Below are 115,343 nucleotides of genomic sequence, written 5' to 3' on the forward strand. Positions count from 1 at the left end.
CAATTGAGCGATACCGGAATTTCGCCCCAGGCGCTGCGCGACCTGCTGCTCGGCCCGACAGAGTTGGCGCTTCTGGATGTGCGGGAGGCGCGCTGGTTCAACGCGGGCCATCCCAACCTGGCGCGACTTGCGCCCTTGAGCGTGCTGGAACTGCAGATCGATGCGTTCGTTCCGCGGCGCGGCACCGACGTCGTCATCTATGACGCGAACGATGCCGATGACGGTCCTGCGGCCGCGGCGGCGGCCTTGCTGCGTCGGCTCGGATATTCCGGGGTGCGGCGGCTCGCGGGCGGGCTCCAGGCCTGGAAGGCCACGGGCTATCCGGTCATCGACGGCTACAACACGCTGGTCAAGGCCTTCGGCGACGGCGTGCGGCAGCGCTACGAAACGCCGGTGCTGCCTCTGGCCGAACTGGAGGCGCGGAGGCGCAGCGGCAAGCCCACCACCGTGATCGACGCACGCCCCAGGGAAGAGTACGAGTTCCTGTCGATCGAAGGCGCGCGCAGCTACTCCGGCACCGAGCTGGCGCTGCGCCGTTTCGCGCACGGCGACCCGGAGCACCTATGGGCCATCAACTGCTTCAGCCGCACGCGCGGAATCATCGGCACCACGACGTTGCGGCTCCTCGGACGCGCGCCCGATGCGGTCTTCGTGGAAGACGGCGTGATGGCCTGGGGATTGCGCGGCGCCCCGGTGGTCCAGAACGCAGTGCCGGTCGACGACGTGCCGGCGGAGGAGCCCGCCGTGCTGCGTGGGCTCGCCGAAGATCTGCGATCGCGCTACGGCCTGAAGTGCATCGACGCTAGCGGACTGGGGCGGCTGCGGGCCGAGTCCGGCAGGACCCTCTACGTCTTCGACGTGCGTCCGCTCGCTGATCCTGCCAAAGCCGCCGCGCGCGACGCGCGCCACGTGCCTGGCGGGCAGCTGCTGATGCACTTCGAGAACCTCGTGGGCACGCGCAACGCGCGCATCGTGCTCGTCGATGATGCTCATCTGCTTCGCGCTTCCATCACGGCTTTCTGGCTGACGCAGTTGAACCAGGCCGAGGTTCATGTGCTGGAGGGCGAGTTGCCGCCCGCGATGCCTGCCCGGGCCCCGCATGAGGCGGCCCCCGATCAGGTGCCGGACGCACCGGCGGCGCTCGACGCCGATCCGCTCGCGCACCTGCTCGACGCTGGATCGGCGCAAGTCGTCGATGTCGGCCCGAGCATGGACTACGAGCGCGGGCATCTGCCCGGCGCGTACTTTCTCCTCCCGGCCTCGTTGACTCCGCTGGAGGTGCTCTTGCCATCGGATGCCGCCATCGTGTTCACCTCGCCTGATGGCGCAGCCGCCCGGCTGGCGGCGCGCGACGCACGGCGACGCTGGCCCGAGGCCACGGTGGCCTGGCTGAAAGGCGGTACGCAGGCTTGGCAGGCTCGCGGCCATGCGGTCGAGTCCGAGATTCGCGCGTCCCGGCTGCTTACCCCATTCGACGATGATTGGGGTTCCGTCATGCGCGTCTTCGGCCCGCGCCGGGACGCGGTGTGGGACGCCTACCTGCAGTGGGAACGCGGCCTCGGCGCCCGAGTGGCCAGGGATTCGACGGTGCAGTTTCGCTTCCTCCGCGAACCTGTTTCGCGCTGATCGGCAGCGTGGCAGGGCGCTGGCGGTGCGCCGATGGCGCCGAGCGGCGCTTCCGTCGCCACGCCCGGTAGCATCACGCGATACTGCTGCGGTCCGATGACGCCAAGCCCGATCGCCGTGCCTACATTGCCGGGCATGACACCGCTCATCACCACTCATTCTGGCAATCCCCGGTCCTTCTCGCGCGTCGCGGTCGAGCGGCGAACAGGCGGTTGGCTCGAACTGGTGGTTCTTGCGCTCTCCATTCCCTCGGTCGCTCTGCACGACTGGCGGACACGCAGAACGGCCGGCACGGCGGACCCGGTTGAAGAGCTGGACGAAGCGGAATGGGAGGAAACCACGGCACCGGCGAGCGAAGCCCCGATTCCCCAGGACTGGCTCTTCTGGAGCTTCTTCATGTGCACCGCGATCGCAGCGTTGCCCCTGATCGGCATTCGCTGGACCACGCCGGATGTCGCGTCCATCGCCTGCGCCTTCGAAGACGCCATCCTGTTGGCGCTGCCCGTTGTCATCCCGCTGCCGTTCCTCTTCATGGGCTGCGTGGGTGCGCTGACCTTTCATCCGGCATCGCGAACTCCCGCGGCATTCGGGATCTTCGGCGTGGCGCTGGCGATTTCACTCGCAGCGGCGCACGCCTTGCTTGCCTAGGCCGCAGGCGCAAGGCCGGGCCGCTAGGGCCCCACCATCCCCCGAACCTTGTTCGCCAGCGCCGTGATCTCGAATGGCTTCGTCATCACCTCCATTCCCCGTTCAAGATGGCCGTTGCCCACGGCCGCGTTCTCGGCATAGCCGGTGATGAAAAGCACCTTCAGCTCCGGCCGCGTGACCCGCGCCGCGTCGGCCACCTGGCGGCCGTTCATGCCGCCGGGCAGGCCCACGTCGGTGATCAGGAGATCGACGCGCGCCCGGGACTGCAGCAGCCGCAATCCCCGCGAACCTTCGTCTGCCTGAATCACCCGATAGCCCGCCTGTTCGAGGACTTCGGCGATGAGGATCCGGATGTTCGCCTCGTCCTCGATCACCAGCACGGTTTCGCCGTCGCCGCGCTCGACGGACTCCTGCGCGTAGCGGGGCTCATCTTGATCGGGATCGCCGAGGTGCCGCGGCAGGTACAGGCACATCGTGGTGCCCTTGCCCAGTTCCGAGTAGATGCGCACCTGGCCGCCGGACTGCCGCACGAAGCCGTAGACCATCGACAGCCCCAGGCCCGTGCCCTGGCCGATGGGCTTGGTGGTGAAGAAGGGGTCGAAGCAGCGCGCCTTGATTTCAGCTGACATGCCTGCTCCGGTGTCCGTCACGCACAGTGAAACGTATTGCCCCGGCGGCAGTTCGCGCTCCGCCGCCGCGCGGTCGTCGAGCCATTTGTTCGCCGTCTCGATGGTGAGGCGGCCACCGTCGGGCATGGCATCGCGCGCATTGATGCAAAGGTTCAGCAGCGAGTTTTCGAGTTGCGGCGAATCGACCTTGGTCGGCCAGAGGCCTCCGGCGCCGATCACCTCGACCTCGATGCCCGGCCCCATGCTGCGGCGGATCATCTCTTCCATGCTGGCGACCAGGCGGTTGACGTCGGTCGGCTTCGGGTCGAGCGTTTGCCGGCGCGAGAAGGCCAGCAGCCGCTGCGTCAGGGCCGCGGCGCGGCGCACGGACGCCTGGCCCATGGCGATGTAGCGCTCGACACCGTCGACCTTGCCCTTGGCGAGCCTCGCCTCGAGCACCTGCAGGCTGGCGCTGATGCCGCCGAGGAGATTGTTGAAATCGTGCGCGATGCCGCCGGTGAGCTGGCCGACGGCTTCCATCTTCTGGGATTGGCGCAGCGCCTCCTGTGCCATGTTGAGCTCGATCTGGGCATCCTTTTCGGCAGTGATGTCGCGGCCGCTGCAGTAGTAGCGGCCTTCCTCGGGGACCCCCGTCCATGACAGCCACCGGTACGTGCCGTCCTTGCAGCGATAGCGATTGACGAAGTTCACGACCGGCGTGCCGTCCTTGAGCTTGGCGAAGCCGTCACGCGTCGTCCGGAGGTCGTCGGGGTGGAGCAGATCGAAGATGGGTGTGATCCGCAGTTCGTCCTCGGTCCATCCGAGCACCGCTTGCCATGCGGGATTGGTTTTCTCGAACACGCCCTCGCCGTCGAGTACGCCCAGCAGGTCCGACGTGAGCTGCCAGAACAGGCTGCGTCCGTGAGACCGCTCTTCCACCTGGCGCTCCAGGTCGGCATTCAGCGTCCGCAGCAGGGCCTCGGTCGCGCGCAGGCGCTCGCGCTCGCCGTTCAGGCGCCGCTCTGCCTGGACCTTGGCCGTGGTCTCGACCACGACGGCCATCACGCCTGCGGGGATGCCCGCTTCGTCGAGCAGGGGCGAATAGTCGAGGTTCATCCAAGCGGGTTCGGCGCGGCCGTTTCTTGCGAGGGTGAGTTCCTGGTCCTGGTAGCTCAAGGTCCCGCCCGCCAGACCGACCTTCATCACGTTGTCGTTGAAGTCGGCGACCTCGGGCCATCCTTCCCGGACGTTGGACCCGAGCAGCAGGGGATGCCGGTTGCCGGCGAAGACGGAATAGGCGTCGTTGTAAATCATCACGCCCGCTTCACCCCACAGCATGACGATGGGAACGACCGATCGCAGCATGAGCGCGGTCGCGGTCATCACGTGCGGCGGCCACCGCTCGATCGGACCGACGCCGGTCGTGCTCCAGTCATGCCGGGCGATCAGTTCGCCGAGCCGACCGCCGCCCGCGAGAAAGGGCAGGGGCTCTCTCATCGGATGCCCTCGTGCTCGGCAACGGAGCGGCCGTTGCGCGACCACACCTGCAGCAGGAAGTCATCCTCCTCGTGGCGCGCGATGCATGCCAGTCCCAGCGCAGCCAGCGCCGCATGCACGGCGTCGGTCGACAAAACGCGCCCCTTGAAATCCGGCCGCCAGTCGCAGGCGACCAGCGCTCCTTCGACCGTCAGCGAGTGCCGGCAGCAACCCGCCAGGCTTCGCATGGCGGACTCGTCGAGAAAGTAGCCCAGCTCGCTCAGCACGATGAGGTCGAAGGGCCCGGCATCATGCGGCCAGTCGTCGGGGAGTTGGTGCCGCTCGATGCGCACGTTGCGCAATCCGCGTGTGCGTTGGGTTGCGATCTCCGTCGCGCGCTCGGAGAAGTCGGCGGCCAGCAACTCGTCGCAGCGCTTCGACAACGCGACGGTGAGCTCGCCGATGCCGCAGCCGGGCTCGTAGGCGTGCTCGTAGCGCTGCCGAGGCAATGCGGCCAGCAGGAGATTGCGCTTCCGCTCTTCGTACCAGCGGGTGCGCAACTGGTAGGGATCGTCGCTGCCGCCGTAGAGCCCGGCGAAATACGATTCTTGGTCCTGCATGGTGCTCACGTGAACATCACCTCGAAGGGCCGGGCTGCGCGCTCGACCGTGGTGGAGCGCAGGATCGGTGCGGCGCCCGTGGAAGCGTCCGGCTCCAATTGGCTCTTGAAGCACTGTACCGCTTGGCGCTTGCGACTCACCGCGTCGGCGTCGAGGTCCACCCGGATGGCGCGATGCCAGGGTAGCCGCTCATCCCCCGGTGCGGCCCAGTGCCACGCCCACACGGGCACTTCGACCAGTCGCGCCCCGGTGCGAGCTGCCGCGAACGCGCAGGCGTGACCGGTGGCCTCGTGGTCGGGGTGGCCGTCCTGTCGCCAGGTCGTGAAGATCACGTCGGAGCGATCCAACATCGGCAGCAGCCGTTCCGCCAGCTGGCCGCGCTGATCCCGCAGGTCGCCGTCGGGCATGCCGAGGCGCATCGGCTCGACCTGGATGCCCAGGCATCGCAGGGCGTCGCGGCTCTCCTGGGGGCGCACCCTGACCAGCCGGTCGGCGGGCCAATCGGCGGAGCCACGATGGCTGGCGGTGCCGTCCGTCACCGCGACGACGCAGACGGAGGTTCCGCTGCGGGCAAGCTGCGCCAGCAGGCCGCCGACCGAGAGCACCTCGTCGTCCGGGTGCGGCGCCACCACCACCGCGCGGGCGCCGTGAGGAACCAGTTGCTCGGACGTCGTCGCCCGAAGGTGCCGTAAGCCGGGCCATGCATTCCAGTCGGATTCCGAGGTGCCTTGCCCGCGAATGGGGCGATCGGTCACAGCATCCATGGTGGGGTGTCTCCGTGCAGGTTCTGTTGGCCCAGTGCGGCGAGGTCGCGCTCCGCGTGGCTTTGTCGCAGGAACACCGGCAGATCGGCCATGGCGCGCGCGAAGCGTGGGTTGCGACACATCGGGCCGGCGCCCACCGCGCGACCCGCGTGGTGCATGACCTCGTTGGCGGCCTGCTCGACCACGAGCCGTGCGCGCAGGGCATGGCGTCGCGCGTCGTCCTTTGGATGCGCATCGATCCAGGCGGCGGTCTCGCGCAGCACAGCGGCACCGGCAGCGAGCGCCACGTCGATGGCGCCCAGGTGCGCGAGCCGATGCGCGTCGGGCGCGTGGCCGCTCGACTGCCACGTCATGCGCGCGATGCCGAGCGCGCCGCCGAACCAGCAGGCCGCGATGCCGGCGCCGCCTTGCCAGAACCCGGGGCGGTTCACGTAGTCGCCGGGACCGCCGATCTGCGCCGCATCGACATGGTCGAAGCGAACATCCACGCTCCCGCTCGCCGCCATGCCGACGGCGTGCCAGCCATCACTGGTCACCGTGACGTCCGGCGGCGCGATGGTGACGGCGGCCAGACAGGGCTCGTCCGCGGCATTCCAGCAACTCACCACCGCATGTGTCACGGTCGCGGCGCCCGAACACCAGGCCTTGGTGCCGGTGAGGCGCACCTGGGGCGCATCGGGCGCGTGGAATCCGGCCAGGTCTTCTGCCGGGGGCACGGCATTCATCGCCAGTCGCGCATCGGGCGGCTCGGCACACCAGGTGCCCCAGCGCGATCCCTGCGGCGAGGTGGGCGCGCCCAGTTCCTGCAAGATCGCGAGCGCGTCAGTGTGGCCCTCGAACAGCTTCACCAAAGAAAGATCATGGGCCGCCACCTCGGCCAGCACTCGCCAGCGCGCGAGCGTCCGGCCTGCACCCGGCAGCGGAAGCTGGTCGAGCCGGTTGTCGACCAAGTGGGCGAGCGTGAGCCCCGTTCCGTGTTGCTGCTGAAGTCGCGCCAGGGCGTCGTCGGTGACCGGGGCGAGCATGCGTGAAGGCGGAGTGATCGATGGGGCGGGAGGATGAAATAGCCCGGCGACGGTATGCGAAGTGGCCAGCGCGCTTCGTCAGCGCACGCCGCCGGCTCGTGTAGGAGACGACAGCTCAGGGCTCGACCAGGAACCTGGCCAGCAAGGGTGCCGCGCCTTTCAGCAGCGCGAACTCGTCGTCGGGCAGCGGCAGCGCTGCCGTGTCGAAATGGCTGAGCGTGCCCCAGATTTCGCCGTTGGGATTCAGGATCGGCACGCTGTGGTACGAAAGCGCGATGCTCGGATAGGAGTAGCCCCGCAGCCTCGTGTCGGCTGCCGAGTTGTCGGTGCGGAACTGGCCGTCGCGCACGACGAATTGGCAGTAGCTGCTGTCGAACGGAATGGCCGCGAGGTATTCGGGTCGCAACTTGCCCGCCTTGTCATGCAGGAGCACGTTCTTCAACGTGAGGCCCGAAAGGCGGTAGACGGCGCTGTACCGGTGCAGAACGCCCTCATTCAGAAAGGCGAGGCCGTTGGACGGGCCTTCGGCGTCCAGGATGGAAGAAAGCGTCTGCAAGGTGCGAGGCAATCCCATGCGGCATTATGGGCTTGTCAGCGCCGGCAAGGCCGTCGGGTTCAGCTGCTGGACGATCGCGTGCAGCAGTGCGTCGGCAAAGCCGCCGCGGGCTCTGGCCTCGCGTCGGGAACTGGTCACGACCCGCGGCTTGGCGCTCCACGCGATCTTCGCGCCCGAGGCTTCGAGCGCGCGCACGAGGTCCACGTCCTCGCTGCAGCCCAGGTGCCGGAATCCGCCCGCCCGCCGATAAGCCGGTGCAGAGACGCCCAGATTGGCGCCATGGATGTGCTGGTGTCCGTCCCGGTCATCGTAGGTACGGAGGAAATGCCGACGCAGGAGGTCGGCATGGACCCCGTGCTGCGACCAGTCCTCCACGCCGACCGTGCCGCAGACCGCATCCGCATCGAGCGAGAGTTGATCGGCCAGCCAGCCGGGCGACACCACCGTGTCGGCGTCGGTGAACGCAAGCCACCGCGCACCTCGCGCGAGCAGGACCTCCGCACCTACCGCGCGGGCCACGCCCACGTTGCGGGCACGCACGCTGATGGTGATGGCGCCCGCGCGGGCGGCCAACACGCCCGTGGCGTCGGTGCAGCCGTCGATGACGACGACGATCTCGACCGGTTCTCCGCCCAGATCATGATGGAGCGCTGCACGTCGCGCCGCTCCGACGCAGTCGGCAATCGTGTCCTGTTCGTTGTGCGCCGGGATGACGATGCCGAGCATGTGTGGTTGTTGTTGGTTGTTGCGAGTGGGCTCTCTCGTGAATGCGGCAAACGTAGGTCGACCGGCGCGCGAATCGCGTCGGTAGAGAAATGAAAGGCGCGTAGGGCGCCGCCGGAAGTTCAGAAGGGAATGTCTTTGGACATTGCGCAGGCGCGGCCGGCGTGGCTGGCCGCGGTGCGGTTAGCGGCCGGGCGGTGCGTGCGCCTTGTCGCCGGAGGCCAGTTGATCGCGCACGGCGGTCACATGGGATCCGACTTTCGCCAGGGCATCGTTCAACGTTGCCTCGGTGCAGTGGAATTGGGCGCACCAGTACTGCAGCTCGACGGGGTCCTGGGCGTTGACGCGGCCTGGGTCCAGGGGCTTGAAGTGGCTCAGATCGACGGTCATGTCCGCTCCTTCAGGTGTCCGCAACCAAGTCTTATAGGTCGTGGGCCGGCCGCATACAAGCGCGAGACATCGACATCGGCAACCCCGCGTAACACAGGGTTCATTCTGGAGGCGTACGCTTCGGCACAGACGGCCTGCCGGCGCTGGTAGAGGTCGCTTCGGCACCCACCCGTCAAGGGCGGTTCCTCGATGCCGGCGGCTGTCTTTGCCCCCTTTTCGGTGCCCAATCCTGAGGCACCGTGTTGGAAGCCAAGTCTGGAGTCGATTCCCGACGTTCTTCAGGGTGTTGTCCACAGGTCTGTCCACGGGGCTGGTGGAGAACCTTGGGCGGCCATCCCGGATCGGCAGGACGCCGAGCTATCGATCGGAGCCCGTCTCGTCTGGAACGCCCGCCAGGTCCGCAAGCCACACCGCGGCCTCCGAATCGCTCGGTGCGCGCCAGTCGCCGCGCGGCGAGAGCGATCCGCCCGAGCCGACCTTCGGCGCGTTCGGCACGCACGAGCGCTTGAACTGGCTGGTCTTGAAGAAGCGGTACAGAAAGGTGCCGAGGTGTTTGCGGATCTGGGCGATCGAGTAGGCGTTGCGTTCGGTTTGCAGCTCGTCCGGCCAGCCGCCCTTGTCGCGGTCATGCCATGCCGTGTAAGCCAGGAATGCCACCTTGGAGGGCTTGAAACCATAACGCAGGGTGTAGTAGAGATGGAAGTCCTGGAGCTCGTAAGGCCCGACGAAGTCCTCGGTCCTTTGTCCCGGCTGCCGCGTGGCATCCTCCGCCGAGCCCGCTTCGTGCGGCACCAGCTCAGGGCTGACCTCGGTCGCGAGGATCGCGTGCAGCACCTCGCTGCCGGCCGGGCCGATCTTCCCGTTCTGTGCGACCCAGTGCACCAGATGCTTGATGAGCGTCTTGGGCACGCTTGCGTTCACGTTGTAGTGCGACATGTGATCGCCGACGCCGTAGGTGCACCAGCCGAGTGCGAGTTCGCTCAGGTCTCCCGTGCCCACCACGATCGCCCCGTGGAAGTTGGCGAGCCTGAACAGGTGGCTGGTCCGTTCGCCAGCCTGCACGTTCTCGAAGGTGATGTCGTACTGCGGCACGCCTTCGGCGAACGGGTGTCCGAGATCTTCCAGCATCTGGTTGCAGCTCGGCCGGATGTCGATCTCGCGCGCGGTGCAGCCGATCGCGTCCATGAGCTGATGCGCCTGGACCCGGGTCCGGTCGCTGGTGGCAAAGCCCGGCATCGTGAAGCCGAGGATGTCGGCTCGCGGCAACGACAGCCGGTCCATCGCCTGCGCACACACGAGCAGTGCATGGGTCGAGTCGAGCCCGCCCGACACGCCGATCACCAGCTTCTTGATACCGGTGGCCTCCAGTCGCTGCACGAGGGACTGAACCTGGATGTTGAAGACCTCCATGCAGCGCTCGTCGCGATGGCGCGCATCCGCCGGCACATAGGGGAAGCGCTCCACGTTGCGCATCAGCGCCGGCGCCGGCATCGATCTCGGCACGGTGCAGTCGAACTCCACTGTGCGCCAGCCGGCCAGCGCCTGCTTGTGCCGCTGCACCGACACGCCGAAGGAGTTCTGCCGCATGCGCTCGCGCGAGAGGCGTTCGAGGTCGACGTCGGACATGATCATGTGCGACTGGTTGCTGAAACGCTCGCTCTCGGCCAGCATCTCGCCGCTCTCGTAGATCAGGGCCTGCCCGTCCCAGGCGAGATCGGTGGTCGATTCCCCGATGCCGGCCGACGAATAGAGATACGCGGCGAGACAGCGCGCCGAATGCAGGCTGACCAGCCGGTGGCGGTATTCGGACTTGCCGATCGTGATGTTCGAGGCGGAGAGATTGACCAGCACCGTGGCCCCGGCCAGCGCCGCGTAGCTCGATGGCGGGATCGGCACCCAGACGTCCTCGCAGATTTCCACGTGCAATTTCAGGAGCGGCAGTTGGCGGGCCTGCACGATGACGTCGGTGCCGAAGAGAACGCGCTGGCCGCACAGGTCGATCTGGGTGGAGAGGGCGCTGTCGGCAGCGCTGAATTGGCGGGCCTCGTAGAACTCGCCGTAGTTGGGCAGATACGTCTTGGGCCACACGGCGAGGATGCGGCCACCGCCGACTGCGACCGCGCAGTTGTAGAGCCTGTGGTCCACGCGCAGCGGCAATCCCACGATCGCCAGCGCACCGACCTGTTTGGATGCGGCGACCACGGTCGCAAGCGCGGCTTCGCAGCCATCGAGCAGCGCGGCCTGGTGGAAGAGGTCGTCGCAGGTGTAGGCCGAGAGGCCCAGCTCGGGAAACGCGACGGCCACCGCACCCTTTGCGCTGGCCTCGCGGTAGAGCGCCACTGTTTCGCTGGCGTTGAACACCGGATCGGCGACCCGGTTGCGCGGCACCGCCACCGCCACTCTCGCGAAGCCGTGGGCATAGGGATCGAGAAACTCGGGCAGCGTGGTCATGAAGCTTTCCTGAACGAAGGTACTCCCGCGATGTCGTAGACGGCGGAGGAGTCAAGCTTGCGGGTCCCCAGCCTACAACGCGGACGTGACTTTCCGTCCAAGAATGTTCTTTTGTGTTTAGTGAACGGAAGCACCATGGAAGCCAAGTCCTGGATTGCGGCGCTCAAGGAAGCCGACGCCAATCGACCGGATCTGCCCGGCGAACATCTCATCGTGCTCGGCGTCGGCCTGTTGCTGTTGATGGCAACGGGGCACAGCCGCACGCTCATCGGCAAGGCGCTGATCGGGGCCGCGGCCGGCGCGTTCATCGGACGTGCTGCCAGCGGGACCGGCGGTGTGGCGCTCTTGAAGACCAAGGTCGACGAGGCGCTGACCCGTTGCAGGCTGTAGGCCGGCGCGCGTTCAGCGCGCGCGCTTGACCAGTGCGCCAGGGTCGCTGCGCGGAGCCCGCTTGGCCGGCTTGCGCGGACCCAGGTTCGCGAGCAGCGGTTGCGGCTCATCTGAAGGCGCCTGTTGCGCGACCGGATCGAGAACCGCACCCATGCCCTTCGAAAAGTCGAGGCATGCGCGATCGAAGGCGGCCAGCGCCTCGAAGTATTCGCGCCGGGCGGATTTGGCGGTCATGAGTCAACCCTGTTCGAGAAGCCACTGCTCCCGTGTCTGAAATGGACAAATACCGAGGTTTTTGTCTTACAAGTCTGCGAAGGCCGTACGAAGACAAGAGTACACAATGTGAAAACCTCCTTCACTTGGTTGGAGCGATGGGATGAAGTTTTGCGAAGCGTGCCACACGGCGAACAAGGACCGTGCCAGATACTGCTGTGGTTGTAAAGGCAGGTTTTCGGGCGTGCGCTTCGCGGCGAACACCTCGGCCAGCACGACACCCGGTTCGCTCGAGGCCTCATCCACACCGCCGGTGCCTACACGAACGCTGAACCGTGCCGACCCATCGCGCAGCCAGCTAGTCAAGCGCACAGGCTTGCGCGTGCTGTTCCTGCTGCTGCTTTTGCTGGGGGCGTTCGCGTACTGGTATTCGAGTCAGCTTGCCGCTGGCTGGTCGACGATCGAGAACGCCGTCTCTTCCTCTGCCGCCTCTCTCACATCCCGGATCGATTCGCTGCGAGAGTCGCTCGCTTCGGAAGAGGTGTCCATCGTCGAGACGGAGGTACAACCCACGGTAGCCGCCAGCTCCCGTGAGCCTCCCGTACCGCGGCCCGAACCGGCAACCGTATCGCAGCGACGCGGCGACGACAGTTCCTCCAGGCCGAGAAGCAGCGACACCGTGAACGCATTCGAATCGGGACGCAAGGCCCCACGCGCCGCGGCCGTCGAACGCGTTCAGCCTCCGGTCGTGATGGGTTCGGCCTTCCAGGAGCCGGCGCCTCTTGCGCCGACGGACACGCCGGCGGTGGACATCCCTGCGACCGCGCGCGTCGCCACGGAGCCAAAGGAAAAGGCGTGCTCCGAAACGCTCGCCGCATTGGCCTTGTGCCCGAAGTGACGAAGTCCGAACGCACGCCTTCCGTGGCGCTTACTTCCTTCGGCATATAGGCCGTCGGCTGCATTGAGTTTCCGCCTGGGGTAGCCCACGATGGCGCCCTTCGTTCGGCAGCGCCGTGCAAGGCGCACCGCCTAGGAGGAATGCCGCCATGGCCTGGCAGTCGCTCGCCAATCGCCTTTCGACGCTGCCGCGCGTGCTGGCCGGGCCGGTGCTGCGAAGGGTCGCGCCGCGCAGCGTCAGCGTGTGGCTGGCGATGCGCGCGGGCGGCGACGTCACGCTCACGGTGTTCGATGCGCTCGACGCGACCGTGGCTTCGGGCCATCGCCACACCGTTGCCGTCGGCACGCAATTGCACATCGTGTGCGTCACGGCGGTTCCGGATGCCGGCGCGCCCGACCTCGTGGAAGGCGTGATCTACCGCTACAAGCTCGCGTTCGCCTTCGATGACCAGCAGGCCATGGACCTGCCCACAGCCACGGGCACGACCACGCTGCCCGCCGCTTTCGCTTACGTGCCCTTCGGCCTGCCGAGCTTCTGCCTGCCGCCCGCGTCGCTCGACGACCTGCGCCTGCTTTGCGGCTCGTGCCGCATTCCGCATGGCAACGGCAGGGATGCCTTTTCGGTGGGCGACAAGCTGTTGGCGCAAGCCGCGTCCAACCCGATCGCGCGGCCGCACCAGTTGTTGCTGACAGGCGACCAGATCTACGCGGACGATGTCTCGGCCTCGCAGCTGATGGTGCTCTCCGATGCCGCCCATGTGCTGCTCGGCTGGAAGGAACAGATTCCCTACGACGTCGCGGGCAGCAAGGCGGACGTGGACAAGCTCTTGCCCTTCCTGCGCCGCGATCCGCTGGAGGCCGCAGGTTTCACTTCGGAGGACCTCGACGGGCAATTGCTGTCGCTCGGCGAGTACCTGTGCATGTACATCATGGTGTGGTCCGATGTGCTGTGGCCCGCCGACATGCCGATCTTCAGCGATGTTGCCGATGCCACGCGCGTGGTGCTCGGCGGCGATGCGATCGCATTCAGCCACTGGTTCGGCAAGCGCGTGAAAAAGGGCCACCATTTCGGCATGGACCGCGAAGCGAAGAAGCTCGCGTTGTTCCGCCAGGACCTCACCGACGTGCGCCGGATGCTGGCCAACATCCCGTGCTACATGATCTTCGATGACCACGAGGTCACCGACGACTGGAACATGACGCGCGACACCTGCAAGTCGCTCTACGGCCATCCGCTCGGCCTGCGTGTGGCGCAGAACGCGCTGGTGGCCTATTCGCTGTGCCAGCACTGGGGCAACGTGCCGGAGGTGTTCGAGGACCCGGCCGCGGGCGGCGCCAAGCCACCGGGCAAGGCCTTGCTCGACCTGCTGGACGGCACCACCGATGCCGGCGACTACGAGGCGAAATCGCCTGCGCTGCGCAAGCTGGTGGCGGTGCACGACGAGACTTTGCTGGCGACTCGGCCCGCGAATGCCACGTTCCATGAGGCGGACGAGCTGGTCTACAACTACACGGTCGAAGGGCCAGGCCACCAGATCATCTTCACCGACTCGCGCTCGTGGCGCTCCTTTCCAACGGGCCGGGTCGGCGGCGGCGTGCTGATGCCGGCGGATCAGCTGGTGCAGCAGATCGTGAACACGCCGCCGGCGGGCGAGCGCATCGTGATCGTCGTGATGACCACCAACGCGCCGGCCGTGGAGCCGATCCGCTCCGCGGCGCGCCACGATGGCGTCGCCAATTTCTTCGAGCATTTCCCCGATGTCTACGAGGCGTGGGAGTTGCCGTCCATCCACTTCGACCGGCTGATGGCGAGCCTGACCGAGAAGCTGCCGAAGGTCGACGGCGCGCGGACCGGCGCGCTGGCCATGATCTCCGGCGACGTGCATTTCAGCTTCGCGACCCGGCTGCTCTACAGGGCCGCCACGCGCCTGGGGGACGTGCAGCCCCAACCGGCGAAGGCGGTGATCGCGCAACTGGTGGCAAGCTCGTTCCGCAAGGAGACCGACAGCACGCTCGGCTTTCATCGCGACGGCTACGCCTACACGCCCAACCCCGTCGCGTGGCTCATGATCCCCAAGACCACGCCGCAGGGCTACGTGGGATGGAACGTGGCGCAGGGTTCGGAGAAGGTGGTGGGCCAGCGTGGCCTTCACCCCGCAGGCACCTTCGTGCCGCTGTTCACCATCAAGCTCGACCAGCCGACCCTGCCCACCGAACCGGATGGCTTCTTCCTGGGAAATGCAATCGACCCCCAGACGCCGCCCGACTACAGCTACCGACTCGACTACCTGACACCGCCCGAGGTCAGCGTGCCCGTGGACACGACGCCGATTCCGACGCCGACCGCGGGCAGCACGCCCGACCAGCGCAAGATGGCCGCCGAGGCGCTGCGGCTCGCGGCCACGAAGTACCGCATGTACAACGCCGGCGGCGCGGTGAACAAGGTCATCGGCACCAACAATTTCTGCGAGATCACCTTCGACTGGCATCCGACCAACGTCAGCCTGCGCCGCCTGCACCACACCGTGCGCTGGCGCAAGGACAAGGACAGCGAGCTCCAGCTCAGCGACTATGTGGTCAGCCTCGATCCCGACGACCCTGCATTCGCGGAATTCGTGCCGCGCGCCATGGCATGAGCGCCAATTTCTTCGAATCACTATCGAGCGGACTCGCGAGCCTGCTCGACCCGGTGATCCAGGTCGTCGAGGAGCCGGCCTTCCTCCAGCGCCTGCTGTCCGAGCTGGGCGTGCCGCCCGACTCGGACAGCAACACGCTGCTGGAGGCGCTCGCGGCCGTCGCGGAGTTGAGGCATTGCATCGATGCGCTCGCAGCGCAGGAGGCGCCGTCCTTCGATGCCATCGCCGCCGTTCTGGACGCGGCCGCCGAGGCCTTCGAAGCCTTGCGGCGTCTCGAACAGCAGGGGCCGCTGGCCTCGCTCGAGGGCCTGGGTCGCGAACTGGTCGACCTGCTGGTGATGGCCTTTCTCGAAAGCCGCGTTCCAGCCGCACGGCCGACGGCGGCGCTGCTGACGCTGCTCGAACCGGCCGACGAGCGCCAGGGCAACCCGCCGCTCGTGCAGGGCGGTCGCCTGGTGCGCGACAGCTACCGGCTCGACCGCTGGCACCTCGACCGCTTGCCGTCGCTGCTGAAGGATCCGATGGCCGTGTTGCGCGCCGAGTACGGCAATGCGATGCAGACCGCGGCCGATGCGCGCGCCATGGCCGACAAGCTGTTCCCGCGGCTTGTGCGTCTGCTGCGTGCGCTTGGCGTCACTTGCCGCTACGGTTTCGATCCCGACGATGCCGTCGCGCTCGGCGATGCCGGCCCGCTGATGGCGCATGCGCTGATCGTGTACGTCGACGATCCGCTCTACGGCGCGGCGTCCGAGTCGGGCGTCGTCCTCTCGCTGTCGCCGGCGGAGCAGGGTGATCTGGGCCTGGTTATCAGCCCCTTCGGCGCGATCGCAGTGCAAGCGAGCGCCGGGCCCTGGAAGATCGCGGCCGCTCTCACCGCGGGCATCGACGTCGTCGCGTGGGGCCGGCACGGTGTGACGCTGCTTGCGAGCCCGGGCACCGTCGAGGCGAAGGGCAGCGCATCGGCGACGCTCGAGACGATTGACGCGGGGCCGGCCTACGTGATCGGGCAGCCCGACGGCGCGCGCATCGAAGTCGGCGGTGCGCGGATCGGACTCGAAGTCGCTCTGTCGGAGTCGCACGCATCGCTGGCCGTGTCGGCGGACGTGACGAAGGCGATGGTGGTGATCGCGGCGGGGGATGGCGATGGCTTCCTCAGCGCGATCCTTCCCGCCGATGGCCTGCAGGCCCAGGGCGATCTCGGCATTGCGTGGTCGAGCGACAAAGGCCTGACCCTGCGCGGCAGTGCGGCGCTCGAAGCCTCCGTGCCGGTCGGCTTGTCCTTCGGCGGCGTGACGCTCTCCGCACTGACGTTGGCCTTGCGGCCGCAGGATGCCGACGTCGCCGCCGAGGTGTCGGCCAGCGTGTCGGCCTCCATCGGTCCGTTGACGGCGGTGCTCGATCGCATCGGCATCGCCGGCCTGCTGAGCTTCCCGTCCACGGGTGGCAACCTCGGCGTCGCGAATCTCGCTCTCGGCTTCAAGCCGCCCAGCGGCGTCGGCCTGTCGGTGGAAGCGAGTGGCGTGCTCACGGGCGGTGGCTTCCTGTTCCATGACGAAACGCAGAAGCTCTATGCGGGCGTCATGCAGCTGTCGTTGCACGAGACCATCACGCTCAAGGCCTTCGGATTGATCGCGACGCAGATGCCCGACGGCAAGCCGGGCTTCTCGATGATCATCTTCATCACTGCCGAGGACTTCCGGCCGATCCCGCTCGGCATGGGGTTCACGCTGCAAGGCATCGGCGGCATGGTGGCGGTCAACCGCACCTTCGATCAGGACGTGCTGCGCGCAGGATTGAAGAACGACACGCTCGGCACACTGCTGTTCCCGCGCAATCCGGTCGCCAATGCGCCGGCCATCATCCGCTCGCTGGCCAGTGCGTTCCCGGCGCTGCGCGGCAGCTACCTGCTCGGGATCCTGGCGCGCATCGGCTGGGCCACGCCCACGCTGGTGCTGCTGGACCTGGCGCTGATCCTGCAGTTCGGCGCTCGCTCGCGCCTGCTGGTACTGGGCCGCATCAGCTCGATGCTTCCCTCGCGTGACAACGACCTTCTGCGGCTGAACCTCGATGCGATGGGCGTGCTCGACTTCGACGAGGGCACCGCCTCCGTCGACGCAGTGCTCGTCGATTCGCGGCTGGTGCACAAGTTCGCGCTGACCGGCGCCATGGCCTTGCGCGCGCGCTGGACCTCCGGGCCGGGCGCGGGCTTCGTGCTCGCGGTGGGGGGCTTGAACCCTCGCTTCGCGCCGCCGGCCAACCTGCCGAAGCTCGACCGCATCGCCATCGCGCTGAGCTCGGGCAACAACCCGCGCATTACCTGCGAGGCCTACTTCGCGATCACCTCGAACACCTTGCAGTTCGGCGCGCGGGCGCAACTGCATGCGGCCGCCTACGGCTTCAGCGTCGATGGCGACATCGGCTACGACGTGCTGATCCAGCTCGTGCCGCTGCATTTCCTCGCCGACTTTCATGCGTCGGTGCAACTCAAGCGCGGCTCCAGCAATCTCTTCAAGGTCTCGCTCCAAGGCGAACTCGAAGGGCCGCGTCCGCTGCGCGTCAGTGGCAAGGCTTCGTTCGAGATCCTCTGGTGCGACTTCACGGTGCGCTTCGACAAGACCCTGATCGACGGCGAGAAGCCGCCGCTGCCGCCGGCCGTGGATGTGCTCGCGGAACTGAAGAAGGCGCTGACCACGCCGCAAAGCTGGACCACGCTGGGGCCAGCCCATGCCAGCCATGGCGTGGCGCTGCGCAAGCTCGCCGCCACGGGCGGGGGCGGCGGTGCGATCGTGCTCGATCCGCTCGGGCGCCTGGTCGTCAGGCAGCAGGTCGTGCCGCTGAACACCTCGCGCGACGTCGATTCGTTCGGCGGCGCGCCCGTGGCGGGTGCCCGGCGCTTCACGGTCACGGCAACGCTGAACACGCAGCCGCAAGGCGGCGGCCCGGTGCGCGACCAGTTTGCGCCCGCGCAGTTCTTCGCCATGAGCGACGACGAGAAGCTCGCGGGCCCGTCTTTCGAGGAGATGGATGCGGGGCTGGTCTTCGGCAGTGAAGCGGTCAGCTTCGATGCGGCGGAAGTCGTCGCGGCGCCCCTGAAGTACGAGCCGATCGTGATCGACGACATGAGCGCGCCGCCGAAGCCGCCCGCGCCACCGTTCGTCATGACTTTTGCGCAGCTGCGCTTTCACAGCCGCACCGGCGCGGCCGCGCGGGCACCAGTGCGGGCCATCGGCTTGGCTCGCTTCCGCCGGGGCGAAGAAATCGAAGCCGAACCCTCACAGGCCGTGGAGGTGGAAGCGCCCCGGTGGGCCATCGTTCCATTGGCCGACGGCGCGCCGCCACCGGTCGATGCAACGCTGCGGACCTGGAGCGAATACCGCGCCGCGCTGGACACGCTCAACCGCGGCGGCGCCCGGTGGCAGGTGGTGCCGCTGCACGAGTTGCAGGTCTAGCGAACGCAGCAGGAGACGATCGATGCCAAGTTCCGATCCCGCAGCCAACCTGAGCCTCCTGCCATGGGTGCGCCAGGGCGCCGCCGCGAGCATCACCACGCCCGATTCGCTCGGCGCGGGCCAGCACGCGGTGGCCGATCTGTCCGCCGTGCTGTCGGTCAACGGCAGCGCCGCGCCGCCGGTGACGGTGCGGCTGCGCGGTCCGGCCGACGTGGTGGGCATCGACGCCAACCAGATCGTGCGGCGCGATCCACGTCCGGGCAGCATCGACTTCGAGCCCAACTACTTCGCGGCGATCGAGTTCGACCGGCCCGACTTTCCATGGCTCTTCACACCGGCCCGCGCCGATGCGACAGGCAAGCTGCGGCCCTGGCTCTGCCTGGTGGTGGTGCGCAAGCAGGACGGTGTGTCGCTGGGGTCCACCGTCGATGCGCCATGCACCGCGCTGCAGATCGCCGCACCCGCGAGCCTTGCCGCGGAGCTGCCGGACCTCGTCGACAGCTGGGCGTGGGCGCATGCGCAGGCCGCAGCGCGTGACGCGGCGCAGGTCGGTGGGGCGCTCGCCGGTTCGCCGGCCTTGTCGCTGTCGCGCCTGCTGTGCCCGCGCATCCTCCGCGCAGACACCGACTACATCGCCTGCGTGGTGCCCACCTTCGAACTCGGGCGCAAGGCGGGGCTGGGCTTGCCCATTGCGGACACCGACCTCGTCGCGGCCAACGCGCTCGCGCCGGCATGGACGCCAACGCAGAAACTGCCATTCCTGCTGCCGGTCTACCACCACTGGGAATTCCGCACCGGTCCGGGCGGCGATTTCGAATCGCTGGTGCGCCGGCTCAAGCCGCAGCCGGTGCCCGAGGGCTTGGGGCGCAGGCCCATCGACATCAGCCAGCCGGGCTTCGGCCTGCCGGCGGAGTTTCCGCCGCATGCCGAGCTGGGACTCGAAGGTGCGCTGCTTCCGATGGAGACGCCCGACACCCCGGCGCCGTGGTCAGAGGAAACGGCCATGCCGTTCCAGACCACGCTGGCCGGCATCATCAACGCGCCGGGGCTGAGCGAAGTGGCCGATCCGGACGCCGATCCGCTGCTCGCGCCGCCCGTCTATGGCCGCTGGCATGCCGCGCGCGCGACGGTGGCGCGAGGCGTTCCGCAGTGGCTGGACCAGCTCAACCTCGACCCGCGCTCGCGCACCGTGGTGGCGTTCGGCACGCGAGTGATCCAGACACATCAGGAACCGCTGATGGCCGCGGCCTGGGAGCAGGCGGCCGATCTGCAGCGCGCCAACCAGCGGATGCGGCAGTTGCAGCTGAGCCTGGCCGTCGGCACCAGCCTGCACGCCCGGCACTTCGCCAACCTCGGCGCGGAGACGCTGCTGCGCATCGGCTCGCCGGCCTTTGCGCGCATTCGCACCATCGCGGCCGACGAGACGGCGCCGCGCACGCTGGTCGCGCGTATGGAGGGCAAGGCGCTGCCGCTCGCGGCCACCAGCCCGGCCATGCGCCGCATCGGCCGCGAGCGCGGCCCGTTCACACGGCGCATCGCCGCGCAGGGCCTGACGCGATCGACCACCATGACGTGGGTCGCCAAGCTCAATCTCGGCATGACCTTCTCCGCGCCGGACGCGACCGATCAGGCCACGGTGGATGCAGTGCGCATCCGGCTGCCGAACGTGACGATTCGCCCCTTCCGCGACGTGACGAAGACACTGATCGACGGCCTGGTCGGGCGGCCCAATTTCCAGGTCATGGCGGAGGGCGCGCCCGTCAACGTGCCGAGCATCTCCGTGATGATGGTGCTGCCTGACAGCCCCTCCGCACACAACTTCCGGCTCGCCGCGAGCGAGCACCTGGGCCGCATCGATCCCGGCCGCTTCAAGGCCATCTTCGCCCCGGCACCCGGGATGGCGATGGATGAGTTGAAGGAGACAGTGCTGGCGCAGACCCGCCCGCGCCAGACGCTGGTGGCGCTGGCGCGCGCGATGGTCTCGGTCGGCGCCGGCGCGGTGCCGCCGGTGGACACGCCCGCGAGCGCCGCGGTGGGCATCGACACCATCATGGCCGCGCCGACCTTCCGCCAGCCGATGTACGAGCCGCTGCGCGACCTGTCGCAGGAACTGCTGCTGCCGGGTTTGCAGACCGTGCTGCCCGACAGCGTGATCGGCCTCAAGACCAACCGCCGCTTCGTCGAGGCCTACATGGTCGGGCTCAACGTCGAGATGGCGCGCGAGCTGCTGTGGCGCGGCTTCCCGACCGACCAGCGCGGCACCTGCTTCAACCAGTTCTGGGACGTGCGAGGCGCACCGACGCCGCGTGCGGACATCGGGCCCTTGCACCTATGGGCCGATCGCCCGCTGGCCGACCTGGCCACCGCGCCCGTGCGGGAGCAGTTCGTGATGCTGATGCGCAGCGCGCTGCTCCGGCGTTATCCCAACGCCATCGTCTTCGCCGTGCCGGGCGTGATGGATGCGAACGGCGTGCGCTCGCCGAGCGAGGACGCGGCGGTTGAAGTGCAGCCGGCCTTCAGCGGCAGCATGCAGCCGGACGTGTCCTTCTTCGGCTTCGACTTCACGGCCGCGCAGGCGACCGGTGCCGACGGAAACGCCGGCTACTACATCGTGATCCAGGAGCACCCGACGGAGCCGCGCTTCGGCCTCGACGAAGACACACCGACGGGCGGCGCCAGCCATCTGGGCGTGGCGGGCGGGCCGCCCGCGGGACTGCCGCTGGATGGCCTGCAATGGGGGCGCAACGGCGCGCACATGGCCGGCATCGTGCGTCAGCTTCCGGTGCGCATCTCGATCCATGCCTCGCAGCTCGTCAAGCACTGAGCGATCGCACCATGGCCACTGTCACAGGCTTCTCCGCTGCAACCTTCTTCAGGAGCAACCTGAAGCTCGCCGCCGCGGCGCACCCGCAGTTGCCGGCGCTGATGGGCGACACGCTGTGCCCGAGCGACCGGCCGCTGGCGCTGCTGCCCGTGCGGCTCGAGACGCGCTTCTTCGCGCAGCCCGATGGCGGCAGCGAACTCCGGGTGCGCATCTATCCCGACAAGATCCACCTCGACTCGCATGAGCCCGAACTGCTGCCGGGCGAGCGGGAGTGGGGACGGCACTACTGGGAGCAGGACTGGCGTGCAGGCCCCGACGCCGCCGCACGCGCCGATGCGTGGCGGCAATTGGCCGATCGCTTCGGCGCCGCGCGCGCGGCGTGGATCGCGCGCGTGCTGGAGCCTCGCAATGCCGCCCAGCGCCCGAAAGCGGCAGTGCCCGCGGCCGATCCCTTGCCGGACGCACCGCAATGGCCGGAGGTGTCGGTGGTCTCGGACGGCAAGGACGCCGCATGGCGGCGCGCGCCGATCGCCCGGCTGCTGCCGGATCGCTGGATCGCCATCGTGCAGTCGGGCGGCCTGCCGGTGATCGCGGTGAGCGGCGGCGACATTCGACGTCCGCTGGCGACGGGCCCCGATCCGCAGGCGCCTGTGACGGAGGTGCCGGACGATCAGCTCGCCGTCGACGCCGGCATGCGCTGGATGGTCGATTTCGAGGAAGCCGAGAGAGCCGGCATGGCGTTGCGCATCGCGATCCCGGCGCCCCTGCTGGCCGCGGGACTCGACAGCCTGTTCGTGCTCGGCACCGCATCGACCACCGCGACGGACACCGCGGCGCAGCTGGCCTCGTTGCTCGACGCCCATCACTACACCGATGGCGCCGAGTTCCTGCGTACCGGCACGCCGACCAACAACTCGGCCGACCGGCGGGCCGGCTACGACTCGTCCGACCCAGGCCGCATTCAGAGCTTTGCCAGCGAGGTCGCCTTCGAACCGTCGACGCTCGCTGCCGCATCGAATGCCGTGCGGCTCGGCGCCGCGCTGGGCCTGCCCGCCGGACAGGTATCGCCGGTGCTTGGCCGTCTGCCGCTGGCGGCGGGACAGCAGGACACCGACATGCGCGCGATGAACAACGCGCTCTGGCCGGCCGGATGGGGCTACTTCCTGAACAACCTGGCGGGGCCGGACGGCAGCGGCCTCACGCCCGAACACATCGCGTGGGCCCGTGCCCATTTCCTCGACCATGTGCGAAGCGCCGGGCCTTACCCCAGCCTGCGCGTCGGCCGCCAGCCCTATGGCATCCTGCCCGTCACCTCCCTCGACCAGTGGCACCCGCGCACCGGCGAGGAGGGCGCATTCGCGCGCGACCTCTGGCTGCGAAACGTGTTGCAGCAACTGCGTGACGGCGCCTGGCGACCGCAGTTGGGCGACGCTGCGCGCGTCGGCCGCCGGCAGCCGGCCGATCCCGATGGCGACCTGGCCGACGTGATGCGCACCGATGCCGTCTCGTGCAGCTACAGCACCCGCGCCGTGCTCGGCCGCCACTACCTGCAGCACCTGCGCGCCTTCCTGTTCGAAGACCTGCAGGGCAACGGCTTCATTCCGATGCAGGAAGCGATCGCGACCGGGCTGCTGCAGCGCCTCGGCTTTCCGTGGCGCCCCCGGCTCACGCGTGCCGTCCACGCAGACCTGGGCTACGACGTGACTTCGCCGCTGGTGCAGGCGGGCGAGGTCTCGCCCTGGCGCAAGCTGGAGCCCGACTACATCGGCGCATTGCTGGCCGCGTCCGGCATCGATGCGTTGATCGCCATGCGGCCGGACCCCGCCAACCCCGATAGCACGTCGCCCCTGCTGCAGACGTTGCTGCGACATGCACTGCTGCGTGAACTGGCGGAGGCCACCGCCCTGATCGCGGCCGGCTCGCCCGGCAACGACCTGGCTGCCTTGCTGCGTGATCCGGAGCTGATCGACCTCGTGGTCGGTGCCGGGCCGACGCTCACTTGGAAGCGCCAGCTCGACCTCCAGGTGCCGGCCGTGACGGGCGACCGCACGATCCGGCAGTTCCTCGAAAGCGCGGGCAGCTTCGATCAGCCCGCGCTCGCGTCGCTGGGCGCCTTCCGCGACAGCCTGGCCTGGCTGCGCACGCTGGACAGCGAGTCGCTGCAATTGCTGATGCAGGGCACGCTGGATCTTTCGTCGCACCGGCTCGATGCGTGGATCACCTCTTTCGCAAGCAAGCGGCTCGTCGCGATGCGCGCAGAGTCGCCGCAAGGCATTTACGCGGGCGGTTACGGCTGGGTCGAGAACCTGCGGCCGACGCAGGCCTCGTCCGCCGCGCCCGTCACGCCGCCGGCCGGCGAGCCGGGGCCGCTCTTCGCGTCGCCGAACGACAGCGGCTTCATCCATTCGCCCTCGATGACGCATGCCGCCGCCGCGGCGCTGTTGCGCAATGCGCACCTGGGCGCGACTGGCGTCCCGAAGGAAGAGGGCGCCTTCGCGATCGATCTCACATCGCGCCGCGTGCGGGAAGCAACCCAACTGCTGGAAGGCGTGCGTCAGGGGCAGCCGTTGGGCGCATTGCTCGGCTACCGCTTCGAACGCAGCCTTCATGACCTGTCCCTCGACCGCTTCATCGCGCCGCTGCGCGACTTCGCGCCGCTGGTCGCGGGCAAGCTCGAGCCAAAGACACAGCCCGTGGAAGCCATCGCGGCGAACAACGTCGTCGATGGCCTCGTGCTGCACAGCCGCTGGCGCACCGACGGCCGGCCGGTGAACGCGCTGCTGCAACAGGCGGGCGCCAACGCCGACGAGTTGGACAAGATGGTCCGCGAACTCAATGCCCTCGGCGATGCCATCGACGGACTGGGCGACGCCTTGACCGCCGAAGCCGCCTACCAGATGGCGCGCGGCAACACCTCGCGCATCGCCAGCACGCTGGCCGCCATCGCGCACGGCGACGCGCCTGCACCCGAGCTGGAGGTGGCGCGCATTCCGCGCAGCGGCATTGCGCTCACGCACCGCCTGCTGATGCTGTGGCGCGGCAAGCCCACCGCGACCACCGGATGGGCTGCGGCATCGACCTCGGCGCGCGCGAGCGCCGAACCGATGCTCAACGCCTGGGCCGCCAGGCTACTGGGCGACCCGCGCAGGGTGCGATGCGTGATCGAGCGCATCGACGGCACGAGCGGCGCCGTAGCGGAGACGCGCGTCCTGCGCCTGGGCGATCTTCAACTGGCGCCGCTCGACGTGGTGTACGGCGTGGAAACCGTGGCCGGTCCGCGCCGCGCCGACACCTCGCCCGACGACGTCGAGCAGCGCCTGCTGTACCTGGCTCGCCATCAGGAAGGCGGCTTCGGCCCGCAGGCGAACCTGCGCATCCAGCATGCGCGGCCCGCCGATCTCGCGGGCGCGGAGCTGACGCTGCTCGACGTGCTGGAGCAGGCCCGCGCCGCGCAGCGCCTGTTCTCGAACGCGCGCGGCGCCGATGCCGAGGACCTGAACCCGCCGGAACGCGCCGCCGCGGGGACGCTCGACCTTGCCGAGTTGGAATCCCGCGCAGTGAAAGCCGAGAACGCTCTCACTGCTGCCCACAAGGCACTCGACGCCCTGGTGAAGAAGGGCGTGGCGAGCACGGCCGACGCGCTGCGCACCGCCATGCTGAAGCTCGGCAGCTTCGGTCTGTCGCCCGCCGTGCCTGCCATCGCGGCGGGCGACGATGCGCCGTCGCGCGAGGCGTTGCTGCAGCAGGCGGCAGCCCTGCTCAAGCAAGCCAGGCCGCGCCTCGACCAGGGCGCGAGCCTGCGTGCCGCAGCCGCAGCCGCAGCCGCAGCCGCAGCCGCATCGCCCGAGCCGCGCGCGCGGCGCGACCGATTGATCGAGCGCATGCGGGCCGTGTTCGGCGCAGCCTTCGTGGTGCTCCCACGCTTCACGTGCGACAACGCGGCCGCGTCGGAGCTGGCATCCGCGCTCGCGGCGACGGCTCTCACGCAGGGCGGCGACCCGTTGGCCGCACACACGTGGTTCACGCGCAGCGCACGCGTGCGCGATCCGTTGACTCGCCTTGCCGCCTGCCTGCGTGGCGCCGAGGTACTGAACACAGGCGAGCGCCTGAACCTGCGGGTGGCGCAATTGCCCTTCGTCAGCGGCGAGCGCTGGGTGGGCTTGCCCTGCGAGCCGAACGCAGAGCCGCCCTCGAGCAAGCTATCGCTGGTGCTGCAGCTGCCGGCCACGCTCGACACTGCGTTGCCGTTGTGCGGCCTGGCCGTCGATGAATGGATCGAGGTCGTGCCCAGCCGTCGCGAGACCACCGCGATCACCTTCCAGTACAACCCGCCGGACGCCTGCGCGCCCCAGAGCGTGCTGCTCGCCGTGCCGCCGGTGCCGGAAGAGGCGTGGACCATCGCCGGCCTGCACCGCGTGCTGGCCGAGACGCTGGACCTGGCCAAGCTGCGTGCCATCGACGCCGAGGCGCTGGCTGGCACGGCCCAGTACCTGCCCGCGCTCTACCTCGCCTTCAACGCGAAGGACGACGTGGTGTCCACCGACGCCGCGCCGCTGACGCGATAGCTCTCCATCCAGCGCCCGGACACGCCATGCCTGCCAAGCCCAAGCCGCCCACCGACGCCGTCGCTGCGCCGCCCAAGCCGCGCCTGCCCAGGCAGCCGCCCGAACCACGCGAGCCGCCAGACCCACCACCGCCGCGTCCGCCGCGCCCCCCTCCGCCTCCGAGGCCACCGCCCCCGCCGCCGCAGCCCCCACCCCCGCCGTCGCCCACCGGCCCCACCACGGCGTCGATCACGAGCTGGACCCGGATTGAGCCGCATTGCCGCGACGAGGCCATGTCGACCGGCACCCACGCACGGGTGTTCGATCCGCTGTGGTTCCTGGCGCGGCAGTGGCAGGTCGGCGAATTCCAGGCCGAGGACGCGGGCTCGCCCGTGCAGGCACGCGTGCGCGCCACCAGCGCCATGCTGTCGCGCTGCCACCTCGGCGAGTTGAAGCACGACACGCAGATGCAGGCGCCGCCCTATGACCCGATGGGCACGCCGCTGGAGGTGCACGTCGAGCGCCGCCGCATGCGCCCGGTCGATTCGAACGACCCCCGCATGCTGACGCTGGCGGTCGAGGCCGGCCTGCAGTTCCTGCGCATGCTGGAGCTGCAGCCCTTGTCGAAGAGCTATCGCGCAGCCTTGATCGCGCGCTTCGCCCTGCAAGCCTTGCCCGCGGCGCCGGCCGATGCCGACCCGCTCGATGAGGCCACGTTGCGCTTCGTGCAGACCATGACCGGGCGCGCGCCCGATGCACGCCGGCTTGCTGACGCCTTCCGCAGCGGCGGCGCGGCGCAGGTGGTGCTCGAAACGGCCTTGAAGATCGCCGTCGCCGACCGCGCCGAAGTGCAGCAGACGGCGCTGGCCTGGCTGGCCTGGTACGACGCACTCGTGAACGAGCCGGCTCCGACTGCCGATGCGACCAGCGATGCCTGGCAGCCATCGCGCCTGGAATACGCGGTGTCGGTGGCTGCCCGTCTTTCCGATCGTCCCGAAGACGAGATCGCGCTGACCGCCGCCGAGTTCGACGATGGCCGGCTCGACTGGAGCAGCTTCGATCGCAACCTCGAAGTCCGCATGGGCACGGACGGCGATCGCAAACTGAGCAGCGTCGTCGAGACCACCGTGCCCGCACCCGTCGGCTTCCGGGGCGCACCGGCGGCGCGCTTCTGGGAAATGGAGGACGCACGCATCGCCTACGGGCTGCTGCCGGTGGGGCCGACCGACCTCGCGCAACTGATGGTGATCGAGTACGCCGGCAGCTACGGCAATGACTGGTTCGTCGTGCCACTGACGCTGCCCGTCGGCTCATTGACGCGCGTGGACTCGCTGGTCGTGACCGACACCTTCGGCGTGCGCAGCCTGCTGCGGCCCCTCGGCGATCCGGCTTTGCCGCGGCCCTACTGGTCGATGTGGCAACTGGGCTGCCTGCGCCGGGCGGGCGAGGCGCCCATCGACTCGCCCCAAACGAATCTCTTCTTCCTGCCGCCCTCGCTCGGCCGCGTGATCGAAGGCGGCGTGCTCGAGGACGTGCTCCTGATGCGCGACGAGATGGCGAATCTCGCATGGGCGATCGAGCGCAGTACGGAGAGTCCTGTGGAGCAGGCGGTGCAGCGCATCGAGAACGACGCGGGGCCGGCACCGCCACCCGCCCGTGCCGATGGATCGCTGCGCTACGTGCTGTCTTCGACGGTGCCTGCCAACTGGATCCCGCTGTTGCCCGTGCAACTCGCCGGCGAGGGCGGCAAGATCGTCCAGCGCCTGCGGCGTGGCGCCGTGCTGCAACCGGACGGCTCGATGAAGATCCATCCCGCGCAGGGCACGGTGCTCAATGCGGGCACCCAACTGCTGCTCTATGACGAGGAGGTGCCGCGCGAGGGTGCGCACGTGATCCGCGGCCGGCGAATGGCGCGATGGACCGACGGGTCCACGTGGATGTGGACCTCGTTCCGAAGGCAGGTCGGGCGCGGGGAGGGATCGAGCGGCTTGCGCTTCGATCAGGCGGAAGGGGAGGGAGAAGGCGAGGCCTAGCGTCAGTGTCGTCACAGTGCCAGCGAACCCTGCCGAATCGTCAGCCAAGTGGGCAAAACGCTGCAACCTTGCGGCTACCGTCTGACACACGCCCTGCGCACACTGGCTTGCATCAACCGAGGATTTCCCGATGCAAGCCCGTCACTACCCCAGCACCGTCTACCTCAGCGCCCCCGAGATGATTCGCCTCGTCCGGCGCAAGGGCCTGTCCGACTGCATTGCAGGTGTAGCCCATCGCATCGAGCGCGAGTTCCTGCGATGGAACGAGTTCGACAAGAGCGCGCGACTGGCCAGCCATTCGGACGTCGGCGTGATCGAACTGATGCCCATCGCCGACGCGGAACTGTTCGCTTTCAAGTACGTCAACGGCCACCCGAGCAATCACCGGTATGGCCTGCCGACGGTGATGGCCTTCGGCGTGCTCGCCGACGTGCGCACCGGCGCGCCGCGCTTCCTGTCGGAGCTGACGCTGACGACGGCCATCCGCACCGCCGCGATGTCTGCGGTCGCCGCCCGCAAGCTGGCGCGGCCGGGGAGCCGCAGCATGGCGCTGATCGGCAACGGCGCGCAAGGCGAATTCCAGGCGCTCGCGTTTCGCGATCTCGTGGGCATTCGCGAACTTCGCTTGTTCGATACGGATCCGGCCGCCAGCGCCAAGCTCGCCGCCAACCTCGACGGCCAGGGATTCCAGATCCGCTTGTGCGGCAGCACTGCCGAGGCGGTGCGAGGCGCCGACATCGTGACCACCGCGACGGCCGACAAGACCAACGCGACCATCCTCACGCCCGAGATGATCGAGCCCGGCATGCACATCAACGCGGTGGGTGGCGACTGCCCGGGCAAGACCGAACTGCATCGGGGCGTGCTGGAGCGCGCGTCGGTGTTCGTCGAGTTCGAGCCGCAATCGCGCATCGAAGGCGAGATCCAGCAGATGCCTTCGGACTTCGCGGTCACCGAGTTCTGGCAGGTGCTCGCAGGCCATCGGCCGGGGCGTGTCGATGCCGCGGAGGTCACGGTGTTCGACTCGGTCGGCTTCGCGCTGGAGGACTTCGCGGCGCTCGCCTTCATGCGCGAGACGGCCGAGGCGCTGGGCCTGGGCGAGATCCTCGACCTGATGCCCGAGACGGCCGACCCGAAGAACCTGTTCGGCGTCTTGCGGGTCAGGAGTGGCAGCGAAGACACGCGCGAAGTCACGATGGCGGCGCTCCACTCAGTGCCGATGTGAAGAGCCGCTTGCCCCGGGACCGGAGCAGCGTCACCAGACGCTGCGCAGCCGGCGACAGGTAGCCCTCCCTGCGATAGGTGACGCCCAGGTGGCGTCGCAGCGTCGTCTCCTTCAACGGGACCTCGCGCAGCACGCTCTTGGCGCCGCTCGCGTTGAGCGTGTGGCGCGACAGGAAGCTCAGCAGGTGCGTGCGAGCGATGAGTCGCGGCAGCAGCGGGATCGAGTTGGCATCGATCTGCGCCGTCGGGGTCGGCAAGCCGCGCGAGCGGAAGGCGGCGTCCAGCCACTGCCGGCTCACGATGGTGTTCACCGGCAGCACCCAGCGCCAGGCGAGCAGCGATTCCATCGTGATCCGCGGCAGCGCGAACACCGGGTGATCGGGACTGGTCGCGACCACCACCACGTCCTCCACGATCGAGTGCGTCACGAAGTCGTCGTCGTGCTCCGGCATCAGTCCGATGAGCAGGTCGATCGCGCCTTCGCGCAGCCGCTCGCGCAGCGCGATGCTCGGCGCGACGGTGATGTCGATGGTGGTCTCGCTGGCTTCGGCCAGCAGCAGGCTGCAGATCTCGGGCAGCACGTGGTCGGCCGCGATCGGCCCGCTGCCGATGCGCACGTGGCCGGCGTTGCCCTTGGCGAAATCGCCGACCTCGCGCAGCGCTTCTTCGGTCGCGCCGCGCAGCACGCGGGCGCGCGCCAGCAGAACTTCGCCCACGGGCGTGAGCCGGATGCCGCGGCCCTTGCGTTCGAACAGCACGGCTCCGAAGGCTTCCTCCAGCCGCTGCACCGCCTTGGTCAGCGCGGGCTGGGTGCGGCCCAGCTTGTCGGCGGCCTGCCCGACATGGCCCAGTTCGGCCACGGTCTCGAAATACTTCAGGTCTCGAAGTTGGACGTCCATTCATAGCTCCGAGGAATCAATGAATGAACATTATCGAATGGACGGAATGGGTTGGAGTTTTCAGAATTCGCTCTACCAACAGGAGACATTCATGACACGTCGATACCGTTTGCTGGCAGGCGCCGCTTTCGCACTGCTCGCCTGCAGCAGCTTTGCCCAGACCCCGTGGCCCGCCAAGCCGATCAAGCTGGTGGTGCCTTTTCCGCCCGGCGGCGGTACCGACTTCGTGGCGCGCCTCGTCGCCGAGAAGCTGACGACCCAGGCCGGCTGGGTGATCGTGATCGACAACAAGCCCGGCGCGGGCGGCAACATCGGGCTCGACGCCGTCGCCAAGGCAGCGCCCGATGGCTACACCATCGGCCTCGGGCAGACCGCCAATCTGGCGATCAATCCCGCGCTGTACGCAAAGATGCCCTTCGATCCGCTGAAGGATTTCGCGCCGATCGCCTCGGTCGCATCGCAGCCAGTGGTGCTGATCGTGAACGCATCGTCGCCCTACAAGACGCTGGCCGACGTGGTCGCCGCATCCAAGGCCAAGCCCGAATCGCTGCGCATCGGCCTGGCCGGCAACGGCACCGTGGGCCACCTGGCCGGCGAGATGCTGGAGCGCCGCGCGGACATCAAGGTCCTGAACGTGCCCTACAAGGGCGCAGGCCCGGCAATGACCGACCTGCTCGGCAACCAGGTGGAGCTCAACTTCGCGAACACGCCGGTCGCGATTCCGCAACTGACCGGCGGCAAGGTGCGTGCACTGGCCATCAGCTCGCCGCAGCGCCTGAAGAGCGTGCCGCAGCTCGCCGCGGTGCCGACCGTCGCCGAGCAGGGCTACCCCGGCTTCGATGCGATCACCTGGACCGGCCTGGTCGCACCCGCCGGCACGCCGCCCGCGGTGGTCGAGCGCATCAACAGCGAGGTGCAGAAAATCCTCAAGCGTCCGGACGTGATCGAGAAACTGGCGCTCGAAGGCAGCACCGCCGCCGCCGAGGGCACGCCCAAGCAGTTCGCCGACTACATCCGCAGCGAACACCAGAAATGGGGTGCGTTGATCCGCGAAGCCAACATCAAGCTCGACTGAGCTCCGACAGGACATCACCCAGTGAACCCCACCATCCTGGTCACCGCGCCCAAGCTGGCGAAGGCCGGCGTCGACCTCCTGGCGCAAGCCGGCGCGCGCGTCCTCTACCTTTCCGATCCCGACAGCGTGGAAGAGGTCGAACGCATCATGGCGACGGAACCCGTCGACGCGGTCATCTCGCGCACGGTGCAGCTCACGGCGCGGGCCATCGCGGCGTGCCCGACGCTCAAAGTCATCTCCAAGCATGGCGTCGGCGTCAGCAACATCGACGTCGATGCAGCCACGGCGCGTGGCATCCCCGTGTACGTGACGCCGGGCGCCAACGCACAGTCGGTGGCCGAGATGACGCTGGGGCTGATGTTCGCCGCCGCGCGCCGCATCGGCTGGATGGACTCCGAACTGCACGCGGGCCGGTGGTCGCGTGCGCAGGATGGCGTCGAACTGCACGGCAAGACGCTCGGACTGGTCGGCTTCGGCCAGATCGGCCAGCGTGTCGCCACCGTATGCCTGGCGCTCGGCATGGACGTGGTGGCCTTCGACCCGGCGCTGGCCGACGGCAAGAGCCCGGTCGATCGCGTACGGCTGGTGCCGTCACTGGACGCGATGCTGCCGCTGGTCGACGTGTTGAGCCTGCACGTGCCGCTCAACAAACACACCCGCAACATGCTGGGCGCGACGCAGTTTGCGGCGATGCGGCGCGGTGCCATTCTCGTCAACACCGCGCGCGGCGAGGTGATCGACGAGCCGGCGCTGATCGACGCGCTGCAAAGCGGCCAGTTGCATGCGGCCGGCCTCGACACGATGGCAACCGAGCCCCTGCCCGCGGGCAGTCCGCTGGCCGCACTGCCCAATGTGGTGCTGACACCGCATGTCGGCGGCTCGACGCCGGCTGCGCTCGCTGGCATGGCGAGCGGCGCCGCGCGCAACGTGCTCGGCTGGCTTCAGGGCCAGCCGGTCGATTCATCCGCCTGCGTCAATCCCCCGGTCTTTTCCTGAACCCCAACGTCTTACGTCCCCGGAGATTCCATGAGCAACGAAACCGCCGTCCAGTGGCCCGCCGGCTACCGCATCCATCCCCGCGCCGAAGGCCCCGCTGCCGATGTGGTGGCAGCGTTCCGCGACATCCCGGTCGCGGCGATCGGCGATGCGATGAGCCGCAACATCGGCACCATCGGCCTGCGCCAGTACCACGCCCGGCTCGACACCGTGCTGTGCGGTCCGGCCGTCACGGTGCGCGTGCGGCCCGGCGACAACCTGATGATCCACAAGGCACTGATGATGGTGCAGCCCGGCGACGTGCTGGTGATCGACGGCGGCGGCGATGTGTCGCAGGCATTGGTCGGCGGGCTCATCCGCACGACCTGCCTCTTCAAGCGGCTCGGCGGCCTCGTCATCGACGGCGCGGTGCGCGACCTGGGTGAATGGGCGGAAGAGGGCATGCCGATCTTCGCGCGCGGCCACACGCACCGCGGCCCGAGCAAGGACGGCCCCGGCGAGATCAATGTTCCGGTCTCCTGCGCCGGCCTGGCCGTGCTGCCTGGCGACCTGATCGTCGGCGATGCCGATGGGGTTATCGCCATCCCCGCGGCCGAGTGCGCCGACGTCCTCGCGCGAAGCCGCGCGCACCTGGTCAAGGAAGCGAAGATCCGCGCCGACAACGCCGCAGGCAAGTCCGACCCCGAGCGCTTCGACGCGACCTTGCGCGCCAAGGGCCTGCCGGTGTGAGTGCCGCCGTGACGCCCTCATCGTCCAGCTTGGAGCACGTGGCGGCGCCGAGTTTGCCCGCCCCGGCTGGCGCAGGCGCGCAGAAGCTGCCGCGCAAGCTGCGCCGCATCCTGTCGCTGGACGATTTCGAGCACGCGGCACGGCGCTTCCTGCCCGGGCCCATCTTTGCCTACGTATCGGGCGGCTGCGAAACGAACCGCTCGCTGCGTGCCAATCGCAGCGCCTTCGAGGGCTTCGCGTGGGTGCCCCGCATCCTGACCGACACCTCCGCGCGTACGCTCGCCACGCCCTTGCTCGGCCGGCAGTACGCGGCGCCATTCGGCATCGCACCCATGGGCATCAGCGCGCTGTCGGCCTACCGCGGCGACCTGGTGCAGGCGCAGGCGGCCGCGGCCGCCAACGTCCCGATGATCCTGAGCGGCACCTCCCTGATCCCGATGGAGGAGGTCGCACGCGCCAATCCGGCAGCCTGGTTCCAGGCCTACGTGCCCGGGGAGCCGGAACGCATCCTCAAGCTGCTCGAACGGGTGGAGCGCGCCGGCTTCGGCACGCTGGTCGTCACGGTGGACACGCCCGTCTCGGGCAACCGAGAGAACAACATCCGCGCCGGCTTCTCGACGCCGCTGCGTCCGAGCCTGCGCCTCGCGTTGGACGGCATCGCGCATCCCGGCTGGCTTTGCAAGACGGCACTGCGCACGCTGCTGTCACATGGCATGCCGCATTTCGAGAACTCGCAGGCCACGCGCGGCGCGCCTATCCTCTCGTCCAGCGTGATGCGCGACTTCGGCGCGCGCGACCACCTGAACTGGGAGCACTTCGCGCTGATACGCCGGCGCTGGAAGGGCGCACTGGTCGTCAAGGGCATCCTCGACCCGCGCGATGCGCTGCAGGCGCGCGAGCACGGTGCGGACGGCGTCATCCTGTCGAACCACGGCGGCCGGCAGCTCGATGGCGCGGTGTCACCGATCCAGGTGCTGCCGGCGGTCGTCGACGCGCTCGGCAAGGACTATCCCGTGATGATCGACAGCGGCTTTCGTCGTGGCAACGACGTGCTGCTGGCACTGGCGCTGGGCGCGAAGTTCGTCTTCGTCGGGCGGCCCTTCAACTACGCCGGCGCGGTGGCAGGGCAGGCCGGTGTGGAGCACGCCATCGGCACCCTGGCGTCGGAGATCATGCGCAACATGGCGTTGATCGGGGTTCCGAGTCCCGCCGGCGTGTCTCGCCAGAATCTGTTCGGAAGCGCGCCGTAGCCGCAACGGCGCCCCCTATCTGCGCAGTTGCATCGACACCGAGAACCGGTCCGCCGGATGCACCGAGACGGAGATCTCGAAGACATCGCCCTCGGCGTCGAAGTAGCGGCGAACGATCTTCAGCGCGGTCGTGCCCATCTTCACCTGGAGCTTCCCGGCCATGGCGCCATCCGTGATCGTGAACGCGCGCACGTCCTGATGGATCTCCGCGATATGCCGGTCATACCGGTCTTCGATCAGTGAACTGATCAGCGAGTCGGGCGAGGCCTTGACCACCTCGGCGATGTCGGCGTAGCCGGGATCGATGTAGACGTCGGTCCAGCCGATCGGCAGCGCGTCCTCGTCGCCGACCATCCGCAGGCTCGAGATGCGCAGCCAGGGCGCGCCGTCCGCGCAGCCCAGCTCCCGGGCGAGTTCGCCCGTCACCGTCGTCTGCTCGATCTCCTGCACCACGCGCTGGTGCTCGGCGCCGAACTGCACCAGATCGTCGACCGATGCCAACGAAGGCCGGAATCGGGGCCTCGGCTTTGCGGAGACCACGCGCGTGCCCACGTTCTTGCGCCGCGACACCAGCCCCAGGTCTTGCAACTCTGCCAGTGCGGCCCGCACGGTGTGCCGGCTGGTGCCGTAGTGCTTGCAAAGCTCCAGTTCGGTCGGCAGCAGCGTCCCTACCGCGAAGTGCCCCGACGTGATGCCTTCGGTCAGGTGGCGGGCGATGTTGGAGAAGTTGGCCTTCTGCGGGGCCGGTTCGAGAGCGTTGTTCATGGGCTTAAGGGTATACCCCATTCCGAAGTTATGTCCGAACATATTACAGTGAGGATATGTCCGGACATATCGGTGTCCGCCCCACACCACTTCACGAGGCCTCCATGTCGACACCTTCACTTCCCATGGCCAGCACGGTCGTTGATTCCATCCTGTTCCGCGACGCATTCGGCACGCAGAAGATGCGGCAACTCTTTTCGGACGGCGCCCTCATCCAACGCTACATCGACGCGGAGATCGCATTGGCGAGGGCCGAGGCCCGCTGCGGCGTCATCCCCGCGGAGGCGGCCGAAGTGATTGCGCGCGAATCCCGGATCGACCGCATCGACTTCGACCACATGCGCCACGAGACCGACATCGTGGGCTATCCGATCCTGCCGCTGGTTCACCAGCTGGTCGGCATGTGCGGCGAATCGGGCCGTTACGTGCACTGGGGCGCGACCACGCAGGACATCATGGACACCGCCGTCGCGCTGCAGGTGCGCGATGCGCTCGACAGCGTGGGCGAGGACATCCGCGAACTGCGTGGCATCCTGGCTGCACTGGCGAAGAAGCACCGCGACACGCCGATGGCGGGCCGCACCCATCTGCAGCAGGCGCTCCCCGTGACCTTCGGCTACAAGGTGGCGATCTGGCTGGCCATGTTCGACCGCCACCAGCAGCGCCTTGCCGAACTGCGGCCGCGCGTCGCGGTGGTCGAGTTCGCGGGCGCCGCCGGCACGCTGGCATCGCTCGGCGACAAGGGCTTCGAAGTGCAGAAGGCGATGGCCGAGGAACTGGAGCTCGGCGTGCCGGCCACCACATGGCACGTGGCCCGCGACGGCTTTGCCGAGGCGGTGAACCTGCTGGCGATCATCACAGGCTCGCTCGGCAAGATTGCGCTCGACATCATGATCATGGCGTCGACAGAGTTCGCCGAGGTCTACGAGCCCTTCGTCAAGGGGCGCGGCGCGTCGAGCACGATGCCGCAGAAGCGCAACCCGATCTCGAGCGAGTTGATGCTGGCCGCTTCAAAGGCGGTGCGCCAGCACGCTGGCCTGATGGTCGACGCGATGGTGCAGGACTTCGAGCGCGCCACCGGTCCGTGGCATGCCGAATGGATCGCGATCCCCGAGAGCTTCATCCTCACATCCGGGGCTTTGCACCAGGCCAAGTTCGCACTCGGCGGCCTGATCGTCGACGAGGCCCGCATGGCCCACAACCTCGGCATCACCAAGGGCCTGATCGTGGCCGAGGCCGTGATGATGGGCATGGCCCCGCACATCGGCCGGCAGCAGGCACACGACGTCGTCTACGACGCCTGCCGCACCGTGAACGAGAAGGGCGGCACCCTGGCCGAAGCGCTGGCGGCCCTGCCGGAAGTCACGAAGCACTTCGACCGCGCCACCATCGATCGCCTCACAGATCCCGCCAACTATCTCGGCCTTGCGCCGCAGATGGTGGACCGCGCGTTGGCGCTGTCCGCCGACATCGCCATGCGTGCACCCGCCGCTGCCCACTGACCACCACCTCAAGGAAATCATCATGAAGTCGAACTGGAAACTTGGCGCGCTCGCGCTGGCCTTTGTTGCAGGCAGTGCGTTCGCGCAGGCCTACCCGGCGAAGCCGGTCACATGGATCGTGCCGTTCGCCGCAGGCGGACCGACGGATGCACTCGCGCGCAGTATTGCCGAGCGCGTGGCGCGTGAGATCGGGCAGCCGATCGTGATCGACAACGCGCCCGGCGCAGGCGGCACGGTCGGTGCCGCCAAGGCGTCGCGCGCCGCTCCCGACGGCTACACCATGCTGGTCGGCCACATGGGCTACATGGGCGCCGCGCCGGCCCTGTACAAGAAGCTCAACTACGACCCGGTCAAGGACTTCGCGCCGGTGTTCCGCTTTCCGGATACGCCGCTGGTGCTGATGGTCCGCAAGGAGCATCCGGCCAAGGACATCAAGGCGCTGGTCGATTTCGGAAAGGCCAACCCGGACAAGCTGTTCATCAGCAATGCGGGCGTCGGCTCCAGTTCGCACCTGATCGCGGCGCTGTTCGCGTCCACTGCGGGCATCAAGATCTCGCAGGTTCCCTACAAGGGCGCCGGCCCCGCGCTGATCGACGTGATTGGCGGCCAGGTGGATGGCATCTTCGACCAGACCAACACCGCCTTGCCGCAGATCAAGGAGGCCAAGGTGCGTCCATTGGCGGTGACATCGAAGGTCCGACTCCCGCAATTGAAGGATGTGCCGACGCTGGCAGAGACCGTGCTGCCCGGCTTCGAGGCATCGACGTGGTACGGCGTCTACGCCCCCAAGGGCACGCCGCAGGCGGTGCTGGACAAGGTGCAGGCGGCTTACCAGAAGGTGATGACCGACAAGGCCTTCACCGACAAGATGGCGGAGCAGGCGATCCAGTTGCTGCCCGCCGAGCAATACACCGGCGCGGCGCTGGGCAAGCACACGGAAAGCGAGGTCGCGCGATGGAAGTCGGTAGCGGCCAAGACCAACATCTCGCTGGACTGATCATGAGCGCCGCACGCATCGAGAGCGATGCCTTCGGCCCGGTCGAGATCCCCGCCGACCGCTATTGGGGCGCGCAGACGCAGCGCGCACTCGGCGTCTTCGAGGTCGGCGAGGAGCGTTTTCCCGTCTGCCTGATCCGCGCCTTCGGGCTCCAGAAGATGGCGGCTGCGCGGGCGAACCTGCGTTGCGGAACGCTCCCGGCCGAGCTGGCTGGGCCCATCGAGGCCGCTGCCGCCGAATTGCGCGACGGGCGCTTCGATGCGCACTTTCCGCTCACGGTCTGGCAGACCGGCTCCGGCACCCAGACCAACATGAATGCGAACGAGGTGATCGCGAACCGGGCGAACGAGTTGCTGGGCCAGCCGCTGGGCACCCGATCGCCGGTCCATCCCAACGACCACGTCAATGCATCGCAATCCTCGAACGACAGTTTCCCCACCGTCATGCACGTGGTCACGGTCCTGGAGCTGGAGCAACGGCTGAAGCCATCGCTCGTCTTGCTGCGAGACAGCCTGCAGCGGCGTGCCGAGGCCTTTGCCGATGTCCGAAGGATCGCGCGAACCCACCTGATGGACGCAGTGCCCATGACGATGGGACAGGTCTTCGACACCTTTGCCCGCCAGGTGGCCCACGGGGTCGACCGGATCGACGCCGCGATGCCACGGCTCCTGCGGTTGCCGCAAGGCGGGACGGCCGCCGGCACGGGACTGAATGCGCCACCCGAATTCGACGTGCTCTTCTGCGAGGCGATCAGCGCGCTCACCGGACGGAAATTCCTGTCCAACCCCTCGAAGTTCGAAGGCATGGCCGCACACGATGCGTTGGTCGAAGTGTCGGGCGCGCTCAACGTCATCGCGACTTCGCTGATCAAGATCGCGAACGATGTGCGTTGGCTCGGGTCAGGTCCGCGTTGCGGCCTGGGTGAGTTGAAGATTCCGGACGACGGCCTGACGAGTTCGATCATGCCGGGCAAGCGCAATCCGACGATCGCGGAGGTACTGGCGCAGGCCTGCATGCAGGTCGTGGGCAATCACGCAACCATCACGATGGCCAATGCATCGGGCAACTTCGAGTTGAACGTCGCCAAGCCTGTGATCATCGCCAACCTGCTGCAGTCGATTCGTGTGCTGGCCGATGCAACGCGCGTTTTCGCCCAACGGCTGGTCGAAGGCATCGAGGTGGACCGTGCGCGGCTTGCTGGCAACGTCGAGAACGCGTTGCTGCAGGTGACGGCCCTGAACCCGCTGCTCGGCTACGACAAGGTGGCGAAGATCGCCGCCACGGCGCTCGCGCAGGGAATCACCCCTCGAGCGGCTGCGTTGTCACTTGGTTTCGTGGACGAGGCGACCTACGACCGGGTGGTGGGAGCATCGACGCGATAGCGAGGCGCTGCGGCGCGGTCCTGCTCAGGCGGTGTCGGCACGTTGGCGCGGCAGGAAGTTCATCGCGACGCTGCCCGAACTGCCCGCGCGGACCACACGGTGGATGAAGTCGAGCTTCTCGATCACCGGCGGGACGATGATGAACGGATAGCTGTCGTGCGCGCCGAGGCTGCGATCCATGGCATTGATGAACTGGGAGACCGGCAGCCACTGTTCGACGACGGCGTCCCGGATGGATTCGGCCTGCAGATCGAGATTGCGCACTTTCAGGGCAGGTCCACCCGGCAGGGCCAGATCCAGCCGCGCACCCCAGGAGGCGGCGGTTTCCAGGCCGTCCACCATATGCAGGTAGTGGGCCCAGGTTTCCGCCCAGTCCTCCCACGGGTGCGAACTGGCGTACACGCTGATGAAGCGCAAGGGCCAATCAGCCACCGGCGAGGCGTAGTGCGTTTTCAATGCCTGCTCGTAATCCGCACGTTCATCGCCGAACAGAGCCCGGTACTCGTCGATCCACGGAGTCCCTCGCACCAGCCGATCCCAGTAGTAGTGGCCGATCTCGTGCCGGAAGTGGCCCAGCAGCGTCCGGTAAGGCTCATGCATCGACATGCGGATGTGCTCGCGTCGCGCATCGTCGGCTTCGGCGATGTTGAGCGTGATGACACCCTCGTCGTGGCCGGTCAGGACGCGCTCCTTCGGGCTGGCCTCCTCGAGGAACTCGAAGGACAGGCCATTGGCCGGATCCTCCAGCTTGTTGGGCGTCGGCAGGACCAGTTCGACCAGCGTATAGAACAGGCGGCGCTTGGCCTGTTCGAGCGCGGCCCAGTAGCCACGGTTCTCCGGTTTGGTCAACGCGGGAATGGTGTGTGTGGTGCGGCACGACAGGCAATGCTCGTGTGCACTTCCGGCGGGCACCATCCAGTTGCACACGCTTTCATTGCGGTTCACGCAGGGGCGGTAGTCGGCACCCGGGTGGCCCAGGCGGCGCCATGAATCCTCGTCGGTCACCTCGAAGGCGAGCATGAGTTGCTCGTCCGGCGCGTAACCCAGTACCGCGCCGCAGGTTTCACAGCTCAGGTTCTCGAAGAAAACGCGATTGCTGCAATTCGAACAGGTCAACTGCTTCATGGGATCTGCGCTCTGAATGTTGCAACGCAGCATTGTCGACTTCGCCGCGCAGGCCATCGCCAAGGACGTCCGCCCGCCCGAGCGTGGGACAAGGTGCCGTGCCATTGTTGCGGCGTCGTCCTACCGAGCTTGCTGACGCCCGTGTCGCGCCAGAAGGATGGCCGAGGTGCACACTCCAGCGGCCTTGCATTTCTTCCGCCATCGACCCGAGACCTGTGCAGCCACCCTTATGAAGCCACTGCGGAGCCGTACGAAAGCCATTGTCTGGACGCTCGTCCTGTCGGTTGCCGCGACGGTTCTGGTGCTCGCATTCACCGGTGGCGAAAAAAAGCTCGACGAGCAGGTGACCCGTGAATACGCGCTGCACGACGCGCAGTACCAGCGTGCACTGGGCGTCATGCTGGGGCCGCCCATCACGGAAGGCAATCGCTTCGAGGCGCTTCACAACGGCGACCGGATCTTCCCGCCCATGCTGGCCGCGATTCGAAGCGCACGGCAGAGCATCACCTTCGAAACCTACATCTACTGGTCGGGCGACATCGGGCGCGCGTTTGCCGATGCGTTGGCCGAGCGGTCGCGAGCCGGCGTCAAGGTGCACGTGCTCCTGGATTGGGTGGGCAGCGCGAAGGTGGACGAGGATTTCGTGAAGGAGATGGAAGACGCGGGCGTGCAGATCCGCAAGTTCCACAAGCCGAACTGGTACGACATCACTCGAATGAACAACCGCACCCACCGCAAGCTCCTGGTGGTCGATGGGCGTATCGGCTTCACCGGCGGCGTCGGCATCGCCCCCACCTGGACAGGCAATGCCCAGGACGCGGATCACTGGCGCGATTCCCACTTCAAGGTCGAAGGACCGGTGGTCGCCCAGATGCAGGCCGTCTTCATGGACAACTGGATCAAGGTGTCGGGCGACGTGCTGCACGGCGAGCGCTACTTTCCGGCGATCGACAGGATGGGCAACGGCCGGGCCCAGATGTTCAGCAGTTCTCCCTCTGGGGGGAGCGAGAGCATGCACCTGATGTACCTGCTGTCCATCGCCGCGGCGACCAAGACCATCGATCTCGCCAGCGCCTACTTCGTTCCGGACGACTTGACCGTTGGCGCATTGGTCGCTGCGATGCAACGCGGCGTGCGGGTACGCATCATCACGCCGGGGCCGATCATGGATTCCCAGACCGTGCGCGGGGCGTCACGGGCCGCCTGGGGTCCGCTGCTCGAAGCTGGCGCGGAGATCAGCGAATACCAGCCGACCATGTTCCATTGCAAGGTCTTCACTGTCGATGGGCTCCTGGTCTCGGTCGGGTCGACGAACTTCGACAACCGATCGTTCCGTCTCAACGACGAGGCGAACCTCAACATCTACGACGAAGCATTCGCCGCGATGCAAGCGGTTCAGTTCGAGGCAGACCTGAAGCTTTCGAAGCGCATCACGCTCGAAGCGTGGCGCGAGCGGCCGTTGTCGGAGAAGGCGTTGGAGCACCTCGCCTCGTTGCTCTCTGCGCAACTCTGAGGGGGTGCGGCCTCTGCAACCTAGTCGACGGGCTGAGCGGGGATCGACGGCAGGAAGGGCGGAAGCACCAGGGCCGCGCTTTGCAGAAGGGCGTACTCGCCATCCGGCAGCGAATGGCTTTGCACGTCGAAATGACACAGCGTTCCGATGAGCTCGCCCGTCGCGCCGACGAGCGGCACGCCGTGATAGCTGACCATCACGCCCTGGTACGGATGTCCGTCCAGTCGCGAGTCGGCGCCGGAATCGTCCGTGAGAAAGGCGCCGTCGCGAAGGACGAACTGGCAGAAGCTCGTCTCGAAAGGAACGATCGCCAGGAACTCCGGCCGCAGTTCGCCTTGCTTGTCGTGCAGATAGACGTTCTGCAAGGTGCTCCCATGCAGGCGATAAACCGCCGAGTACCTGTGCGGAACGGCGGCGTTCAAGAAGGCGAGGGCGGCTTCGGGTCCTGCTGTTCGCAAGGTTGCCGTGAAGACCGAGATGTCGCGGACAGGGGACATGGTGGCGATTCAGGAGGTCCGCTCGCGCGCGTCGTTCTTCAGATCGCGGATGGGATCGTGGTCTGGCTGTTCCTGCGTCGCATAGTAGGTCTCGTCCGCACGATTCCACGCCGCTTCCGCAGCCGGGCGGGCTTCGGCCCAATCGAGCCTGGAAGCGCCGCGGCGGCTTTCCCATTCGGATGCCAACTCGGGCTCTGCGGCGCTGAAGTCGGCGTCCCGAAGGCTACGCCCGGTCCAGCCCGCTTCATAGGCCGGACCGTAGTCCTCCCACGGCCGGCTTGGGTCGTGGTACAGCTCCTTGGTGTAGTTCTCGCGCCAATACGTTTCCTCGGCGGTCGGGTTCACGCCTTCGGCTACGGCCTTGCCGCCCAGGCCACCCGCGACCGCGCCGGCCACGAGGCCGACCACCGTCCCTACGGGGCCGGCGAGCGAGCCCGCGGCAGCCCCGGCGATCGCACCGCCTGTCGCGCCCAAGCCAGTGCCTATTGGATGGGCGCCAGGTGCGCCGGTGATCGGATCGCGGTTGGGTGAGCCGTTGCCGAGTTGGCCGTCATCTGTTGCCATGCTGTCTCCTTGATAGCCCAAAGGGGCGAAAAGAAAAGAGAAAACTCTTCGACGAAGAGAACACGGGTCACGGTAGGCATGCCCTCGACCCCATGGAGTCATCGACATCGTCCAGCGCGTGTAGGGCAAAACCGCTGGTCGCCATGGCTAGCGTCGACGAGCGATCTTTCGCTGATGCCTGGTCCAGCGCGCAACCAGCGCATTGCCGATCGTGACGGCCGCGAGCAACACCAACTGCCGGCTGAGGAGCCGGGTGGCCTGCGCCACGCGCCGATCGACCTCTCGCTGCGCGGCCGCGGTCCGGGCAATGCCTGCGTAGTCCGGTAGCGGCTCCCTGATCGCCCGAGCCGGCGTCGCCACGACGGGACCTGCACCCGCATCGGCTTTCGCGTCCGCCGCGCTTCCATCCATCGCCCTGGCCCCTGCCAGCGAGCCATGCGAATCCGCGTAGGCCTTGGTGAATTCCGCGCCGAGCAGAAAGATCTGCGCAGCGTAGTAGACCCACGCCACGAGCACCACCAACGAGCCCGCGGCGGCGAAGGATTCGCTGACCCCGCTCTTGCCCAGGTAGAGGCCGATCAGCAGCTTGCCGAGCTCGAACAACAGTGCGGTGACGAACGCCCCGATCCACACATCGCGCCAGCCGATGGCAGCGGTCGGCATCAACTTGAAGATCATGGCGAAGAGCAGCGTGAAGATGCCGATCGAAATCAACTCATTGCTGCCCTGCAGAAGGATCTCCCAGCCCGGAAGCAATCCGCCAAACCAGGTGTCGAACGCTGCAAGGCCCGCGCTGACCGTCAGCGAAACGATCAGCAGAAAAGCCAGGCCGAGGATGAGCCCGAACGACAGAAGGCGCGCCCGCAGCACGGCCCACACGCCGGACGGCTTCTCCCGCTCCGGTACATGCCATATGCGATCCAACGCACTCTGCAATTCGGCGAACACCGTCGTGGCGCCGACCAGGAGCACGGCGACACTGATGGCACCAGCGACGAGGCCCCTCTCCGGCTCGCTCGCACTACGCAGCAATGCTTCGACCGCCGTGGCGCCGTCCTGACCCACCAGTCCCCCAATCTGCGCGACGATCTCTCCCTGCGCGGCATCGCGGCCGAATACCGCGCCCGCAATGGCGATGACGATGACCAGTAGCGGCGCCATGGAGAAGATCGTGTAGTAAGAGATCGCGGCGCCCATGCTCGGAGCGAAGTCATCGATCCAAGCCATCGCCGCCTTCCGGCAAAGACCGAGAAATTCCTTCGGCTTCATGCTGGGCCCCTCAATGTTGAGCGCTCCCTGGTACGACGACGACGCCACTGCTCCCAAGCTATGGATGCGGTCGTGGCAAAGCCGGAGCCTACGGTTTGCCTCCGATACCGGCGGTCAGTGTTCACGGACGAACGCTGTCAGGAACTCTCTTCAGTCTCTGTTTCTTATGTCGTGAGACATTGACAATCGACTTGGGCCGATCTATCGATGCATTGCCTGGCCCCCCATCGGCCCTTGTGGTTTAATCGCATGATTACATTTGGTTTGTTGACAATAGAGTCGCGACCACAGCAACTGGGCATTCCTAATGACGACAAAGACCATGGCTGCCTCAGAGACGCAGCCCGCACGCGCCAAGCAGCCGCTCCGGCAATTGATGACGCTTCCGGAGCAGATCGCCGAACGCATCTTCACTGCCATCGCCGACGGCGAGTACGAGCCGGGCGAGCGCATTCGCGAAGAGGCTCTCGCCGAACAGTTCGAGGTCAGCCGCGGCCCGGTGCGTGAGGCGTTGCGCATCCTGGAGAAGGACTCGGTCGTTCGCATCCTGCCCAACCGGGGCGCGCACGTCACGCAACTGTCGACCAAGGAGGTCGCCGACATCTTCGAGATCCGCCGCAAGCTGTCGGCCGCGATGGTCGCCAGGCTGTCCGTCGAGGAAGCGGCGCGTGTCGCGGCGATCATCGATGCGGACGTCCGCGCACTCGACGCGCTGGCGCAGACCGATGGTGGGGGCGCCGAATACTTCCAGACATCGTTCCGGCTCAGCCGCGTCTTGCGCGAGTCTTGTTCCAACGAGCGTCTCGCCGAGATCCTCGCTTCGCTGTCGCGCCAGACATTGCGCTATACCCAACTCGGCCTGGCCACGCCGGCACGGCGCAAGGAATCGGCCCGCAACTGGAAGGCCATGCAGAAGGCCTTGAAGGCGGGCAACGTGGATGTGGCCGCTGATGCCGTCGAGAAGCTGATCGAGGATTCGAAGCGCGAGGCGATGAAGCAACTCGAAGTGCGGCAGGGCGTCGCAAGCAGCGACTCGTAAAGCCGCCGCAGCCAGAATCCAGGAACCCCGCGGAACCGGCTTCGCCGGTCCGCTGGGGTTGCCCCCGGAAGGGGGTGCCCGAGCCACACGAAGTGGGCGAGGCTGGGGGCGATCAAATGCCCAGGATCATGACCATATAGGCGGACATCACCAAGCCACCTGCCTGGAGGAGGCAGTTGTGGGCATTCGGCACCTGGCGCTCGCCGCAATCGCCGCGCAACTGGCGCACCGACTCGATCATCAGCGGCATGCCGAACATGCCGCCATGGTTGAAGGACAGGCCGCCGCCGGAGGTGTTCATCGGGAATGCGCCGCCCGGGGCGATGCGTCCACCTTGCACGAAGGCGCCGCTCTCGCCGCGCTCGCAGAAACCCAGGGCTTCGAGTCCGACCAGCACGTTGATGGTGAAAGCGTCGTAGATCTGCACGAGGTCGATGTCGGAATGGCTGACTTCGGCGCGCGCCATGGCCAGGCGGCCCATCTCGGCGAGCACGCCGTTGTCGATCCAGTCGTCCGTGCCGAAAGGCGTGGCGTGCTGGATGTACCGCTCGGCAAAGCCCTGCACCAGAACCGGCTTGCGGGGCAACTCCTTTGCGCGATCGGCCCGCACGAGCACGATCGCACCGGCGCTGTCCGTCACTTGGCAGATGTCGAACTTGCGCAGCGGGTCCGCGATCATCGGAGCTGCCAGATAGTCCTCCATCGACAGCGGCGAGCGCGCAATGGCGTTCGGATGGAGCTGCGCCCAGCGCCGAGCCGCCAACGCCACTTCGCCCAGGTCCTCGGCGCGCGTGCCGTAGCGGTGCATGTGCAGGCGAGCCTGCATCGCATAGAAGCCGATCGGGCTCAGCATGCCGTAGGGCTGAATGAACTGCCCAGGCGGCATGCGCGCATCCTGCGCATGGCCTCCGCGGGAGCGGCTGCGGTCCAGCCGCTGAGTACTGCCGTAGGTGATCAGTGCGGCGTTGCACAGCCCGGCCTCCATCGCCGCCATCGCGTGGGCGACGTGAGTCAGGTTCGACTGGCCGCCGACGACGGTGCTGTCGACGTAGCTCGGCTTCAGGCCCATGTACTCCGTCACGAGCAGGCCGGCCGCACGGTCATCCCAGTGGGCGAACACGCCGTCGATGTCGGTGGGCTTCAGTCCCGCGTCCAGGATCGCCTGCCGCGCTGCCTCGCATTGCAGCGACAGCGCAGTGTCTCCAGGCTGGGCCTTGCCCATGCCGGCTTCGCCGACGCCGGCAATGGCGTAGCGGCCACTCAGAGCTTTGGGGTCCATGTCTGTCCTTAGACCCGTGCCGATTCGGCGGCGAGTTGGGCTCGAACGTCCTTTTTCAACACTTTCCCGACCGGGCTGCGGGGCAGGGTGGGCCAGAACACCACCTGCTTGGGCGTCTTCAGGCTGCCGAAGCGCTTCTTGCACATCTCGACGATCTCGTCGGCCGTTGCGCTGGTGCCCTGCTTGAGTTCGATCACCGCGGTCAGGCGTTCGCCCCAGTCGGCATCGGGCACGCCGACCACGACGCAGTCCTGCACGGAGGCGTGGCCCCAGATCACCTGCTCGATCTCGCTCGGATAGATGTTGAAGCCGCCGGAGATGACCATGTCCTTCTTGCGGTCCACCACATACAGGAAGCCGTTCTCGTCGAACACGCCGATGTCGCCCGTGTGGTGCCAGCCGAAGGCGCGCGCCTCGGCCGTCGCCTCCGGGTTGTTGTAGTAACCGGGCGAGACCAGATCGCCGCGCGCGACGATCTCGCCGCGTTCGCCGGTCGGCACGATGTTGCCCTCGTCGTCCATCAGCGCCACCTCGCAGGCGCCGGAAGGGCGGCCGGCGGAGGCGAGGTGCTTGTCGAGTTCGGGGTCGTTGTGCACGAAATGGTCCTTGCGCGACAGGCACGTGATGACGCCGGGCACCTCCGACTGGCCGTAGCTCTGCATGAACACCTGGCCCCATCGGGCGAGGCCTTCGCGCAGCTTGTCGACCGACATCGGTGCGGCGCCGTACAGAACGTACTCCAGCGAGGAACAGTCGCGCGTGGCTACGTCGGCGTGGGCGAGCAGGCGATAGATCATGGTGGGCGGCAGGAAGATGTGCGTCACCCGCTCGCGCTCGATCGCTTCCAGGATCACGCCCGGGTCGGCCGACGGGGCGATCACGTTGCGCGCGCCGAAACGTGCCAGCGCGACCATCGTCGCACCGGCCGCATGCGTGAGCGGCGCGACGACCAGATGCACCGGATCCTTGCGAGGCGGCGTGAACTGGTTGGTGATCCGGTAGGCGGTCTCGAGCGACCGGTGGCTCTGCATGATCGCCTTCGGCCGGCCCGTCGTGCCCCCGGAGGACTTGATGAGCGCGATGTCATCGGGTTCGCGTCGCACCGTCACGCGCCGGCCGGCGAAGTTCTTCACCCACTGCGCAATGTCATCGCCGTCTTGCTCCAGCGGTTCCGTCAGGCCGATGACGCGCTTGAGCGTCGGGATCTCGTTCTTCATGCGTTCGAGGTGCGGCGCGTACTGCGGGTGGCAGATCAGCACCGCGATCTCGCAGAAGCTGGCGAACCAGATGATGTCCTCGATCGGATCGCGTGCGTTGAGCGGCACGAACACCGCGCCGCTGCGCATCACGCCCAGCATTGCCGGCAGCACCATCGGGTGGTTGGGCGACAGCACGCCGACATGGGTGCCCGGCTGCACGTCGCGCACCAATGCGGTGGCGACGGCGTGCGATGCGCCTTCAGCCTCGCTGTAGCTCATCTTCACGTCGCCGCCTTGCACGAAGACGCGGTCCGGAAATGCCGTTGCGCCGGCGTCGAAGGAATCAATGATCATGTTGTCTCCAGTATTCAGAAATGGTCGGGGCGGCCGGTGCCTTCGGCGGCGGCCAGGTCGCCGGCGGTGAGCCGGAACATCGGCAGGGCGATCTCGCTGCTGATGCGCTCGAAGCACACCTGCACCGGGGCGCCGACGGCTAGGTGGTCCAGGTCCGAAGCGACGATGCCGGCCAGCATGCGTACACCCTCGTCGAGTTCGATCATCCCGATCGCATAGGGCGTACGCGTTTCGAACGCGGGGTGCCCGGCGACGTGGCACACGGTGTAGGTGTAGACGTGGCCGGAGCCGCTGGCCGGCACCCATTCAATCTTCTCCGACAGGCATTCCGTGCAGAAGCGACGTGGATAGAACTGGTGGCGCGCGCAGGTCGGGCAGTACTGGATCTTGAGCGTGCCTTCAAGCGCCGCGTCCCAGTACTGCGCGGTCTCGGCGGTGGGGATCGGCACGGGGCGCGCCGGGGTCGGGTTCATCGGCTTTTCCTCTGTTTCGCCTGCGGTCAGGGCCATGGGGTTTGTCTCCGTTCGGACGGGTGTGCCGCCTCGTTGGCGCAGCACTTTGCTGCAATGCTCGATTAAAGCATGGGCACATTCAGCTTGTCAACAATCTGAATGTCGAGTAAAGTTCGTTCATCGGCGCTCCGCCGCCACAACACGAGGCACCCGCACATGACCACGCAGACAAAGATTCGCTCCGAGATCACCGGCACCGTATGGAAGATCCTGGTGCAGCCAGGCGACGTCCTCCTGGCGGACGACACCCTGATGGTTCTCGAGTCCATGAAGATGGAAATCCCCGTGGTGGCCCCCGAGGCTGGCCGCGTGGTCGAGATCCTCATCGCCGAGGGCGCCCCTGTGCGCGAAGGCCAGGAAATCGCAGTCTTCGAAGAGGAATGAGCGCCATGAGGAACCAAAGCGCTGACAAGGGGGTATCCGCATGAGCCTCACATTCGCACCGGCCGACGCGGCCGTCAATGCCGCCGCTCCCGGCGCTTCCAGCCACGGAGAACAGCGGGCTGAACTGGACGGCCGGATCCGCACCGCGCTCGCCATGGGAGGCGCGGACAAGCTTGCGCAGCGGCGCGCCAGCGGTCACCTCAACGCACGCGAGCGCATCGATCAACTGCTGGACGCCGGGTCTTTCAGCGAAACCGGCATGCTGGCTGTCTCAGTGTTGCCTGCCGACCGCGAAAGCTCGCCCGCCGACGCCAAGATCACCGGCACCGGCCGTATCGAAGGGCGACGCGTGGCCGTCGTGTCGAACGACATGACCGTCAAGGGCGCGTCGTCGTCGGCCGTGAACATGCGCAAGATCGCACGCCTCAAGGACACGGCCAATCGCAGCGGCATGCCGTTGATCTTCCTCGGCGAATCCAGCGGTTCCCGGGTGCCCGACAGCCTGGGCGCCGAGGCGATGGCTGCGGCCGGCCAGGACCCACAGCAGTACTGCCGCCGCCGAGAGACACCATGGGTCAGCGCCGTGCTCGGCCCCTGCCTCGGCTCATCGACCTGGTACACCTGCCTGTCCGATTTCGTGGTGATGCGCAAGGGGGCGTTCCTCGCGGTGTCGAGCGCGAGAGTCACCTCGCTCGCGATCGGCGAAACCGTGGATCCCGAAGAGCTGGGTGGATGGAGGCTGCACGCCGAGCAGACCGGCCTGGTGGACAGGGTCGTCAGCAGCGACGCGGAAGCATTGGCGGAAATCCGCCGCTTCCTCAGCTACCTGCCGTCGCACGCGGGTGCCCGTCCACCCCGCCTTTCGGCGGCCGAGGCGATCGCGCCCGATGCCGACAAGCTCGTCGAGCTCGTGCCCTCCGCGCGCAGCAAGACCTACGACATGCGCAAGGTGATTGCCGGCATCGTCGACGAAGGCAGCTTCTTCAACCTGAAGGACCGTTTCGGCCGCGCCGCCGTCACCGGCCTGGCACGGCTCGATGGCGAGAGCGTGGGCATCGTCGCCTCGAACCCGATGTTCAAGGGCGGCGCGATGGACCCGGAAGCCTGCCGCAAGGTCACGGCATTCCTGGTGATGTGCGATTCCTTCAACATCCCGGTCCTCTTCCTGGTCGATACGCCGGGCTTCCTGGTCGGCATCGAGGGCGAGCGCAAGGCCGCTCCGGCGCACATCATGAACATGATCCATGCCGTGCAGCTCTGCAATGTGCCCAAGCTGTCGGTGATCTTGCGCAAGAGCTACGGCCAGGCCTACATCAACATGGGCGGCGGCCGCAACAGCGACGCGGTGGCCGCCTGGACCAGCGCCGACGCCAGCTTCATGGATCCGCAGATCGGCGTCAGCGTGCTCTACGGCATCAAGCGCGAGGACGACCCCGAGCGCTTCGACCAACTGAAGGTCGAACTGGCACGCGACACCTCGGCCTACGCGCTGGCCGGCGCCTTCGGCGTGCAGTCGGTGATCGCGCCGCAGCAGACCCGCGCCTGGCTCATCGACGGGCTGGCCACGCACCGGCGCGACCGCAACGGCGGCATCGGCGAGCACGAGATGCGCTCGTGGCCGACCTATCTCTGAGCAAGAACCTACATAACCAAGAGACAAGCCCAAATGAATCCCGCACTGTCGGCCGCCGACACCCGCATCGCCCCCAACGAACCCCGGCGCCTGTCGCGCGTCTACGTGTGGGCCGTCTTCGCGCTCACCTTCGGACTGATGCTGTCCGACTACCTGTCGCGCCAGGTCATCGGCGCCGTCATGCCGGCCCTCAAGGCGGAGTGGGGCCTGTCGGACTCGCAACTCGGCATGCTCGTGAGCGTGGTTTCGCTCACCGTCGGTGTGCTGACCGTGCCGATCTCGCTGATTGCGGATCGCTGGGGGCGAGTCAGGAGCATCACCCTCATGGCCGTCGTGTGGTGCCTGGCGACCATCGTCTGCGGTCTCGCTCAGAGCCACGCACAACTGCTGACGGCCCGCGCCTTCGTAGGGCTCGGTGAGGCGGCCTACGGCGCCGCGGGGGCCGCGTTGCTCGCGCATGTGTTTCCCGCAAAGCAGCGTGCGGCGGTGCTGGGTGCATTCCTGTCGGCGAGCCTGTTCGGCTCAGTGCTCGGTGTCGTCCTCGGCGGAGCCATAGCCGCCGAGTCCGGCTGGCGCATGGCCTTCTTCGCCGTTGGCGCGCCGGGCTTGGTGCTGGCGCTGATCTATCCCTTCGTCGTGCGCGACTACAAGACCGCCCCCTTGCCCAAGGACGCCAGCGCCACGTCGAAGGGAATGGGCCTTGGCCGGATCGCGCGCGAAGTGTTCGCATCGCGCTCGGGAAATTTCGCCTACCTCGCGAGCGGACTGCAGATGGCGATGCCCGGGATGCTTATTGCATGGCTCCCGACCTACTTCGTCCGCTTCTACGGCATGGACGTGAAGAAGGCCGCGCTGATGGCGGGCGTCGCAGTCCTCGCGTCGGGCGTCGGGATGATCTTCGGCGGCGGTCTGGCCGACCGGCTGAGCGCCAGCCATCCCCGGCGCCGTGCGCTGGTGCCTGCCGGCTATTCGGCGCTGACGGCGCTGATTCTGATCGTCGCCTTCTCGCTGCCGCCAGGCCCGCTGGGGCTGGGCCTGATCTTCCTCGGCGCCTTGTTCGCCGCGGCGCAGGGCGGCTGTTCCGCGGCCATTGCCTGCGATGTCACCCACCCCGGCGTGCGCGCGACGGTCGCCGCCACGATGACGCTGACCAACAATCTGATCGGCCTGGCGCCCGGGCCGCTGATCGTCGGCGTGCTGTCGGACGTGCTGGGCCTCCAACGCGCGCTGACGCTGGCACCGTTGCTGGCGCTCGCGGCTGCAGTCTTCTTTGTCCTCGTCTCTCGCAGCTACGAGTCTGACGTGGCACGCCAGCGCGCCAGGGCGGCGCGGGAAGCGGCTTGAGCGCCGATTCACGACCTTTGGCCGACATTCCCGCCGCCATTCCAACCGCGAGTTCCACCCCATGAACCTTTCCCTCACGCTCACCGGCTGGCGACAGCCCGCACGCACCAACTTCCACGGCGTCCTCATGTCGGTGGTGGTGGCCGTCGCGGCGATCTCGCTGGCCGAGCACTACCACGTATCCGCCATGCTCTTTGCCTTGTTGCTCGGCATGGCGCTGAACTTCCTCTCGATCGAAGGCCGGTGCGTTCCGGGCATCCGGTTTTCCGCGAGCACGCTGCTGCGCATCGGCGTCGCACTGCTGGGCGTGCGCATCACGCTGGCGCAGATCTCGGCGCTGGGTGCCATGCCGATCGCCATGGTCGTGCTGTCGGTAGCGCTGACCATCGGCTTCGGCATCGTGCTGGCGAAGATGCTCGGCTACCGCAACCGCTTCGGCGTGCTGACGGGCGGGGCCGTGGGCATCTGCGGAGCCTCGGCAGCAATGGCGATTGCCGCCGTGATGCCGGCGCAGGCCGATGACAACGTGAAGGAGCGCGCCACCATCTTCACGGTCATCGGCGTCAGCACGCTCTCGACCGCCGCCATGGTGCTCTACCCGATGCTGGTCACCGCGCTCGGCTTCGGCGGGCAGCATGCCGGCGTCTTCCTGGGCGGCACGATCCACGACGTGGCGCAGGTGGTCGGCGCGGGCTACGGCATGTCGAAGGAAACCGGCGACGTCGCGACCATCGTCAAGCTGCTGAGGGTCGCGATGTTGCTGCCCGTGATCCTGGTCATCACGCTGTCCTACCGCAAGGCCCATGTCGCCGGCCCGTCGGGCGGGCCGAAGCCGCCGTTGCTGCCGTGGTTCGTGGTGGCTTTCGCGCTGCTCGTTGCCGTCAACAGCGCCGGGCTCATTCCTGCCGCACTGCAGCAAGCGCTGCAGATGCTCTCCACCTGGCTGCTGGTCATCTCGATGGCCGCGATCGGCATGAAGTCGCACCTGAGGGATTTCGCCACCGTGGGCCTGAAGCCGATCGTGCTGATGGTGAGCGAGACGGTGTTCCTCGCGGTCCTCGTGATCGCATTCATCTTCTTCACACGTTGAGGCCCCAAGTGCAAGATTTCGTCAAACTGGAAAGGCAGACAGAGCCCATGACCACCGCCCGTGAAGCACTGCAGCGCCTTCGCGAAGGCAACGAGCGTTTTGCCTCCGAGGTTCACACCGGCGAGCGCTTCCTGCACCGCATGCGGCGCGCCAAGACCAACTTCGAGCAGAGACCCTTCGCGATCATCCTCGGGTGTTCGGATTCGCGCGTGCCCGTCGAGATCGTGTTCGACCAGGATCTCGGCGACCTGTTCGTCATCCGCGTCGCCGGCAACATCGCCGCACCTTCGCAACTGGGCAGCATCGAGTTCGCCGCGGCGGAATTCGGAACGCCCCTGGTCGTGGTGATGGGGCACTCGCACTGCGGCGCCATCCTCGGGACGCTGGAGCAGTTGCGCCGGCCGACCGAGGCCCGCTCGCCGCACTTGCGATTCATTGCCGATCGAATCCGGCCCGCGGTGGCCGACCTGCTGGCGCCGGAACTGGGCTACGACCGGGAGACGCTGATCCGGAAAAGCGTTCAGGCGAACGTTCGCCAGTCGGTCGAGCAATTGCGCCACGGTTCGAAGATTCTCGAGCGGCTGATCGAGAAAGGCCAGTTGCACGTCGTCGGCGCCGAGTACTCGCTGGAGACCGGCCGGGTCGAGTTCTTCGACGCGCTGCCCGATCCCGGATCGGTTCCCCAACATTCCCCCAACGATTGAATTCCAACAGGAGACACACATGACTTCCATTCTTCACCGCCGCCGCCTTGGCGCCACCCTGGCCGCCGCGCTTGCGTTGCTGGCCGCCCCTTCGGCTTTTCCGCAAGCCCCTTCCGACAAGGCGGTGCGCATCATCGTGGCCGGGCCGCCCGGCGGCTCGTTGGAGGTCGTCTCGCGCCTCCTGGCCGAAGGCTTGCAGAAGGAGATGGGCAAGCCGGTCATCGTCGAGACCAAACCCGGCGGCGGCGGGGCGGTGGCAGTGAACGACCTGATCCAGTCGCCGCACGACGGCAACACGATGCTCGTTTCGCTCGACGCGATAGTCAGCGAGATTCCCCACATCGTGAAGCTGCGCTTCGACATGGCCAAGGAGGTCAAGCCGTTGGCCGAATTGGCGCGCGGCGGGCTCGTGTTGGTGGGCAATCCGTCCGTCCCGGCGAAGAATCTCGCCGAACTCATTGCCTACGTGAAGGCCAACCCGGGTAAGGTGAGTTACGCGTCCTATAGTGCCGGCACTGTCTCGCATGTAATGGGACTGCAGCTCAACAAGGCAGCCGGGATCGACATGTCGCACGTCGGCTACAAGGGCTCGCCCCCGGCACTGGTCGACGTGGTGGGCGGGCACGTGCCGCTGATGTTCGCCGGGATCCCGAACGCGATTCCGCTGATCAAGGGCAACAAGATCGTTCCCTACGCCGTGAGCCTGCCTCAGCGTTCGCCGAACCTGCCCAACGTGCCGACATTCACCGAGCTCGGCTATCCGCAACTCGAGGCTCTCGCCTGGGTGGGCCTGTTCGTCACGCCGGACGTTCCGGCCGCGGCGCAGGCCGGGCTGCGCGACGCGGCGCTGAAGGTGATGGCGCAACCCGCGACGCGCGAACGCCTGAGGGAGTTCGGCCTCGACGCGGGCCAGCCGCGGACTCCGGATGAGCTGACGAAGTCGCTGCGCTCGGACTACGAGCGCATCGGCGCCATGCTGAAGTCGATCGATTTCAAGCCTGAGTAAATCATGGACACGGTGCGCCGCAAGGCGTTGAAATTCGCCATCGCGGCCATCGGCGCCGCGATGGCCGCTCCGGGCTTCGCACAGCCTGCGGGCCCGATTCGCCTGGCGCTCATCGAGAGCATGAGCGGCCCCTTCGCCAACACCGGCGAGGCGGTGTTCCGCAATCTGCTGTGGGCGGTGGAGCGCGTCAATGCGCGCGGTGGGGTCAAGCTGCCGGGCGGCGCTCGCTTTCTGCAGCTGGACCGCTACGACAGCAAGGGGCAGAACGAGGAAGCGCTGTCCGCCTTGCGCGCGGCGATGGACGACGGCGCGCGCATCGTGCTGCAGGGCAACTCGTCGGCCACGGCGGCCGCGCTGATCGATGCGATCGAGAAGAACAACGAGCGCGATCCGGCCCGGCGGGTGCTCTTCCTCAACTACTCGGCGGTCGATCCGGCGCTCACCAACGAGCGCTGCAGCTTCTGGCACTTCCGCTTCGATGCGCACGCCGACATGCGCGTCACCGCGCTGATGGATGTCCTGAAGGACGACAAGGCGCTCCAACGCGTCTACCTGTTCGGCCAGGACTACAGCTTCGGACAGGCGGTGTTGCGTGAGTCCAGACGGCAGCTCGGCGTGCTGCGCCCGGACGTGAAGATCGTGGGCGACGAGTTGCACCCGATGGGGCGGGTCAAGGATTTCGCGCCCTATGCGAGCAAGATCCTTGCGAGTGGCGCGCAGGCGGTCATCACCGGCAACTGGGGCAACGATCTCACCTTGCTCGTGAAGGCGGCGCGAGAAGCCGGTTTCAACGGCACCTTCTACACCTTCTACGGCAACGCCCTCGGTGCGCCGGCGGCCATCGGCGACGCCGGCATCGGGCGCGTGATCGCGGTGGCCGACTGGCTGCCGAACGTGCAGACGCCGCAGTCCGAGGCCTTCTACCGGTCTTTCCGCGAGCGCTTTCCGAAAGCCGCCGACGACTACGTCCACATGCGCATGCAACTGATGATCGAGGCGCTGGCGCAGGCGATCGAGCGCGCGGGGAGCGTTGATACCGTGGCCGTGGCGCGCGCGCTCGAGAAGGCCAACGTCACGCTGTCGGGTCAGAGCGGCCACATGCGCGCTGCTGACCATCAGTTCCAGCAGAGCCTCGTCGTCGGCGTCATGGACAAGCAGGGCACGCCCGGCGTGAAGTTCGACGTCGAAGGCTCCGGCTACGGCTTCCGCGTCGTGAAGACGATCCCGGCCAGCCGCGCAGAAATGCCCACCAGCTGCAGGATGAGCCGTCCGGACTGACGCCGCGAAAAGAGCAACCGGCTCCCTTGCGGAGCCTGGATCAAGTGACGAAGATGCGTCGAATCCCCCCGCCGGCACGGGGCTCGAGGAGACCATCTCATGAGCATCGACGCAGCAGAGAAGCAACGCCTCGACGAAGCGCAGGCGAACGGGGCGGCCTGGAAGAAGTGGGGCCCGTACCTCAGCGAGCGGCAATGGGGAACGGTGCGCGAGGACTACAGCGAGAACGGCGACGCCTGGAACTACTTCTCCCACGATCAGGCCCGCTCGCGCGCCTACCGCTGGGGTGAGGACGGCCTGGGTGGCATCAGCGACGACCACCAGGTGCTGTGCTTCGCGCTGGCGCTGTGGAACGGACGCGACCCGATCCTGAAGGAGCGCGCCTTCGGACTGGCCAACAGCGAGGGCAACCACGGCGAGGACGTCAAGGAGTACTACTTCTACCTCGACTCGACGCCCACGCACTCGTACATGAAGTACCTGTACAAGTATCCACAGGCGGCCTATCCCTACGGCGACATCGTCTCCGCCAATCGCAGCCGCGGCAAGCACGATGCGGAGTACGAGTTGCTGGACACCGGCGTGTTCGACGACAACCGCTATTTCGACGTCTTCGTCGAATACGCGAAAGCCGCGCCGGACGACATGCTGGTGCGGATCACGGTCTTCAACCGCGGCCCGGAAGCGGCGTCGCTGCATCTGCTGCCGACGCTGTGGTTCCGCAACACCTGGTCGCAGCCGGGTGGAGGGTCCAAGCCGATCCTGGAGCGCGTGGGTTCCACAGGGGCTTCGGTCCGCGCCCGCCATACCGATCCGCTGTTCCTGGAATCGCTGGGCAGCTACGACCTGCATTGCGACGCCGACGTGCCGCTGCTCTTCACCGAGAACGAAACCAACAACGCCCGGCTGTTCGGCGGGACCAACGCCTCCGCCTTCGTGAAGGACGGCATTCACAACTTCATCGTGCACGGCGACAGCGAGGCGATCAACCCGGCGCAGCAAGGCACCAAGGTGGCCGCGCACTACCAGCTCGACGTCTCTGCCGGGCAGTCCCAGGTGGTCAGGCTGCGCCTGAAGGCGAGCGAGGGCGGCGTCCCGGTCAGCCCCTTCGTGGACTTCGATGCCGTCTTCGCGGCCCGGCTCCAGGAGGCCGACGCGTTCTACGCCTCGGTGACGCCGCCCGCCATCCGCGATGACCCCGACCGCGCGAACGTCATGCGCCAGGCGCTGGCCGGCATGCTGTGGACCAAGCAGTACTTCTACTACGACCTCGACCTCTGGCTCGACGAGCATGGCGCAGGCACCCAACTGCCGCTGTCGGAGCGCCGCCGGGTGCGCAACAGCGAGTGGGGGCACATGTTCAACGACGACATCATCTCGATGCCCGACAAGTGGGAGTACCCCTGGTACGCCGCGTGGGACCTGGCCTTTCACATGATCCCGCTGGGCATGGTCGACCCCGACTTCGCCAAGCAGCAGCTCGACCTGATGCTGCGCAACGACTACCTGCATCCGAACGGCCAGCTTCCCGCCTACGAATGGAACTTCGGCGACGTCAATCCGCCCGTGCACGCCTGGGCGACGATGCAGCTCTACCTCGTCGACAAGGAGCGCCGGGGAGGGCAGGGGGACATCGAGTTTCTCAAGTACGCCTTCTCCAAGCTGCTGGTCAACTTCACCTGGTGGGTCAACCGCAAGGACCGCACCGGCGCCAATGTCTTCGAGGGCGGGTTCCTCGGGCTCGACAACATCGGCGTGTTCGACCGCTCGTCGCCGCTGCCCACGGGCGGCTACCTGGACCAGGCCGACGGGACGGCCTGGATGGTGTTCTTCAGCCAGCAGATGCTGCGCATCGCCGTCGAACTGGCGCTGGAGGAGCCGCTGTACGAGGAATTCGTCGAGAAGTTCTTCCAGCACACGCTGTTCATCGCCGGGGCGATGGACCGCGTCGGTGACCGGCACGACGAGATGTGGGACGAGGAGGATGGATTTTTCTACGACGTGCTGCGTCTCCCTGACGGCAACGCCACGCGCCTGAAGGTGCGCTCCATCGTCGGCCTGCTGCCGCTGGCCGCGGTGGCCGTGTTCGAAGAGGACATCCTCCAGAAGCTGCCGAAGTTCGGCGAACGCGCGCGGCTGTTCCTGGCGCGCCACCCCGAACTCGCGGCCAGCATGCATCTGCCGCAGGAGCCTGGCGTGGCCAACCGCCGCATGCTGGCCATCGTCGACGAGCAGAAGCTGCGACGCATCCTCGCGCGCATGCTCGACGAGAACGAGTTCTTTGGCCCGCATGGCATTCGCGCGCTGTCGCGCATCCATCTGGAGCACCCTTACGTCTTCGAGCACGCAGGGCAGTCGTACCGCGTGGCGTACGTGCCGGGCGATTCCGACTCGGGCATGTTCGGCGGCAATTCCAACTGGCGCGGGCCGGTCTGGATGCCGATCAACTTCCTGCTGTACACCTCGCTGCTGCGCCTGTACGCCTACTTCGGCGAGGACTTCAAGGTCGAGTGCCCCACTGGCTCGGGACAAGTGATGACCCTGCTCGAAGTAGCGAGGGAACTCGGCGAGCGCTTGAGCCGGATCTTCCTGCGAGACAGCGGCGGCGGCCGACCGGCGTACGGCATGGCGTCGAAGTTCCGCGACGACCCTCACTGGCGCGACCTGTTGCAGTTCTTCGAGTACTTCCACGGCGATACCGGGGCCGGTATCGGCGCCAGCCACCAGACCGGCTGGACCGGCTGCGTGGCCCGTGTCATTCAGCTCAACGCCGTGCTGACCCGGGACCTGCTGCTGATGCCGGGCGCAGAGGCCGCGGCAGCGCGGGCGTTGCATGGCAGGCAAGGTCCCGGATTCGAGACCCGGCGGTGATCGCCGTGCCCGAGTCACGCTATCCGGTGCTCTACCAGATCAACACGCGGGTCTGGCTGATCGCGTTGTCGCGTTCGCTCGGGCGTCGGGCGACGCTGGACGACATCGCCGACGCCGAACTGGATCGACTGGCGGAGATGGGTTTCGACTGGATCTGGCTGCTGAGCGTCTGGCAGACGGGGGAGGCCGCGCAACGCATCTCGCGCAGCAATCCGTCGTGGCGGCGCGAATTCGAGCACACGCTGCCCGACTTGCAGGAAGAGGACATCGCGGGCTCGGGCTTCGCGATCACCGGCTACCGCGTGCACGACGACCTGGGTGGCGATGCGGCATTGGCGCGATTGCGCGCGCGCATGCGCGAACGAGGGCTGTGCCTGATGCTCGACTTCGTGCCGAACCACATGGCGCCCGACCATCCGTGGACGGACGCGCACCCTGACTATTTCGTGCACGGCACGGAAGCCGATCTGGCGCGTTCGCCCCAGAACTACGGCCGCGTGAAGACGAAGAACGGATCGCTGCTGATCGCCTACGGCCGTGACCCGTATTTCGACGGCTGGCCCGACACGCTGCAACTCGACTACGGCAACCCTGCGTTGCAGGCCGCGATGATCGGCGAGCTGGTACGCATCGCCGGCCAGTGCGACGGCGTGCGTTGCGACATGGCCATGCTCGTGCTGCCCGAAGTGTTCGAGCGCACCTGGGGCATCCGGGCTGAACCGTTCTGGCCGAATGCGATCGGCACGGTGCGGCGCACGCATCCCGCGTTCCTGCTCATGGCCGAGGTCTACTGGGACATGGAATGGACCCTGCAGCAGCAGGGCTTTGACTACACCTACGACAAGCGCCTGTACGACCGCCTGCACGAGCAGCGCGCGCGCCCCGTGCGCGAACATTTGTGCGCCGACATGGCCTATCAGGACAGGCTGGCGCGCTTTCTGGAGAACCACGACGAGCCGCGCGCGGCATCCACCTTCACGCCCGACATCCACGCCGCCGCCGCGGTGCTGACTTTCCTTTCGCCCGGGCTGCGCTTCTTCCACCAGGGGCAGTTCGAGGGGCGGCGAATCCGGATCTCGCCGCACCTGATCCGCGCGCCGGATGAAGCCGTGGACGCCGCGCTCCAGCAGTTCTACGAGCGGCTGCTCGCCGTGCTGCGCCTGCCGATCGTGCGCAACGGCAGTTGGTCCCTGCTGGGCTGCGCGCCGGCATGGGTCGACAACCCCACGGCGGACAACTTCATCGCTTTCCGTTGGGAAGACGCCGCGCAGCAACGGTTGCTCGTGGCCGTGAACTGTTCACCGCAGCAGTCCCAATGCTACGTGCACTTGCCCTTCTCGCAGATGGCGGGGCGCAGCTTGCGGCTACGGGATCTGCTCGGCCCGGCGGTCTACGACCGGGCTGGTGATGATTTGTTGGCCCGTGGCCTGTTCCTGGACATGCCGCCGTGGGGCCAACACGTCTTCGACGTGCAATGGATGGCCTGATCGCGGCTCAGGCGCCGGCCATGTGCTCCATCGCCTCGAAATCCCGCGTTTCCAGCAGCACGGGGTGATGCGGCGCCTCGTGATGGCGCTCCAGAGCGCAGGTGTCGATGATCGCGGCGTTCGCCTTGTAGGCCTCCACCAGGGTGTCGCCGCCGCCGTCAGCACCGAACAGGTCGCGCAGCGGATCTTCCGCGATCTCGGCGACGACTCGCTCGCCGCCCGGGCCTTCAGGGTAGATCGCGAACCGCACCGTAGCCGTGTCGAAACAGTAGATTGCTTCGCTCATTTCCTTGCCTCCACGATCAGCGCAGGCACGCCAAGCGGATGCATTGCCATGCCATTGCATGCCACCCAATGATCCGCGCCGGCGCCCCGGACGTCCAATGAAAAAGTGTTTCCTCTTCAGTCAGTGCGGGCACTTTTCTTCGCGTTACGTCTCCAGCACGTATTCCCCGGGTGCGGAGCAAAGCGGGCGATGGAAACGCGAGCCGGATTTGGCGGGTGCGGCCACCTGGGTTCCCGAGCGCTTCTGCATCCACGCGCGCCAGTGCGGCCACCAACTGCCTTCCTGACGCACCGCGGTTCGCGCCCATTCATCCGGGTCGGCGTGGCGGCTTGGCGCGGTCGAAAAGAAGGCCTTGGGCGCCCCCGGCGGGTTGATCAGACTTTGCAGGTGGCCGGCGTTGGCGAGCACGAAGGTCGAATCCTCGCCGAACAATCGCGCCGTGCCATAGCAGCTCTTCCATGGCGTGATGTGGTCGGTGATGCCGCCGATCACGTAGGCGCCGATGTCCACCTTCGACAGATCGATCGGCACGCCCCGGATGGTCATGGCGCCCGGGTGGACGTACGGGTTCTTTTCCATGATGTCCAGCAGGTCGGAATGGAAGCGCGCCGGCAGCCGTGTGGTGTCCGCGTTCCAGGCCAGGATGTCGAAGGCCGGCGGCTTGTTGCCCAGCAGGTAGTTGTTGACCCAGTAGTTCCAGATCAGGTCGTTGGGCCGCAGCCAGGCGAACATGCTCGCCATCTCGGAACCTTCCACCACCCCCTTGCTGCGCGAGCGGGCGCGCGCCGCGCGCACGGCTGCGGGTGCATTGAAGAGGCCCAATGTGGTGTCGGTCATCGCGCGGGCGCCGTCGAGCACGCACACGGCCCATGAGACGTTCGCCACCTTGCGGTCGCCAATGGCCGCGAGCCACCCGAGGTACGCCGCCAGCGTCATGCCGCCCGAGCAGGAGCCCCACATGTTCACGTCGGGGCTGCGGGTGATCCTGCGCGCGACATCGACCGCCTGGTCCACCGCCATCGCGTAGTGCTCGACGCCCCAGTCGCGGTGCTCGGCCGTGGGATTGCGCCAGCTCACCATGAACATCTGCACGCCGCTGTCCACCGCCCATTTCACGAGGCTCTTTTCCGGCGCGAGATCGACGGCGTAGAACTTGTTGACCTGCGGCGGCACCATGACCAGCGGGCGTTGGTACACCTTCGGCGTGGTGGGCGTGTACTGGATCAGCTCGAAGGTTTCGCAGCGATAGACGACCTGGCCGGGCGAGGTCGCCATGTTCTCGCCAATCTTGAACGGCGTGCTGTCCACCTGCATCGGCATCATGTGGTTGTGCCGCATGTCGTGGACGAGGTTCTTGAGGCCGCTCACCACGCTGCCGCCGCCGGTGTCGACGATCTTGCGCACCGCGGCGGGGTTGCCAGCCAGCCAGTTGCTCGGCGCCAGCGCATCGGTCACCAGCGCTGTGAGGAATTGCGCCTGGCCCTTCTCACGGTCTCCCAGCCTGGAGTCCGCGATCAGGCTGTTGAATTCGTTGTGCGTGAGCAGGTAGTTCTGCATCAGACGCTTGTAGAGAAAGTTGCCCTGCCACGCCGGATCGGCAAAGCGCCGGTCTTTCGGGTCCGGCGCCAGCTCGGAGCGCCCCTGCACGATCTGGCCCAGCGACTTGGCATACCGGGCGAGCGACCCGACCGTGGCGCCCGGAGACACCGTTGCCAGCTTGAGCAACGATTGCGTGGCTTTCGCGAAGTCGGCAGGCCGCAGCCCGATGAGCGGGTTCGGTGCCAGGGTGTTCTCGCTCGCCCGCTCGATCAACTCGGTGAGTTCGTTGACCACCGTCATGGGATCGGCGGCGGAGCGCCTGCGCTTCGACGCCGAAGCGGTCTTGTTCAGGGTGACCGTCTCGGCGGCCGATGATTTCGTCGTCATGTTTGTCTCCTCGTCTCTCGAAGGTCCGGGGTCAGGCGATCAGCATCGCCGTGGCATTCGCTACCAGGGCTGGCTTGTCCTCGCCCTCGATCTCCACGGTGTTCTCCGTGGTGAGCAGGTGGCGGCCGTTGCCCTTGTCCTCCAGCGAGACCACGCTGATGTGGTTGCGAACTCGCTTGCCCGCGCGCACCGGCGCCAGGAAGCGGATTCTGTCCAGGCCGCAGTTCACCGCCTGCTTGAGATGCATGCGCGAGATCAGCACGTCGAAGACTGTCGGCGCCAGCAGCGACAGGGTCAGGAATCCGTGGGCGACGGTGCCGCCGAAGGGGCTGTCCTTCGCGGCGCGCTCCACGTCCACGTGGATCCATTGCGCGTCGTTCGTGCAGTGGGCGAATTCGTCGATGCGAGCCTGGTCGAGGGTGATCCACGATGAGGAGCCGATGCGTTGGCCCGCAAGGCCGGCGAGCGTTTGAAAGGTGATGTCAGGGGTGTTCATGGAATGCAGGATTCAGGAAGGAAGGGGCCTTGGCGCCCCCGATGGGATCAGGGCTTGTCCAGGAATTCGCGGATGGCCGCGACCGACTCGTCGGCTCGGGTCATCAGGAACATGTGCCCGCAATCGAAGACCTTGAGTTCCGATTTGCGGATCAGCCGGTGCATCAGGCGCGCATTGGCGAGCGGCACCAGCGGGTCGTCGGCGCCCGCCATCAGCAGCGTGGGCTGGCGCAGCGCCGGCAGCCAGTGGATGCTGGTCCAGCCCGTAGCGGCCAGCAACTGCAGGTAGTAGCCCAGTCGCGACTTGTATTTGACGTGGCGGAACATTTCGGTCGCGAGTGCCGGGTTCCTTCGGAAATCGCCGCCGTAGATGTCGCCGCCGATGGTGCGCGCGTACTCGGCGTTCATGTAGCGCTTGGGCGTCGCCATCTTCCACAGAACGCTCGGGCTGGAGGGGATCATCACCACGCCCGGTGCCGTCGCGCAGAGGATGAGCCGGCGGCAGCGCTGGCTGCAGGTGCAGGCAAACGCCTGCGCTGCCGCGCCGCCCCAGGAAACGCCCAGAACGTCGACCTCGTCGATGCCGAAGCGGTCCAGGATGCGTGCGGCCAGCCGCGCGATACCGCCAAGGCGGTAGGGCCAGCGCGGCAGTTCCGACTGGCCGACACCCGGGATGTCGAAGACGACGATCTCGCGCTCGGGCATCTTCTCCGCCAGCGGCGCCAGCAGCTCGATGTTGCCGCCGATGCCGTTGAACAGCAGCAGGGGCACGCCCTGGCCGTCGCCGGCTTGATGGCCGACGCGCACCATCCTGGGGTCGTCGTCCGTGCCGAGATTCATCATCTCGATGACCAACGGGCCTCGCGTTCGTGTGGCTGCCGTCATGAGAATTCCGGCTTCCGCTCGCCGGCCCACGCCTGGATTCCTTCCGCGGCGGCGGCGGTGCCATCCATCGGATTGCGCAGTGCGCACGACAGCGCCATGGCCGACGGCAGGTCCAGATCGCTGCTCTGGAGAATGAGTTGCTTGGCCGCGCTCACATCCTCACCTCAGGCGGGGAAAAGATGGCGCTGTCCGAGGCCCCGAAGGTCGAGCCCGCGCCAGTGACGATGAGCACGCTGAGATCCGGCCTGTCTTGCAGGCTGGTCAGGCAGTCCTCCAGCTCATCCGCCATCGTCGCGTTGATCGCGTTCCGCTGGTCGGGCCGCTTCATCGTCAGCACAGCGATGTGCGGATGCACATCGGTGACCTCGATCGTCGTCCAGGCTTTCAATTGGCGCTCAGCGAGAACCCGTTGCCGGACAGCTGCACCTGGGCCTTGCGCTCGCGCCGGGCGAGGCCGGCCACGAGATCGACCACCGGGTGCCGGAGGCTGAAGCTGTCGTCCGTCGCCGTCGGCCCGAGGCCGTTGATCTTCTCGTCTCCATACATGTAGCGCAGCAGCAGTTCATCGTCGCCGATGCCGTTGTAGCGCTGGCGCAGCCCTGGCAGCACTGGCTCGATGACGGGCGGCACGAGGGCCACATCCTTCGAGCCGTTGGCGATGATCCGGTCCTTCACGTTCGCGTCGACCGGCAACGGCAGTTCGCCGAAATAGCCGCAGACGTACTTCTTCACTTCGTCCGGCACGACCTTGTAGCGTTCGCCGTTGAGCACGTTCATCACCGCCTGCGCCGAGACGATCGCGGGATAGGGCGTGACCATGATCGGCGAGCCGAGCTCCACGCGCACGCGCCCGATCTCTTCCAGCACCGCAGGCAGCCTGTCGGTCATGCCGGCGAGTTTGAGCTGCGACTCCAGGTTGCTCATGGCACCGCCCGCGTACTGCGTGATGTAGTGGCTGGGCTCGTACTCGGCGGGCACGCCGACCGGTTGGCCTTCGCGTTCGGCCAGTGCGCCGAAGTAGTCGCCGACCTCGTCGAGCAGACGGTCGTCGACCGCCACGTCGAAGCCGATCTCGCGCAGGTTGCGCGCAATCATCTGGGATGCCGGCAGCGAGTTGCCGTTGGCCAGGGGGTCGACCGCTGTCAGGATGCTGTCGGCGCCGTGCACCGCGGCCTCGATCGCGAGCAGTGGCCCGAGGCCGGTCAGGCAGTGGGTGTTGAACTCCAGCCTGGCGCGGTCGCCGATGGCGTTCTTGATAGCCGGCACGAGGGTGCGCACCCGTTCGATGGTCAGGACGCCGGCCGCGTCGGCGAGTGCAATGGTCCGGACACCGAAGCGCTCGACGGCTTCGCGCGCCTTGCTGGCGTAGAGCGCATCGTCGTAGCCCGGCGCGATGTTGTAGCCGAGCAGGTAGGTCACGTCGGCGCCGAGGCGATGCGCCGCGGCGATGCTCGGGGCCAAGTTGTCCGAGCACAGCAGGGCGTCGAAGAGGCCGATCTCACGGATGCCGTTGGCGATCTGCCGTTCGATGAAAAGCTCGGTGATGTCGTCGGCCACCGGAAAGAAGCCGCGCATCAGGTTGCCGCGCACGGCCGCGCGCAGCGGCGTGTTGCGCACCCGTTGGCTGAGCAGGCGGATGCGCTCGAAGGGGTCCTGGTTCAGGAACAGCACGCTCGCATCGAACTGGACCAGCGCGATCGCCTGCATCGAGAGGAAGCCGGCGCGGTCCATGCGTTCGGCGATGGGCAGCATGTGCTCGGTGCGCATGCGGGTGGCCCACAGGCATTGCTGCCCGTCGCGCAGCGTGTCGTCGGTCAGGTGGACGGTGCGGCGCTGGCCGTTGCGCGCGGTTTGCGCGACGACGAGTTTCTTCAGATGGTCGAGCATGGTTCAGCCCTCCGTGCCTTGGAGTTGGATCGAGACGCCGGGCCCCTGCACGCTGAGCTGCGCATAGGGCGCGGCGCGTGCCGTGAGGCCGGCGAGAAGAGCTTCCGCAGGCGTCACGCCCACGTAGCGCAGTGCTTCGGGCGAAGCGGATGCGGGCAGCGCTTGGGGCGCCACGCCGCAGGTCTGCGAGATCACCAGCGCGGCATCGCTCGCCTCGGGGTGGGCCGCATGCAATGCGTCCACCGACGTTGCGGCCGCCTTCGGCAGCGCGCCGACTCGTCGCGCCAGGCGGGCATCGACGTCTTTCGACGCCGCGCCGTAGACCTGTTGCAGCGCACGTCGCACGCCGGGCCGAATCTCGGCATAGCGGGGCACGCCCTGCAGATGCAGTAGCGCCTGCTCGGCAATCGGCCTTGCAAATGGCGCCAGCATCGGCAGTGCGCCGACCTCGCTGCGCACGCGGGCGCATTCGTTGGCAAAGGCGTGCAACTGGGGTGACAGGCCGGCAGCGGCCAGCTTTCGCATGAACTGCGCGGCGACCTCGCCCGGCAGCTCGTGGGCGTAGGGCGCGAGGTCGAAAACCCAGGCGCGGGCCGGCGCGAAGCCGTGGCAGTCGGCCATCTCGGCAAGAAGCCGGCCGGCCTCGCCGACGGCGTGCAGCAACTGGTCGCCGACGGGAGTGCCCTGCTTCAACAGGCGCAACGATTTCAGCAGCGTGCCGAGCGCCGGCACCGATGCGCCGTTCGCCACCGGCGCGAACGCGGTGTCGAGCCCATCGATGCCGAGGCGCACCGCCTCGAGGGCAACCATGGGCGCAAGCGCCGTCTGGCAGCGCAGGTGCAGGTCGAGCGGCGTCGTGCCGAGACCGCGGCGCAGGGCTGGCAGCAGGGTGGCCAGCCGGTCGGTGGTCAGCAGGCCGGCTTCGTCGCGGAGCATCACGCGGTCGGCGCCTGCATCGCCGAGGGCCGACGCCTTCGCACGCAGGTCATCGTCGCTGCGCGTCGACTCCTGTGCATACGCCAGGGCGGCAATCGTCGTCAGGCCGAGCGACTTGGCCGCCTTCAGCACCGGCGCCATGCGCTCGATGTCCAGTAGCGGGTCGATCAGCACGATCTCGGACACACCGCGCTGCGCCAGCTCGCGCAGCCACAGCGTTGCGACTTCGGTCGAAATGACGTCGCATCCGCGCTTGCCGTGGTCGGTCAGCAGCGACAGAGCCGCGCGCAGGGGTACGCCGGGACAGCGCTCCCGCAACAGTTCGATGCGCTGCCAGGGGTTCTCGCCGCGCGCCACGCACTGTTGCAGCGTGGCCATGGAGGCGATCTCGACCGCCGCGGGGCGTGTGGCGGCCAGACGCTGGGCGAGGGCGAGCGCCATGGGCGTCGTCATGCCGCCGGCCCAGCGGGCGCTCTGGCCGTCGGTCAGGCTGACGTCGGTGTAACGCAGCACGGCATCGGTCATGGCTGGACTCCGGCTTCGGCTTGCGCCGCCTTGGCGGCCTGGGCTGCGGCCTTCTGCGCGGCCTTGCGTTCCGGCAGGAAGGTTTCCTCCACCCAGCGCGTCGTGACCTTGCCCTTCACGAAATCGTCGTGCGCCAGCACCGAGTCATGGAAGGGCGCCGTCGTCGAAGGCCCTTCGACATGCAGCCCGCCGAGCGCCTGGCGCATGCGCGCGATGGCCTGCTCACGCGTCGGCGCATGGACGATGAGCTTGCCGAGCAGCGAGTCGTAGTAGGGTGGCACGGTATAGCCCGCATAGCAGTGGCTGTCGACGCGAATGCCTTCGCCGGTCGGTACTTCCCAGCGCGAAATTAGTCCGGGGCGTGGGAGGAAGTTGCGGTCCGGGTCCTCGGCGTTGATGCGGCATTCGATCGCATGGCCCTGCAAGTGCACGTCAGCCTGGGTGAACGACAGTGGCAGCCCGGCCGCGACGCGGATCTGTTCGGCCACCAGGTCGTAGCCGGTGATCATCTCGGTCACCGGATGCTCCACCTGGATGCGCGTGTTCATCTCCAGGAAGAAGTACCGGTTGTCGCGCTGGTCGACGACGAACTCGATGGTGCCGGCGCCGCAATACTCGGCATTGCGCGTCAGGCTCACGGCGCACTCGCCCATGGCGCGGCGCATTGCCTCGTCGACGGCAGGCGAGGGCGCCTCCTCGATGAGCTTCTGGTGGCGGCGCTGGGTCGAGCATTCGCGCTCACCCAGGTAGACCACGTTGCCATGCATGTCGGCCATGACCTGGATCTCGATGTGGCGCGCGTGCTCGATGAACTTCTCCATGTACAGCGTGGCATCGCCGAAGGCGGATTGCGCTTCGTTGGAAGCGGAACTCATCAGCGATTCGAGTTCGCTCTCGTTCCGCACGATGCGCATGCCGCGGCCACCGCCGCCGGCCGTTGCCTTGATGAGCACGGGGTAGCCGATCTCGGCGCCGACGCGCTGCGCATGCGCCACGTCGGACAGTGCACCCGAACCCGGCACGCGAGGCACGCCGGCCTTCTGGGCCAGGCCCACCGCGGTGATCTTGTCGCCCATCGCATCGATGGCATCGGCCGAGGGGCCGACGAACACCAGCCCGGCGTCGACACAGGCGCGCACGAAGGACGAGCGCTCGGAGAGGAAGCCGTAGCCAGGGTGCACCGCATCGCAGCCGGTCTGCAGGGCCGCCTCGACGATCTTGTCGGCACGCAGGTAGCTTTCGGAGGCGAGCGGGGGGCCGAGCACGACGACTTCGTCGGCCATCCTGGCGGCCATCGTCTCGGTGTCGGCTTCGGACACGCCGACCACGGCTTCGATGCCGAGGGTGCGGCAGGCGCGGATCACGCGCACGGCGATCTCGCCGCGGTTGGCTACGAAGACGCGCCGGATGTCGCGCTTCGCCACGGGGGTGGAAACAGTCTTGCTCATGTCAGGCTCCCTGCGTCGGCTTGATCAGCATCACGATCTGGTCGTGCTGCACCGGTTTGCCGTTCTCGATCACGATGCGCTCGACCGTGCCCGTGACGCCGGCCTTGACCGTGTTGAACATCTTCATGACCTCGACCAGGCAGACCGTGTCATCGGCCTGCACGGTGCTGCCGACGGCGACGAAGGGCGGTTGATCGGGGCTCGGCCGCAGATAGAAGCTGCCGACCATCGGAGAGCGCACCGCGATCAGGCCTTCGGGTACTTCCGTCAAGGCTTCCGGCGCGGCGGCGGAGGAAGTGCCGGCCGGGGATTCGACCGACCGGGCCGAATCTGCAAGGCGGTTTGCCGTGCTCTGCGGTGTCCGCTCGACCAGGGCCGACGAGGCGCCGGGCTTGCGGGCGTGAAGTTCGAAATCACCCACGGTGACGTCGAGGGATTCGAGGTGCGCGGCGCTGTCGAGGATTTCGAGGATGCGACGTACGTCGGTATGGGATAGGGGCATGGCCTTTGTCTCCAGTACGGCGGGAGTGTCCGCCTTTCGTTGCGCAGCTGTGTTGCTGCAATGCCCAGATTAAAGCATGGGTACATTCATCTTGTCAACAATCTGAATGTCGAGTAAAGTTCGTTCATCGGCGCTCCGCCGCCACAACACGAGGCACCCGCACATGACCACGCAGACAAAGATTCGCTCCGAGATCACCGGCACCGTATGGAAGATCCTGGTGAAGCCAGGCGACGTCCTCCTGGCGGACGACACCCTGATGGTTCTCGAGTCCATGAAGATGGAAATCCCCGTGGTGGCCCCCGAGGCCGGCCGTGTGGTCGAGATCCTCATCGCCGAGGGCGCTCCTGTGCGCGAAGGACAGGAAATCGCAGTCTTCGAAGAGGAATGAGCGCCATGAAGAAGTCAGTGGCGGACGATCACGCGACGTATGGCGCGGAAGCCGAAGCGACGCCGACGCGCGCCGGATCGGCGGGCCGTCAGTTGATGACGCTGGCCGAGCAGATCGCGGAGCGCATCTTCACGTCCATCGCGAGCGGCGAGTACGCGCCGGGCGATCGCATTCGTGAAGAGACGATTGCCGAGCAGCTCGACGTCAGCCGCGGCCCGGTGCGAGAAGCGTTGCGAATCCTGGAGAAAGATTCCGTGGTGCGCATCCAGCCGAATCGCGGAGCGCACGTCACGCAGCTCACCATCAAGGAAGTGGGCGATCTGTTCGAGATTCGTCGCGACCTGATCGGCGCGATGGTCCGGCGTCTGGCACCTCACAACGACGACTTGATTGCCGCGATCGACGCCGGCGTGTGCGAGCTCGAGTCGGTGGGTCAAGGCGGTGGCGGTGCCGAAGCCTATCTCGTTGTCAGCAACCGGCTCGGCCGTCTGCTCGCCGACGCTTCCCGCAATGAACGGCTCGCGGAAATCGTCGGATCCCTGGCGCGGCAGACGCGGCGCTATTCGATGCTCGGATTGGCAAGCGCCGCCCGGCGCAAGGAATCGGCACGCACTTGGCGGGCCATGGTGGGCGCGCTCAAGGCCGGCGATGCCAACGCCGCGGCCGACGCCGTCGAAGACCTCATCGACGCCTTACGGCGCGAAGCCATCCGGCAGCTGGCACTGCCTCTTCCCACCCGCACAAAGGATTGAATCTCATGAGTTCCGAACGAATCGCAGGGCACGCCCTGTCCTGGGCGGCGGCGCAGTTCCGCGACCGACCGGCCGTTGTCTTCCGCGACCGCAGCTACAGCTACACGCACATCGAGCGCCGCAGCAACCAGCTAGCCAACACGCTCATCGGCCTGGGTCTGACACCCGGCGAACGGCTCGCGGTGCTGCTCAACAACTCGGTGGAGAGCATCGAGGCCCAGTTCGGCGCCGAAAAGGCTGCGCAGGGCTACGTGGCCCTGAACGCCCGCCACACGGTGCGCGAGCAGGCCGGCATCCTGAACGACGCGGGCGCCTCGGTGCTCATCGCCGGGGCCGAGTTCCGCGAGTCGGTGCAGCAGGTGCGGATGATGGTGCCCTCGCTGCGCGTCGTGATCGGCGTGGGCTGGCATGACGCCAACGTACTCGACTACGACATGCTGCTGGCCCGCGCCTCGGACGGGGCGCCGTGGCTCAAGGTGCCCGCGAATCTGCTGCTGCGCATCGCCTACACCTCGGGCACCACGGGCCAGCCCAAAGGCGTGGCCTACAGCATCGAGCGCTTCGAGGCACGTCTGGCGAACCATTTCGGCGCGATGGAGTACGGCCTGGGCATCGACGACGCCATGCTTCACGTGGGTCCGCTCACCCACGCCGCCGGCGTGCATCTGATGCCTTGCTACTTGCGTGGGGCACGCAACATCGTGGCCGACCGCTTCGATGCCGAACAGGTGATTGCGCAGATTGCGAGCGATCGCATCACGCAGCTGATGGTGGTCCCCACCATGATGACCCGCCTGCTCGAAGTGCTGGCCGCCAACCCCGACGCGGATGTGTCCGCACTGAATCGCGTTCACTACGGCACCGCGCCTACACCGACGAGCACGGTGCACGAGGCCCTGGAACGTCTCGGGCCGATCCTGCGCCAGCAGTACGGCATGACCGAGGCCGTCCAGCCCCTGTGCGTGCTCTATCCGCACGATCATCTGCAGGACGGCCGGCCCTCGGAGCGCATCGCTTCGTGCGGCCGCCCGACGATGAACGTCGACATCACCGTGCGGGACGCCCATGGCAATCCCCTGAAAGCAGGCGAGGTCGGCGAGATCGCGATCGCGCATCGCGGTATTGGTGAAGTGGCCTTCTGGCGTCGTCCCGACCTGGAGCGCGAGTCCATCCGCGACGGCTGGTACTACAGCGGCGACCTCGGACGCTTCGACGACGAAGGCTTTCTCTACATCGTCGGCCGCAACAAGGACATGATGATCAGCGGCGGCTTCAACGTCTACGCCCGCGAGGTCGAGGACGCTCTGCACACCCACCCGGCCGTGGCCGAAGTGGCGGTGCTCGGCCTTCCCGATGCGGAGTGGGGCGAGGTGATCGCGGCCTTCGTGGTCCGCCGCCCCGGAGATACGAGCGACGCCGACACGCTCGCCCGGCACTGCGCCGAGCAGATCGCCGGCTACAAGAAACCGCGCGTCATCGAGTTCGTCGATGCGCTGCCGCGCAACCACGCCGGCAAGGTGACCAAGAACGACCTTCGCGACGCCTGGCTGGCTCGCCATTCCCAAGGAGCAATTTCCAAATGAACACGACACTGACAACGAAGCCCGCAGCGGGCGAATGGGCTGAAGACCTCGACGAGCTGGCGCAGCGCCGCGCCATCGCGCGCGAGCTGGGCGGCGAAGAGCAGGTGGCGCGCCACCATGCGGCGGGCAAGCTCACGGCACGCGAGCGCATCGATCACCTGCTCGACGCCGGCAGCTTCAAGGAGATCGGCACGCTGGCGGGTTCCGTGAAGTACGGCGCGGACCGCAAGCGCGAGAGCTTCACGCCCAGCAATGCGGTCGTCGGCGTCGGCAAGATCGCCGAACGGCGGACGGTCGTCTCGTCCGACGACTTCACGATCCGCGCCGGCTCGTCGGAAGGCTCGGTGTCGGAGAAGTGGATCTTTGCCGACCGCTACGCCTTCGAGTACAAGCTCCCGATAGTGCGCATGGTCGACAGCGCCGGCGGCAGCGTGAAGCTGCTCGACAAGCTCGGCCACACCAAGATCCCTGGCTACGCCATGCTGCCGATGACGCAGCTGCTCGGCGCCGTGCCCGTGGTCGGCATCGCGCTCGGTGCCTGCGCCGGCCTGGGCGCGTTGCGGGTCGCTTCGTCCCACCTGGCCATCATGATTCGCGGCAAGAGCCAGATCTTCGCCGGTGGCCCGCCCGTCGTGAAGCAGGCGCTGGGCCTCGACGTCGACAAGGAAACGCTCGGCGGCTATGACGCGATGCATCGCTACAGCGGCACCGTGCAACTGGCTGTCGACACCGAGGAAGAGGCGCTGCAGGCGACGCGTCGCTTTCTTTCCTATCTTCCGGGCAATGTGTGGGAACAGTCGCAGCGTGTGGCCTGCGACGATCCGGTCGATCGCTGCGACCCGTGGCTCAACCAGGCGATCCCCGCCGACAAGCGCAAGGTCTTCCAGCCGCGCAAGATCCTGAAGGCGATCTTCGACCAAGGCTCGGTGTTCGAACTGTCGCCGGACTTCGGCGGCTCGACCATCACCTGCCTGGCCCGGCTGAACGGCCATGCGGTGGGCGTGATGACGAACAACCCGATGGTGATGGGCGGTGCGCTGACGCGTGCCGCGGCGCTGAAGATGGCACGCTTCGTCGACCTGTGCGACACCTTTCACCTGCCTATCGTCAACCTGGCCGACCAGCCGGGCGTGATGACCGGCCCCGACGCGGAACGCGAAGGCACGCTCGCGGCCGCGATGCAGACCTTGCACGCCATCGAGCAGTCGGGCGTTCCGTGGCTGGCGATCGTCTTGCGGCGCTGCGTGGGCCTCGCCGGCGCGATGCTGAGCCCGTGGCACGGGCCCTCGGGAACCGCACTGCCCAATCGCTACGCCTGGCCGTCGGCCCGCTGGGGTTCGATCCCGGTCGAAGGTGGTGTTGCCGCAGCGTACAAGAAGGACATCGCTGCTGCCGAGGACCCCGTCGCGCACCGGCTGGAACTCGAAGCGCACTACCACGCCATCTCGTCGCCGATGCGCACGGCCGAGCGCTTCGGCGTGCTCGACATCATCGAGCCTGCGACGACGCGGCCGCTGCTGTGCGCGTGGGTGGAGGACGCCTACCAGGCGGCGAGCCGGCGCCTCGGCCCGGTCGGTCGTACGATGCGCTGATCAAATCCTTTGCGCAAAGGCGCCCCGGCCGTTACATTCGTTTTCGATCAGGAGGAGATCAGAGATGCTTCAGCCTAGTGAGCGTTCGACGAAGTGGCGCGCCGGTTGTTTCCGCGCCTGCCTGTGTACAGCGGCAGTGCTGTCATGCGGGTGGGCCTCGCGGGCACAAGCATCCTTCCTGGAAGGCGATGCGCTCGATACGGCGGCGGATGTCATGTCCTGGGTCGTGCTGGCTCTGGTTCCCTGCCTGGCGATCGCGCTGTTCTGGATCGTGCATGTGCTGCCCGAGAAGATCGCCGAGAAGCGCCATCATCCGCAAAAGGACGCGATCCACACCTTGTGCCTGCTGTCCCTCGTCTTCGGCGGGTTGCTCTGGCCGCTCGCCTGGCTCTGGGCCTATACGCGGCCCATCGGCTACAAGATGGCCTTCGGCACCGAGAAGCATGAGGACTTCTTCGTCGAACACGGCGAGAAGGCCCATCGCGACGAACTGGAGAGCGAGCACCTCGACCATCTGCTCGATGAGCTCAACATGCTCGGGCGGCGCGGCAGCCTGACACCCGAACTCCAACTGGTTCGCGAGCGCGTGCTGGCCGCGCGAGAGCGACGGAGCGCGGCCGTGGCAACGCCGGAAGGGGGGGCCGTGTAAATGGAAGCGATCCTGCTCGGCATCTATGCCTTCTTCGTCTGGCTGATCTTCTTCAAGTTCAAATTGCTGCCCTGGAACACCATCTCGATGGTGATCGTCATCACCATCCCGGTGGTCGCGCTGACGATGCTGGTCCTGCTGCTCAACATCTTCGCGCCGTCCACTGCCGACGTGCGGGTGTTCAAGTACGTGGTGAACATCGTGCCCCAGGTGAGAGGGCGCGTGATCGAGGTGCCGATCGAGCCGAACAAGCTGATCAAGCGTGGCGACGTGCTGTTCAAAATCGATCCGACGCCGTACCAGTTGCAGGTCAAGGCGCTGGAGGCGCAGCTCGCGAATGCTGAGGGCGGCACGCGCAAGATGCGCGAAGAGCTGACGGCGGCGACTTCGAAATCGGGCGCGGTACGGGCGCAACTCGAACTCGCGCGCCGCAGGGTCGAACAGAACCGCCAACTGGTCGCGACAGGGGCAGGTGACCGTTTTGCGCTCGAACAGGCGCAAGCGAACGTCGCGGAACTGCAGGCGCAGCTCGCGGCATCAATCGCCGGTGAGGCGCAGGTTCGTGCCACCCTGTCGGCGACCGTTGACGACGATCAGGCGGAAATCGCGCAGATCAAGGCGCAGCTCGAGAACTCGCGATGGGAGTTGTTGCAGACCACCATCATCGCTCCTTCCGACGGCTATGCGATCAACCTGCAATTACGGGTCGGCTCGATGACCGCGGCGTTTCCGGTCACGCCGGTGATGACCTTCGTCGAGAACGAGTACCAGGTCATCGCGCTCTATCAGCAGAACGAGCTGCACCAGGTCGCGCCGGGCGACGAAGCGGAATTCACATTGAAGACGCGGCCGGGCACGATCTTCAAGGCCAAGGTCGAGTCCATTATCTGGGCGCAAGGCCAGGGACAACTGGCGAATGCGACCCAGTTGCCCACGACCGGCATGGCGCCGATCCCGCCGGGGCGTTTCGGCGTCAGGCTCGACGTGGACTCGCGGCACCAGGACGAATTCTTCGCGGCCGGCGCGGTGGGCGAGGGCGCCATCTACACCCAGCATCTCGCGCTGATCCACATCATTCGCAAGATCATCCTGCGTGTGGGCTCCAAGCTCGACGTGCTGATCCTCAAGTTGCATTGAGAGTCGATCATGCGCACGCACTCCATCCGCTTCTGGTCGACGATCGCGCTTGCGGCACTCGGCGCGGCGGGGTGTGCGCTGAAGTCCCCGCCGGACCGCGCTTCGCTCGCGAGCGAGGCGCTGCCCAACGCGCCGGCGCCGGCGGCATGGAAGGCCGGCGCGGCGCCCGGCAGCGTTGGTGACGACTGGATCGCAGGCTTCGGCGACCCGGTGCTCAACCAGCTGGTCGCTGAAGCGCTCGCCTACAACAACGATCTTCGCGCATCGGCCGCGCGAGTCGAGCAGGCAGCTGCGGGTGTCAAGGCCGCGGGCGCGCAGATATGGCCCGCCATCGACGTCATCGGCCGGCGCGGCGGCAAGATGGGCGGCGATGGTTCGGGCCTCAACGGCTGGGTGATCTCGGCCTCATGGGAGATCGATCTGTGGGGCCGCGTGCGTTACGCCCGGCGTTCCGCCGAAGACCAATACGCATCGACGCAGGCCGACCTGGCGGCGGCGCGGCAATCGATCGCGGCGCTCGTCGCGAAGTCGTGGTTCCTCGCGACCGAGGCGGCACTGCAGCGCCAGCTCGCGCGCCAGATGATCGATACCAGCAATCAGTCGGTCAAGCTCGCGGATCAGCGCTGGCGCATCGGTGCGTCGAGCGAGGGCGATGTCGTGCAGGCGCAGGCCAACCTGAAGACCTTCGTCGATGCGGAGCGGCAGCTCGACCTGGCCTACTCGAAGTCGCTGCGTTCGCTCGAACTGCTGCTCGGCCGCTATCCGGGCGCGGACGTGAAACCGGCTGCCTCGTGGCCGCGCATCGACATGCCCGTCGGCGCGGGCGTGCCGTCCGAACTGCTCGAACGACGGCCGGACATCGTCGCCGCCGAGCGCCGGGTCGCGGCGGCTTTCGATCGCACCCAGGAGGCGCAGGCCGCGCGGCTTCCACGCGTGTCGCTCTCAGCGGGAATCTCGTCGATCACGAGCGAGATGTTCGTGCTGAAGGATCGCGACAACCCGAGCGCGAGCATCGGCGCGGGCCTGATCGCGCCGCTGTTCCACGGCGGCGCGCTGCTGGCGCAGGTCGAGGCGCGCAAGGCCGAGCAGCAGCAGGCCGTGGCCGCCTGGGCGCAGACCGCGCTCAAGGCCTTCAACGAAGTCGAGACGGCACTGGCGGAGGAAGCCACGCTGCGCGAGCGCGAGCCGATCCTCGATGCGCAAGCGAGGGATGCGCAGAAAGTGCTCGACATCGAGAACTCCCGCTACCGCATAGGCTCGCGCGACCTGCGGACCGTGACCCAGCAGGAGATGAGTGTGTACGCCGCGCGTTCGACACTCCTGCGCGTCCAGGCCGAACGCCGCGTGCAGCGTGTCAATCTCCTGCTGGCACTCGGCGGTGGCTTCGGTCCTGGCACTGAAATCGAATCGGCCCTGCAGGGCCAGGAGAAGCGGCCATGACCACGACCCGATCGAGCATTGCCCTGGGGTGCCTTGGCGCTTGTCTCTTGCTGCTGTGGGGGTGTGCTACCCGCCCGATCAACCCACCGATCGGCCAGGCGAATCCGAGCAGCGGTTACCGTTTCGAGACGCGGCAGGCCGAGGTCAAGGACAAGGACGCGCTGGTCATCCTCGCCTTCTCCGGCGGCGGCACTCGCGCCGCCGCTTTCTCATACGGCGTCCTCGAATACCTGCGCCGCACCGAGATCGTCACTCCGAAGGGCAGGGGCCGCCTGATCGACCAGGTGGACATCATCACCGGCGTATCGGGCGGCAGCTTCACCGCGCTGGCCTATGGCCTCTACGGCGACAAGCTGTTCGACGACTACGAGCAGCGCTTTCTCAAGCGCGACGTGCAGGGCGCGATCATTTCCCGTTCGCTGAACCCCGGCAACTGGGTCAAGCTGTCGTCGTTGGGATGGGGGCGCTCCGAACTGGCGTCGCAGCTTTACGACGAGGTTCTTTTCAACAACGCCACCTTCGGCGACCTGAACCGCGGCAAGGGGCCGCTGATCCTCGCATCGGCGACCGACATTTCGAGCGGCGCCCGCGTGGTGTTCCAGCAGGGCGTGTTCGACGTCCTTTGCTCAGATCTGAACGCCGTGCCCTTGTCGCGTGCCGCCGCCGCCTCGTCGGCGGTGCCGGTGGTCCTGTCGCCGGTCACCCTCAACAACTACGGCGGCACCTGCAGCATGACGCCTCCCGCCTGGGTGAAGCGCTTCACCGACACCGACAACCCGCCGCGGCCCGCTGCGCGGGCCATACGCTCCCTGAGGTCGCTCGGGGACTTCGAAGACAGCAAGAAGCGACCCTACCTCCATCTGGTGGACGGCGGCGTGTCGGACAACGTGGGCATGCGTGGCGTGCTCGATTCGCTGGAGATCCTGGAGGCGATGCAGGAAGCCGGCATGCCGACGCAACTCGACAGTGCGAAGCGGATCGTCGTCTTCATCGTCAACTCGCTGTCCGTGCCGCCGACCCAATGGGACGAATCGGAGTCGCCTCCCGGCAGCGTGCAGATCCTGCTGAAGTCGAGCGGCGTTCCGATCGATCGCTATTCGTTTGAAGCCGTCGAACTGCTCAGGGACATGGCGGCACGTTGGAACACGATGGGCAAGATCCGCAAGTCGGCGGCGATGGCGGACAACAAGGACCCGGCGCTTGCGGCAGCGATACGCGGGCCGGACGCCGAGATCTATGCCATCGACGTCTCGTTCGCCGCGCTGAAGGACGAGGCGGAACTGGCCTATCTCAACCAGCAACCGACGACCTTCGTCCTGCCCGACGAGGCGGTCGATCGCCTGCGCGCTGCGGCGGGCACGATCATCTCCGGTTCGACCGAGTTCAAGCGCCTGCTGAAGGACGTGGACGGTACCCTGGTTGCCGAGCCGAGACCGGCACCCCGTTCAACCTCGAAGGACTAGGCTGGCCCTTTTCCGAAGCAGAATCCAGATGCTTCAACGTGGACTCCGGTCCAGGAAGGGAAACGATGGAACTGGAAGAAGTCAACGCGCGCCTCCGTTCGCTGGAGCTCCGAGCTGTCGCCCAGACTGCGGCGATCGCGGTGCTGCTCCAGGAGCAGCCCAATGCCGCGGCCAAGCTGCACCTGGTCTCCGAGCACCTTGTGGACGCCCCGCCGATCCCGATGTCCGACGAGGACCTGGTGAAAGTCGCGGCGTATATACAAGCCATGCTGGGGGGACCCTGGGTCGACTGATTTCGGCCAAAGGGGCTCCGACGTGCGTCGCCCTTTCATGACTCAGAAGTTGAATCGCGCGGAGCGACACCGATGTAGGACTGCACCTCGTCGCTTTTCACCTGCTGCGATTCATAATGTTCCGCACCAGGAACACCCCGACCCAGTGGAACACCCCTCGCCACTCACGACCAGGTTCAGCACCGAAGAGCGATACCGTCTGCTTGTGGAGGCGGTCGCTGACTACGCCATCTACATGCTCGACAGCGAAGGCTTCGTCGTCAGCTGGAATCCGGGTGCGCAGCGGCTCAAGGGTTACTCCGAAGGGGAGATCGTAGGCCGGCACTTTTCCGTGTTCTACGAGCCTGACGACGTTCGCGACGGCCTGCCGACGCGGGCCCTGGCCACCGCTGCCCGGGAGGGACGCTACGAAGCGGAAGGCTGGCGCCGCAAGAAGGACGGCGGGCGGTTCTGGGCGCAGGTCATGGTGAATCCCATCGTGTCTCATGGCGGGGAGCTTCTGGGCTTTGCGAAGGTGACCCGCGACCTCACCGAGCGGCGTGCCGCTGAAGAGGCCCTGCGCCGCAGCGAGGAGCAGTTCACGCTCCTGGTGCAGGCCGTGACCGACTACGCGATCTACATGCTCGACGTCGATGGCGTCATCACCAACTGGAACGCCGGTGCGCAGCGAACCAAGGGTTATGCGCCGCACGAGGTCGTGGGGACCTCTTTCTCGCGCTTCTACCGGCAGCAGGATCGGGAGCGCGGCCTTCCTGCCAAGGCGCTCGCGACGGCTGCGGCCGAAGGCCGCTTCGAGGGAGAGGGCTGGCGGGTGCGGAAGGACGGCACCGAGTTCTGGGCCAACGTCGTCATCGATCCCATCTTCGACGCGAAGGGGGTCCTCATCGGGTTTGCCAAGGTCACCCGCGACATCACTGAAAAACGCGAGGCGCAGCTCGCCCTCGAGCAGGCCAGGGAAGCACTGTTCCAGTCCCAGAAACTGGACGCGATCGGGCAGCTCACCGGCGGCGTCGCCCACGACTTCAACAACCTGCTGATGGTCGTCCTCACCAGTCTGGAACTCTTGCGCCGGGGCCTGCCGGAAGACCAGCGGCTGCACCGCCTCCTTGACAACGCGGTTCAGGGAGCGAAGCGCGGGGTGTCGCTCACGCAGCGGATGCTCGCGTTCGCGCGCCGGCAGGAGTTGCGCCCCGTGAATGTCGATGTTCCTTCGCTGATCAGCGGCATGCGGGAAATGCTCGAACGCACGCTGGGCCCGACGATTCGCATCGACGCGAATTTCCCGGCCGGCCTGAGCCCCGTCAGGGTGGATCACAACCAACTCGAACTGGCCATCCTGAATCTCGCCGTGAACGCGCGCGACGCGATGCCCAACGGTGGCTCGCTCACCCTCGAGGCGAGCGAGGTCGAGGGCACGCCGGCCGACAAGCTCGCGAAAGGCGGGTACCTTCGCCTCTCTTTCGCCGACAGTGGCAGCGGGATGAATGCCGCGACGCTCGCGCGAGCCATGGAGCCGTTCTTCACGACCAAGGGCGTCGGAAGGGGAACGGGCCTGGGCCTGCCCATGGTTCACGGCCTGGCGATCCAATCAGGCGGCAAGTTCGTGCTGGAGAGTTCCGAAGGCGCCGGGACACGCGCCTTGCTCTGGTTGCCGGTCTCGACCGAGGCAAGCCCACCGGCGCCCGCCCCGACGCCTGTGCCGGAAGCTCGTGAGAGAGTTGCCGCGCACCTGGTCGTGGCCGTCGACGATGACGCCCTGGTGCTCGCGGGCACGGCATCCATGCTGGAGGACCTCGGTCATAAGGTGCTGTGTGCCGGCAGTGCGAAGGAGGCACTGGAACTGGTCCGGGGCACGCCGGGCGTCGGCATCGTCATCTCCGACCAGGTGATGCCGGGCATGACTGGAGCCCAGCTGTTCGAGGTCTTGCGTGCCGAGCGGCCCGATTTGTTGCTGATCCTCGCATCCGGCTATGCGGATCTGCCCGCCGACCTGGGCCCGCTGACGTTGCGGCTCTCCAAGCCTTTCGACCAGGCCCAACTCGCCGAAGCGATTTTCCGGGCGACGAGGGACTGAGCCATAGCCTTTCATGAACGAGAGTGCTCAATGAACGACGACCTGGACGCACGAATCCGCTCGGGCCAAGCGCTGAGCGAATCGATGGGCAATTTCCACGTGACCGGATGGGACCCTGACCGCAAGGCCCTCAAGGCCGAATTCACGGTTCGGCGCGAGTATTGCCACACGAACGGCACGATCGCCCAGGGCGGCTTCATCACGGCCTGGCTCGACGCGGCGATGGCGCATGCGGTGATTCACGACACCGGGCATGCGCAGACGGTCTTCAGCCTGGAAATCAAGGTCAGCTTCTACGAGAAGGTGGGCCCGGGCGAGGGTTGGGTCGAGGGGCGGGTGATCCGGCGCGGCAAGCGCGTGACCTTTCTCGAGGCTGCGCTCTACAACCCCGAAGGCAAGCTCGCGGCGGAAGCCACATCGACCGGGATACTCGCGGATCTCTAGACGCCTCAGTGCGAAAACATGCTTCGATGCAAGCGCCGCAGCGACAACCAGACGCTGGCTCCCACCAGCGGAATTGCCAATGCGGTGGTGGATTCGACAGAAAACGGCCAACCGATGCCTTGGGCACCCTTGGCCAGATAGCTCACCAGCCCGACGATGTAGTAGGTGATGGCAGCCACCGACAAGCCCTCGACCGTCGCCTGGAGCTTCAACTGCAGATCCTGGCGCTTGTTCAGCGCTTCCAGCAATGCCTGGCTGCTCTGCTGTTGTTCGATCTCGACTCTTGTGCGCAAGAGGTTGCTCACGCGGGAAACGCGCCCTGACAGCGCGTCCTGGCGCCGTGCCGCCCACTCGCAGGTCTTGCGCGCCGGCGTCAGGCGCCGCTCGATGAATTCGCCGATGGTCTGCAGGCCTTCCAGTGGTGCCTCGTCGATCTGCGTGATGCGTTGATCCATCAGCTCGAAATAGGCCGTGCTCGCCGAGAACCGGGAGTGTGTCGCCGCGTATTGGCTTTCCACGTGTGCGGCCAGCCGGGTAAGCCGATCGAGCAGCTTGGGTTCCTCGTGCCGCTCGGCGCTCCGGATGGCGAGCGCGATCTCTGCCAGATCGCCCTCAGCGCTCGCCAAGGCAGCACCGGCCTTTCGCGCCGCTGGCAATCCCAGCATCGCAGCCATCCTGTAGGTCTCGATCTCCAGCAGGCGCTGCACCAGCCTGCCCAATCTGCGTGGCGGCAACGCATCTGCATACACCAGGAAGCGAGAAGAGCCGTTCGGCTGAATGACGAAGTCGGCAAAGACTTCGGCCTGGTAATTCGCCACGGCCGAACCCAACAGGGCGTCTTCTCTCAGAACCTGTTGGCGCCAGGTGTCTCCGGAGGTTCGAGACCCGGGAAGGACCCACATATTGATGCTGCTGAGGCATTGGCCGGGCAGACCGCTCAGCCATTCTTGCGGCACCGCCTCGATCGCGTTGGCGAGTTGCTTGGCCGCCAGTTCGTTGTCCTTGAGGCGCACCGTGAATGTCCAGGTGACGAACTCCGTGTGCAATTCCCACCGAAGCCGAAAGGCTCCCAGGTCGACGCGCAGATGGGAAGTGTGCTCGTCAGGTGGCGGTACATGATGATCGCGCAAGAGCACGCCCAGGTGATGGCGACTCTCGACCCGCTGCGTTGAATCGGCGAGCATGACCAGATGCGCAATCCCCAATGGCGCCGTCATGGCCTCGGGCGGGCGGGCGTGAACTTCGTTGTGAAGCGATGCTCGTTCAGGGTGGGGAACCAGGTGCATGACGGGCCTGTCGTACTAGTCGTGAAAGTTGGTGCGCAGTGTGTCATGCCTCCCCGTCAATGCAGCTTCAGGCCCGGCACCTCCAGCGTCGTGCGCAGGATCGTGCCGGTCGCGGATTCGGTGCAGTGGAGCACTTTGCGTGCCGGTCCCCCGTAGGCCATATTGGTCAGGGACATGCCTTCGATGCTCCGCAGGACGATCACCGGCTCCGCGCGATGGTTCAGCACCCACACGTAGCCGAGGCCGGGGTTCGCCACGAGCAGGCGACCTTCTTCATCCATGGCAAGCCCGTCGGGGCCGCTCGGTCCGTAGGAGGTGAAGAACTGACCGACCTTCGCCACGCTGCCGTCCTGCATCAGCGGCACCCGCCAGACGCAGTTGCCCCGCGTCGCGGCGACATGAAGCACGCGTTCATCCGGCGAGAGCACCACGCCGTTCGGGCTCGGGACGTTATGCAGCAGCAGGTCGAGGCGGCCGTCCGGAGCGAGCCGGTAGACACGACCCGTAGGCTCGTGCATTCCGCTCTGCCCCTGGTCCGTGAAGTAGAGGTTGCCGCGCGAATCGAAGATCAGGTCGTTCAAGCCCCTGAAGCGCTCGCTGTTGCGTCGCTCCAGGTAGGGCTTGACCACGCCGCTGACCACGTCGAGCGCCATCAGGCCGTTCTTGTAGTCGGTGATGACGAGCGTGCGTTCGTCGGCGAACTTCATGCCGTTGGGCTCGCCGTCGAACTCGGCGACCAGTTCCCAGTGGCCAGCGGGGTCGATGCGGAAGATGCGTCCCCACGGGATGTCGGTCACGTACAGATTGCCGGCGGCATCGAAGACCGGTCCTTCGAGGAAGCTGTCGACGGGTGCCCCGCCGCGGTTCGCGTCGGCCCATGCCGAGCGCTGGCCGGTTCGTCGCCAGCGCTCCGGCATGCGGGTGAAGACGTCGAGATCGCGGACTTCGGGCGGCTGCAGCAGCATGCGAATCTCCTGGTGGATCAGAGGGCCGACTATTGTTTCTCGACCTTGGCGGCTGCAGCCACCGCGCTCCACAACTGCGTGTTGTCGCGCAGCATCTTCGTGAAGGCATCGCCCGACACCACCGAAGGCACCGAACCGAGATCGGCGGAGAACTTCTGCACGTCCGGGCTCGCCATGGCCGCTGCGACTTCCTTCTGCAAGCGCTGCATCACCGCCGCAGGCGTTCCCTTGGGTGCCCAGAGCCCCGTGAAGTTGATGACGCTGTAGTCCTTGATGCCAGCCTCGGCGAAGGTCGGAACATTCGGCAATGCCGCCAGGCGCTTGTCGCCGCTGATGCCCAGCAGCCGCACCTTGCCGCCCTTGACCTGGCCCATCACGCCGGGTGTCGACGCGATCTGGAAATCGATGGTGCCGGACAGCAGGGCCAGCGTGGCCTCGCCTGCGCCCTTGAACGGAACGTGCGTGACATCGATCTTCGCTGCGCTGGCCAGGGCCTCGGTAGAGAAGTGCGGCGTCGTTCCGGCGCCGCCGGTTCCGTAGTTGAGCTTGCCAGGGTTCGCCCTGGCGTAGCCGAGCAGGTCCGACAGAGTCTTGAAGCGGGACTCTGCGCCGACCACCAAGGCCATCGGGGCGAAGTTGAAGGCGGCAACCGGGAGCAGGTCGCGCTCGTGATCGAACGGAAGCTTGCTGAAGACGTGCGGCAGGATCGAGTAGGTCGTGTCGTTCGCCATCAAGGTGTAGCCGTCCGGCGCGGCCTTGGCGACCTGCTGCGCGCCGATCGTGCCGGTGGCGCCTGCCTTGTTCTCCACGAAGAAGCTCTGCCCGGTCTGTTCGGTGAGCTTCTGTGCGATGCGACGCGTGACCTGATCGACCGCGCCTCCGGGCGGATACGGCACGACGATGCGGACCGGCTTCGAGGGGTAGTCACCCTGCGCGAAGGCGGCGCCGCCGGCAGCACAGAGCGCCACCGTACACAGCGCGACCCGCATGGCCTTGCTTGAAATGCTCATTGAATGTCTCCTGATGGATTGCGAACAGGGCTGTCAGGCGGTCGCCCGCTGCTTCGCCAGGACCTCCAGCGCGTTCTTCGCTGCGGCAACCCCCATGTTCACGTAGGCGTCGCTGGTCACGCCACCGATGTGCGGGCTCAGGACGAATCCCTTTTCACCCTGGAAGGGATGCCCGGCGACCATCGGCTCGACCGCAAAGCTGTCCAGGCCCGCGGCCATCACCTGGCCCGAGCGCACGGCGGCAAGGAGTGCGTCTTCGTCGATCAGGCCACCTCGCGCGGTGTTGATCAGGATCACGCCGCGACGAGTCTTCGCCAGCGTTTCCGCATTCACCATCTTGCGGTTTTCCTCGGTCAGCGGGCAATGCAGGGAGATCACGTCGGCTTCACGCCAGATCGTCGGCATGTCGACCAGTTGCAGACCGTCGGGCACGTTCCTGGCAAACGGATCGAAGCCGATCACACGCATGCCGAGGGCATTGGCCATCCGCGCAAAGCGCAGACCGATCGCGCCCAGCCCGACCAGCCCCACGGTGCGACCATTCAGTTCGAGGCTCTTGTGCGTGGCCTTGTCCCAATGTCCGCCGTGCATGCGCTCATCGAGCGATACGACGGACTTTGCGCAGGCGAGCATCAGCGCCAGCGCCTGCTCGGCGACGGCCGCGGCATTGGCGCCAGCCGCGGCGACGACTTCGATGCCGCGTTCTCCGGCTGCGGCCTTGTCGATCGTGTCGGTGCCGCTGCCGTGCTTGGAGATCACGCGCAGAGAGGGCGCCGCATCCATCGCCGTCGCGCCGACCTTGCTGTAGCGAACGATGATCGCGGCGGGATCGTGCCGCGCGCAGAGCGCCACCACGTCGTCTTCGCTCGGTGTCTTGCCGGCGAAGATCACCTCGTGCCCTCGCAGGAGTTCGAGGGCTTGCGGCGCCAGGTCCGCGCCGGTGACGAGAATGGTGCTCATAGCGTCTCTCCTTCCTTGAGGACGCCGGCGGCCCGCAGCGCGCCGTCGAGCCACGAGGCGGAGGTATTGCCTTCCTTGATCGCTGCGATGCGCTTCGCTTCGTCCTGCACTTTCTTGCGCGCCGCGCCGACCAGCGATTCGATCTTCTCGCGCTCGACGACCATCACGCCGTCGCCGTCGCCGATGACGAAGTCCCCGGCGCGCACCGTCACGCCGCCGACGGTCACCGGATGTCCGATGCGGCCACCGATGTTCTTGGTCGGGCCGTTCGGATTCGTGCCGACCGAAAACACCGGGTAGTCCATCTCGTCGATCTCCAGGCTGTCGCGCACCGCGCCGTCCACGACGACGCCGGCTATGCCGCGCTGGCGGCACGCGGTCATCATGATGGTGCCCATGAGCGCCGAGGTCTGGTCTGCCTTGCCATCGATGACGAGGACGTCACCAGGCTTCGCCAGCGCAATCGCTGCATGGATCATGAGGTTGTCACCCGGCCGCACCTCGACGGTCAGGGCCGGGCCGGCGACCTTCATTCGGCTGCGCAGGGGCTTGATCCGGCCATGCAGCGCGCCGCGGCGGCCGGCCACGTCGGCCAGGATCGCCGGCTGGAATTCGGAGGCTTGCTTGACGATGTCGGCGGGAACGCGCTCGAAGTCGCGAATGATCTCGGGGAGTGGGTGGCTCATGATGGGTCTTTCGATGAAGGGAGGCAAAAGGGAGATGAAGGGCAGGGCATGGCTGCGCCATGCCGGGTCGCACATGCGGTGCCGACTGGGTTTCCGGCGCGCCGGTGATCAGGTGGAGTGGTAGGTCAGTCGACCTTGGCGCCGGAGTCCTTGACGACCTTCCCCCAGCGGACGATGTCGTCCTGGATCAACTTGCCGAATTGCTCGGGCGTGCCGCCGAGCACATCCGCGCCCTGGCCTTCGAGCTTCTTTCTCACGTCGGCGTCCTGCAAAGCCTTGTTGAAGGCAACGTTGAGCTTGGCCACGGCGTCCTTCGGCATGGAGGCTGGCCCGGCAATGCCGAACCAGGTCACCGCCTCGAAGCCCTTGAAGCCGGACTCCGCAACGGTGGGCACATTGGGCAGGTCGTTGACGCGCTTGTCCGACGTGACCGCGATCGCGCGCATCTTGCCGCTGCGGATGTGGCCGATCAGGGTCGGGACCGATGACATGTAGAGCTGGATCTGCCCGCCGATCAGATCGGTCGCGCCCTGCGCCGCTCCCTTGTAGGGCACATGCGTGAACTTCACGCCCGCGACCTTCTGGAACTGCTCGACCGCCAGGTGGGCGACCGTGCCGCTGCCCGAGCTTGCGTAGTTGATCGCATCGGGCTTGGCCTTGCCGGCGGCAATGACGTCGGCCAGCGTCTTGTAGGGAGAGTCTGCCGCGACGACGAGAACCAACGGCGAACTGGCGACCAGCCCTACCGGCGCCAGATCCTTCTGCGGGCTGTAGGGCAGCTTCGAGTACAGCGTGGGATTGATGGCCAGGTTGCTGGTCTGCCCGAGCACGATGGTGTATCCGTCCGGCGCCGACTTGGCGGCAGCATCGACGCCAAGGTTGCCGCCAGAACCCGGCTTGTTGTCGACGATCAGCGTCCAGCCCTGCTGGGTCGCGACCTTGGTCGCGACTTCACGGGCGATGGCGTCGGTGCCGCCGCCGGCCGGAAAGGGCACGATGAGCTTGATCGGCCGCGAGGGATAGGCCTGCGCGAATGCAGCGCAACTGGCGAAGGATGCGACGACGAGCAGTGCGGCGCGGCGGGAAAGTTCGAGCTTCGAGATAGGCAAGGTTGTCTCCGGTTCGTGATCTGGTTCGGGGCCTCTTCAGGCATGGACGGACTGTAGATTTGCGTTCCGATACGTACAATGGGGTTGCACCAGACGGACCATGACCCATGCAGCGAAACAATGTCCAAGAGAAGAAAACCAGCGGATCCGTCGATGCGGAAGTCGCGACCGAGGGCCAGGAATCCGGAGGAGTCACTGCCGTTAAACGGGCTCTTCAGTTGCTGGAGGCGTTCGGCATGCAAGACCAGCGCCTCTCCCTCGCGGAGCTGACGCGCCGCAGCGGCCAGCACAAGACCACGGCCTTGAGGCTTCTCCGAACGCTGGCCCACAGCGGCTACGTCGTCCAGCGCGAGGATGGCGAATGGCGGCTGGGGCCGGCCGCTGGCTGGCTTGGAGCGCGCTATCAGGCAGCCTTCGACGTCAACAACGTCGTCGAGCCGATGCTGCGTGAGCTGACGCAGGCGACCGGCGAGAGCGCGGCCTTCTATGTGCGCGAAGGAAACATCCGCACGTGCATCGTGCGGGTCGAGGGGCCGCAGCCCATCCGCCACCATGCGCGAATGGGCTCGGCCCTTCCGCTCGACAAGGGCTCGCCGGGCCGGGTCATCCTCGCCTTTTCAGGCGAGCCTGGCGCCCTGTACGAAGAGATCAGGCAGCGCGGCTACCACTTCTCCATTGGCGAGAGAGAGGAGGGCGTGGCGACGGTGTCCGCGCCGGTCTTCGGCCTGAACTGGCGGCTGCTCGGTTCGGTGTGCATCTCGGGGCCTGCCGATCGCTTGCCGAAGAACAAGTTGCTGCGGCACGCGAAGACGATCATCAAGGCCGCCAATCAACTGTCCTACGCGCTCGCCGGAAGCTCGACGCCGCAGACACCGAAGGTAGTGTCCGCCTGGCACCCCTAGCCCGCGGTGAGAATGTTCGCCGTACGAGCCCCGCGGCGGGCTTGATCGACACACGGAGTCCTGCATGCAATGGACAGAAATCTTCGGGTATCTCGGCGCGCTGATGACGCTGACCACCTTCTCGATGAAGACGATGCTGCACCTGCGCATGGCAGGGATCCTGTCGAACCTTGTCTTCATCACCTATGGGGGCCTGGGTCACGTCTATCCGGTGCTGCTGCTCCACCTGGCGCTGCTGCCCTTGAACGTGTGGCGCCTTCGGCAGTTGCAGCAGCTGACCCGTGAAATGAAGCTCATCACTTCGAGTCGACTCTCGATGGAGTGGCTCAAGCCCTTCTCCCGCCGCAAGTCGGTTCAGGCTGGGGACACGCTTTTTCGCGCGGGCGACGCGGCTGCGGAGGTCCTGTTCGTACTCAGCGGGCGCTTTCGCGCGCTCGAAGCGGATGTTGCCCTGGAACCGGGAGAACTCATCGGCGAGCTGGGACTGATCAACAGGGCGCACCAACGGACTCAGACCGTCGTATGCGAACAGGCCGGATCACTCCTGGTGGTGACCTACGACGAGGTCAGGCAGATGTACTTTCAGAACCCCAAGTTCGGCTTCTTCTTTCTGGAACTGGTGGCGGAGCGGTTGATGCGGGACGCGAAGCGAACGACGCTGGCGCCGGATGTGGACCCCCGTCGTGACGCAGGCAGCCCGAGCGCAGCCTGAATTCCATCTTGATGCCGATCCCTTCGGGCGTATAAACCGTCCCGGAGAACACCACTTGAAAATCATCATCCTCGGCGCAGGCCGAATCGGCGAGAGCGTGGCCGGCACGCTCGTCTCGGAGCGCAACGACATCACCGTCATCGACACCGACGGCGCGCGCCTGCGAGAACTCGAAGAACGCTTCGAACTGCGTGGTGTGGTGGGCAGCGGCATCGAGCCCGATGTACTGGTCGAAGCCGGCGCGCGCGATGCCGACATGCTGATCGCCTGCGCCGCGCAGGACGAGACGAACCTGGTCTGCTGCAAGGTCGCCTACCAGATGTTCGGCATCCCGACGCGCATCGCGCGAGTGCGTTCCAACGCCTACAAGGAAGACAGCCCGCTACTCGGCAAGGAAGGCTTTGCGGTCGATTGCGTGATCTGCCCGGAGGAATCGCTGACCCGCTACATCGGCAAGCTGGTCGAGTACCCCGAGGCGCTGCAGGTGCGCGAATTCGCCAACGGACTGGCCTGCCTGGTGTCGGTGCGCGCGGTGGCGGGCGCGCCGATGGTGCGTCACAGCATCGCCGAACTGCGCGAAACCGTACCCGATGCCGACATGCGCATCGTCGGCATCTATCGCCGGCTCGAGAACGAGCCCGACCGATTCATCGTCTGCGAAGGCCCGACGCTCATCGAGCCTGGCGACGAGGTCTTCGTGCTGTCGGCGCGCGAGCACCTGCAATCGGTGCTGTCGGCGCTGCACCGCTACGACCAGGCCGACCATCGCGAGGTCGAACGAATCATGATCGCGGGCGGCGGCCGCGTGGGGCTGCGGCTCGCAAAGCAGCTCGTCGAGACCGGCCGCAAGTACCAGATCAAGGTGCTGGAGCGCGACCACGCGCGTTGCGTGCAACTCGCCTCCGAACTTCCGCACGACGTGCTGGTGCTGCACGGCGACGGCACCGACGAAGACTTGCTGGAAGACGAGGGGATCGAGAACATCGACCTGTTCCTCTCGCTCACCAGCGACGACGAGGACAACATCATGGCCAGCCTGCTGGCCAAGCGCCTGGGTGCGACGCGCGTGCTGGCGCTGATCAACCGGCGCAGCTACGCCGACCTGATGCACGGCACGCAAATCGACATTGCGCTGTCGCCCGCGCAGACCATGCTCGGCGAGCTGCTGGCCTATGTGCGGCAGGGCGACGTGCAGGCGGTGCACAGCCTGCGCCGCGGCGTGGCCGAGGCGCTGGAGATCGTGGCGCGCGGCGACCGCAAGACATCGCGCGTGGTCGGACGCAGGATCTCGGAGATCCAGTTGCCCAAGGGCGCGCAGTTCGGCCTGGTCATGCGCGGGCTGCCGGACATCGGCGAGGGCATGATCCCGGCAGGCGAGGCGCCGCCGACACCGGCGAAAGTGATCATCGCGCGCGGCGACACCGTGATCGAGAGCAACGACCACGTCGTGATCTTCGTGCCGCGCAAGCGCCTGGTGCGCGACGTGGAAAAGTTGTTCCGCGTGAGCGCCACCTTCTTCTGACCCCCCGGGCCTCGTTCATGAGCGACTTCTTTCCGGTGTTGCGCGTGCTCGGCGCGCTCCTGACCTTCTTTTCGTTCGGCATGTTCGTACCGTGGGTCATCTCGCAGACGCACGCCGACGGCCTGCGCCACGTGTGGGCCATCTCCGCCGGGATCTCCTTCGTCTGCGGCGCCGCGCTGTGGGGCGGCCTGCGCCGCTACAAGCGCGAGCTGCAAGCGCGCCACGGCATTTTCCTGGTGTCGTTCACGTGGTTGCTGCTGCCGCTGTTCGCCACACTGCCCATGATGTGGGCGCTCGACAGCATCGGGCGGCCGGTCAACTTCACGCACGGGTATTTCGAGGCGGTGTCCGGCCTCACGACCACGGGCGCGACGGTGCTCGTCAAGCTGGACGAGTTGCCCGTGTCGATCAACGTTTGGCGCACCTTCCTGCAATGGCTTGGCGGCATGGGCATCCTGGTGCTGGCGGTGGCCATCCTGCCGCTGCTGGGCGTGGGCGGCAGCCAGCTCTTCAAGGCCGAGGTGGCCGGGCCCATCAAGGACAGCAAGATCACGCCGCGCGTGAAGGACACCGCCAAGGGGCTCTGGGGCATCTACGCGACCTTCTCGACGATCTGCTTTCTCGCGTACTGGGCCGGCGGCATGACGGCCATGGACGCGATGATGCACATGTTCACCACCGTGAGCCTAGGCGGGCTCTCGTCGCACGACGCGAGCTTCGCGCACTTCGGGTCGCCTCTGCTCGAAGGCGTGGCAGTGGTCTTCATGCTCGCGGCGAGCTGCAACTTCGCGCTGTACTTCGTCGCGATGCGAAAGGGTCACTGGCGCGGCTTCTGGCGTGACCCGGAGTTGCGCGCCACGCTCACCGCGCTGATCGGCGGCGGCCTGATCGTGGCGATCGTGCTGTGGGTGAAAGGCGTCTACGGGCCGGTGGATGCGCTGCGCTACGGCTTGTTCCACACCATCTCGGTCGGCAGCACGACCGGGTTTGCCACCGTCGACTACCTGGCCTGGCCGGTGTTCGCGCCGCTCTTCATGCTGCTGCTCTCGGGCGTGGCGACCAGCGCAGGCTCGGCCGGCTGCGGCATCAAGATGGTGCGGGTTCTCATCCTGGTGAAGCAGGCGCGGCGCGAGATGACGCGCCTCGTGCATCCGCGCGCAGTGCAGCCGGTGACGCTCGGCAACATGGTGGTCGACCACCGTGTGATCTTCTCCGTGCTGGCCTTCATGCTGGTCTACGGCGTGACCACGATCTCGCTGAGCATGCTGCTGGTGCTGACCGATCTCGATCCGGTCACGGCCTTCAGCGCCGTGCTTGCCAGCGTGAACTGCACCGGCCCGGGGCTCGGCACCGTCGGGCCGGCCGGCAACTTCAGCGGCCTGACGAATTTCCAGGTGTGGGTCTGCACCTTCGCCATGGTGCTCGGCCGGCTGGAGATGCTGAGTTTCATCGCGCTGCTGACCCCCTCGTTCTGGCGCAAGTAGTCAGCTGCGGTCGCATGTCGGCCGACTCCGTTCGCTCTGCGGGAAGACCTGCGTTGTTGCGCTGGTGCCGATCGGGTAATGTCCCCCGCCATCAATGTCCCAAGGATCAGATGGTGACTCGACGCAATCCGAACACTGTCCAATGAATCTCGACGAGATCACTCAGGCCGTCATCGCTTTCATTCGGGCACATGAGGGATGGGCAGTTCCGATCGTGCTGGTCCTCGCGTTCGGGGAATCGCTGGCATTCATTTCCCTGCTGGTGCCCGCGACCGTGATCCTGTTTGGCGTGGGTTTTCTCATCGCGGGCAGCGGCATTTCGTTCTGGCCGATCTGGTGTGCCGCTGCGGCCGGAGCCTTTCTGGGGGACTGGTTGTCCTTCTGGATCGGCGCACGACTGAAGAGCGATGTCGGCAACTATTGGCCGTTATCCCGCCGTCCTGACCTGATCCCGCGAGGGCATCGGTTCTTCGAGCGCTGGGGAGTAGCCGGTGTGTTTTTCGGACGCTTCTTCGGCCCCCTGCGCGCATCCGTGCCGCTGGCAGCGGGCATCTGCGACATGTCCGTCACAACATTCCAGATCGCCAACATCGCCTCGGCGATGGTGTGGGCCACTGGCATCCTGGCGCCCGGTGCGTTCGGAATTCAGTGGCTGCAGACGTGGCAGTGAGTCGCCCCGCGAGACTTCGCGAAGCTACGACGCCTTGCATGCCGTACCGAGAAATCGAGTCGCTTGCCCTTTGGGGCAATACGGTTGCCCGTTGGCCCTATTTGAGGCTCCCAACGTGCCTGTCAGGATGCGAAACAGCGAACAAGGCGAAAGTCCACCATGAAATCCAACACCAGGCCCAGGGCGCCCGTGAGGCAGCGGGTGATCGACGAGCTCGTGGAAGTCGCGATCCTCACTGCCTACCTCTTTGTCACCATCGGCGCGATGAACCTGATGAAGGCCGCGGTACTTGAAGATCATGGCATCCACCTCGCGTACTGGGGTGTTGCCATCGTGAAGGCCTTGTTGCTCGCCAAGTTCATGATGGTGGGCAAGGCACTGAGGATCGGAGAGCACAACCCCGAAAGCCCGCTCATCTGGCCGACGCTGCGAAAGGCGTTCGTCTTCGTGCTGCTGTTGTTCTTCCTGACGGTCGTCGAGGAGGTCCTGGTCGGCTGGTTTCACCGGCGCTCCCTGGGCGACTCGCTGGGCGAACTGTTCGGCGCGCGCTTGCCCGAAGTGCTGGCCGGGACGCTCATCCTGTTGCTGGTGCTCATTCCCTATTTCGCGTTCCAGGTGCTCGCCGAAGCGCTTGGCGAACGCAGGCTGGTCGCGATGTTCCTTTGGGACCGGCATGCGGGCGAAAGCAGACCGCACGCCACGGATCGCGACGGTTAGCCAGCGTCACGAAGTTGCAGAACGAAACTCAAGGCGACTACCATTTTGCGAACATCATTGTTGCAAGCGCCGCCCATCGACGCCGCTTTGGAGACCTGATTGGCATCATTCCCTGGCTCCGCAGGCACCGCCGACGAGCTGTTGCTCAAGGTGTCGCCGCCGCGCGTCCCGCGCCATCTCGTCGCTCGCGCGCGCTTGCTCTCGGGTGAGGGCGGCCAGCTGGACTGCCCGGTGATCCTGGTGCAGGCGCCTGCCGGTTTCGGAAAGACCTCTCTGCTCGCGCAGTGGCGGCGTGAGCATCTGGCGCAAGGGGCCGTTGTTGCGTGGCTGTCCGCGCAAGAGGGGGACGAACCACGAAGGCTCTCGCAAAGCCTTGCGCTGGCAGTGCGCCAGGCAGCGGGGCGTCCCACCTTTGGCCACACGCTGCTCGAAGGATCCTCCGGTCTCGGCGAACTCGAGGGCATCACCGTCTGGCTCGCGGAAGTGGCACAGACTGCATTGAACGTCGTGCTGATGGTCGACGAAGCCGACCGCTTGCCGGCCGGCTCGCGCAGCGCCCTGGCTTACCTGATGCGTAATGCGCCGCCCAACTTGCGCACGGTCGTGGCAACGCGTGTCGATTGCAACCTCGACATCGATGACCTCATCGCCTACGGACAGTGCGCCGTCGTCGGGCAGGACGTGCTGCGCTTTCGGCTCGAAGAAACTCTCGAACTGGTTCGGGCTCGCTTCGCTGCGCAGGTCGACAGCGACACGGCGGCACGTCTTCACGAGTTGACGGAGGGATGGCCGCTAGGCCTCCAACTCGCATTGACGGTCGTCGAACGGGCCGCCGATCCTCGCGCCGAAGTGCAGGCGATGGCCACACATGGCGGCAAGCCGCGCGATCAACTCGTCGGCACGCTGCTGGCGAACCTGGACCCGAACGACCTCGGCTTCCTTACGCGCATCTCCATCCTCGACAGCCTGCATGGCGACTTGTGCCGCTCTGTCGCGCTGATGGACGACGCCGCCGAGCGGCTGGAGCGCATGTGCAACGACACCCCGGTGTTCATCACGAGCGAGCAGGGCGAATGGCTGCGGGTCCACAACCTGGCGCGCGATGCATTGCGCCAGCGTTTCGCGATGCTCCCCACCGATGAGCAGGCCCAGTTGCATGCACGCGCCGTGCCGTGGCTGGCCGAGCGTGGCCGGCTCGAGGCGGCCGCCGGCCATGCGCTGCTCGCCGGCCAGCACGATCTGGCCTACGAACTCGCCGAGCGCAGCCTGTACGAATCGACCATGCATGGCCGCACGGACGCGGTGGTCGAGTGGCTGGAGCGCCTGCCTGCGGCGGAGCTGGATCGGCGTCCGCGCCTCCTGCTTGCCATTGCGTGGGCCTTGGTGAGCGGCGAGCGGCACGAGGAAGCGGGGCGTCAGGTCGATCGCATGCTCGTGTTGCCCGGGGCCGATGAGGCGCTGCGTTGCGAATGCGCGCTCATCGTCAGCGGCGCAGCGGTGTTCGCGGACGAGCCCGATCGCTTCGCCCGCTTGCACGACCCTTGGGCCGAGGCGCCGCCGCTGGACGATCCGCTGCTGAAGCAGATCCATGCCAACCGCACTGCCTTTCGCACGCTGCTGGACGGCGATCCGGCGCTCGCACGGCTGAGGCAGCAGCAGGCGCCTCGGGCGCCCGGTGGTCGCACACCCGACTACGTGAAGCGGTGGGGCGAGTTCATCATCGCCATGAGCTACGTATGGGAAGGCCAGGTGCTGCTGGCCGACAATCTGCTGCGGCCGTCTCTGGCGGGCTCCGAGGCAACCCTCGGCCGGCGCAGTTCCTTCGTCGTGATGCAGGCCGCGCTGCTGGCTTCCGCCGTGTGGGAGCGCGACCGCCCGGACGAGGCTGTCGCCTTGCTGGCCAACCGTCTCGACGTGGTCGAGCGCACCGGACTGCCGGAAGTGCTGCTCCTGAGTTACCGGACCTTGGCACGCATCGCCGTGGCGGAGGGTGCGGAGCATCGCGCGATCGAGTTGCTCGAAGCGCTGCACGCAGTCGGCGTCTCGCGCCGACTGCCGCGGCTGCGCATCGCCAGCCTCTCCGAGCAGGTGCGCCTGCATGCGCGGCGCTACCGGGCCCAGACCTGCCGGGACCTGTGCGACAGGATCGATGCAGTCCTGGCCGAGGCGGGCTTGCCCGAAGGACCCCTCTGGCGACGCAGCGTCGGTCCGCTGCGGGAATTGGCGCTGGGCCTTGCGGCCATCGCGGCGCAGGACTGGCGCGGCGCGCTCGAACCACTGGCGCGCGCCGACGAAGTGGCGCAACAGGTCAAGCAGGGCCGCCTTCATATCGAGATCGTTGGACTTCGGGCGTTCGCGCTCGATCGTTGTGGCGAGAAGGCGGCGAAGCTGCTGTTGCGAGAGGTGGCCGGCCTGGCGCGTGCCTATGGACTTCTGCGTGTGTTCGAGGACGCCCATCCCGATCTCGGCACCTGGGCACGGGAGATCGAAGGGACCGAGGCGCGCATGTCTGCCAGCGGCATGATGCCCGGGACGCTGCCCCGCCCGGAGGCGGTGCGTGAACCGGCGCAACTGCCTGCGACGCCGAGCACCGCCCTCACGCCGAAGGAGCGCGAGGTGCTGGCGCTGTTGACGCGCAATCTGTCGAACAAGGAAATCGCCCTGGCGATGCAGGTCGGCGAAGAAACGATCAAGTGGCACATGAAAAACCTTTTCGCCAAGCTGGATGCGGGATCGCGCAAGCAGGTGGTGCTGCGCGCGCGCATCCTCGGCCTGCTGCAGTAGGCCCCGACTTGTAACGGTCCAGCGACACAAATGAGGCCACCCCCCTCTGCAATGGGGGGGAGTGCGGGCTTGTCTCTCCTTAATCTTCGCTGACTCGGGCGCAGCCGCACAGGGCAGGCGCCATCCGCGACACACGAGGCCGATCCGGCCCCCAAAGGAGACAAGCAGCATGACCCCGTCCAGCTCCGCGAATTCGCTTCAAGGTGCACCCGCCATCGTCCACGCTTCGGCGCTGAAGACATCCCTCCGCGTGGAGCCATTGACCTGCACGATCGGCGCCGAGATCGGCAATGTCGACCTGGGTGCCGCGTCGCGCGACGCATCGCTGATGGAGGAAATCCGCCGCCTGCTGTTGAAGCACCGGGTGATCTTCTTCCGCGACCAGGACATTACGCGCGCCGAGCACGTGGCCTTCGCGCGCCACTTTGGCGAACTAGAGGAACACCCGGTCGCCGGCAGCGACCCGGATCACCCGGGACTGGTGCGCATCTACAAGTCGCCCGACACCCCGAACGACCGCTACGAGAACGCTTGGCACACCGACGCGACCTGGCGCGAGAAGCCGCCGTTCGGTTGCGTGCTGCATTGCGTCGAATGCCCGCCCGTGGGCGGCGACACGGTGTGGGCCAACATGGTCGAGGCCTACGCGCATCTTCCCGAGGAGATCAAGACCAAGATCGCCGACCTCCGCGCGCGCCACAGCATCGAGGCCAGCTTCGGCGCGGCGATGCCGATCGAAAAACGCCTGGCGCTGCGGGCCCAGTTTCCCGATGCCGAGCACCCGGTGGTGCGCACCCATCCGGAAACCGGCGAGAAGGTGCTGTTCGTCAACGCTTTCACGACGCACTTCACCAACTACCACACGCCGGCGAACGTGCGCTTCGGCCAGGACGCCAATCCCGGCGCGAACCTGCTACTGAACTACCTCGTGAGCCAAGCCAATGTGCCGGAATTCCAGGTGCGCTTCCGCTGGACGAAGAACACCGTCGCCTTCTGGGACAACCGCTCCACCCAGCACTACGCGGTCATGGACTACCCGCCCTGCCATCGAAAGATGGAGCGCGCCGGGATCATGGGCGAAGCGACGTTCTGAACCGCGCGCCTGTTCTCGTTTCACCCTCAACACACAGAAAGACAAACCATGAATTTCCTCGACGGATCGCTGTTCCCCGAAAACCAGGACAAGCTGGTCATCACTGCCGCACCTTATGGCCCCGAGTGGATTCCGTCCGATTTCCCACAGGACATCCCGGTCACGATGGAAGAGCAGGTGCAGAAGGCGGTCGATTGCTACAACGCCGGCGCCTCGGTGCTGCACCTGCATGTGCGCGAGTTGGACGGCAGGGGCTCCAAGCGGCTGTCGATGTTCAACGAGCTGATCGCCGGCGTTCGCAAGGCCGTGCCCGACATGGTCATCCAGGTCGGCGGTTCGATCTCCTTTGCGCCGGAAACCGACGGCGCCTCCGCGAAGTGGCTGAAGGACGACACGCGCCACATGCTCGCCGAGCTCGATCCGAAGCCGGACCAGGTCACGGTCACCGTCAACACGACGCAGATGAACGTGCTGGAGCACATGGAAGCCGAAGACATCGCGGGCACGTCCCTGGCCGACCCGGAGATCAACGCGGCCTACCGCGAGATGATCGTCCCCTCCGGCCCCGGCTTCATCGACGAGCATGTGCGCCGCCTGAGCGCCGCCGGCATCCAGAGCGCGTTCCAGTTCTACAACATCAACAGCTACGAGACGGTCGAGCGCCTGATTCGCCGCGGTGTTTACAAGGGTCCGCTGGTGATGAACTGGGTGGCGATCAGCGGCGGCATGGACGCGCCGAACATCTACAACCTGGCCAACTTCCTGCGTGCCATCCCCGACGGCGCCATGCTGACGGTGGAAAGCAGCATGCGCAATGTGTTGCCCATCAACATGATCGGCATGGCCATGGGCCTGCACGTGCGCTGCGGCATCGAGGACAACCTCTGGAACCAGTCGCGCACGGAGAAGATGACGTCGGTGCAACAGATCGAGCAGCTCGTGCGCATGTCGCGCGAGTTCGGCCGCGAGGTCGCCAACGGCAAGGAAGCCCGCGAGATCCTGAAGATCGGCGTGTTCTACGAGACCGTCGAAGAGACTCTGGCCGCCAACGGCTTTGCGCCCAACCCCAAGGGACGCCAGCAGGGCTACCTGCGCAAGGTGGCGTGAGCATGACGGCCGCTCTTTCCATGCCGACGGTCCTCATCGTCCCCGGGCTGCGCGACCACGTGGACACGCACTGGCAGACGTTTCTGGCCGCGGACCTGGAGGCCCGCGGCCGCAGGGTGCGCACGGTGCCGCCCATGGGGCGCGACGATCTCGACTGCGCGGCCAGAGTCGATGCCATCGAGCGTGCCGCCAACCTCATCTCGGGACCGCTGGTCGTCGTCGCCCACAGCGGCGGCACCTTGATGGTCGCGCACTGGGCGCGGCGGACGCGGCGCCCGGTGCAGGGAGCACTGTTGGCGACGCCGCCGGATTTCGAGCGCCCCATGCCGGAGGGCTATCCGACGGTCGAGGCTTTGCTCGACGCCGGCTGGCTGCCCGTGCCACGCAGGACGCTGCCCTTCCGCAGCATCGTCGCGGCGAGCCGCAACGATCCGCTCGCGGCCTTCGACCGTGTCGCCACGCTCGCCCGCGACTGGGGGAGCGAACTGGTCGACATGGGCGAGGTCGGCCATCTCAACCCGGCCTCGGGATACGGACCCTGGCCGCTCGCCGAGTACCTCATTCGCGACCTTTCCACGCCGCTCGCCGTGGCCGACTGACGCTGCCGCGATTCAACACACATCCAAGGAAACCCCATCATGTCCAAAGCCATACGTCTGCACCAGACGGGCGGGATCGAAGTGCTCCAGCTCGAGAACGTCGAGGTCGGCGATCCCGGCCCCGGCCAGGTTCGCATCCGGCACACCTACGTCGCGGTCAATTTCATCGACATCTATTTCCGCACCGGCCGGTATCCGATGCCACTGCCCAACGGCCTCGGCTCCGACGCCGTCGGCGTCATCGAGGCCGTGGGCGAGGGCGTGACCGACCTGCACGCCGGCCAGCGCGTGGGCTACCTCATGGGCCCGCAGGGCGCCTATTCGGATGTGCGCGTGATGCCCGCCGAGTGGCTCATCCCGCTGCCCGACGGCATCTCCGACCGCACGGCCTCGACGCTGATGATGAAGGGCATGACGGCGCAGTACCTGTTCCGCCAGGTCTATCCGCTCAAGGGTGGCGAGACCATCCTCTACCACGCCGCCGCCGGTGGCGTGGGCCTGATCGCCTGCCAGTGGGCGCGCGCGCTGGGCGTCACCATGATCGGCACCGTCTCCTCGGACGAAAAGGCCGCCGTTGCCAGGGAAAATGGCTGCACGCACACCATCGTGACCACGCGCGAGAACATCGCCGCGCGCGTGCGCGAAATTACCGACGGCAAGGGCGTGCCGGTGGTCTATGACTCGGTTGGTAAGGACACCTTGCAGGCCTCGCTCGACAGCCTGCAGCCGCGCGGTGCACTGGTAAGCAACGGCACCTCTTCAGGGCCGGTCGTGATCGACACGATGCAGCTGGCGGTCAAGGGGTCGATCTGGGTCACGCGCCCGGCGATGGTCCACTACGCGGCGCCGCGTCCGCACATGCTCGACATGGCCACGGAGCTCTTCGACCTGGTGCTGGCCGGCAAGATCCGCGGCGAGCCAAAGCAAATGTTCGCGCTCGCCGATGCCGCCGAGGCGCACCGCGCGCTGGAGTCGCGCCGCACCACCGGCGCCACGGTGCTGGTGCCCTGAGGCCCGCCCACCCGGTGCAGACTGCCATGACGCCCACACTCCAAGCCCGCCCTGGCGACGCCGAGGGCTACCTGATCGGCCGGCGCCAGGCCTGGTTCGCGTTCGCGATGACCCTCGGCCTGATGATGGTCGACTACATCGACCGCCAGGTCATCGTCTCGCTGTTCCCCTACCTCAAGGCCGATTGGGGCCTGTCCGACAAGCAACTCGGCGGTCTCGTCTCGGTCGTGTCGGTCACTGTCGCGCTGGGCGCGCTGCCAGTCGCGCTGATCGCCGACCGCTCCAGCCGCGTGCGCAGCATCGTCGCCATGGCCACGATCTGGAGCATGGCCACCATCTCCTGCATGTTCACGCGCAACTACGGGCAGCTGCTCGCGGCGCGTTCGCTGGTCGGGCTCGGCGAGGCCGGCTACGGCTCGGTGGGTGCGGCGCTGATCGCGAGCCACTTTCCGGCGCGGCTGCGCGGCGCGCTCCTGGCCGGTTTCTTCGCCTCCGCATCGATCGGTTCGGTGCTCGGCGTGATGCTCGGCGGACTCATCGCAGCGCGCTGGGGCTGGCAGGCGGCATTCGGCGTTGTCGGATTGCCCGGCCTGATGCTGGCGCTGCTCTATCTCAAGGTCCGCGACTACCGCACCGTCGAACTCACCCCCCGGCTCGAACGGGCGGCGCGCTCCACGCGCAGCGCAGCCATCGCAGTGGCGCAAGGCCTGTTCCGCTCGCGCACGCTGCCCTGGGTGTGCGTGGGCGGCGCAGCGCAGCTCATCGTCGTCTCGGCAGTGTGGTCGTGGTTGCCGAGCTTCCTGAATCGCGTGCACGGACTCGCGCCCGAGCAGGCCGCCGTGCGCGCGGCTCTCGTGGTGCTGTGCGGCGCGGTCGGCAGCGTGCTGTGGGGTGCGGTGATCGACCGCGCCGGCACACGCCGTCCGCATGCCAAGCTGCATGCGATGGCATTCCTATGCGTCGCATCGCTGCTGGTGCTGGGCACGGCCTTCGGCGCGCAGCGCTTCGGCATCGCGTTGTCGGCGCAGGCCCAGTTCGCGCTGATCGCGTTCGGCGGCTTCCTCATGACCTGCACCGTGGGGCCGGTCTCCGCCGTCGTGATCGACGTCATCCATCCAGGCGTGCGTGCCACCGGCTCGTCGGTGCTGGCGCTGTTCCAGAACCTCTTCGGGCTGGCCGCCGGCCCCTTCCTTGCGGGCGTGCTTTCCGACGCGTGGGGCCTCGAAACCACGCTCGCCGTGATGCCGGCCTTCGGCATCCTGGCGGTGCTGGCCTTCATGGCCGCGGCGCGCAGCTACGGCGGCGATCTGCTGCGTGCCAGCGAAGCGCCTGCCGACGATGCATCGGACAGCTCGCCTATCCCAGCGCGCAAGGCCATGGCCTGAGCGCCCACCAACCTTTCATCTTCCAGGACAAGACACCATGAACGGCCTCATGCAGCACCAGCCGCTGCTGATTTCCACGCTCCTCACCCATGCCGAGCGCCACCACGGTTCGCAGGAAATCGTCTCCCGCCGCGTCGAGGGCGACCTGCACCGCTACACCTTCCGCGATCTCGCGCAGCGCGCGCGCCGCATGGCCGGTGCGCTCGCGGCGATGGGCATCGAGCCCGGCCAGCGCGTCGCCACGCTGGCTTGGAACGGCTACCGCCACCTGGAGCTGTACTACGCGGCCTCGGGCTCGGGCGCCGTCCTGCACACGCTCAACCCGCGCCTGCACGCCGACCAGGTGACATGGCTGGCCGACCACGCGGAAGACCAGGTCCTGTTCTTCGACCTGACCTTCCTGCCACTCATCGAAGCCGTCGCCTCGCGCGTGAAGACCATCAAGGCCTTCGTCGCGATGACCGATCGCGCCCACATGCCGGTGTCGCCGAGCCTGCCGGGCCTGCTGTGCTACGAGGACCTGATCGATGCGCATGAGCCGGACTTCGTCTGGCCGCGCTTCGACGAGAACGCCGCCTCGTCGCTCTGCTACACCTCGGGCACCACGGGCCATCCGAAGGGCGCGCTCTACAGCCATCGCTCGACCATGCTGCACACCTTCGCCGCGGCCATGCCGGATGCGCTGAACTGCTCGGCGCGCGACGTCATCCTGCCGGTCGTGCCCATGTTCCATGTCAACGCCTGGGGCCTGCCTTACGTGGCGTGCATGGTGGGCGCCAAGCTCGTGCTGCCGGGCCCGTGGCTCGATGGCAAGTCGCTCTACGACCTGTTCGAGAGCGAGCGCGTGACCATGTCGGCTGGCGTGCCGACCGTGTGGCAGGGGCTGCTTGCGCATGTCGAATCCAACCGCCTGCGCTTCAGCACCATGCGCCGTACCGTCATCGGCGGCTCGGCCTGCCCACGCGAGATGCTGCAGACCTTCCAGGAGCGCTACGACGTGCACGTGCTGCACGCTTGGGGCATGACCGAGACCAGCCCCGTGGGGACGGTGTGTGCGCTGAAGCCCACGCAGATGGCGCTCGAAGGCGATGCGCGGCTCGCGGTGCAGGCCAAGCAGGGCAGGGCGGTGTTCGGTGTCGACATCAAGGTGGTGGGCGACGACGGCCGCGAACTGCCGCGCGACGGCGCAAGCGCCGGCGAGTTGATGGTGCGCGGGCCATGGGTCATCGCGGAGTATTTCCACCACGACGGTGGCGACCCGCTGGTGCGCGATGCCGAGGGCACCGGCTGGTTCCCCACCGGCGACATCGCGACCATCGACGCCGACGGCTTCATGCAGATCACCGACCGCAGCAAGGACGTCATCAAGTCCGGCGGCGAGTGGATCGGGTCGATCGATCTCGAGAACATCGCCATGGACCATCCGGACGTGCACATGGCGGCCTGCATCGCCGCGCGGCATCCCAAGTGGGACGAGCGTCCGCTGCTGGTGGTCGTGAAGAAGCCCGGTGCTCAACTCACCCGCACCGAACTGCTCGGCTTCTACGAAGGCCGCATCGCCCGCTGGTGGACTCCGGACGACGTGGTCTTCGTTGACGAGATCCCGCTCGGTGCCACCGGCAAGATGCAGAAGAACAAGCTGCGGGATCTGTTCCGGGACCACCGGCTGCCCACGGCCTGACGCACGATGTCCACCCTGTCCATCGCCGCCTGGCCGGCGCGCGGCCGCCTGCTTTTTCCCGGCGTGCTGGCAAGCACGGTGGTAGCCGCGGCCGCCACCTTCCTGTCGCAGCACTACGGTGCGCCGGTCATGCTGTTCGCGCTGCTGCTCGGAATGGCCATGAACTTCCTGTCGAGCGACGGCCCCTGCGCGCCCGGCATCGAACTCGTGGCGCGGCAGGTGCTGCGCGTGGGCGTGGCCTTGCTGGGCCTGCGCATCACGGCCGCGCAGGTCGTGGCATTGGGCTGGCAGCCGGTGCTGCTGGTGCTGCTCTCGGTGGCACTGACCATCGGCCTGTCGATGCTCGCCGCGCGCCTCATGGGGTTCCAGCGCGTGTTCGGCCTGCTCACCGGCGGGGCGACGGCGATCTGCGGCGCATCGGCGGCGCTCGCGCTCGCGGCGGCGCTGCCGGCGCATCCCCTGAAGGAGCGCGCCACGCTCTTCACAGTGGTGGGCGTTTCGGCCCTGTCGACGCTGGCCATGATCGTCTACCCGATGCTGGCCCACCTGCTGGGACTCGATGACCACCAGGCCGGCGTGTTTCTCGGCGCCACCATCCATGACGTGGCGCAGGTGGTCGGCGCGGGTTACGGCATGTCGCGCGATACCGGCGATGTCGCCACGCTGGTGAAGCTGATGCGTGTGGCGATGCTGCTGCCGGTGATCGTGTTCGCCGTCGCATTCGGCCGCGCCGCCGCGCGCTCGGGCCAGGTCATGGGCAAGCGGCCACCGCTGCTGCCGTGGTTCGCCGTCGCCTTCGCGGCGCTGGTCGCGGTCAACAGCGCAGGCTGGATCGCCGGGCCCATCGTCTCGCTCGGCGGCGACCTGTCCCGCTGGTGCCTGGTGTCCGCCATCGCCGCCATCGGCATGAAGACCCATCTGCGCGATCTCGCCTCGGTCGGCCTCAAGCCCGTGATGCTGATGCTGGGCGAAACCATCTTCCTCGCGTTGCTCGTGCTTGCATTGCTGCGCTGGGCATCCTGAAATCACACAATCCAGAGTTCAAGCATGACCTTCGATTCCAAAGCCCGCCGCACCCTGTGCGCCGCAATGTTCATCGGCGCGAGCCTGTTCGCGCCCGGCGCGCAGGCGCAGGCTCCGGCAAAGTGGCCGGAGAAGCCCTTGCGCATCGTCGTGGCTGGTCCGGCCGGCGGCTCCGCAGACGTCATTGCGCGCGTGGTGGCCGACGGCCTGTCGCGCGAGATCGGCCAGCCGGTGATCGTCGATCCCAAGCCCGGTGCTGCCGGCGTGCTCGCGGTCAACGAACTGTCGCAGGCGCCGCATGACGGGCACACGCTGCTGGTCGGCGTCAACTCGCTCGTGAGCGAGATTCCGCACATCGTCAACCTCAAGGTCGACATGGCGACCGAGATCAAGCCGGTGGCCGAGCTGGCGCGCGGCGGCCTCGTCATGGTGGGCACGCCCTCGCTGCCCGCACGGAATTTCGGCGAGCTCATGGCCTGGGTCAAGGCCCAGCCCGGCAAGGTCAACTACGCGTCGTACACGGCCGGCACGGTGTCGCACGTCCTGGGCCTGCAGCTCAACAAGGCGGCCGGCATCGACATGGCGCATGTGGGCTACAAGGGGTCGACACCGGCTCTCACCGACGTGATGGGCGGCCATGTGCAGCTCATGTTCGATGGCATGGCGACCTCACTGCCGCTCATCAAGGCCGGCAAGCTCAAGGCCTTCGCGGTGAGCACGCCGAAGCGCAACGCGGCGCTTCCGGACGTGCCGACCTTCGCCGAACTCGGCTATCCGCAGCTCGAAGCCATCGGATGGATGGGCTTGTGGATCAAGCCCGATGTGCCAGCGCCAGTGCAGGCGCGCCTGCGCGACGCAGTGCTCAAGGTGCTCGCACAGCCCGCAGTGCGCGAGCGCATCGAAGGCACCGGCCTCGAGGCCGGCCAGCCGCGCAGTCCCGAGCAGATGTCGAAATCTCTGCAAGCTGACTACGCCCGCATGGGCGAAGTGCTCAAGTCGATCAACTTCAAGCCGGAGTGACGCAGGCTGCCGAGCCCCGCGTCCGGGACATCCAGCCTTTCTCGCACTCCGCGCCCTCGTGGTTCACCACGAGGTTCATCACACCCGATTCTTCGTAGCGCTCGCTGCCGCGCCAGCATCGAGCGCCGCGAGCGCTTCGACCATCGCACCACAGGTGGATGGCACGGCGCATCGGAAGGGGACTGGCGATTGCGAGCACCCCCGTCCCCCCAATCAAGAGGGGGAGCCGCAACCCCTCCAAAACCCAGAATTCCCAGCGTGAACCGAGTGGCCGTGCGCTGCCGCCGGCTCGCACCATCGCAACAACACCTGGAGTTTTCTTGAACCATCCGAGACCCCTCGCAGGGGCCACCCTTGGTCGTCCCTCTGCCCGACTCAGCGCGGTCGGCATCGCTGTACTCGCCGCCGTGTTCGCCACGGATGCCGCCCACGGCTTCGAGATCAACACCGGCAATCCCGACCTCGAGGTGCGTTGGGACAACACGGTGCGCCTGAACTACGGCAACCGTGTCGAAAGCCGCGATCCCAAGATCGGCAACAACGTCGTGTCCGACGAAGGCACCTACAGCTTCGATCGCGGCGACGCCGTGACCAAGCGCCTGGACCTGCTGACGGAACTCGACGTCGTCTACAAGAAGAACTTCGGCGCGCGCGTCAGCGCCGCCGGCTGGTACGACGGCGCCTATGGCGACAACAGCCAGACCAACCCGCTGCCGCCGCTGTCGAACATCCCGAGCTACATCAACAAGCGCTACAGCGACTACACCTCGCGCTTCTACCAGGGGCCTTCGGGCGAAGTGCTCGACGCCTTCGTGTTCGGCGGCACCGACATCGGCAACGTGCCGGTGCGCGGCAAGCTCGGCCGCCAGACCCTCTACTGGGGCGAGTCGCTGTTCCTCGGCGGCAACCTCCACGGCGTGGCCTATGCGCAGAACCCGCTCGACCTGCAGAAGGGCTTCGCCACGCCCGGCGTGGAGGCCAAGGAGCTGTTCCGTCCGCTGAACCAGGTGTCGGGCTCGGCGCAGATCACCGACACGCTGTCGGTGGGCGCGCAGTACATGTTGCAGTGGGAATCCTTCCGCTACCCCGAAGGCGGCACCTACCTGGGACCGGTGGACTTCGCCTTCAACGGCCCCGATCGCCAGTTCCTCTCGCAGGCCCTTGGCTTCGCGGCCCGCGGCAACCCGTCCGAGCCCCGGAATAGCGGTGAAGGCGGCCTGTCGGCGCGTTGGAGCCCGGCGTGGCTCGACGGCACGATGGGCTTCTACTGGCGCAACTTCGCCGACAAGCTGCCGCAGACCTTCCTGACGCGCGTCGGGCCCGGCATCAGCCGCTACAACCTGATCTACGCCGACAACATCGACATGTACGGCGTGAGCCTGGCGAAGAACATCGCCGGCATCAGCGTCGGCGCGGAACTCTCCTATCGCCACGACACGCCGCTGAACAGCACCGTGCTGGGCATCGCGCCGGGGCTGCCCGCGCAAGGCGACACCAAGGGGCCGCGCGGCGACACCTACCACGGCCTCGTCAACGCCGTGGGCGTGATTCCGAAGACGGCCCTGTTCGACACCGCCTCCTGGGCGGTCGAACTGGTCTGGTCGCAATGGTCCAAGGTGCGCAGCGGCGCCAATCTCTTCTTCGCCGAAGGCTTTGCTCCCTGCCTCGGCAAGAACAAGTGGGACGGCTGCACGACCAAGAACTATCTCGGCACGGGCATCGCCTTCACGCCCACGTGGTTCCAGGTGTGGCCTGGCGTGGACCTGTCGATGCCGGTCAGCTACGCCGTCGGCTTGAGCGGCAATGCCGCCACGGTCTTCGGCGGCAACCAGGACAACGGCAACTACAGCATCGGCCTGGGTGCGGACGTGTACCAGAAGTACCGCTTCGACCTGAAGTACATCGACTATGTCGGCCGCTACCGCGCCAACGCCACACAGGTGATCGCGCAGAACGGCTTCACGACGCTGCTGAAGGACCGCGGCTTCATCAGCCTGACCTTCAAGACCACTTTCTGAGTATTTCCGGGCCGCTCGCGCGGCCATCCAACCACCCCGGGGGCATCAAGGAGCCCCGGGGGCGGACCTTCTTTTTCCTTGTACGGAAACGATGATGAACATTTCAAGACAACTCCTCGCCGGCCTGGTCGCCGCATCCACGGGGCTCGCGGCGCATGCCGCGCTGAGCGCCGACGAAGCCAAGACCCTCGGTGCCACGCTCACGCCGGTCGGCGCCGAGAAGGGCGCCAACAAGGACGGCACCATCCCCGCCTACACCGGCGGGCTGACGTCGGCGCCCGCCGGCTTCAAGGCCGGCGACGGCGTGCGGCCCAACCCGTTCGCGGGCGAGAAGCCCCGCCTCGTCGTCGACGCCAAGAACATGGCCGAGCACGCGGACCGCCTCACCGAAGGCACCAAGGCGCTGCTGCAGAAGTACCCGAGCTTCCGCGTCGACGTCTATCCCACGCACCGCAGCGTGGCCTTCCCGAAGTTCGTGACCGACAACACCGCTAAGGGCGCCGTCAACGCCAAGACCACCAACGACGGCCGCTCCATCGAGGGCGTGCATGCGGGCTTTCCGTTCCCGATCCCCAAGGACGGCTACGAAGCGATGTGGAACCACCTCGTGCGCTTCAACGGCCAGAGCTACGAAGCCAAGTACCGCAACCTCAACGTCGACGCCAACGGCCGGCCCGTACTCGCCACCGAAGGCGTGAGCGTGCAGGACTATCCGTTCTGGGACACCGCCAAGCAGGATGCCGACACCTTCTGGCGCATCAAGCTCTCCTACACCGGCCCGGCCCGCCGCGCCGGCGAGGCGCTGATGATCGTCGACCCGCTCGACATCGGCCAGAAGGACCGCCGCGCCTGGAGCTACCTGCCCGGCCAGCGCCGCGTCAAGGTCGCGCCCGATCTCTCCTACGACACACCGAACCCCGGTACCGCCGGCGCCACCACTTTCGACGACACCTTCATCTTCAACGGCTCGATGGACCGCTTCGACTTCAAGCTCGTGGGCAAGAAGGAGATGTACGTGCCCTACAACGCCTACGAGGCGGTGTACCAGGCCAAGCAGGACGACCTGCTCAAGCCCAACCACCTGAACCCGGATCTGGTGCGCTGGGAGCTGCACCGCGTGTGGGTCGTTGAGGCGAAGCTGCGCGACGGCAAGCGCCACGTCTACGGCAAGCGCACCTTCTACCTCGACGAGGACTCGTGGGCGGCCCTGGCTTCGGACAACTACGACGCACGCGGCCAGATGTACCGCGCGGGCTTCGCCTACATGGCGCCGAGCTATGACCTGCCGGCACCGTACACGGACATGTTCGGCCACTACGACCTGGTCGCCCGCGTCTATTCGCTGACAGGCTTCATCGCCGAGACCGGCGGCATGCGCTACACGAAGCCGATGTCCGACCGCGACTGGACGCCCGACTCGCTGGCCGGCTCCGGCATCCGCTGAGCGGACCCGGAAGGCATGAGGGAGCAGGGAACATGACATTCGATCCATCGCGGCGCTCGCTCATCGGGGCGCTGACACTGGCCTGCGGCGGGGCCACCGTCGCGGCCTTGGCAGCGACAGCCGCCCCCGGCAAGGAATGGCGCGACGTGCTCGACACCCCGGCCGTGCGCAGCCCACTGGGCGCTCGCTCGCTCATCAACGGGCTGGCCCGTGCGGGACATCGCATCGTCGCCGTCGGCCAGCGCGGGCATGTCCTGCTGTCCGATGACGGCGGCGCGAGCTGGCGGCAGGCCGAAGTGCCGGTCAGCTCGGACCTGGTGGCGGTCTGCTTTCCGACGGAAAGACAGGGCTGGGCCGTGGGCCACGACGGCGTGATCCTGCGCAGCACGGACGCGGGCCAGAGTTGGACGCTCCAACTCGACGGCAGGCGCATGGGCGGTCTCGTGGTCGACTACTACGAGCAGCGCGTGGGCGCAGCGCAGGGGCTCGAGGCCCAGCGCGCCGCGGCCCTCCTCGACGAAGCCAAACGCTTCGCGGCCCAGGGTGCGGAGAACCCCTTGCTCGATGTCTGGTTCAAGGACGCACAAACTGGCTATGCGGTGGGCGCCTTCGGCTTGGCCTTGCGCACCAACGACGGCGGTGCGCGCTGGGAGCCGCTGATGCATGCGCTGGACAACCCCAAGAGCCTGCACCTCTATGCGGTCCGGTCCGTCGCCGACGACGTCTTTGTCGTGGGCGAACAGGGGCTGGCGTTGCAGCTCGAAAGCGCCACGGACCGCTTCGTCATCCGTGAGACGCCCTACAAGGGCACTCTGTTCGGCATCGTTGCCGGCACGCGTGCGTTGATCGCCTTCGGCCTGCGCGGCAGCGTGGTGCGCAGCACCGACGGCGGCCGGAGCTGGTCCCAGGTCACCACCGGCGTGCAGACCGGCCTGACCGCGGGCCTGCGCCGGAGCGACGGCCGCATCGTGCTGGTCAGCCAGGCCGGCCACGTCCTCGTCAGCCAGGATGACGGCGCGAGCTTCCAGTCATTGCGCGTCGATCAGCCCATGCCTGCAGCCGCCGTGGCCGAAGCCGCCGGCGGCGCCCTCGTCATCGCCGGGCCACGCGGCGCGGCGCGCCCATTGCCGCTGTCCTGAACGCGGCCGGAGTTTCCTCATGCACACCCCCCTCGATTCCGAGAAGGATCACGAGCACACGACGCTCGACACCTTCGACCCCCGCTCCGGTTCCATCCTCGAGCGGCTGGTCTTCAATCACCGTCTCGTGGTGATGCTCATCTGCGCGTTCGTCACAGTGGTGCTGGCGGCGCTCGCTGTGAGCCGGCTGTCGCTCAACGCCAGCTTCGAAAAGATGATCCCGCACGGTCATCCCTACATCCAGAACTACCTGGAGCACAAGAACGACCTGCGTGGCCTTGGCAACTCGCTGCGCATCGTGGTCGAGAACAAGCGCGGCGACGTCTACGACGCGGGCTATCTCGACACGCTTCGCAAGATCAACGACGAGCTGTTCCTGATGCCAGGCGTGGACCGCGCCTGGCTCAAGTCGCTGTGGACGCCTTCCGTGCGATGGACGGAGGTCACGGAGGAGGGCTTGCGCGGCGGCCCCGTGATGCCGGACGGCTACGACGGCTCGGCACGAGCCACCGAACAACTGCGGGGCAACATCGCGCGCTCCGGACTGGTCGGAAGTCTTGTCGCGAGCGACTTCAGGTCCAGCATGATCGTGGTGCCCCTGCTCGACAAGGACGCGACCACCGGCCAGCGCATCGACTACCGTGCGCTGTCGCATGCCATCGAGCAGCTTCGAACCCGCTACGAGGCCACACCGGCCGGCGAATCCCAGGCCGTTCGCATGCACGTGGTCGGCTTCGCCAAGCTCGTCGGCGACCTGATCGACGGGCTGCACCTGATGGCGCTCTACTTCGCCGTGGCCGCGCTGATCGCCGCGGCCATCATCTACCTCTACACGCGCTGCGTGCGCAGCACCGGACTGGTGATTGCGTGTTCGCTGATCGCGGTCGTGTGGCAACTCGGGCTGGTCGCGGCCTTCGGCCTCGAACTCGATCCCTACTCGATCCTCGTGCCTTTCCTGGTGTTCGCGATCGGCGTCTCGCACGGCGCGCAGAAGATGAACGGCATCATGCAGGACATCGGGCGCGGCGCGCACCGGCTGGTCGCGGCGCGCTTCACCTTTCGCCGGCTGTTCCTGGCCGGCCTGACCGCATTGCTCGCGGACGTCGTCGGCTTCGCCGTGCTGATGGTGATCGACATCCCGGTCATCCAGGAGCTGGCGCTGACCGCCAGCGTCGGCGTGGCGGTGCTCATCTTCACCAACCTGATCCTGCTCCCGGTGCTGCTTTCCTATGTCGGCGTGAGCCCCGCAGCGGCGGCGCGCAGCCTGCACGCGGAAGAGGGCGCGGGCAAGGCACGCGGCTTCGAGCGCCTGTGGAACTGGCTCGGGCATTTCGTCGAACGGCGCTGGGCCTTGCGCGCGGTCGTGGCGAGCGCCGCGCTTGCAGTGCTCGGCTTCGGCGTCAGCCAGGGCTTGAAGATCGGCGATCTCGATCCCGGCGCACCGGAGCTTCGGCCCGACTCGCGCTACAACCGCGACAACGCCTACATCACGGACCACTACGCGCTGTCGAGCGACACCTTCGCCGTGATCGTCAAGACCGCGAAGGAAGGCTGCCTGAAGTACCCCACGCTGGTTGAGGCCGATCGCCTTGCCTGGACGCTGCAGCAGCTTCCCGGCGTGCAGACCACGGTGGCGCTGACCGGCGCGGTGCGCCAGATCACCGCGGGCAGCAACGAGGGCAGCCCGAAGTGGCTCACCATCGCGCGCAACCAGGACGTGCTGAACTACGGCGCACAGCAGGCGAGCGTCAACAATCCGGACCTCTTCAACACCGAGTGTTCGGTGATGCCCGTGATCGCCTACCTGTCGGACCATCGGGCCGAGACGCTCGACGGCGTGGTGCGAGCGAGCGCGGAGTTCGCGCAGGCCCATGACAGCGAGGACCGCAAGTTCCTGCTGGCCGCCGGCAGCGCCGGCATCGAGGCCGCCACCAACATCGTCGTGCGCAAGGCCTGGGGCCAGATGCTGCTGCTCGTCTATGCAGCGGTCATCGTGCTGTGCTTCATCACCTTCCGCAGCTGGCGCGCGGTGGTGGTCGCCGTGGTCCCGCTGGTCATCACCTCCGTGCTGTGCGAGGCGCTCATGGTGGCGCTGGGCATCGGCGTCAAGGTCGCCACCTTGCCGGTCATCGCGCTCGGCGTGGGCATCGGCGTGGACTATGCGCTGTACCTCCTGAGCGTGCAGCTTGCCTTCCAGCGCAAGGGCGAATCACTTGGGCAGGCCTACCGCCGAGCGCTGCAGTTCACGGGCAAGGTGGTGGTGCTGGTCGGCATCACGCTGGCGGCGGGCGTGGTCACCTGGGCGTTCTCGCCGATCAAGTTCCAGGCCGACATGGGCATCCTGCTGGCCTTCATGTTCGTGTGGAACATGGTGGGCGCGGTCGTGCTGATTCCGGCGCTGTCGCACTTCCTGCTGCCGGGGCGCGATGTGAGCCAAGAAGCAAAGAAGTCTCTGGAGCCAAAGGGAGGACGCCAGCCGCGTGTCGTGATCCAGGAGTCATAGATGTGCAATTCGAGCCATTCGATCTACTATCGATGGCCGCTGCGGCAGCCCGCCGTGCGAAGGATGGAGGCACACATGAGGATCTGGATCATCCCGCGGGTCGCGATGCTCGCCGCCGTGCTGGCACTGTGCGGCTGCACCTACTACGCGCCACCCGCCTATCCAGTGATGGCCCCGGCCAACTTCGATCGCTCCTTCGACGCAGCGGCGCCTGCGATGCGCGACCAAGGGCTCGCGATCCACACCGAGGACCGCGCCAGCGGCATGATCATCGGCACGCTCGGCGGAGGCACCGTGTCGACCAGCGTGCGCCGGCAGGCGGATGGCAGCGTGCGCGTGCAGTTCGACGCCACGGGACCGCGTGATCCCGCGCTGATCGATCGGATCTCGCGAGGCTACGACAGCCGCATGGGGCGCTGACCTTCCACCGCATGCTCCCCGGCCAATGACGCTTCGACTGCGATTCACGGCCCGGATGCGCTGGAGGTGCGTCGGAATAGCCGGGATTGCCGCATGCAGCGGTACGGCAGGACAGACCCCACCGCCGTTCGACCCGGCCATGCCGGCGCCCGGCCTGGCTGAAGCCGCCCGCGCGCAATCCGGGGCCGACAAGCGGTCCGATGCCGGGACGGACGCGTCGGCGCTGCTCGAGCGCGGCCGCGCCTCCCTGCGAGCCGGCGATCGCTACGCGGCCCTCGCCGCCATCGCGCAGGCCCGGCGCTTTCAACTCGACAACGCCGAGATTGCGCAGGCCCTGGCCGATGTGCTGATGGAACTGGGCGCCTCGAGTGCCGCGGCCCATGCGCTGGGCGCGCGCGCTGATGCGGGCGTGCGCAGCCGCGTGGCCGGCCAACGCCTGCGCTGGGCCATCGACATCCCCCCGCTTTCGCCGGATCCGCGGCGGCGCTTCGACGATGTGGATCCGGCACTGGCCCGCCTGGACGAGTTGCTCGCCGAGGCGCGTGCCGCCGCCCCGCCGGACGCAGGGCTCATCACTCGCCTGCAGCGCGACCGTGCGGTGGCCCTGCGCCATCGCGAGCGCTGGAAGGAGGCGGTGGACCAGGTGGGCTTGCTGCGCGCGACGGGCGACGCCGTTCCGGCCTATGTCCTCCAGGCGGAGGCGGACGCGCTGCTCGCACTGCGCCGCCCCATGGATGCGCGCCGCGTCTACGAAGAGGCCCTGCAGCGCCTGTCGCCGGCAGAGCGCAAGGACGAGGACGGTCCGTGGCGGTCGATGATGACCGGGCGCGCCTACGCGGAGACGGAGAGCGAGGACTTCGACGCCGCCTTCGCCACCGTCGACGCCCTGCTGGCCGCTGCAGGGCCGCCGTGGCGCAGTGCCGGCGAGCTGCAGACGCCGCGCGGGAACGACACCTGGCTCGAAGCGCAAGCGCTCGACGCCGCCATGCGCAGCTATGCCGACATGCCCGCCGCCGCCTGGGCGCGCATCGCACCGCTGGAGCGCGGCGCGCCGGCCCTCCCATGGCTGCGCGCGCAGGCGGCCGATGTCGCTGCACAGCAGGGCTGGCCCCGTCAGGCCGAGGACGGCATCGACATCGCCGCGGCCCTCGCACCCGAAGACTTCGGCATCCGCGTGCAGCAGGTGGATTCGGACACGCGCCGACATCGCCTGCTGCGGGCCGAGGAGCGCCTGGCGCCGCTGCTGGAGCAAGGCGCGGACATTCCACGCGTGCAGCAGGTGCGGCGGGAACTCGACGCCGCAATGGGCCCCAGCGTGCGATTCGAGCTGGGAGGCAGGCACACCGACAGCCAGGCACTTCAAGGGCCCGGAAACGGCGGGGAGGTCAGCCTTCAGGTCGAGTCCTCGACCTTTGGGGGCACATGGCGGCTCATCGGTCTGGCCGACAGCAGCTCCGACTCCCTGGAGGAAGGGCGCGCCAAGCGCCATCGCGTCGGCGGCGGGGTGCAGGCGCGCTGGCCCGATTGGAAGCTGAATGCGTTGGCATGGTCGCAGACGGGCTCCCTGAACACTTCCGGCGGTTCGCTCGCCGCCCAGTGGGAGCCGACCGATCACTGGACCTTCCTGGCGGACGCCGCGAAGCATTCGCCGGACGCCCCGTTGCGCGCAGACTTCCACGGCATCACCGCGGATGCGGTGCGCGGCGGCCTGCGCTATGCGTGGAACGAATCGACGGAGGCGGGCCTGAAGGCGCAGTACATGGACTTCAGCGACGGCAACAAGCGGGATCAGGTGACGATCGACGGCACTCTCAAGCTGCTCGATCGGCCGCACCTGGACGTCACGCTCAAGCCGCGCGTCGAATGGCAGCGCAACAGCTTGCTGGTCACGCCGTATTTCAATCCGAAGGAGTCATGGCTGCCTTCCATCGAGGCACAGGTGGAACATGTCATGTGGCGCGTCTACGAGCGCACACTCCTGCAACGGCTGCGACTGACCGTGGGCATGTTCGAGCAACGCTTCTTCGGCGGAAACGCGGTGGGCGGCGCCGCGTATGAACAGACTTGGCGCCACGATCCCTGGACCGAGCTGACCTGGGGCATCGAGTGGGCGAGCAACGTGTACAACGGCCAGCGCGAGCGCACCCTGAACGGCTACCTGAAGCTTGAACACAGGTTTGGAAGATGAGCGCGAACCATGTCATGAACACCGCGATGTACGCCCTGGCGCGCGTGCTGTTGCTGGTGGGCGCGTGCATTGCGGTGCGGCCCGCCTTGGCGCAACAACCATCGTCGGTGTCGGCATCGACGCCGACCTTCGCAAGTGTCGCCCTCCATGACGTGGTCGATTCCAAGGGGGAACTCGACGATGACGCGGTCACCACCGACCGCTTGGTGAGCTTCTTCGACTGGCTGGTCGGCAACGGATGGACCGCGGTCTCGCTCGATGACATCGCGCGCGCGGGTCGCGGCGAGGACGCGCTGCCGGCCAAGGCCGTGCTGATCACTTTCGATGATGGCTACCGGAGTCTGTACACCCGCGTCTATCCGTTGGCCCTGGCCTACGGCTTCCCGATCATCGCGGCGCTGGTGGGCAACTGGATGGAGCCGCCCGCAGGCTCGATGGTGAAATACGGCAGCCGCATGGTCCCGCGCGAGCGCTTCATCACCTGGGATCAGGCGCGCGAGATGCAGCGCTCGCGGCTGGTTGAATTCGCGCTGCATAGCCAGGCGCTGCATGCTGAAGTCGTCGGCAACCCGCAGGGCAACACCATGCCCTCGGCGGTGACGCGCAGCTACGTTCCCGGCGTTGGCTACCAGAGCGAAGCCGACTTTGCAGCAGCATTGCGCGCCGACCTTGCGAGCGGGCGCGCCATGCTGCAGCGCGAACTGGGCCGCGCGCCGCGTGCGTTGGCCTGGCCCTACGGTCGCTACAACGCCCTGGGCACGCAATCGGCGCGCGACCTGGGCTTCGAATTTGCTCTCGTGCTCGACCGGGGGCCCGCATTCTTGAACGAGCCTTTGAGACTGGTCCGCTACCTGCCCACCTACAACCCGCCGCTGCTGGAACTGGCGCAGAGCCTGCGGCCCGATCCGAACGAAAGACGCGTGGATCGCCTGGTGTGCCTCGACCCGGCCGCCTTGTGGGCCGGCGATGAGGTCGCCAGCAATGAACGCCTGGGTCGCGCGATCGAACGCGTGCGAGCACTGGGCGTGACCGGCCTCGTCGTCGATGCGGTACGCCACGACGCGCAGGGGCGAATCACCGCCGCCTGGTTTCCGACACGCGAACTGCCGCTGGCGGGAGACTGGCTCTCGCGCGTTGCCTGGCAAATGCATACGCGCGCCGACGTGAAGGTCTACGCCCGTCTGCCTCACCGCCGGGCGCTCGCCGCGTTGGGCGATGAAGCGCGCGTGCAGCGCCTCTATGAGGATCTGGGCGCACTGGTGCCATTGGACGGCTGGCTGCTCGAAGACGCCGGGCCGCTGGCACAGCCGGTGCGCTTCGACGATCCGCCGCCGCTCTTCGAGCATCGTCCGGGCAT

The 115,343-nt window shown here is 67.2% G+C and carries 96 protein-coding genes (2 of these 96 cut by a window edge); 62 read left to right on the plus strand and 34 right to left on the minus strand.

Annotation, left to right across the window (positions count from 1 at the left end):
• From QTI24_RS02275 to QTI24_RS02285, 3 genes are all read left to right on the plus strand, one after another.
• A protein-coding gene (locus tag QTI24_RS02275; RefSeq protein ID WP_286598047.1) for a hypothetical protein crosses the window boundary here: on the plus strand, positions 1 to 7 show its end. The gene continues 119 nt to the left of window position 1, outside the view; the window shows 7 of its 126 coding nt (coding positions 120-126); the start codon falls outside the window, past its left edge; it ends in the stop codon at positions 5 to 7.
• Complete coding sequence (locus QTI24_RS02280) at positions 4 to 1,626, plus strand: rhodanese-like domain-containing protein (RefSeq protein WP_286598049.1); 1,623 nt, start codon at positions 4 to 6, stop codon at positions 1,624 to 1,626. The genes QTI24_RS02275 and QTI24_RS02280 overlap by 4 nt, the downstream gene beginning before the upstream one ends.
• A 135-nt stretch (positions 1,627 to 1,761) precedes the next feature.
• A complete protein-coding gene (locus QTI24_RS02285; protein WP_286598050.1) occupies positions 1,762 to 2,274 on the plus strand; it encodes a hypothetical protein in 513 nt (170 codons plus the stop codon).
• 23 nt (positions 2,275 to 2,297) lie between these two features.
• On the opposite strand, the gene QTI24_RS02290 is transcribed toward QTI24_RS02285, so the two are convergent.
• The 8 genes from QTI24_RS02290 to QTI24_RS02325 all read right to left on the minus strand — a co-directional run bounded on the left by QTI24_RS02290 (position 2,298) and on the right by QTI24_RS02325 (position 10,887).
• Positions 2,298 to 4,379 carry a hybrid sensor histidine kinase/response regulator gene (locus QTI24_RS02290; protein ID WP_286598051.1) on the minus strand — a complete coding sequence of 694 codons (2,082 nt, stop codon included), beginning with the start codon at positions 4,377 to 4,379 and terminating at the stop codon, positions 2,298 to 2,300.
• Positions 4,376 to 4,978 (minus strand): class I SAM-dependent methyltransferase, encoded by a 603-nt coding sequence (locus QTI24_RS02295; protein ID WP_286598052.1) that lies wholly within the window; start codon positions 4,976 to 4,978, stop codon positions 4,376 to 4,378. The genes QTI24_RS02290 and QTI24_RS02295 overlap by 4 nt, the downstream gene beginning before the upstream one ends.
• Before the next feature lie 5 nt (positions 4,979 to 4,983).
• The gene (locus QTI24_RS02300) at positions 4,984 to 5,742 is read right to left on the minus strand and encodes a PIG-L deacetylase family protein (protein WP_286598053.1); all 759 of its coding nucleotides are present in this window, start codon (positions 5,740 to 5,742) and stop codon (positions 4,984 to 4,986) included.
• Complete coding sequence (locus QTI24_RS02305; protein WP_286598054.1) at positions 5,730 to 6,767, minus strand: acyl-CoA dehydrogenase family protein; 1,038 nt, start codon at positions 6,765 to 6,767, stop codon at positions 5,730 to 5,732. The genes QTI24_RS02300 and QTI24_RS02305 overlap by 13 nt, the downstream gene beginning before the upstream one ends.
• Before the next feature lie 115 nt (positions 6,768 to 6,882).
• Entirely contained in the window at positions 6,883 to 7,341 is a 459-nt protein-coding gene (locus QTI24_RS02310; protein ID WP_286598055.1) for a GAF domain-containing protein, read from the minus strand.
• A gap of 6 nt (positions 7,342 to 7,347) precedes the next feature.
• A complete protein-coding gene (locus QTI24_RS02315; protein WP_286598056.1) occupies positions 7,348 to 8,049 on the minus strand; it encodes a glycosyltransferase family 2 protein in 702 nt (233 codons plus the stop codon).
• 180 nt (positions 8,050 to 8,229) lie between these two features.
• On the minus strand, positions 8,230 to 8,436 hold the full coding sequence (locus tag QTI24_RS02320) for a DUF3606 domain-containing protein (protein ID WP_286598057.1): 207 nt from the start codon (positions 8,434 to 8,436) through the stop codon (positions 8,230 to 8,232).
• A 357-nt stretch (positions 8,437 to 8,793) separates the two neighbouring features.
• Positions 8,794 to 10,887, minus strand: a complete 2,094-nt coding sequence (locus QTI24_RS02325) for an NAD(+) synthase (RefSeq protein ID WP_286598059.1) — start codon at positions 10,885 to 10,887, stop codon at positions 8,794 to 8,796.
• 135 nt (positions 10,888 to 11,022) lie between these two features.
• Here QTI24_RS02325 and QTI24_RS02330 point away from each other — a divergent pair, with 135 nt between their 5' ends.
• Positions 11,023 to 11,277: a hypothetical protein gene (locus QTI24_RS02330; RefSeq protein WP_286598060.1), complete on the plus strand. Its 255-nt coding sequence runs from the start codon at positions 11,023 to 11,025 to the stop codon at positions 11,275 to 11,277.
• 12 nt (positions 11,278 to 11,289) lie between these two features.
• Here the strand turns inward: QTI24_RS02330 and QTI24_RS02335 are convergent, their stop codons facing one another.
• Positions 11,290 to 11,511 carry a hypothetical protein gene (locus QTI24_RS02335; protein ID WP_286598061.1) on the minus strand — a complete coding sequence of 74 codons (222 nt, stop codon included), beginning with the start codon at positions 11,509 to 11,511 and terminating at the stop codon, positions 11,290 to 11,292.
• A 223-nt stretch (positions 11,512 to 11,734) separates the two neighbouring features.
• On the opposite strand from QTI24_RS02335, the gene QTI24_RS02340 reads away from it, so the two are divergent.
• The 7 genes from QTI24_RS02340 (at position 11,735) to ocd (ending at position 29,098) form a co-directional block, all read left to right on the plus strand.
• The gene (locus QTI24_RS02340) at positions 11,735 to 12,388 is read left to right on the plus strand and encodes a hypothetical protein (protein WP_286598062.1); all 654 of its coding nucleotides are present in this window, start codon (positions 11,735 to 11,737) and stop codon (positions 12,386 to 12,388) included.
• A 148-nt stretch (positions 12,389 to 12,536) separates the two neighbouring features.
• A complete protein-coding gene (locus QTI24_RS02345) occupies positions 12,537 to 15,023 on the plus strand; it encodes a metallophosphoesterase family protein (RefSeq protein ID WP_286598064.1) in 2,487 nt (828 codons plus the stop codon).
• Positions 15,020 to 18,472 (plus strand): DUF6603 domain-containing protein, encoded by a 3,453-nt coding sequence (locus QTI24_RS02350; protein WP_286598066.1) that lies wholly within the window; start codon positions 15,020 to 15,022, stop codon positions 18,470 to 18,472. The genes QTI24_RS02345 and QTI24_RS02350 overlap by 4 nt, the downstream gene beginning before the upstream one ends.
• Before the next feature lie 22 nt (positions 18,473 to 18,494).
• A complete protein-coding gene (locus QTI24_RS02355) occupies positions 18,495 to 21,296 on the plus strand; it encodes a hypothetical protein (RefSeq protein WP_286598067.1) in 2,802 nt (933 codons plus the stop codon).
• A gap of 11 nt (positions 21,297 to 21,307) precedes the next feature.
• Positions 21,308 to 25,861, plus strand: coding sequence for a hypothetical protein (locus QTI24_RS02360; RefSeq protein ID WP_286598068.1), 4,554 nt, complete (start codon positions 21,308 to 21,310; stop codon positions 25,859 to 25,861).
• A gap of 26 nt (positions 25,862 to 25,887) precedes the next feature.
• Positions 25,888 to 27,873 (plus strand): hypothetical protein, encoded by a 1,986-nt coding sequence (locus QTI24_RS02365; RefSeq protein ID WP_286598069.1) that lies wholly within the window; start codon positions 25,888 to 25,890, stop codon positions 27,871 to 27,873.
• 130 nt (positions 27,874 to 28,003) lie between these two features.
• Positions 28,004 to 29,098, plus strand: a complete 1,095-nt coding sequence (ocd, locus tag QTI24_RS02370; RefSeq protein WP_286598070.1) for an ornithine cyclodeaminase — start codon at positions 28,004 to 28,006, stop codon at positions 29,096 to 29,098.
• On the opposite strand, the gene QTI24_RS02375 is transcribed toward ocd, so the two are convergent.
• Positions 29,064 to 29,996, minus strand: a complete 933-nt coding sequence (locus QTI24_RS02375) for a LysR family transcriptional regulator (protein ID WP_286598072.1) — start codon at positions 29,994 to 29,996, stop codon at positions 29,064 to 29,066. The two genes, ocd and QTI24_RS02375, sit on opposite strands and share 35 nt — an antisense overlap.
• A 91-nt stretch (positions 29,997 to 30,087) precedes the next feature.
• Here QTI24_RS02375 and QTI24_RS02380 point away from each other — a divergent pair, with 91 nt between their 5' ends.
• The 4 genes from QTI24_RS02380 to QTI24_RS02395 are packed head-to-tail and all read left to right on the plus strand — an operon-like array spanning position 30,088 to position 34,046.
• Positions 30,088 to 31,071, plus strand: a complete 984-nt coding sequence (locus QTI24_RS02380) for a Bug family tripartite tricarboxylate transporter substrate binding protein (RefSeq protein ID WP_286598073.1) — start codon at positions 30,088 to 30,090, stop codon at positions 31,069 to 31,071.
• 21 nt (positions 31,072 to 31,092) lie between these two features.
• Entirely contained in the window at positions 31,093 to 32,067 is a 975-nt protein-coding gene (locus tag QTI24_RS02385) for a hydroxyacid dehydrogenase (protein WP_286598074.1), read from the plus strand.
• 30 nt (positions 32,068 to 32,097) lie between these two features.
• Positions 32,098 to 32,796, plus strand: coding sequence for an RraA family protein (locus QTI24_RS02390; protein ID WP_286598076.1), 699 nt, complete (start codon positions 32,098 to 32,100; stop codon positions 32,794 to 32,796).
• 38 nt (positions 32,797 to 32,834) lie between these two features.
• Positions 32,835 to 34,046, plus strand: a complete 1,212-nt coding sequence (locus QTI24_RS02395; RefSeq protein ID WP_286599247.1) for an alpha-hydroxy acid oxidase — start codon at positions 32,835 to 32,837, stop codon at positions 34,044 to 34,046.
• A gap of 15 nt (positions 34,047 to 34,061) precedes the next feature.
• Here the strand turns inward: QTI24_RS02395 and QTI24_RS02400 are convergent, their stop codons facing one another.
• Positions 34,062 to 34,811 carry a GntR family transcriptional regulator gene (locus QTI24_RS02400; RefSeq protein WP_286598077.1) on the minus strand — a complete coding sequence of 250 codons (750 nt, stop codon included), beginning with the start codon at positions 34,809 to 34,811 and terminating at the stop codon, positions 34,062 to 34,064.
• Between the two features lie 104 nt (positions 34,812 to 34,915).
• On the opposite strand from QTI24_RS02400, the gene QTI24_RS02405 reads away from it, so the two are divergent.
• The 3 genes from QTI24_RS02405 to QTI24_RS02415 are packed head-to-tail and all read left to right on the plus strand — an operon-like array spanning position 34,916 to position 38,692.
• Positions 34,916 to 36,313 (plus strand): class-II fumarase/aspartase family protein, encoded by a 1,398-nt coding sequence (locus tag QTI24_RS02405; protein ID WP_286598079.1) that lies wholly within the window; start codon positions 34,916 to 34,918, stop codon positions 36,311 to 36,313.
• 22 nt (positions 36,314 to 36,335) lie between these two features.
• Positions 36,336 to 37,310: a tripartite tricarboxylate transporter substrate binding protein BugD gene (locus tag QTI24_RS02410; protein ID WP_286598080.1), complete on the plus strand. Its 975-nt coding sequence runs from the start codon at positions 36,336 to 36,338 to the stop codon at positions 37,308 to 37,310.
• 2 nt (positions 37,311 to 37,312) lie between these two features.
• Complete coding sequence (locus QTI24_RS02415) at positions 37,313 to 38,692, plus strand: class II fumarate hydratase (RefSeq protein WP_286598082.1); 1,380 nt, start codon at positions 37,313 to 37,315, stop codon at positions 38,690 to 38,692.
• 24 nt (positions 38,693 to 38,716) lie between these two features.
• Here the strand turns inward: QTI24_RS02415 and QTI24_RS02420 are convergent, their stop codons facing one another.
• Complete coding sequence (locus QTI24_RS02420; protein ID WP_286598083.1) at positions 38,717 to 39,817, minus strand: zinc-binding metallopeptidase family protein; 1,101 nt, start codon at positions 39,815 to 39,817, stop codon at positions 38,717 to 38,719.
• 229 nt (positions 39,818 to 40,046) lie between these two features.
• Between QTI24_RS02420 and QTI24_RS02425 the strand changes: the two genes are divergently transcribed.
• Positions 40,047 to 41,330 (plus strand): phospholipase D-like domain-containing protein, encoded by a 1,284-nt coding sequence (locus QTI24_RS02425; RefSeq protein ID WP_286598084.1) that lies wholly within the window; start codon positions 40,047 to 40,049, stop codon positions 41,328 to 41,330.
• A gap of 20 nt (positions 41,331 to 41,350) precedes the next feature.
• Here QTI24_RS02425 and QTI24_RS02430 read toward each other — a convergent pair whose 3' ends face one another.
• From QTI24_RS02430 to QTI24_RS02440, 3 genes are all read right to left on the minus strand, one after another.
• Positions 41,351 to 41,827, minus strand: coding sequence for a GAF domain-containing protein (locus tag QTI24_RS02430; protein ID WP_286598086.1), 477 nt, complete (start codon positions 41,825 to 41,827; stop codon positions 41,351 to 41,353).
• 9 nt (positions 41,828 to 41,836) lie between these two features.
• On the minus strand, positions 41,837 to 42,391 hold the full coding sequence (locus QTI24_RS02435; RefSeq protein WP_286598088.1) for a hypothetical protein: 555 nt from the start codon (positions 42,389 to 42,391) through the stop codon (positions 41,837 to 41,839).
• A 147-nt stretch (positions 42,392 to 42,538) separates the two neighbouring features.
• Positions 42,539 to 43,618 (minus strand): YihY/virulence factor BrkB family protein, encoded by a 1,080-nt coding sequence (locus QTI24_RS02440; protein ID WP_286598089.1) that lies wholly within the window; start codon positions 43,616 to 43,618, stop codon positions 42,539 to 42,541.
• A 364-nt stretch (positions 43,619 to 43,982) separates the two neighbouring features.
• Between QTI24_RS02440 and QTI24_RS02445 the strand changes: the two genes are divergently transcribed.
• Entirely contained in the window at positions 43,983 to 44,699 is a 717-nt protein-coding gene (locus QTI24_RS02445; protein ID WP_286598090.1) for a GntR family transcriptional regulator, read from the plus strand.
• Positions 44,700 to 44,811: 112 nt separating this feature from the next.
• On the opposite strand, the gene QTI24_RS02450 is transcribed toward QTI24_RS02445, so the two are convergent.
• The 3 genes from QTI24_RS02450 to QTI24_RS02460 are packed head-to-tail and all read right to left on the minus strand — an operon-like array spanning position 44,812 to position 48,040.
• The gene (locus QTI24_RS02450; RefSeq protein ID WP_286598091.1) at positions 44,812 to 45,978 is read right to left on the minus strand and encodes an acetyl-CoA acetyltransferase; all 1,167 of its coding nucleotides are present in this window, start codon (positions 45,976 to 45,978) and stop codon (positions 44,812 to 44,814) included.
• An 8-nt stretch (positions 45,979 to 45,986) separates the two neighbouring features.
• The gene (locus QTI24_RS02455) at positions 45,987 to 47,531 is read right to left on the minus strand and encodes a class I adenylate-forming enzyme family protein (RefSeq protein ID WP_286598093.1); all 1,545 of its coding nucleotides are present in this window, start codon (positions 47,529 to 47,531) and stop codon (positions 45,987 to 45,989) included.
• A gap of 14 nt (positions 47,532 to 47,545) precedes the next feature.
• Positions 47,546 to 48,040, minus strand: a complete 495-nt coding sequence (locus QTI24_RS02460) for a Zn-ribbon domain-containing OB-fold protein (protein ID WP_286598095.1) — start codon at positions 48,038 to 48,040, stop codon at positions 47,546 to 47,548.
• A 159-nt stretch (positions 48,041 to 48,199) separates the two neighbouring features.
• On the opposite strand from QTI24_RS02460, the gene QTI24_RS02465 reads away from it, so the two are divergent.
• The 9 genes from QTI24_RS02465 (at position 48,200) to QTI24_RS02505 (ending at position 59,840) form a co-directional block, all read left to right on the plus strand.
• On the plus strand, positions 48,200 to 48,427 hold the full coding sequence (locus QTI24_RS02465) for a biotin/lipoyl-binding carrier protein (protein ID WP_286598096.1): 228 nt from the start codon (positions 48,200 to 48,202) through the stop codon (positions 48,425 to 48,427).
• Positions 48,428 to 48,467: 40 nt separating this feature from the next.
• Complete coding sequence (locus QTI24_RS02470; protein ID WP_286598097.1) at positions 48,468 to 50,060, plus strand: acyl-CoA carboxylase subunit beta; 1,593 nt, start codon at positions 48,468 to 48,470, stop codon at positions 50,058 to 50,060.
• A 33-nt stretch (positions 50,061 to 50,093) separates the two neighbouring features.
• Positions 50,094 to 51,404 (plus strand): MFS transporter, encoded by a 1,311-nt coding sequence (locus QTI24_RS02475; RefSeq protein ID WP_286598098.1) that lies wholly within the window; start codon positions 50,094 to 50,096, stop codon positions 51,402 to 51,404.
• Positions 51,405 to 51,465: 61 nt separating this feature from the next.
• Positions 51,466 to 52,494 carry a YeiH family protein gene (locus QTI24_RS02480; RefSeq protein ID WP_286598099.1) on the plus strand — a complete coding sequence of 343 codons (1,029 nt, stop codon included), beginning with the start codon at positions 51,466 to 51,468 and terminating at the stop codon, positions 52,492 to 52,494.
• 47 nt (positions 52,495 to 52,541) lie between these two features.
• A complete protein-coding gene (locus QTI24_RS02485) occupies positions 52,542 to 53,198 on the plus strand; it encodes a carbonic anhydrase (protein WP_286598101.1) in 657 nt (218 codons plus the stop codon).
• Between the two features lie 19 nt (positions 53,199 to 53,217).
• Positions 53,218 to 54,204, plus strand: coding sequence for a Bug family tripartite tricarboxylate transporter substrate binding protein (locus QTI24_RS02490; protein ID WP_286598103.1), 987 nt, complete (start codon positions 53,218 to 53,220; stop codon positions 54,202 to 54,204).
• Positions 54,205 to 54,207: 3 nt separating this feature from the next.
• Positions 54,208 to 55,482 carry a branched-chain amino acid ABC transporter substrate-binding protein gene (locus QTI24_RS02495; protein WP_503011187.1) on the plus strand — a complete coding sequence of 425 codons (1,275 nt, stop codon included), beginning with the start codon at positions 54,208 to 54,210 and terminating at the stop codon, positions 55,480 to 55,482.
• 99 nt (positions 55,483 to 55,581) lie between these two features.
• Positions 55,582 to 58,353, plus strand: coding sequence for an MGH1-like glycoside hydrolase domain-containing protein (locus QTI24_RS02500; protein WP_286598104.1), 2,772 nt, complete (start codon positions 55,582 to 55,584; stop codon positions 58,351 to 58,353).
• Complete coding sequence (locus QTI24_RS02505; RefSeq protein WP_286598105.1) at positions 58,350 to 59,840, plus strand: alpha-amylase family glycosyl hydrolase; 1,491 nt, start codon at positions 58,350 to 58,352, stop codon at positions 59,838 to 59,840. The genes QTI24_RS02500 and QTI24_RS02505 overlap by 4 nt, the downstream gene beginning before the upstream one ends.
• A 7-nt stretch (positions 59,841 to 59,847) precedes the next feature.
• On the opposite strand, the gene QTI24_RS02510 is transcribed toward QTI24_RS02505, so the two are convergent.
• The 10 genes from QTI24_RS02510 to QTI24_RS02555 all read right to left on the minus strand — a co-directional run bounded on the left by QTI24_RS02510 (position 59,848) and on the right by QTI24_RS02555 (position 68,730).
• Positions 59,848 to 60,126 (minus strand): hypothetical protein, encoded by a 279-nt coding sequence (locus QTI24_RS02510; protein WP_286598106.1) that lies wholly within the window; start codon positions 60,124 to 60,126, stop codon positions 59,848 to 59,850.
• Between the two features lie 144 nt (positions 60,127 to 60,270).
• Positions 60,271 to 62,052 (minus strand): alpha/beta fold hydrolase, encoded by a 1,782-nt coding sequence (locus QTI24_RS02515; protein WP_286598107.1) that lies wholly within the window; start codon positions 62,050 to 62,052, stop codon positions 60,271 to 60,273.
• A gap of 31 nt (positions 62,053 to 62,083) precedes the next feature.
• Positions 62,084 to 62,548 (minus strand): MaoC family dehydratase, encoded by a 465-nt coding sequence (locus QTI24_RS02520; protein ID WP_286598109.1) that lies wholly within the window; start codon positions 62,546 to 62,548, stop codon positions 62,084 to 62,086.
• A 47-nt stretch (positions 62,549 to 62,595) separates the two neighbouring features.
• Positions 62,596 to 63,432 carry a poly(3-hydroxyalkanoate) depolymerase gene (gene phaZ, locus QTI24_RS02525; protein ID WP_286598111.1) on the minus strand — a complete coding sequence of 279 codons (837 nt, stop codon included), beginning with the start codon at positions 63,430 to 63,432 and terminating at the stop codon, positions 62,596 to 62,598.
• On the minus strand, positions 63,429 to 63,587 hold the full coding sequence (locus QTI24_RS02530) for a hypothetical protein (RefSeq protein WP_286598112.1): 159 nt from the start codon (positions 63,585 to 63,587) through the stop codon (positions 63,429 to 63,431). Before QTI24_RS02530 ends, phaZ begins: the two co-directional genes overlap by 4 nt.
• Positions 63,584 to 63,820 carry an enoyl-CoA hydratase/isomerase family protein gene (locus QTI24_RS02535; protein WP_286598113.1) on the minus strand — a complete coding sequence of 79 codons (237 nt, stop codon included), beginning with the start codon at positions 63,818 to 63,820 and terminating at the stop codon, positions 63,584 to 63,586. The genes QTI24_RS02530 and QTI24_RS02535 overlap by 4 nt, the downstream gene beginning before the upstream one ends.
• Positions 63,817 to 65,319, minus strand: a complete 1,503-nt coding sequence (locus tag QTI24_RS02540) for a carboxylase (RefSeq protein WP_286598114.1) — start codon at positions 65,317 to 65,319, stop codon at positions 63,817 to 63,819. Before QTI24_RS02540 ends, QTI24_RS02535 begins: the two co-directional genes overlap by 4 nt.
• A 3-nt stretch (positions 65,320 to 65,322) precedes the next feature.
• The gene (locus QTI24_RS02545) at positions 65,323 to 66,780 is read right to left on the minus strand and encodes a beta/alpha barrel domain-containing protein (protein ID WP_286598115.1); all 1,458 of its coding nucleotides are present in this window, start codon (positions 66,778 to 66,780) and stop codon (positions 65,323 to 65,325) included.
• On the minus strand, positions 66,777 to 68,228 hold the full coding sequence (gene accC, locus QTI24_RS02550; protein WP_286598117.1) for an acetyl-CoA carboxylase biotin carboxylase subunit: 1,452 nt from the start codon (positions 68,226 to 68,228) through the stop codon (positions 66,777 to 66,779). Before accC ends, QTI24_RS02545 begins: the two co-directional genes overlap by 4 nt.
• 1 nt (position 68,229) lies before the next feature.
• The gene (locus tag QTI24_RS02555) at positions 68,230 to 68,730 is read right to left on the minus strand and encodes an acetyl-CoA carboxylase biotin carboxyl carrier protein (protein WP_286598118.1); all 501 of its coding nucleotides are present in this window, start codon (positions 68,728 to 68,730) and stop codon (positions 68,230 to 68,232) included.
• Positions 68,731 to 68,893: 163 nt separating this feature from the next.
• On the opposite strand from QTI24_RS02555, the gene QTI24_RS02560 reads away from it, so the two are divergent.
• The 11 genes from QTI24_RS02560 (at position 68,894) to QTI24_RS02610 (ending at position 80,548) form a co-directional block, all read left to right on the plus strand.
• Positions 68,894 to 69,121, plus strand: coding sequence for a biotin/lipoyl-binding carrier protein (locus tag QTI24_RS02560; RefSeq protein WP_286598119.1), 228 nt, complete (start codon positions 68,894 to 68,896; stop codon positions 69,119 to 69,121).
• Positions 69,122 to 69,126: 5 nt separating this feature from the next.
• The gene (locus QTI24_RS02565) at positions 69,127 to 69,873 is read left to right on the plus strand and encodes a GntR family transcriptional regulator (RefSeq protein WP_286598120.1); all 747 of its coding nucleotides are present in this window, start codon (positions 69,127 to 69,129) and stop codon (positions 69,871 to 69,873) included.
• A 5-nt stretch (positions 69,874 to 69,878) separates the two neighbouring features.
• Positions 69,879 to 71,456: a class I adenylate-forming enzyme family protein gene (locus tag QTI24_RS02570; protein WP_286598121.1), complete on the plus strand. Its 1,578-nt coding sequence runs from the start codon at positions 69,879 to 69,881 to the stop codon at positions 71,454 to 71,456.
• Positions 71,453 to 73,048 (plus strand): acyl-CoA carboxylase subunit beta, encoded by a 1,596-nt coding sequence (locus QTI24_RS02575; RefSeq protein WP_286598122.1) that lies wholly within the window; start codon positions 71,453 to 71,455, stop codon positions 73,046 to 73,048. The genes QTI24_RS02570 and QTI24_RS02575 overlap by 4 nt, the downstream gene beginning before the upstream one ends.
• A 64-nt stretch (positions 73,049 to 73,112) precedes the next feature.
• Positions 73,113 to 73,697: a DUF3302 domain-containing protein gene (locus QTI24_RS02580; RefSeq protein ID WP_286598123.1), complete on the plus strand. Its 585-nt coding sequence runs from the start codon at positions 73,113 to 73,115 to the stop codon at positions 73,695 to 73,697.
• Positions 73,698 to 74,834 carry an HlyD family secretion protein gene (locus tag QTI24_RS02585; protein ID WP_286598124.1) on the plus strand — a complete coding sequence of 379 codons (1,137 nt, stop codon included), beginning with the start codon at positions 73,698 to 73,700 and terminating at the stop codon, positions 74,832 to 74,834. It abuts the gene before it with no gap.
• Positions 74,835 to 74,843: 9 nt separating this feature from the next.
• A complete protein-coding gene (locus QTI24_RS02590; protein WP_286598126.1) occupies positions 74,844 to 76,274 on the plus strand; it encodes a TolC family protein in 1,431 nt (476 codons plus the stop codon).
• Positions 76,271 to 77,737, plus strand: coding sequence for a patatin-like phospholipase family protein (locus QTI24_RS02595; RefSeq protein ID WP_286598127.1), 1,467 nt, complete (start codon positions 76,271 to 76,273; stop codon positions 77,735 to 77,737). The genes QTI24_RS02590 and QTI24_RS02595 overlap by 4 nt, the downstream gene beginning before the upstream one ends.
• 65 nt (positions 77,738 to 77,802) lie before the next feature.
• Positions 77,803 to 78,030 (plus strand): hypothetical protein, encoded by a 228-nt coding sequence (locus tag QTI24_RS02600; RefSeq protein WP_286598128.1) that lies wholly within the window; start codon positions 77,803 to 77,805, stop codon positions 78,028 to 78,030.
• A gap of 145 nt (positions 78,031 to 78,175) precedes the next feature.
• On the plus strand, positions 78,176 to 80,104 hold the full coding sequence (locus QTI24_RS02605) for a hybrid sensor histidine kinase/response regulator (RefSeq protein WP_286598129.1): 1,929 nt from the start codon (positions 78,176 to 78,178) through the stop codon (positions 80,102 to 80,104).
• Positions 80,105 to 80,134: 30 nt separating this feature from the next.
• Entirely contained in the window at positions 80,135 to 80,548 is a 414-nt protein-coding gene (locus QTI24_RS02610; RefSeq protein ID WP_286598131.1) for a PaaI family thioesterase, read from the plus strand.
• A gap of 5 nt (positions 80,549 to 80,553) precedes the next feature.
• Here QTI24_RS02610 and QTI24_RS02615 read toward each other — a convergent pair whose 3' ends face one another.
• The 6 genes from QTI24_RS02615 to QTI24_RS02640 all read right to left on the minus strand — a co-directional run bounded on the left by QTI24_RS02615 (position 80,554) and on the right by QTI24_RS02640 (position 86,564).
• Positions 80,554 to 81,834, minus strand: a complete 1,281-nt coding sequence (locus QTI24_RS02615; RefSeq protein ID WP_286598133.1) for a DUF3422 family protein — start codon at positions 81,832 to 81,834, stop codon at positions 80,554 to 80,556.
• 56 nt (positions 81,835 to 81,890) lie between these two features.
• Positions 81,891 to 82,799 (minus strand): SMP-30/gluconolactonase/LRE family protein, encoded by a 909-nt coding sequence (locus tag QTI24_RS02620; protein WP_286598135.1) that lies wholly within the window; start codon positions 82,797 to 82,799, stop codon positions 81,891 to 81,893.
• Positions 82,800 to 82,828: 29 nt separating this feature from the next.
• Positions 82,829 to 83,809 (minus strand): Bug family tripartite tricarboxylate transporter substrate binding protein, encoded by a 981-nt coding sequence (locus tag QTI24_RS02625; protein WP_286598136.1) that lies wholly within the window; start codon positions 83,807 to 83,809, stop codon positions 82,829 to 82,831.
• 33 nt (positions 83,810 to 83,842) lie between these two features.
• Entirely contained in the window at positions 83,843 to 84,769 is a 927-nt protein-coding gene (locus tag QTI24_RS02630) for an NAD(P)-dependent oxidoreductase (RefSeq protein WP_286598137.1), read from the minus strand.
• A complete protein-coding gene (locus tag QTI24_RS02635; protein ID WP_286598138.1) occupies positions 84,766 to 85,455 on the minus strand; it encodes an RraA family protein in 690 nt (229 codons plus the stop codon). The genes QTI24_RS02630 and QTI24_RS02635 overlap by 4 nt, the downstream gene beginning before the upstream one ends.
• Before the next feature lie 125 nt (positions 85,456 to 85,580).
• Positions 85,581 to 86,564, minus strand: a complete 984-nt coding sequence (locus QTI24_RS02640) for a Bug family tripartite tricarboxylate transporter substrate binding protein (RefSeq protein ID WP_503011188.1) — start codon at positions 86,562 to 86,564, stop codon at positions 85,581 to 85,583.
• 107 nt (positions 86,565 to 86,671) lie between these two features.
• On the opposite strand from QTI24_RS02640, the gene QTI24_RS02645 reads away from it, so the two are divergent.
• The 22 genes from QTI24_RS02645 to pgaB form a co-directional block, all read left to right on the plus strand.
• On the plus strand, positions 86,672 to 87,466 hold the full coding sequence (locus tag QTI24_RS02645) for an IclR family transcriptional regulator (RefSeq protein WP_286598141.1): 795 nt from the start codon (positions 86,672 to 86,674) through the stop codon (positions 87,464 to 87,466).
• A 64-nt stretch (positions 87,467 to 87,530) separates the two neighbouring features.
• On the plus strand, positions 87,531 to 88,178 hold the full coding sequence (locus QTI24_RS02650; protein WP_286598142.1) for a Crp/Fnr family transcriptional regulator: 648 nt from the start codon (positions 87,531 to 87,533) through the stop codon (positions 88,176 to 88,178).
• Between the two features lie 55 nt (positions 88,179 to 88,233).
• Positions 88,234 to 89,700: a Trk system potassium transporter TrkA gene (gene trkA / locus QTI24_RS02655; protein ID WP_286598143.1), complete on the plus strand. Its 1,467-nt coding sequence runs from the start codon at positions 88,234 to 88,236 to the stop codon at positions 89,698 to 89,700.
• 17 nt (positions 89,701 to 89,717) lie between these two features.
• On the plus strand, positions 89,718 to 91,184 hold the full coding sequence (locus QTI24_RS02660; protein ID WP_286598145.1) for a TrkH family potassium uptake protein: 1,467 nt from the start codon (positions 89,718 to 89,720) through the stop codon (positions 91,182 to 91,184).
• A gap of 142 nt (positions 91,185 to 91,326) precedes the next feature.
• Positions 91,327 to 91,854, plus strand: a complete 528-nt coding sequence (locus tag QTI24_RS02665) for a DedA family protein (RefSeq protein ID WP_286598147.1) — start codon at positions 91,327 to 91,329, stop codon at positions 91,852 to 91,854.
• A gap of 159 nt (positions 91,855 to 92,013) precedes the next feature.
• Entirely contained in the window at positions 92,014 to 92,571 is a 558-nt protein-coding gene (locus QTI24_RS02670; RefSeq protein WP_286598148.1) for a hypothetical protein, read from the plus strand.
• A 99-nt stretch (positions 92,572 to 92,670) separates the two neighbouring features.
• Positions 92,671 to 95,355 (plus strand): winged helix-turn-helix domain-containing protein, encoded by a 2,685-nt coding sequence (locus QTI24_RS02675; protein WP_286598149.1) that lies wholly within the window; start codon positions 92,671 to 92,673, stop codon positions 95,353 to 95,355.
• A 169-nt stretch (positions 95,356 to 95,524) separates the two neighbouring features.
• Complete coding sequence (locus tag QTI24_RS02680) at positions 95,525 to 96,448, plus strand: TauD/TfdA dioxygenase family protein (RefSeq protein ID WP_286598151.1); 924 nt, start codon at positions 95,525 to 95,527, stop codon at positions 96,446 to 96,448.
• A 48-nt stretch (positions 96,449 to 96,496) separates the two neighbouring features.
• The gene (locus tag QTI24_RS02685) at positions 96,497 to 97,555 is read left to right on the plus strand and encodes a beta-keto acid cleavage family enzyme (protein ID WP_286598152.1); all 1,059 of its coding nucleotides are present in this window, start codon (positions 96,497 to 96,499) and stop codon (positions 97,553 to 97,555) included.
• 2 nt (positions 97,556 to 97,557) lie between these two features.
• A complete protein-coding gene (locus QTI24_RS02690) occupies positions 97,558 to 98,154 on the plus strand; it encodes an RBBP9/YdeN family alpha/beta hydrolase (protein ID WP_286598153.1) in 597 nt (198 codons plus the stop codon).
• Positions 98,155 to 98,193: 39 nt separating this feature from the next.
• Positions 98,194 to 99,165, plus strand: a complete 972-nt coding sequence (locus QTI24_RS02695; protein ID WP_286598154.1) for a quinone oxidoreductase family protein — start codon at positions 98,194 to 98,196, stop codon at positions 99,163 to 99,165.
• A gap of 26 nt (positions 99,166 to 99,191) precedes the next feature.
• On the plus strand, positions 99,192 to 100,550 hold the full coding sequence (locus QTI24_RS02700) for an MFS transporter (RefSeq protein WP_286598155.1): 1,359 nt from the start codon (positions 99,192 to 99,194) through the stop codon (positions 100,548 to 100,550).
• A gap of 37 nt (positions 100,551 to 100,587) precedes the next feature.
• The gene (locus tag QTI24_RS02705) at positions 100,588 to 102,231 is read left to right on the plus strand and encodes a 3-(methylthio)propionyl-CoA ligase (RefSeq protein ID WP_286598156.1); all 1,644 of its coding nucleotides are present in this window, start codon (positions 100,588 to 100,590) and stop codon (positions 102,229 to 102,231) included.
• 6 nt (positions 102,232 to 102,237) lie between these two features.
• Positions 102,238 to 103,254 (plus strand): YeiH family protein, encoded by a 1,017-nt coding sequence (locus tag QTI24_RS02710; protein WP_286598158.1) that lies wholly within the window; start codon positions 102,238 to 102,240, stop codon positions 103,252 to 103,254.
• Between the two features lie 24 nt (positions 103,255 to 103,278).
• Complete coding sequence (locus tag QTI24_RS02715; protein ID WP_286598159.1) at positions 103,279 to 104,274, plus strand: Bug family tripartite tricarboxylate transporter substrate binding protein; 996 nt, start codon at positions 103,279 to 103,281, stop codon at positions 104,272 to 104,274.
• Between the two features lie 320 nt (positions 104,275 to 104,594).
• On the plus strand, positions 104,595 to 106,292 hold the full coding sequence (locus QTI24_RS02720) for a DUF1302 domain-containing protein (protein ID WP_286598161.1): 1,698 nt from the start codon (positions 104,595 to 104,597) through the stop codon (positions 106,290 to 106,292).
• 94 nt (positions 106,293 to 106,386) lie between these two features.
• Positions 106,387 to 107,736 carry a DUF1329 domain-containing protein gene (locus QTI24_RS02725; protein ID WP_286598162.1) on the plus strand — a complete coding sequence of 450 codons (1,350 nt, stop codon included), beginning with the start codon at positions 106,387 to 106,389 and terminating at the stop codon, positions 107,734 to 107,736.
• A 32-nt stretch (positions 107,737 to 107,768) separates the two neighbouring features.
• Positions 107,769 to 108,875 (plus strand): WD40/YVTN/BNR-like repeat-containing protein, encoded by a 1,107-nt coding sequence (locus QTI24_RS02730; protein ID WP_286598164.1) that lies wholly within the window; start codon positions 107,769 to 107,771, stop codon positions 108,873 to 108,875.
• Between the two features lie 19 nt (positions 108,876 to 108,894).
• Positions 108,895 to 111,378 (plus strand): efflux RND transporter permease subunit, encoded by a 2,484-nt coding sequence (locus tag QTI24_RS02735; RefSeq protein WP_286598166.1) that lies wholly within the window; start codon positions 108,895 to 108,897, stop codon positions 111,376 to 111,378.
• 75 nt (positions 111,379 to 111,453) lie between these two features.
• The gene (locus tag QTI24_RS02740) at positions 111,454 to 111,798 is read left to right on the plus strand and encodes a hypothetical protein (RefSeq protein WP_286598167.1); all 345 of its coding nucleotides are present in this window, start codon (positions 111,454 to 111,456) and stop codon (positions 111,796 to 111,798) included.
• Positions 111,799 to 111,937: 139 nt separating this feature from the next.
• The gene (pgaA, locus tag QTI24_RS02745; RefSeq protein WP_286598168.1) at positions 111,938 to 113,986 is read left to right on the plus strand and encodes a poly-beta-1,6 N-acetyl-D-glucosamine export porin PgaA; all 2,049 of its coding nucleotides are present in this window, start codon (positions 111,938 to 111,940) and stop codon (positions 113,984 to 113,986) included.
• On the plus strand, positions 113,983 to 115,343 hold the 5' portion of the coding sequence (gene pgaB, locus QTI24_RS02750) for a poly-beta-1,6-N-acetyl-D-glucosamine N-deacetylase PgaB (RefSeq protein ID WP_286598169.1). Its footprint extends 445 nt past the window's final position; 1,361 of the gene's 1,806 nt are visible here — the first part of the coding sequence; the start codon lies at positions 113,983 to 113,985; its stop codon lies beyond the right edge, outside the window. The genes pgaA and pgaB overlap by 4 nt, the downstream gene beginning before the upstream one ends.

Origin of the sequence: Variovorax sp. J22P240 (assembly GCF_030316855.1) — a bacterium.
GTDB lineage: Bacteria > Pseudomonadota > Gammaproteobacteria > Burkholderiales > Burkholderiaceae_C > Variovorax.

Bases quoted from the DNA above. Each gene is read 5' to 3' on its own strand.
- QTI24_RS02285 (WP_286598050.1), top strand. From the start codon at position 1,762: ATGACACCGCTCATCACCACTCATTCTGGCAATCCCCGGTCCTTCTCG.
- QTI24_RS02290 (WP_286598051.1), bottom strand. From the start codon at position 4,379: ATGAGAGAGCCCCTGCCCTTTCTCGCGGGCGGCGGTCGGCTCGGCGAA.
- QTI24_RS02295 (WP_286598052.1), bottom strand. From the start codon at position 4,978: ATGCAGGACCAAGAATCGTATTTCGCCGGGCTCTACGGCGGCAGCGAC.
- QTI24_RS02300 (WP_286598053.1), bottom strand. From the start codon at position 5,742: ATGGATGCTGTGACCGATCGCCCCATTCGCGGGCAAGGCACCTCGGAA.
- QTI24_RS02305 (WP_286598054.1), bottom strand. From the start codon at position 6,767: ATGCTCGCCCCGGTCACCGACGACGCCCTGGCGCGACTTCAGCAGCAA.
- QTI24_RS02310 (WP_286598055.1), bottom strand. From the start codon at position 7,341: ATGGGATTGCCTCGCACCTTGCAGACGCTTTCTTCCATCCTGGACGCC.
- QTI24_RS02315 (WP_286598056.1), bottom strand. From the start codon at position 8,049: ATGCTCGGCATCGTCATCCCGGCGCACAACGAACAGGACACGATTGCC.
- QTI24_RS02320 (WP_286598057.1), bottom strand. From the start codon at position 8,436: ATGACCGTCGATCTGAGCCACTTCAAGCCCCTGGACCCAGGCCGCGTC.
- QTI24_RS02325 (WP_286598059.1), bottom strand. From the start codon at position 10,887: ATGACCACGCTGCCCGAGTTTCTCGATCCCTATGCCCACGGCTTCGCG.
- QTI24_RS02330 (WP_286598060.1), top strand. From the start codon at position 11,023: ATGGAAGCCAAGTCCTGGATTGCGGCGCTCAAGGAAGCCGACGCCAAT.
- QTI24_RS02335 (WP_286598061.1), bottom strand. From the start codon at position 11,511: ATGACCGCCAAATCCGCCCGGCGCGAATACTTCGAGGCGCTGGCCGCC.
- QTI24_RS02345 (WP_286598064.1), top strand. From the start codon at position 12,537: ATGGCCTGGCAGTCGCTCGCCAATCGCCTTTCGACGCTGCCGCGCGTG.
- QTI24_RS02350 (WP_286598066.1), top strand. From the start codon at position 15,020: ATGAGCGCCAATTTCTTCGAATCACTATCGAGCGGACTCGCGAGCCTG.
- QTI24_RS02355 (WP_286598067.1), top strand. From the start codon at position 18,495: ATGCCAAGTTCCGATCCCGCAGCCAACCTGAGCCTCCTGCCATGGGTG.
- QTI24_RS02360 (WP_286598068.1), top strand. From the start codon at position 21,308: ATGGCCACTGTCACAGGCTTCTCCGCTGCAACCTTCTTCAGGAGCAAC.
- QTI24_RS02365 (WP_286598069.1), top strand. From the start codon at position 25,888: ATGCCTGCCAAGCCCAAGCCGCCCACCGACGCCGTCGCTGCGCCGCCC.
- ocd (WP_286598070.1), top strand. From the start codon at position 28,004: ATGCAAGCCCGTCACTACCCCAGCACCGTCTACCTCAGCGCCCCCGAG.
- QTI24_RS02375 (WP_286598072.1), bottom strand. From the start codon at position 29,996: ATGGACGTCCAACTTCGAGACCTGAAGTATTTCGAGACCGTGGCCGAA.
- QTI24_RS02380 (WP_286598073.1), top strand. From the start codon at position 30,088: ATGACACGTCGATACCGTTTGCTGGCAGGCGCCGCTTTCGCACTGCTC.
- QTI24_RS02390 (WP_286598076.1), top strand. From the start codon at position 32,098: ATGAGCAACGAAACCGCCGTCCAGTGGCCCGCCGGCTACCGCATCCAT.
- QTI24_RS02400 (WP_286598077.1), bottom strand. From the start codon at position 34,811: ATGAACAACGCTCTCGAACCGGCCCCGCAGAAGGCCAACTTCTCCAAC.
- QTI24_RS02405 (WP_286598079.1), top strand. From the start codon at position 34,916: ATGTCGACACCTTCACTTCCCATGGCCAGCACGGTCGTTGATTCCATC.
- QTI24_RS02410 (WP_286598080.1), top strand. From the start codon at position 36,336: ATGAAGTCGAACTGGAAACTTGGCGCGCTCGCGCTGGCCTTTGTTGCA.
- QTI24_RS02415 (WP_286598082.1), top strand. From the start codon at position 37,313: ATGAGCGCCGCACGCATCGAGAGCGATGCCTTCGGCCCGGTCGAGATC.
- QTI24_RS02420 (WP_286598083.1), bottom strand. From the start codon at position 39,817: ATGAAGCAGTTGACCTGTTCGAATTGCAGCAATCGCGTTTTCTTCGAG.
- QTI24_RS02425 (WP_286598084.1), top strand. From the start codon at position 40,047: ATGAAGCCACTGCGGAGCCGTACGAAAGCCATTGTCTGGACGCTCGTC.
- QTI24_RS02430 (WP_286598086.1), bottom strand. From the start codon at position 41,827: ATGTCCCCTGTCCGCGACATCTCGGTCTTCACGGCAACCTTGCGAACA.
- QTI24_RS02435 (WP_286598088.1), bottom strand. From the start codon at position 42,391: ATGGCAACAGATGACGGCCAACTCGGCAACGGCTCACCCAACCGCGAT.
- QTI24_RS02440 (WP_286598089.1), bottom strand. From the start codon at position 43,618: ATGGCTTGGATCGATGACTTCGCTCCGAGCATGGGCGCCGCGATCTCT.
- QTI24_RS02445 (WP_286598090.1), top strand. From the start codon at position 43,983: ATGGCTGCCTCAGAGACGCAGCCCGCACGCGCCAAGCAGCCGCTCCGG.
- QTI24_RS02450 (WP_286598091.1), bottom strand. From the start codon at position 45,978: ATGGACCCCAAAGCTCTGAGTGGCCGCTACGCCATTGCCGGCGTCGGC.
- QTI24_RS02455 (WP_286598093.1), bottom strand. From the start codon at position 47,531: ATGATCATTGATTCCTTCGACGCCGGCGCAACGGCATTTCCGGACCGC.
- QTI24_RS02460 (WP_286598095.1), bottom strand. From the start codon at position 48,040: ATGGCCCTGACCGCAGGCGAAACAGAGGAAAAGCCGATGAACCCGACC.
- QTI24_RS02465 (WP_286598096.1), top strand. From the start codon at position 48,200: ATGACCACGCAGACAAAGATTCGCTCCGAGATCACCGGCACCGTATGG.
- QTI24_RS02470 (WP_286598097.1), top strand. From the start codon at position 48,468: ATGAGCCTCACATTCGCACCGGCCGACGCGGCCGTCAATGCCGCCGCT.
- QTI24_RS02475 (WP_286598098.1), top strand. From the start codon at position 50,094: ATGAATCCCGCACTGTCGGCCGCCGACACCCGCATCGCCCCCAACGAA.
- QTI24_RS02480 (WP_286598099.1), top strand. From the start codon at position 51,466: ATGAACCTTTCCCTCACGCTCACCGGCTGGCGACAGCCCGCACGCACC.
- QTI24_RS02485 (WP_286598101.1), top strand. From the start codon at position 52,542: ATGACCACCGCCCGTGAAGCACTGCAGCGCCTTCGCGAAGGCAACGAG.
- QTI24_RS02490 (WP_286598103.1), top strand. From the start codon at position 53,218: ATGACTTCCATTCTTCACCGCCGCCGCCTTGGCGCCACCCTGGCCGCC.
- QTI24_RS02495 (WP_503011187.1), top strand. From the start codon at position 54,208: ATGGACACGGTGCGCCGCAAGGCGTTGAAATTCGCCATCGCGGCCATC.
- QTI24_RS02500 (WP_286598104.1), top strand. From the start codon at position 55,582: ATGAGCATCGACGCAGCAGAGAAGCAACGCCTCGACGAAGCGCAGGCG.
- QTI24_RS02510 (WP_286598106.1), bottom strand. From the start codon at position 60,126: ATGAGCGAAGCAATCTACTGTTTCGACACGGCTACGGTGCGGTTCGCG.
- QTI24_RS02515 (WP_286598107.1), bottom strand. From the start codon at position 62,052: ATGACGACGAAATCATCGGCCGCCGAGACGGTCACCCTGAACAAGACC.
- QTI24_RS02520 (WP_286598109.1), bottom strand. From the start codon at position 62,548: ATGAACACCCCTGACATCACCTTTCAAACGCTCGCCGGCCTTGCGGGC.
- phaZ (WP_286598111.1), bottom strand. From the start codon at position 63,432: ATGACGGCAGCCACACGAACGCGAGGCCCGTTGGTCATCGAGATGATG.
- QTI24_RS02540 (WP_286598114.1), bottom strand. From the start codon at position 65,319: ATGCTCGACCATCTGAAGAAACTCGTCGTCGCGCAAACCGCGCGCAAC.
- QTI24_RS02545 (WP_286598115.1), bottom strand. From the start codon at position 66,780: ATGACCGATGCCGTGCTGCGTTACACCGACGTCAGCCTGACCGACGGC.
- accC (WP_286598117.1), bottom strand. From the start codon at position 68,228: ATGAGCAAGACTGTTTCCACCCCCGTGGCGAAGCGCGACATCCGGCGC.
- QTI24_RS02555 (WP_286598118.1), bottom strand. From the start codon at position 68,730: ATGCCCCTATCCCATACCGACGTACGTCGCATCCTCGAAATCCTCGAC.
- QTI24_RS02560 (WP_286598119.1), top strand. From the start codon at position 68,894: ATGACCACGCAGACAAAGATTCGCTCCGAGATCACCGGCACCGTATGG.
- QTI24_RS02565 (WP_286598120.1), top strand. From the start codon at position 69,127: ATGAAGAAGTCAGTGGCGGACGATCACGCGACGTATGGCGCGGAAGCC.
- QTI24_RS02570 (WP_286598121.1), top strand. From the start codon at position 69,879: ATGAGTTCCGAACGAATCGCAGGGCACGCCCTGTCCTGGGCGGCGGCG.
- QTI24_RS02575 (WP_286598122.1), top strand. From the start codon at position 71,453: ATGAACACGACACTGACAACGAAGCCCGCAGCGGGCGAATGGGCTGAA.
- QTI24_RS02580 (WP_286598123.1), top strand. From the start codon at position 73,113: ATGCTTCAGCCTAGTGAGCGTTCGACGAAGTGGCGCGCCGGTTGTTTC.
- QTI24_RS02585 (WP_286598124.1), top strand. From the start codon at position 73,698: ATGGAAGCGATCCTGCTCGGCATCTATGCCTTCTTCGTCTGGCTGATC.
- QTI24_RS02590 (WP_286598126.1), top strand. From the start codon at position 74,844: ATGCGCACGCACTCCATCCGCTTCTGGTCGACGATCGCGCTTGCGGCA.
- QTI24_RS02595 (WP_286598127.1), top strand. From the start codon at position 76,271: ATGACCACGACCCGATCGAGCATTGCCCTGGGGTGCCTTGGCGCTTGT.
- QTI24_RS02600 (WP_286598128.1), top strand. From the start codon at position 77,803: ATGGAACTGGAAGAAGTCAACGCGCGCCTCCGTTCGCTGGAGCTCCGA.
- QTI24_RS02610 (WP_286598131.1), top strand. From the start codon at position 80,135: ATGAACGACGACCTGGACGCACGAATCCGCTCGGGCCAAGCGCTGAGC.
- QTI24_RS02615 (WP_286598133.1), bottom strand. From the start codon at position 81,834: ATGCACCTGGTTCCCCACCCTGAACGAGCATCGCTTCACAACGAAGTT.
- QTI24_RS02620 (WP_286598135.1), bottom strand. From the start codon at position 82,799: ATGCTGCTGCAGCCGCCCGAAGTCCGCGATCTCGACGTCTTCACCCGC.
- QTI24_RS02625 (WP_286598136.1), bottom strand. From the start codon at position 83,809: ATGAGCATTTCAAGCAAGGCCATGCGGGTCGCGCTGTGTACGGTGGCG.
- QTI24_RS02630 (WP_286598137.1), bottom strand. From the start codon at position 84,769: ATGAGCACCATTCTCGTCACCGGCGCGGACCTGGCGCCGCAAGCCCTC.
- QTI24_RS02635 (WP_286598138.1), bottom strand. From the start codon at position 85,455: ATGAGCCACCCACTCCCCGAGATCATTCGCGACTTCGAGCGCGTTCCC.
- QTI24_RS02645 (WP_286598141.1), top strand. From the start codon at position 86,672: ATGCAGCGAAACAATGTCCAAGAGAAGAAAACCAGCGGATCCGTCGAT.
- QTI24_RS02650 (WP_286598142.1), top strand. From the start codon at position 87,531: ATGCAATGGACAGAAATCTTCGGGTATCTCGGCGCGCTGATGACGCTG.
- QTI24_RS02660 (WP_286598145.1), top strand. From the start codon at position 89,718: ATGAGCGACTTCTTTCCGGTGTTGCGCGTGCTCGGCGCGCTCCTGACC.
- QTI24_RS02665 (WP_286598147.1), top strand. From the start codon at position 91,327: ATGAATCTCGACGAGATCACTCAGGCCGTCATCGCTTTCATTCGGGCA.
- QTI24_RS02670 (WP_286598148.1), top strand. From the start codon at position 92,014: ATGAAATCCAACACCAGGCCCAGGGCGCCCGTGAGGCAGCGGGTGATC.
- QTI24_RS02680 (WP_286598151.1), top strand. From the start codon at position 95,525: ATGACCCCGTCCAGCTCCGCGAATTCGCTTCAAGGTGCACCCGCCATC.
- QTI24_RS02685 (WP_286598152.1), top strand. From the start codon at position 96,497: ATGAATTTCCTCGACGGATCGCTGTTCCCCGAAAACCAGGACAAGCTG.
- QTI24_RS02690 (WP_286598153.1), top strand. From the start codon at position 97,558: ATGACGGCCGCTCTTTCCATGCCGACGGTCCTCATCGTCCCCGGGCTG.
- QTI24_RS02695 (WP_286598154.1), top strand. From the start codon at position 98,194: ATGTCCAAAGCCATACGTCTGCACCAGACGGGCGGGATCGAAGTGCTC.
- QTI24_RS02700 (WP_286598155.1), top strand. From the start codon at position 99,192: ATGACGCCCACACTCCAAGCCCGCCCTGGCGACGCCGAGGGCTACCTG.
- QTI24_RS02705 (WP_286598156.1), top strand. From the start codon at position 100,588: ATGAACGGCCTCATGCAGCACCAGCCGCTGCTGATTTCCACGCTCCTC.
- QTI24_RS02710 (WP_286598158.1), top strand. From the start codon at position 102,238: ATGTCCACCCTGTCCATCGCCGCCTGGCCGGCGCGCGGCCGCCTGCTT.
- QTI24_RS02715 (WP_286598159.1), top strand. From the start codon at position 103,279: ATGACCTTCGATTCCAAAGCCCGCCGCACCCTGTGCGCCGCAATGTTC.
- QTI24_RS02725 (WP_286598162.1), top strand. From the start codon at position 106,387: ATGAACATTTCAAGACAACTCCTCGCCGGCCTGGTCGCCGCATCCACG.
- QTI24_RS02730 (WP_286598164.1), top strand. From the start codon at position 107,769: ATGACATTCGATCCATCGCGGCGCTCGCTCATCGGGGCGCTGACACTG.
- QTI24_RS02735 (WP_286598166.1), top strand. From the start codon at position 108,895: ATGCACACCCCCCTCGATTCCGAGAAGGATCACGAGCACACGACGCTC.
- QTI24_RS02740 (WP_286598167.1), top strand. From the start codon at position 111,454: ATGAGGATCTGGATCATCCCGCGGGTCGCGATGCTCGCCGCCGTGCTG.
- pgaA (WP_286598168.1), top strand. From the start codon at position 111,938: ATGCCGGCGCCCGGCCTGGCTGAAGCCGCCCGCGCGCAATCCGGGGCC.